The 115,343-nt window shown below is 58.5% G+C and carries 99 protein-coding genes and 3 riboswitches (1 of these 102 cut by a window edge); of the genes, 52 read left to right on the forward strand and 47 right to left on the reverse strand.

Annotated elements, in window-relative coordinates; all coding sequences use genetic code 11:
* Positions 1-171 precede the first annotated feature (171 nt).
* On the forward strand, positions 172-1,356 hold the full coding sequence (locus tag CLOEV_RS12255) for an ATP-binding protein (RefSeq protein WP_245591131.1): 1,185 nt from the start codon (positions 172-174) through the stop codon (positions 1,354-1,356).
* A gap of 406 nt (positions 1,357-1,762) precedes the next feature.
* Here CLOEV_RS12255 and dnaJ read toward each other — a convergent pair whose 3' ends face one another.
* From dnaJ to hrcA, 4 genes are all read right to left on the reverse strand, one after another.
* Positions 1,763-2,896 carry a molecular chaperone DnaJ gene (gene dnaJ, locus CLOEV_RS12260; RefSeq protein ID WP_008713336.1) on the reverse strand — a complete coding sequence of 378 codons (1,134 nt, stop codon included), beginning with the start codon at positions 2,894-2,896 and terminating at the stop codon, positions 1,763-1,765.
* Positions 2,897-3,130: 234 nt separating this feature from the next.
* Positions 3,131-4,954 (reverse strand): molecular chaperone DnaK, encoded by a 1,824-nt coding sequence (dnaK, locus tag CLOEV_RS12265; RefSeq protein ID WP_034444045.1) that lies wholly within the window; start codon positions 4,952-4,954, stop codon positions 3,131-3,133.
* A gap of 119 nt (positions 4,955-5,073) precedes the next feature.
* Positions 5,074-5,628, reverse strand: coding sequence for a nucleotide exchange factor GrpE (locus CLOEV_RS12270; protein ID WP_008713339.1), 555 nt, complete (start codon positions 5,626-5,628; stop codon positions 5,074-5,076).
* A 4-nt stretch (positions 5,629-5,632) separates the two neighbouring features.
* A complete protein-coding gene (gene hrcA, locus CLOEV_RS12275) occupies positions 5,633-6,649 on the reverse strand; it encodes a heat-inducible transcriptional repressor HrcA (RefSeq protein WP_008713341.1) in 1,017 nt (338 codons plus the stop codon).
* Between the two features lie 308 nt (positions 6,650-6,957).
* On the opposite strand from hrcA, the gene CLOEV_RS12280 reads away from it, so the two are divergent.
* From CLOEV_RS12280 to CLOEV_RS12295, 4 genes are read left to right on the forward strand one after another with little or no spacing between them, the layout of a single operon-like run.
* Positions 6,958-7,614, forward strand: a complete 657-nt coding sequence (locus CLOEV_RS12280; protein ID WP_372493919.1) for a histidine phosphatase family protein — start codon at positions 6,958-6,960, stop codon at positions 7,612-7,614.
* Positions 7,615-7,616: 2 nt separating this feature from the next.
* Positions 7,617-8,831: a dihydropteroate synthase gene (folP, locus tag CLOEV_RS12285; protein WP_034444047.1), complete on the forward strand. Its 1,215-nt coding sequence runs from the start codon at positions 7,617-7,619 to the stop codon at positions 8,829-8,831.
* Positions 8,824-9,324, forward strand: a complete 501-nt coding sequence (folK, locus tag CLOEV_RS12290) for a 2-amino-4-hydroxy-6-hydroxymethyldihydropteridine diphosphokinase (RefSeq protein ID WP_008713347.1) — start codon at positions 8,824-8,826, stop codon at positions 9,322-9,324. Before folP ends, folK begins: the two co-directional genes overlap by 8 nt.
* A complete protein-coding gene (locus CLOEV_RS12295; protein ID WP_034444049.1) occupies positions 9,306-10,133 on the forward strand; it encodes a hypothetical protein in 828 nt (275 codons plus the stop codon). Before folK ends, CLOEV_RS12295 begins: the two co-directional genes overlap by 19 nt.
* An 89-nt stretch (positions 10,134-10,222) precedes the next feature.
* Here CLOEV_RS12295 and CLOEV_RS12300 read toward each other — a convergent pair whose 3' ends face one another.
* From CLOEV_RS12300 to CLOEV_RS12325, 6 genes are all read right to left on the reverse strand, one after another.
* Positions 10,223-11,089 carry a MurR/RpiR family transcriptional regulator gene (locus CLOEV_RS12300; protein WP_008713351.1) on the reverse strand — a complete coding sequence of 289 codons (867 nt, stop codon included), beginning with the start codon at positions 11,087-11,089 and terminating at the stop codon, positions 10,223-10,225.
* A gap of 232 nt (positions 11,090-11,321) precedes the next feature.
* Positions 11,322-12,485 carry an oxidoreductase gene (locus tag CLOEV_RS12305; protein WP_051485067.1) on the reverse strand — a complete coding sequence of 388 codons (1,164 nt, stop codon included), beginning with the start codon at positions 12,483-12,485 and terminating at the stop codon, positions 11,322-11,324.
* Complete coding sequence (locus CLOEV_RS12310) at positions 12,482-13,486, reverse strand: radical SAM protein (RefSeq protein WP_034444051.1); 1,005 nt, start codon at positions 13,484-13,486, stop codon at positions 12,482-12,484. Before CLOEV_RS12310 ends, CLOEV_RS12305 begins: the two co-directional genes overlap by 4 nt.
* Before the next feature lie 12 nt (positions 13,487-13,498).
* Positions 13,499-13,942 carry an ImmA/IrrE family metallo-endopeptidase gene (locus tag CLOEV_RS12315; protein WP_034444053.1) on the reverse strand — a complete coding sequence of 148 codons (444 nt, stop codon included), beginning with the start codon at positions 13,940-13,942 and terminating at the stop codon, positions 13,499-13,501.
* Complete coding sequence (locus tag CLOEV_RS12320; protein WP_008713358.1) at positions 13,926-14,291, reverse strand: helix-turn-helix transcriptional regulator; 366 nt, start codon at positions 14,289-14,291, stop codon at positions 13,926-13,928. The genes CLOEV_RS12315 and CLOEV_RS12320 overlap by 17 nt, the downstream gene beginning before the upstream one ends.
* A gap of 96 nt (positions 14,292-14,387) precedes the next feature.
* Entirely contained in the window at positions 14,388-15,248 is an 861-nt protein-coding gene (locus CLOEV_RS12325; RefSeq protein ID WP_034444055.1) for a triphosphoribosyl-dephospho-CoA synthase, read from the reverse strand.
* Between the two features lie 53 nt (positions 15,249-15,301).
* Between CLOEV_RS12325 and CLOEV_RS16140 the strand changes: the two genes are divergently transcribed.
* Complete coding sequence (locus CLOEV_RS16140) at positions 15,302-16,297, forward strand: lytic transglycosylase domain-containing protein (RefSeq protein ID WP_051485068.1); 996 nt, start codon at positions 15,302-15,304, stop codon at positions 16,295-16,297.
* 23 nt (positions 16,298-16,320) lie between these two features.
* Entirely contained in the window at positions 16,321-16,809 is a 489-nt protein-coding gene (locus CLOEV_RS12335) for an aminoacyl-tRNA deacylase (RefSeq protein ID WP_008713366.1), read from the forward strand.
* A gap of 78 nt (positions 16,810-16,887) precedes the next feature.
* Here the strand turns inward: CLOEV_RS12335 and CLOEV_RS12340 are convergent, their stop codons facing one another.
* The 4 genes from CLOEV_RS12340 to CLOEV_RS12355 are packed head-to-tail and all read right to left on the reverse strand — an operon-like array spanning position 16,888 to position 20,345.
* The gene (locus tag CLOEV_RS12340) at positions 16,888-18,261 is read right to left on the reverse strand and encodes a YjiH family protein (RefSeq protein ID WP_156938421.1); all 1,374 of its coding nucleotides are present in this window, start codon (positions 18,259-18,261) and stop codon (positions 16,888-16,890) included.
* Positions 18,262-18,280: 19 nt separating this feature from the next.
* Positions 18,281-18,544 carry a type II toxin-antitoxin system HicB family antitoxin gene (locus tag CLOEV_RS12345; RefSeq protein ID WP_034444060.1) on the reverse strand — a complete coding sequence of 88 codons (264 nt, stop codon included), beginning with the start codon at positions 18,542-18,544 and terminating at the stop codon, positions 18,281-18,283.
* Positions 18,544-19,545: a dipeptidase gene (locus CLOEV_RS12350; protein ID WP_034444063.1), complete on the reverse strand. Its 1,002-nt coding sequence runs from the start codon at positions 19,543-19,545 to the stop codon at positions 18,544-18,546. Before CLOEV_RS12350 ends, CLOEV_RS12345 begins: the two co-directional genes overlap by 1 nt.
* The gene (locus tag CLOEV_RS12355; protein WP_147564267.1) at positions 19,542-20,345 is read right to left on the reverse strand and encodes a HesA/MoeB/ThiF family protein; all 804 of its coding nucleotides are present in this window, start codon (positions 20,343-20,345) and stop codon (positions 19,542-19,544) included. Before CLOEV_RS12355 ends, CLOEV_RS12350 begins: the two co-directional genes overlap by 4 nt.
* A 244-nt stretch (positions 20,346-20,589) precedes the next feature.
* Between CLOEV_RS12355 and CLOEV_RS16145 the strand changes: the two genes are divergently transcribed.
* From CLOEV_RS16145 to CLOEV_RS12370, 3 genes are all read left to right on the forward strand, one after another.
* On the forward strand, positions 20,590-22,236 hold the full coding sequence (locus CLOEV_RS16145) for an HD domain-containing phosphohydrolase (protein WP_008713375.1): 1,647 nt from the start codon (positions 20,590-20,592) through the stop codon (positions 22,234-22,236).
* A 146-nt stretch (positions 22,237-22,382) separates the two neighbouring features.
* Positions 22,383-22,958 carry a sulfurtransferase-like selenium metabolism protein YedF gene (gene yedF, locus CLOEV_RS12365; protein ID WP_034444066.1) on the forward strand — a complete coding sequence of 192 codons (576 nt, stop codon included), beginning with the start codon at positions 22,383-22,385 and terminating at the stop codon, positions 22,956-22,958.
* Between the two features lies 1 nt (position 22,959).
* On the forward strand, positions 22,960-24,147 hold the full coding sequence (locus CLOEV_RS12370; protein WP_034444069.1) for an aminotransferase class V-fold PLP-dependent enzyme: 1,188 nt from the start codon (positions 22,960-22,962) through the stop codon (positions 24,145-24,147).
* A gap of 594 nt (positions 24,148-24,741) precedes the next feature.
* On the opposite strand, the gene CLOEV_RS12375 is transcribed toward CLOEV_RS12370, so the two are convergent.
* On the reverse strand, positions 24,742-25,026 hold the full coding sequence (locus CLOEV_RS12375) for a hypothetical protein (protein WP_008713383.1): 285 nt from the start codon (positions 25,024-25,026) through the stop codon (positions 24,742-24,744).
* Between the two features lie 153 nt (positions 25,027-25,179).
* On the opposite strand from CLOEV_RS12375, the gene CLOEV_RS12380 reads away from it, so the two are divergent.
* Both CLOEV_RS12380 and CLOEV_RS12385 read left to right on the forward strand, forming a co-directional pair.
* Positions 25,180-25,731, forward strand: coding sequence for a LemA family protein (locus tag CLOEV_RS12380; protein WP_008713385.1), 552 nt, complete (start codon positions 25,180-25,182; stop codon positions 25,729-25,731).
* Between the two features lie 45 nt (positions 25,732-25,776).
* The gene (locus CLOEV_RS12385; RefSeq protein WP_034444071.1) at positions 25,777-27,669 is read left to right on the forward strand and encodes a DUF2207 domain-containing protein; all 1,893 of its coding nucleotides are present in this window, start codon (positions 25,777-25,779) and stop codon (positions 27,667-27,669) included.
* 628 nt (positions 27,670-28,297) lie between these two features.
* Here CLOEV_RS12385 and CLOEV_RS12390 read toward each other — a convergent pair.
* Positions 28,298-29,743, reverse strand: a complete 1,446-nt coding sequence (locus CLOEV_RS12390) for a glycosyl hydrolase family 18 protein (RefSeq protein ID WP_051485069.1) — start codon at positions 29,741-29,743, stop codon at positions 28,298-28,300.
* Positions 29,744-29,856: 113 nt separating this feature from the next.
* Here CLOEV_RS12390 and CLOEV_RS12395 point away from each other — a divergent pair, with 113 nt between their 5' ends.
* Together CLOEV_RS12395 and CLOEV_RS12400 are read left to right on the forward strand one after the other, a co-directional pair.
* Positions 29,857-30,426, forward strand: coding sequence for a hypothetical protein (locus tag CLOEV_RS12395; protein WP_008713393.1), 570 nt, complete (start codon positions 29,857-29,859; stop codon positions 30,424-30,426).
* A gap of 72 nt (positions 30,427-30,498) precedes the next feature.
* On the forward strand, positions 30,499-31,416 hold the full coding sequence (locus CLOEV_RS12400) for a hypothetical protein (protein ID WP_008713395.1): 918 nt from the start codon (positions 30,499-30,501) through the stop codon (positions 31,414-31,416).
* 187 nt (positions 31,417-31,603) lie between these two features.
* On the opposite strand, the gene CLOEV_RS12405 is transcribed toward CLOEV_RS12400, so the two are convergent.
* The 4 genes from CLOEV_RS12405 to CLOEV_RS12420 all read right to left on the reverse strand — a co-directional run bounded on the left by CLOEV_RS12405 (position 31,604) and on the right by CLOEV_RS12420 (position 36,581).
* Entirely contained in the window at positions 31,604-32,344 is a 741-nt protein-coding gene (locus tag CLOEV_RS12405) for a hypothetical protein (RefSeq protein ID WP_034444075.1), read from the reverse strand.
* A gap of 92 nt (positions 32,345-32,436) precedes the next feature.
* Positions 32,437-33,216, reverse strand: coding sequence for a hypothetical protein (locus CLOEV_RS12410; protein WP_008713399.1), 780 nt, complete (start codon positions 33,214-33,216; stop codon positions 32,437-32,439).
* A gap of 87 nt (positions 33,217-33,303) precedes the next feature.
* Positions 33,304-33,741: a hypothetical protein gene (locus CLOEV_RS12415; RefSeq protein WP_034444079.1), complete on the reverse strand. Its 438-nt coding sequence runs from the start codon at positions 33,739-33,741 to the stop codon at positions 33,304-33,306.
* A complete protein-coding gene (locus CLOEV_RS12420; protein ID WP_034444081.1) occupies positions 33,741-36,581 on the reverse strand; it encodes a UPF0182 family membrane protein in 2,841 nt (946 codons plus the stop codon). The genes CLOEV_RS12415 and CLOEV_RS12420 overlap by 1 nt, the downstream gene beginning before the upstream one ends.
* Positions 36,582-36,712: 131 nt before the next feature.
* Between CLOEV_RS12420 and CLOEV_RS12425 the strand changes: the two genes are divergently transcribed.
* Entirely contained in the window at positions 36,713-37,204 is a 492-nt protein-coding gene (locus CLOEV_RS12425; protein ID WP_008713405.1) for a prolyl-tRNA synthetase associated domain-containing protein, read from the forward strand.
* 178 nt (positions 37,205-37,382) lie between these two features.
* The gene (locus tag CLOEV_RS12430; protein WP_034444083.1) at positions 37,383-37,808 is read left to right on the forward strand and encodes an RrF2 family transcriptional regulator; all 426 of its coding nucleotides are present in this window, start codon (positions 37,383-37,385) and stop codon (positions 37,806-37,808) included.
* 85 nt (positions 37,809-37,893) lie between these two features.
* Here CLOEV_RS12430 and CLOEV_RS12435 read toward each other — a convergent pair whose 3' ends face one another.
* Complete coding sequence (locus CLOEV_RS12435; RefSeq protein ID WP_008713408.1) at positions 37,894-38,286, reverse strand: ribonuclease HI family protein; 393 nt, start codon at positions 38,284-38,286, stop codon at positions 37,894-37,896.
* 78 nt (positions 38,287-38,364) lie between these two features.
* Between CLOEV_RS12435 and ybaK the strand changes: the two genes are divergently transcribed.
* A complete protein-coding gene (gene ybaK / locus CLOEV_RS12440; RefSeq protein WP_008713410.1) occupies positions 38,365-38,844 on the forward strand; it encodes a Cys-tRNA(Pro) deacylase in 480 nt (159 codons plus the stop codon).
* Positions 38,844-39,785 (forward strand): EamA family transporter, encoded by a 942-nt coding sequence (locus CLOEV_RS12445; RefSeq protein WP_051485070.1) that lies wholly within the window; start codon positions 38,844-38,846, stop codon positions 39,783-39,785. Before ybaK ends, CLOEV_RS12445 begins: the two co-directional genes overlap by 1 nt.
* 71 nt (positions 39,786-39,856) lie before the next feature.
* Here the strand turns inward: CLOEV_RS12445 and aspT are convergent, their stop codons facing one another.
* Positions 39,857-41,554, reverse strand: coding sequence for an aspartate-alanine antiporter (gene aspT, locus CLOEV_RS12450; RefSeq protein WP_034445898.1), 1,698 nt, complete (start codon positions 41,552-41,554; stop codon positions 39,857-39,859).
* A gap of 402 nt (positions 41,555-41,956) precedes the next feature.
* On the opposite strand from aspT, the gene CLOEV_RS12455 reads away from it, so the two are divergent.
* The gene (locus CLOEV_RS12455) at positions 41,957-44,989 is read left to right on the forward strand and encodes a diguanylate cyclase domain-containing protein (protein WP_034444085.1); all 3,033 of its coding nucleotides are present in this window, start codon (positions 41,957-41,959) and stop codon (positions 44,987-44,989) included.
* Here the strand turns inward: CLOEV_RS12455 and CLOEV_RS12460 are convergent.
* Both CLOEV_RS12460 and CLOEV_RS12465 read right to left on the reverse strand, forming a co-directional pair.
* A complete protein-coding gene (locus CLOEV_RS12460; protein WP_034444087.1) occupies positions 44,986-46,416 on the reverse strand; it encodes an FAD binding domain-containing protein in 1,431 nt (476 codons plus the stop codon). The two genes, CLOEV_RS12455 and CLOEV_RS12460, sit on opposite strands and share 4 nt — an antisense overlap.
* A 3-nt stretch (positions 46,417-46,419) precedes the next feature.
* Positions 46,420-48,648: a xanthine dehydrogenase family protein molybdopterin-binding subunit gene (locus CLOEV_RS12465; protein ID WP_034444089.1), complete on the reverse strand. Its 2,229-nt coding sequence runs from the start codon at positions 48,646-48,648 to the stop codon at positions 46,420-46,422.
* A 247-nt stretch (positions 48,649-48,895) separates the two neighbouring features.
* On the opposite strand from CLOEV_RS12465, the gene CLOEV_RS12470 reads away from it, so the two are divergent.
* The gene (locus CLOEV_RS12470; protein WP_008713422.1) at positions 48,896-49,279 is read left to right on the forward strand and encodes a RidA family protein; all 384 of its coding nucleotides are present in this window, start codon (positions 48,896-48,898) and stop codon (positions 49,277-49,279) included.
* A 193-nt stretch (positions 49,280-49,472) separates the two neighbouring features.
* Positions 49,473-50,801 carry a putative aminohydrolase SsnA gene (gene ssnA / locus CLOEV_RS12475; RefSeq protein WP_034444092.1) on the forward strand — a complete coding sequence of 443 codons (1,329 nt, stop codon included), beginning with the start codon at positions 49,473-49,475 and terminating at the stop codon, positions 50,799-50,801.
* A gap of 77 nt (positions 50,802-50,878) precedes the next feature.
* On the opposite strand, the gene hydA is transcribed toward ssnA, so the two are convergent.
* Genes hydA through sdaAB form a run of 3 tightly spaced genes read right to left on the reverse strand, consistent with a single transcriptional unit; the run spans position 50,879 to position 53,792 of the window.
* Positions 50,879-52,246, reverse strand: coding sequence for a dihydropyrimidinase (hydA, locus tag CLOEV_RS12480; protein ID WP_034444094.1), 1,368 nt, complete (start codon positions 52,244-52,246; stop codon positions 50,879-50,881).
* 4 nt (positions 52,247-52,250) lie between these two features.
* Positions 52,251-53,126 carry an L-serine ammonia-lyase, iron-sulfur-dependent, subunit alpha gene (gene sdaAA, locus CLOEV_RS12485; RefSeq protein ID WP_008713425.1) on the reverse strand — a complete coding sequence of 292 codons (876 nt, stop codon included), beginning with the start codon at positions 53,124-53,126 and terminating at the stop codon, positions 52,251-52,253.
* The gene (sdaAB, locus tag CLOEV_RS12490) at positions 53,127-53,792 is read right to left on the reverse strand and encodes an L-serine ammonia-lyase, iron-sulfur-dependent subunit beta (protein ID WP_008713426.1); all 666 of its coding nucleotides are present in this window, start codon (positions 53,790-53,792) and stop codon (positions 53,127-53,129) included.
* A 223-nt stretch (positions 53,793-54,015) separates the two neighbouring features.
* Here sdaAB and CLOEV_RS12495 point away from each other — a divergent pair, with 223 nt between their 5' ends.
* The 8 genes from CLOEV_RS12495 to CLOEV_RS12530 all read left to right on the forward strand — a co-directional run bounded on the left by CLOEV_RS12495 (position 54,016) and on the right by CLOEV_RS12530 (position 61,739).
* The gene (locus CLOEV_RS12495) at positions 54,016-55,512 is read left to right on the forward strand and encodes a monomeric [FeFe] hydrogenase (RefSeq protein WP_034444097.1); all 1,497 of its coding nucleotides are present in this window, start codon (positions 54,016-54,018) and stop codon (positions 55,510-55,512) included.
* A gap of 483 nt (positions 55,513-55,995) precedes the next feature.
* Positions 55,996-56,163, forward strand: a complete 168-nt coding sequence (gene lysW, locus CLOEV_RS12500) for a lysine biosynthesis protein LysW (RefSeq protein WP_008713429.1) — start codon at positions 55,996-55,998, stop codon at positions 56,161-56,163.
* Positions 56,164-56,166: 3 nt separating this feature from the next.
* Complete coding sequence (locus CLOEV_RS12505) at positions 56,167-57,006, forward strand: RimK family alpha-L-glutamate ligase (protein WP_034444099.1); 840 nt, start codon at positions 56,167-56,169, stop codon at positions 57,004-57,006.
* Between the two features lie 208 nt (positions 57,007-57,214).
* Entirely contained in the window at positions 57,215-58,264 is a 1,050-nt protein-coding gene (gene argC / locus CLOEV_RS12510; protein ID WP_034444102.1) for an N-acetyl-gamma-glutamyl-phosphate reductase, read from the forward strand.
* Between the two features lie 18 nt (positions 58,265-58,282).
* Positions 58,283-59,092 carry an amino acid kinase family protein gene (locus CLOEV_RS12515; RefSeq protein WP_034444105.1) on the forward strand — a complete coding sequence of 270 codons (810 nt, stop codon included), beginning with the start codon at positions 58,283-58,285 and terminating at the stop codon, positions 59,090-59,092.
* A complete protein-coding gene (locus tag CLOEV_RS12520) occupies positions 59,077-60,234 on the forward strand; it encodes an aspartate aminotransferase family protein (protein WP_034444108.1) in 1,158 nt (385 codons plus the stop codon). Before CLOEV_RS12515 ends, CLOEV_RS12520 begins: the two co-directional genes overlap by 16 nt.
* On the forward strand, positions 60,234-61,271 hold the full coding sequence (locus tag CLOEV_RS12525; RefSeq protein WP_034444111.1) for a M20/M25/M40 family metallo-hydrolase: 1,038 nt from the start codon (positions 60,234-60,236) through the stop codon (positions 61,269-61,271). The genes CLOEV_RS12520 and CLOEV_RS12525 overlap by 1 nt, the downstream gene beginning before the upstream one ends.
* A 114-nt stretch (positions 61,272-61,385) precedes the next feature.
* Entirely contained in the window at positions 61,386-61,739 is a 354-nt protein-coding gene (locus CLOEV_RS12530) for a hypothetical protein (protein ID WP_008713455.1), read from the forward strand.
* 87 nt (positions 61,740-61,826) lie between these two features.
* Here CLOEV_RS12530 and CLOEV_RS12535 read toward each other — a convergent pair whose 3' ends face one another.
* From CLOEV_RS12535 to CLOEV_RS12565, 7 genes are all read right to left on the reverse strand, one after another.
* A complete protein-coding gene (locus CLOEV_RS12535) occupies positions 61,827-62,789 on the reverse strand; it encodes a helix-turn-helix domain-containing protein (RefSeq protein ID WP_034444113.1) in 963 nt (320 codons plus the stop codon).
* Positions 62,790-62,794: 5 nt separating this feature from the next.
* The gene (gene rpe, locus CLOEV_RS12540; protein WP_051485072.1) at positions 62,795-63,496 is read right to left on the reverse strand and encodes a ribulose-phosphate 3-epimerase; all 702 of its coding nucleotides are present in this window, start codon (positions 63,494-63,496) and stop codon (positions 62,795-62,797) included.
* The gene (locus tag CLOEV_RS12545; RefSeq protein WP_034444115.1) at positions 63,475-64,671 is read right to left on the reverse strand and encodes a PASTA domain-containing protein; all 1,197 of its coding nucleotides are present in this window, start codon (positions 64,669-64,671) and stop codon (positions 63,475-63,477) included. Before CLOEV_RS12545 ends, rpe begins: the two co-directional genes overlap by 22 nt.
* Positions 64,672-64,686: 15 nt before the next feature.
* Positions 64,687-66,006 carry an RsmB/NOP family class I SAM-dependent RNA methyltransferase gene (locus tag CLOEV_RS12550; RefSeq protein ID WP_008713468.1) on the reverse strand — a complete coding sequence of 440 codons (1,320 nt, stop codon included), beginning with the start codon at positions 66,004-66,006 and terminating at the stop codon, positions 64,687-64,689.
* A 297-nt stretch (positions 66,007-66,303) separates the two neighbouring features.
* Complete coding sequence (locus CLOEV_RS12555) at positions 66,304-66,993, reverse strand: zinc metallopeptidase (RefSeq protein WP_008713469.1); 690 nt, start codon at positions 66,991-66,993, stop codon at positions 66,304-66,306.
* Positions 66,994-67,047: 54 nt separating this feature from the next.
* Positions 67,048-68,196 (reverse strand): DegT/DnrJ/EryC1/StrS family aminotransferase, encoded by a 1,149-nt coding sequence (locus tag CLOEV_RS12560; protein ID WP_008713470.1) that lies wholly within the window; start codon positions 68,194-68,196, stop codon positions 67,048-67,050.
* Positions 68,197-68,210: 14 nt separating this feature from the next.
* On the reverse strand, positions 68,211-68,879 hold the full coding sequence (locus tag CLOEV_RS12565; RefSeq protein WP_008713471.1) for a GntR family transcriptional regulator: 669 nt from the start codon (positions 68,877-68,879) through the stop codon (positions 68,211-68,213).
* Between the two features lie 288 nt (positions 68,880-69,167).
* Here CLOEV_RS12565 and CLOEV_RS12570 point away from each other — a divergent pair, with 288 nt between their 5' ends.
* Together CLOEV_RS12570 and CLOEV_RS12575 are read left to right on the forward strand one after the other, a co-directional pair.
* The gene (locus CLOEV_RS12570; RefSeq protein ID WP_245591161.1) at positions 69,168-69,386 is read left to right on the forward strand and encodes a hypothetical protein; all 219 of its coding nucleotides are present in this window, start codon (positions 69,168-69,170) and stop codon (positions 69,384-69,386) included.
* Between the two features lie 114 nt (positions 69,387-69,500).
* Entirely contained in the window at positions 69,501-70,421 is a 921-nt protein-coding gene (locus CLOEV_RS12575; RefSeq protein WP_034444119.1) for a bifunctional helix-turn-helix transcriptional regulator/GNAT family N-acetyltransferase, read from the forward strand.
* Between the two features lie 60 nt (positions 70,422-70,481).
* Here CLOEV_RS12575 and thiC read toward each other — a convergent pair whose 3' ends face one another.
* From thiC to CLOEV_RS12600, 5 genes are all read right to left on the reverse strand, one after another.
* Positions 70,482-71,789 (reverse strand): phosphomethylpyrimidine synthase ThiC, encoded by a 1,308-nt coding sequence (gene thiC, locus CLOEV_RS12580; protein ID WP_034444121.1) that lies wholly within the window; start codon positions 71,787-71,789, stop codon positions 70,482-70,484.
* A gap of 63 nt (positions 71,790-71,852) precedes the next feature.
* Positions 71,853-71,959, reverse strand: a riboswitch (TPP riboswitch).
* Positions 71,960-72,127: 168 nt separating this feature from the next.
* Positions 72,128-73,321, reverse strand: coding sequence for a sodium/glutamate symporter (locus CLOEV_RS12585; RefSeq protein ID WP_051485074.1), 1,194 nt, complete (start codon positions 73,319-73,321; stop codon positions 72,128-72,130).
* Between the two features lie 65 nt (positions 73,322-73,386).
* Positions 73,387-74,745: an aminotransferase family protein gene (locus tag CLOEV_RS12590; protein WP_034444123.1), complete on the reverse strand. Its 1,359-nt coding sequence runs from the start codon at positions 74,743-74,745 to the stop codon at positions 73,387-73,389.
* A gap of 25 nt (positions 74,746-74,770) precedes the next feature.
* On the reverse strand, positions 74,771-76,453 hold the full coding sequence (gene ilvD / locus CLOEV_RS12595) for a dihydroxy-acid dehydratase (RefSeq protein ID WP_051485075.1): 1,683 nt from the start codon (positions 76,451-76,453) through the stop codon (positions 74,771-74,773).
* Entirely contained in the window at positions 76,453-77,349 is an 897-nt protein-coding gene (locus tag CLOEV_RS12600; RefSeq protein ID WP_034445918.1) for an NAD(P)-dependent oxidoreductase, read from the reverse strand. Before CLOEV_RS12600 ends, ilvD begins: the two co-directional genes overlap by 1 nt.
* Positions 77,350-77,572: 223 nt before the next feature.
* On the opposite strand from CLOEV_RS12600, the gene CLOEV_RS12605 reads away from it, so the two are divergent.
* Positions 77,573-78,445 (forward strand): MurR/RpiR family transcriptional regulator, encoded by an 873-nt coding sequence (locus tag CLOEV_RS12605; protein WP_034444125.1) that lies wholly within the window; start codon positions 77,573-77,575, stop codon positions 78,443-78,445.
* 79 nt (positions 78,446-78,524) lie between these two features.
* On the opposite strand, the gene CLOEV_RS12610 is transcribed toward CLOEV_RS12605, so the two are convergent.
* The 3 genes from CLOEV_RS12610 to CLOEV_RS12620 all read right to left on the reverse strand — a co-directional run bounded on the left by CLOEV_RS12610 (position 78,525) and on the right by CLOEV_RS12620 (position 82,187).
* On the reverse strand, positions 78,525-79,700 hold the full coding sequence (locus tag CLOEV_RS12610) for an amidohydrolase (protein WP_008713475.1): 1,176 nt from the start codon (positions 79,698-79,700) through the stop codon (positions 78,525-78,527).
* Positions 79,700-80,881 carry an amidohydrolase gene (locus tag CLOEV_RS12615; RefSeq protein WP_008713477.1) on the reverse strand — a complete coding sequence of 394 codons (1,182 nt, stop codon included), beginning with the start codon at positions 80,879-80,881 and terminating at the stop codon, positions 79,700-79,702. Before CLOEV_RS12615 ends, CLOEV_RS12610 begins: the two co-directional genes overlap by 1 nt.
* A gap of 109 nt (positions 80,882-80,990) precedes the next feature.
* Positions 80,991-82,187, reverse strand: a complete 1,197-nt coding sequence (locus CLOEV_RS12620) for a hypothetical protein (protein ID WP_156938422.1) — start codon at positions 82,185-82,187, stop codon at positions 80,991-80,993.
* 240 nt (positions 82,188-82,427) lie between these two features.
* On the opposite strand from CLOEV_RS12620, the gene CLOEV_RS12625 reads away from it, so the two are divergent.
* The 6 genes from CLOEV_RS12625 (at position 82,428) to rd (ending at position 88,266) form a co-directional block, all read left to right on the forward strand.
* Entirely contained in the window at positions 82,428-84,362 is a 1,935-nt protein-coding gene (locus tag CLOEV_RS12625) for a transketolase (protein ID WP_034444128.1), read from the forward strand.
* Positions 84,359-85,267 (forward strand): tRNA (adenine-N1)-methyltransferase, encoded by a 909-nt coding sequence (locus CLOEV_RS12630; protein WP_034444130.1) that lies wholly within the window; start codon positions 84,359-84,361, stop codon positions 85,265-85,267. The genes CLOEV_RS12625 and CLOEV_RS12630 overlap by 4 nt, the downstream gene beginning before the upstream one ends.
* Before the next feature lie 10 nt (positions 85,268-85,277).
* A complete protein-coding gene (locus tag CLOEV_RS12635) occupies positions 85,278-85,826 on the forward strand; it encodes an epoxyqueuosine reductase QueH (RefSeq protein ID WP_034444133.1) in 549 nt (182 codons plus the stop codon).
* A 131-nt stretch (positions 85,827-85,957) separates the two neighbouring features.
* Complete coding sequence (locus tag CLOEV_RS12640) at positions 85,958-86,956, forward strand: AIR synthase related protein (protein ID WP_008713489.1); 999 nt, start codon at positions 85,958-85,960, stop codon at positions 86,954-86,956.
* Entirely contained in the window at positions 86,946-88,034 is a 1,089-nt protein-coding gene (locus CLOEV_RS12645) for a M24 family metallopeptidase (RefSeq protein ID WP_034444136.1), read from the forward strand. The genes CLOEV_RS12640 and CLOEV_RS12645 overlap by 11 nt, the downstream gene beginning before the upstream one ends.
* Before the next feature lie 79 nt (positions 88,035-88,113).
* Positions 88,114-88,266 (forward strand): rubredoxin, encoded by a 153-nt coding sequence (rd, locus tag CLOEV_RS12650; RefSeq protein ID WP_008713493.1) that lies wholly within the window; start codon positions 88,114-88,116, stop codon positions 88,264-88,266.
* A gap of 129 nt (positions 88,267-88,395) precedes the next feature.
* Here rd and CLOEV_RS12655 read toward each other — a convergent pair whose 3' ends face one another.
* Complete coding sequence (locus CLOEV_RS12655) at positions 88,396-89,157, reverse strand: HD domain-containing protein (RefSeq protein ID WP_084482389.1); 762 nt, start codon at positions 89,155-89,157, stop codon at positions 88,396-88,398.
* 289 nt (positions 89,158-89,446) lie between these two features.
* Here CLOEV_RS12655 and CLOEV_RS12660 point away from each other — a divergent pair, with 289 nt between their 5' ends.
* Positions 89,447-89,710 (forward strand): hypothetical protein, encoded by a 264-nt coding sequence (locus tag CLOEV_RS12660; protein WP_034444138.1) that lies wholly within the window; start codon positions 89,447-89,449, stop codon positions 89,708-89,710.
* Positions 89,711-89,830: 120 nt separating this feature from the next.
* On the opposite strand, the gene CLOEV_RS12665 is transcribed toward CLOEV_RS12660, so the two are convergent.
* Positions 89,831-90,496, reverse strand: a complete 666-nt coding sequence (locus CLOEV_RS12665) for a Crp/Fnr family transcriptional regulator (RefSeq protein WP_008713498.1) — start codon at positions 90,494-90,496, stop codon at positions 89,831-89,833.
* 131 nt (positions 90,497-90,627) lie between these two features.
* On the opposite strand from CLOEV_RS12665, the gene CLOEV_RS12670 reads away from it, so the two are divergent.
* Positions 90,628-91,338: a 4Fe-4S binding protein gene (locus CLOEV_RS12670; RefSeq protein WP_034444141.1), complete on the forward strand. Its 711-nt coding sequence runs from the start codon at positions 90,628-90,630 to the stop codon at positions 91,336-91,338.
* A 59-nt stretch (positions 91,339-91,397) separates the two neighbouring features.
* Positions 91,398-92,975 (forward strand): hydroxylamine reductase, encoded by a 1,578-nt coding sequence (hcp, locus tag CLOEV_RS12675; protein ID WP_174401624.1) that lies wholly within the window; start codon positions 91,398-91,400, stop codon positions 92,973-92,975.
* A gap of 439 nt (positions 92,976-93,414) precedes the next feature.
* Here hcp and CLOEV_RS12680 read toward each other — a convergent pair whose 3' ends face one another.
* A complete protein-coding gene (locus CLOEV_RS12680) occupies positions 93,415-93,843 on the reverse strand; it encodes a hypothetical protein (protein ID WP_034444144.1) in 429 nt (142 codons plus the stop codon).
* A gap of 158 nt (positions 93,844-94,001) precedes the next feature.
* On the opposite strand from CLOEV_RS12680, the gene rhuM reads away from it, so the two are divergent.
* Positions 94,002-94,343, forward strand: a complete 342-nt coding sequence (gene rhuM / locus CLOEV_RS12685; protein WP_218915524.1) for a RhuM family protein — start codon at positions 94,002-94,004, stop codon at positions 94,341-94,343.
* 237 nt (positions 94,344-94,580) lie between these two features.
* Here rhuM and pdxT read toward each other — a convergent pair whose 3' ends face one another.
* Together pdxT and pdxS are read right to left on the reverse strand one after the other, a co-directional pair.
* Complete coding sequence (gene pdxT, locus CLOEV_RS12690) at positions 94,581-95,141, reverse strand: pyridoxal 5'-phosphate synthase glutaminase subunit PdxT (protein WP_034444147.1); 561 nt, start codon at positions 95,139-95,141, stop codon at positions 94,581-94,583.
* Positions 95,141-96,019 (reverse strand): pyridoxal 5'-phosphate synthase lyase subunit PdxS, encoded by an 879-nt coding sequence (gene pdxS, locus CLOEV_RS12695; RefSeq protein WP_008713506.1) that lies wholly within the window; start codon positions 96,017-96,019, stop codon positions 95,141-95,143. Before pdxS ends, pdxT begins: the two co-directional genes overlap by 1 nt.
* 124 nt (positions 96,020-96,143) lie before the next feature.
* Between pdxS and CLOEV_RS12700 the strand changes: the two genes are divergently transcribed.
* The 10 genes from CLOEV_RS12700 to CLOEV_RS12745 all read left to right on the forward strand — a co-directional run.
* On the forward strand, positions 96,144-97,493 hold the full coding sequence (locus tag CLOEV_RS12700; protein WP_051485077.1) for an aminotransferase-like domain-containing protein: 1,350 nt from the start codon (positions 96,144-96,146) through the stop codon (positions 97,491-97,493).
* A gap of 219 nt (positions 97,494-97,712) precedes the next feature.
* The gene (locus CLOEV_RS12705) at positions 97,713-98,519 is read left to right on the forward strand and encodes a ZIP family metal transporter (RefSeq protein ID WP_034444151.1); all 807 of its coding nucleotides are present in this window, start codon (positions 97,713-97,715) and stop codon (positions 98,517-98,519) included.
* A 278-nt stretch (positions 98,520-98,797) separates the two neighbouring features.
* Positions 98,798-98,882, forward strand: a riboswitch (cyclic di-GMP riboswitch).
* Positions 98,883-99,288: 406 nt separating this feature from the next.
* Entirely contained in the window at positions 99,289-103,110 is a 3,822-nt protein-coding gene (locus tag CLOEV_RS16150; protein ID WP_051485078.1) for an Ig-like domain-containing protein, read from the forward strand.
* Between the two features lie 263 nt (positions 103,111-103,373).
* Positions 103,374-103,458, forward strand: a riboswitch (cyclic di-GMP riboswitch).
* 1,225 nt (positions 103,459-104,683) lie between these two features.
* Positions 104,684-107,203: an Ig-like domain-containing protein gene (locus CLOEV_RS12715; RefSeq protein ID WP_034444155.1), complete on the forward strand. Its 2,520-nt coding sequence runs from the start codon at positions 104,684-104,686 to the stop codon at positions 107,201-107,203.
* 428 nt (positions 107,204-107,631) lie between these two features.
* A complete protein-coding gene (locus tag CLOEV_RS12720; protein ID WP_008710254.1) occupies positions 107,632-108,447 on the forward strand; it encodes an LpxI family protein in 816 nt (271 codons plus the stop codon).
* Positions 108,432-109,565 carry a lipid-A-disaccharide synthase gene (locus CLOEV_RS12725; protein WP_034444159.1) on the forward strand — a complete coding sequence of 378 codons (1,134 nt, stop codon included), beginning with the start codon at positions 108,432-108,434 and terminating at the stop codon, positions 109,563-109,565. Before CLOEV_RS12720 ends, CLOEV_RS12725 begins: the two co-directional genes overlap by 16 nt.
* Positions 109,559-111,316, forward strand: a complete 1,758-nt coding sequence (locus CLOEV_RS12730) for an ABC transporter ATP-binding protein (protein ID WP_034444162.1) — start codon at positions 109,559-109,561, stop codon at positions 111,314-111,316. The genes CLOEV_RS12725 and CLOEV_RS12730 overlap by 7 nt, the downstream gene beginning before the upstream one ends.
* Positions 111,317-113,575 carry a tetraacyldisaccharide 4'-kinase gene (lpxK, locus tag CLOEV_RS12735; protein ID WP_034444165.1) on the forward strand — a complete coding sequence of 753 codons (2,259 nt, stop codon included), beginning with the start codon at positions 111,317-111,319 and terminating at the stop codon, positions 113,573-113,575. It begins immediately after the preceding gene.
* 18 nt (positions 113,576-113,593) lie between these two features.
* Positions 113,594-114,454: a 3-deoxy-8-phosphooctulonate synthase gene (kdsA, locus tag CLOEV_RS12740; RefSeq protein WP_034444166.1), complete on the forward strand. Its 861-nt coding sequence runs from the start codon at positions 113,594-113,596 to the stop codon at positions 114,452-114,454.
* Between the two features lie 3 nt (positions 114,455-114,457).
* Positions 114,458-115,343, forward strand: partial view of a KpsF/GutQ family sugar-phosphate isomerase gene (locus CLOEV_RS12745; RefSeq protein WP_008710242.1) — the 5' portion only. 119 nt of this gene lie beyond the right edge of the window; only the first 886 of its 1,005 coding nucleotides appear in the window; its start codon is at positions 114,458-114,460; its stop codon lies beyond the right edge, outside the window.

Consider the following 115,343-nt stretch of genomic DNA (forward strand, 5'->3'; position numbering starts at 1 on the left):
GCTAACTATGTAAAAAGTAAATGCTGTTGCCCTGTATGTAAAGCGCTCCTCATTGACGCAGACAATAATTTAAGATAAGATAAAATAAAGTATATCTTATATTTTCTTAAATTAGGAGGTGCTAATTGCTTGAAATATATACGCCGTGCATTAGAGAGAAAATTTCTGCATATGAGTACTTTCTTTAAGGCTGTTCTGGTCACGGGAGCGCGGCAGGTTGGTAAGACTACTATGCTGAAGCATCTGTCCGAAGGGCAGGGCCGGACTTATGTGAGCCTTGACGACTCGATGGTAAGGTCGCTCGCACAGAGCGATCCCGTTCTTTTCTTTCAGACGTACAGGCCGCCTGTCATTATCGACGAAATACAGAAGGCCCCGCAGCTTTTTGAACAGATTAAGATCATGTGCGACGCTGGGGAAGAACTGGGAAATTTTTGGCTGACAGGTTCCCAGCAATACAATATGATGTGTAATGTACGAGAGACGCTGGCGGGAAGGATCGGCATAATGGAGCTGTACAGCCTTTCCCAGGCCGAGATCGCTGGGCGCACTTTCCAGGGAGAGCTTGACTTTTCTTTGCCGTGCCTTTTGGAACGGCGGAAAAATGTAAATAAAAACAATATTATTGACGTCTTTGAGCATATATGGAGAGGCGGAATGCCGCAGGTACTCACCGCGGACGCGGAACAGCGGCAGGAATACTATAGTTCTTACGTGGATACCTACCTGATGCGCGACGTATCCGATGCTGGGAGGATCACTGACGCCGTGCGTTTTCGAAAATTTTTAAACGCCTGCGCCGCGCTGACGGCGGAACAGGTCAATTACAAGACATTGGCCGAGAGCGCTGATATTTCACAGCCCACGGCAAAGGAATGGCTGCGGATCCTGCAAGGGTTGGGAATTATTTATCTTCTTCAGCCTTTTTCAAATAACGAATTGAAACGTCTCACAAAAACGCCTAAGCTTTATTTTTGCGACACAGGGCTCTGTGCGCACCTTTCAAGGTGGCTGACGCATGAAACTTTAATGAACGGAGCCGCCAGCGGCCATTATTTTGAAAACTATGTCGTCATCGAACTCCTTAAAAATTACGCATACGCCAGGTCAAGAGCAAATCTCACTTATTACAGGGATGCCAACGCTAAGGAGATCGATATCATTGTTGAAGAGAATAACCGCATACATCCGCTGGAGGTCAAGAAATCTGCCAATCCTGACAGGCGCGAGGTTAAAAAATATGCGTTCCTTGATAAAATTTCCATTGAAAGAGGCGGCGGCGGTATCATCTGTATGTGTGAAGAGGTCGTACCCATCGACGCCCAAGATTGTTTCATCCCGTGTAATTTGATTTAGCATGAGGCTGGATTTGCCGGCTTCCCGGAGCAAACGGGCTGATTTGCGCGAGAGAGTTCCGTCCGGCATGGAGCCGGCCAGGGCGGGAATATCCGCGATTGTGAGGAAATGGCAGACCGCGATCCAGCGTTCCGCTCTTCCGTCGCTCCGGCCTCCGAGCCGGAGCCAATGATCGTTGGCATTACAGGCGACGGCGGAGCAAAAACATAAAGTCACTCGATTCCGGCGCGGCGGACGGAATGACAAAACAGCGAACCTGAAGCCGCCCCGGAGCAAGTCCGGGGCGACGAAGTACTTGGGCATGACAGGATGAATCGATACTTACCTTTCCCCAACAGAAGGAAGTCATGGACATTGTCTATGCGTCCGCCATGGGCAGTCTGGCACAGATCTGTCAGTTTCAGCTTTAGCCGTTTACCTGCTGGCCACCCTCTTTTGCGAGTTCTTTGAGCAGTTCGCGCTCTTTCGCGGTGAGGTTTTTGGGTACTTTGACCTTCACGAGGATGTTCATGTCGCCGTTGCCTTTGCCCTTGAGCCGCGGCATGCCGCGGCCTCGTATGCGCAATTTTGAGCCGGCCTGCGTCCCGGCCGGGATGTCGAGCTTTTCCGTGCCGTCGAAGGTGTCGACTTTGATCTCACTGCCGAGGGCCGCCTGGGGGAAAGATATTTCCACCGTGGTGTTGAGGTCGTCGCCCTTTCGCGTGAAGCGGCTGTCGGGCATCACTTCGGTGAGGATGAAGAGGTCTCCCGCCGGGCCGCCGTTGATCCCGGCCTCGCCTTTGCTCGAGACGCGAAGCCTCGTGCCGGTGTCCACGCCCGCGGGGATCTTGACTTCGACGTTCTGGATACGTTTGACGCGTCCCTTCCCGCGGCATTCCGTACAGACCTTGTCGACGATCTTGCCCTTGCCGTGGCAGGCGGTGCAGGTCACGGTCTGCTGCATCTGTCCGAAGGGGGTGTTCACCACCTCGTGCATCTGTCCAGTGCCGCGGCAGGTCGGACACGTCTCGACCTTGCTGCCCGGTTCCGCGCCGCTGCCGCCGCAGTGTTTGCATGTGTCGAGGCGCGGTATCTCGAGTTTTCTCTTAACTCCTCTATAGGCCTCTTCAAGGGTGATCTTGACGGTCGCCTCAAGGTCGGCGCCGCGGCGCGGCGCGTTCGGGTTTGAGGCGCGCCGGCGTCCGCCGCCGAAGCCTCCCGCTCCGAAGAGGTCGCCGAAGATGTCTCCGAGGTCTTCCTGCGTAAAGGTCTGTCCCTGTCCGCCAAAGCCCCCGAAACCGCCCGCCCCTCCGAAACCGTCGGGGGGGACGTCGCCGACGTAGCCGAACTGGTCGTACTGCGCCCGCTTTTTGGGGTCGCTGAGGACTTCGTTCGCCTCGTTGATCTCTTTATATTTAGCCTCCGCCTCAGCGTTGCCGGGGTTCGCATCAGGATGGTATTTCCGCGTAAGGGTACGGTAGGCCTTCTTTATTTCGTCAGCCGATGCTCCCCGGCTAACACCCAATATTTCATAATAGTCTTTTTTACCGGGAGCAGCCATCAGCGCTTCACCTCGCTATAAATTTTAAAGTCTGTGCCTCGCCTTTAAAACAGATTAACGGCGATCCTCCAAAAACGAGGCTTTATTATTTGCCGCACAGGATTATACACCTGTGCGGCTATTTGTCAAGATTAGTTAAAAATTTTTGAACCACTGTCGGACCGGCCGTTTTATCTTGGGCGCATATGCCGCGGGCATCATCCCGCGGCATATGCTTAATGATTTTTTATTAAATTAATTGTCTTCCTCGTGGAACTCGGCCTCTACGGTCTCCCCGTCGGGGTTTTCTTCCGGATGCGCCTGCTGCTGCGCGCCGGCTCCGGCGGAGGCTCCCGCGCTCTGGGCCGCCTGGGCGAGAACGTTCATCTCGTCCATAAGCTGCTTTGATTCGGCCTTTATCGCCTCGGCGTCCTCTCCGCTCATTTTCTCGCGTACTTTGGCGATCCTGTCGTTGACTTTCGCCTGAGCGGCCGCGTCCGCGGAGCCGGATTCTTTTACGAGTTTTTCCGCCTGATAGACTACTGACTCCGCCTCGTTGCGAGCCTCGATGAGCTCTTTGCGCTTCTTGTCGGCGCTTTCGTTGATCTCGGCGTCGCGGCGCATTTTTTCGATCTCCTCGTCGCTGAGGCGCGATGACTGGATCGTGATGTTCTGGGCCTTGCCGGTCGCCTTGTCCTTCGCGGTGACGTTGACGATGCCGTTGGCGTCGATGTCGAAGGTTACTTCTATCTGCGGGATGCCGCGCGGCGCCGGCTTGATGCCGTCAAGGAAGAAGCGTCCCAGCGAGACGTTGTCGCCCGCCATCGCACGCTCGCCCTGCAGAACGTGGATCTCGACCTGCGGCTGGTTGTCCGCCGCCGTCGTGAATACCTGGCTCTTGGATACCGGTATCGCGGTGTTCTTTTCAATTATTTTCGTGAAGACGCCGCCGAGCGTCTCAAGGCCGAGCGAGAGCGGCGTGACGTCGACGAGGACGATGCCCTGCTGTTCGCCCGCGAGGATCGCGCCCTGGATCGCCGCGCCCATCGCGACGCATTCGTCGGGGTTGATGCCTTTGCTCGGCTCTTTGCCCATGAGCTCTGTGACAAGCTTCTGCACCATCGGCATACGGGTGGAACCGCCGACGAGAAGGATCTTGTTGATCTGAGAGGCCTCAAGTCCGGCGTCTTTCATCGCCGTCTTGACGGGGGTGATCGTCTTGTCGAGCAGGCTGCGCGTGAGGTCTTCAAATTTGGCGCGCGTGAGCTTGAGTTCGAGGTGCTTCGGTCCGTTGGCGTCAGCGGTGATGAAGGGAAGCGAGATGGTCGTCTCCTGCATCGAGGAGAGTTCTACCTTCGCCTTTTCCGCCGCTTCGCGGAGGCGCTGCGCGGCCATCTTGTCCTTCAGAAGGTCGATGCCGTCGCTCTTTTTGAATTCCGCCGCGAGCCACTCGACCACCGCGTTGTCCCAGTCGTCGCCGCCGAGGAGGTTGTCGCCCGCCGTGGAGAGGACTTCAAACACTCCGTCGCCGACGTCGAGGATCGAGACGTCGAACGTGCCGCCGCCGAGGTCGTAGACCATTATCTTGTGGTCGCCCTTTTCGAGGTTCACGCCATAGGCGAGGCAGGCCGCCGTCGGTTCGTTGATGATACGGAGGACGTTGAGTCCGGCGATGGTCCCCGCGTCCTTCGTCGCCTGGCGCTGAGCGTCGGTGAAGTAGGCTGGGCAGGTGATGACGGCGTCGGTAACCGCGGTGCCGAGGTATTCTTCCGCGTCCTTTTTGAGTTTTTGCAGGATCATCGCCGATATCTGCTGCGGCGTGTAGGCTTTGCCGTCGACGGTCACTGTCTTATCGGTGCCCATCGAACGCTTTATCGACATTATCGTACGGTCGGGGTTTACGATCGCCTGACGCTTCGCAAGCTGCCCGACAAGTATTTCACCGTCTTTCGTAAAGGCCACGACCGAGGGGGTGGTACGCTGTCCTTCGGGATTCGGTATTACCGTTACGTTGTCTCCCTCTTTAACGGCTACGCAGCTGTTAGTTGTTCCAAGGTCTATTCCAATAACTTTTCCCATAATCAATTCCACCTTTTATGTTAATGATTTATCTGATTCGTCCGGCATCTATTTTTCTATAGCTGTCCGTCTGTTGCTTCCGTTTTATTGCCTAATCGGCATTAAGCCCCGTTTACAAATCAGCCGTTATACTTGCCGACCCGCACCTGCGGGGCCTTGAGCACACGTCCCGCAAGTTTGTAGCCGCGGCAGAGGGCTCCGATGATGTGTCCGTCCCTCTCGGCATCGTCAACAGGCTCCATGCTTACCGCCTCATGAAGGGCAGGATCAAACTCGCCCTCAGTCGGGATGAATTCCAGCCCCAGTTTACAGAGGCCGTCAGCGAACTGCTTGGTGACCATCGCCATGCCCTTCGCGAGGCTGCTATCTTTATCATCGACCGCCGCCACGATCCTTTCAAGGTTCTCAAATACCGGCAGCATCTCGTTTATCGCCTGTTCGGCGGCAAGTTTCGCGTTGTTCTCGCGATCCCGCTCAATACGGGTGCGCAGGTTGAAATAATCGGCCCGGCCCCTCGCCACCTCTTCTTTGAGCTTGCGTATCTCCTCTTTCAGTGTTTCGGACTCAACCGCCTCAGGCTGAGCCGCACTCTCTTCGGCGGCGGGAACGCCCTCGAACTCAGCCTCCGCGTCCGTCTGAGGATCGCCGCAATTCGGTTTTTTCTGTTCGTCCATCTCTTCAGTCTCCTCTTTCGCCTGATTCGGAATCCAGCTTGCGCAGCACTCCGTCTATCGCGGTTATTACTTTCTCGTAGTCCATCCTTTCGGGACCGATCACGCCGACCACGGCCTTCTGGCCTCCGGCCTCTCCCGTCGCGGCGACGAGAGCCGAGCTTTTCATGCCCGGCAGGCCGTTTTCATCGCCGATCATGATGTTCATTTCATTCATCGAACAGCGGTTGACCAGCGCCGTCATGCTGCTCTCCTCCTCAATGAAGGAGCAGAGCGCCTGAATGCGTCCCAGATCCTGAAAATCCTGAAGTTTCATGATCTGGCTGACCGACCCCGTGAAGATCCTCGTTTTAGGAGCGCCGAGCAGCACGTCTATCTCAAACAGAGCCTGGGCGCAGACATCGCGGTAACTGCTTATTTCTTCCATCAGCCTAGTTTTCAGTGAGTATTTTATCTCGCTCCAGGCACATCCGGAAAAATGGTTCAGCTTGGATGCCAGCTCGTCAAGCTCCTCCTGCGGCACGTCCACAGGCATATCGATAAATTTTTGGTGCACAAGCCCGCCCTGAAGAACCACCAGCAGCAAGACGCGGCACTCGCTCATGCGCACAAAGCTCACATGATGGAACCGCACAGTGTCAAGCGGCGTAATGGCGGCTATCCCGACGTAGTCGGAGACGCGGCTCAGCATTTCGGAGGCCGATTCAAGCACTTTGCCCAGCCCCTGCCGGTGCTCCATCATCTTTTTTAGTAATTTTACAGACGGCCCGGCGCTATTTACACGTTGAAGTACCGAATCGACATATAGTCTATATCCCTGAGTCGTGGGAATCCGTCCGGACGACGCGTGGGTCTGCTTAAGGAAACCCATATCCTCCAGATCGGACATTTCGTTTCTTATCGTCGCGGAGCTGCGTCCGGTAAGGTAGCGTCGTGAGACTGTGCGGGAGCCTACAGTCTCTCCGCTCTTTATATATTCGTATACCACGGAGAGTACGACTTCCAGTTGTCTTTCTGTGACCATCACATCTCACCTGCCATAAAAGTTATTCGTTTCTTGTTAGCACTCGATACCTATGAGTGCCAACACCCCAACGACAGCTAAATAATAATCGTCGCAGAGGCTTTTGTCAATACAGGTCAAAAAAATTATTTTAAAAAGCGTGGATAAAATATTTTAAATCGCAGAGTCAACGAAAGGCGTATCACCGCGCTATTGTTGTATAATGAGCGAATGTTTGAGCTATCGGGCAGGCGGACCCGTTTCCCGCGGCATAAAAAGGAAACGTGCCGGTTTCCGGTATTTCTATATGATCTGCAATCGCAACAGGAGTGAAGAAATTGAAGAAAGACAAGACCTCTATCTACCTCATCCGCCACGGCGAATGCGCCGGCAATAAAGAAAACCGCATACGCGGCTGTATGGATTTCCCTCTGAATGAAAACGGCGTGCTTCAGGCCCACGCGCTCGCGAAGGCAATGAAGGATAAAAACATAGAGTATATTTACTCAAGCCCGCTGTCACGCGCAATGACGACGGCGGGGATACTTGGCGACGCGCTGGGGCTCCCCTACGAGGGGCGCGAGGGCTTCTGCAACATCCACCTCGGACCGTGGGAGAACAGAAAGAAGGCCGAGCTCGCCGTCGAGGAGCCTGAGAAATGGCAGACCTGGCTGGATCAGCCGGAGGAGCTCAAGATAGAGGGCGGGGAGACCCTTGACGAGGTGCGCGACCGCGCGCTCGCCGAGCTCGACCGCGTCATCGAGGAGCACCGCGGCTGCAACATCGCGCTCGTGGCCCACCGCGGAGTGCTGAAACCGCTCATGGCCGGAGCGCTCGGCGTAAGCCGCCCCTGCTACTGGCGGCTCCACGTCGACACCGCCTCCTACAGCCTCCTCACATTCGACAGCCTGCACGGTTATTGCCTCATGGGGCTCAATTACACCGAACACCTCGCGGGCCTGCCGATCATCCAGGAGTTCGACTAAATATGCCGGTCCATCTCATACGCTTTGGGGATAAGATCGAACTTTCCGAGGCCGTGGCGAAGGCAGGCTGCGATATGAAATCACTGCCCTACTTTGAGAACCGCCGCGAAATGCTCCAGCTCTGCGTCACGGACGTCCCCGCGCCGGCGGCAAGCATCATCAAGCAGGAGATGCTTGCGCGCGGCGGCGACGCCGCCGTGCACGCGCAGGTCATCACCTGCGGCGTGAGCAAGAGCGACGTTATAATCTTCGGCACCGCCAAACAGCTCGGCCATCTCGCGGAAAAACTGGCGCGGATGCCGTGGTGGGGGCTCGAACGCCTGGCGGACGATATACGCGCCCTGATCGCCCCCAAGGGACCCTGTCCGATGAAACTGCCCTGCGGCGCGGAGCTGGCCTTCGGGGAAGGGATGCTGCTGATGGGGATAATAAACCTCACGGACGATTCCTTTTTTGCCGGCAGCAGAAGCGGCGCGGAGACGGAAGAAACCGTTAAGAGGGCGCTGCGCATGGCTTCGGAAGGGGCCGACATCCTCGATCTGGGCGCGGAGTCGACGCGTCCGGGAGCCGGCAGGGTACCCGAAGAACAGGAGATATCCCGTATGGAATCGGCGGTGAGGGCCATACGCCGCGAACTTCCGCAGATGCCGCTTTCGATAGACACGACACGCTCTTCCGTCGCGCGCGCCGCGCTAGACGCGGGCGCCGACATCATCAACGACGTCTCGGGGCTTCAGTTCGACGAGAAGATCGCACAGGCCGCCGCGGAATATGGGGCCGCGCTCGTAGTGATGCACATGCGCGGCACGCCGGGAGATATGCAGACGAAGTGCGAATACGGGGATCTCATATCCGAGGTATGCTCTTTCCTGCGGGAGGCGGCGGAAAAGGCCGAGAGGCTTGGCGCCCCGCGAAAAAACATCATCATTGACCCGGGGGTGGGTTTTGCGAAGGACTACAACCAGAACCTGCTGCTGATGCGCCACTGCGAAAGCTTTAAAGCCCTCGGATACCCTCTGCTGGTCGGTGCCTCGCGCAAGGGCGTCGTCGGGACCGCCACGCGGACAAAGAGGGCGGAGGATAGGCTCTGCGGCACGCTCGCCCTGACCTCCGTATGCTGCTGGCAGGGAGCCGACATCATACGCGTCCACGATGTGAGAGAGAATAAAGAGGTCATTATGATGACGGAAGCGGTACGGAGGGCAAAATATGTCTGACCATAAGGTGATGCTCGCCCTCGGATCGAACCTCGGCAACCGCCTCGACATACTCAAAAGGGCGGTAGCTAGGTTGGCCGGCGCGGGCATACATATAGAGGCTAAGAGCCGCGTTTGGGAGACAAAGCCATGGGGCGTGACGGACCAGCCGCTCTTTCTCAATATGTGCGCGGCCGTCCGCACCGAGCTGGAGCCGCTTGAACTGCTCTGCCTGCTGAAAAAGACGGAGGCGGAGCTCGGACGTTCCGCGGGTATGCGCTGGGGACCGCGTGAGATAGATATAGACATCATCTTCTTCGATTCCCTCTCCTTAAAAGACCCGAAGCTGACCGTCCCCCACCCGCGCATGCACGAGCGCGGATTTGTGCTGAAGCCGCTCATGGAGATAGCTCCCGAGATGATACATCCCCTCTTTGAAAAGAGCGTCGCGGAGCTGTACGATGAACTGCCCTCTTCCGAGAGGGACGGCATGGTGTGGATATCGGAAATATGACGCCTTTCAAACGGGACTTCGGAGATCGCCGCGAGGCAGCGAATAAAAAAAAGAGCCGCGCGATGTGGTTCCTGCCGTTCCTTTTCCTGTCGGCGGCCCTCGTTCTCTACCTGCTGCCGGCCGCTGAGATGAGCGACAAAAATATCAGCATCAGGACCCTTGAGGTGCCGGAATTTCCGGTGATCGTCGTCCTCGAACAGGACAAGGGGACGATAACCTCCGCCTGGCTGAGGACGCCGGCGGGAGCGAGGAAACTTGACCAGCTTGACGGCCTGTCTTTCATATCGAGCGACCCGGTCATCTCCAAGGTAGATCAGGATTCCAAGAACGACCTGCTCTGGCGGCTCTCCTTCACAAATCTCGAAGGTGACGGCGTACACCTCTGGATCGGCATGACGACATGGGCGCCCCGCGTATTCATCGCCTCGACGCCCTTCCAGTACACAAGATGGCACGCGCTGCCGGCCAAGATAGAGGTCCCCAAGGGCACGAGCATCTATATAGCCCCGGCGGCTCCCTTCTATCAAATGCTCGACAAACAATACAGCGGCAAGGACAGTTATTCTTTCATCTATACGATAATGCTGACACCGGAGGGGCCGGCCTTCGTTCCCGTACCCTCTGTCTATAAGCAGCTCGCCGTCCTGCTCAAAGCCGGGATGCACGGCGAAAGCTCTCCGAAAAAGAGGCTTGCCTACGTGCGAATGCTGACGGAGTTCAACCGTCTCGCCGAGGGCAAGGCCCCGCAGGCCGACACGCTTCTCAATTTCCCGATGGAAAAGCTCGACACCCTCACTTGGAAGCGCTGACGATCGGAGTTTTGTCAAAGACTGAAACGGGGAGGGCTCTCAGCGAGCCTCCCCGTTTTTCGATTCCTCTTCTCTCAAATTGGCGGATGTCAGTATTTGAGGCCGAATATCGGGTGGAATATCCTCTCGTCATGCAGGAAATTCGCCTGCTCGTCAAAGGACTTTTTCGCCTCGGCGCCAAGCGAGACCGCGAGCGACGAGGTGAGTACATGGGTGAGGAAGATCGGGCCGATTATGCTGCTGCCGAAGGTGGGGCTGTTGGCCGAAACGTTGAGCTGGAGTTCGGCGAAGCGGCAGACGGGAGCGGCGGCGCTGTCCGTCATCGTGATGACCTTCGCGCCGTTGCGGTGAGCGATCTCCACGGACTCCGTGACCTCGACCGCGTAGCTCGGGAGCTCACAGACGATGACGACGTCTCCCTCGCGGACCCCGCGGACCTGCTCCCAGAGGGAGAGGCCGCCGCGGCGGCAGAGGAAAGCGCGGCATCCCATGATCGTGAGGCGTATCTGCATAAGCTCCATGACGAGCGACGAGATCCCCCAGCCGACGCAGTAGATGTTGTTGGCTCCCTTGACTATCTCATTGAAGCGGTCGGTCTCTTCCGGCGAAAGCTGCGCCATCGTATCGTCGAGGTTCGCGTGCTCCGCCTTGGATACGCTGTCCGGGAAAGAGTCGCTTGAATTTACCGCCCTTGCGAGCAGCGCCGCCGGGTTGATCTGTTCGAGGATCGTCTTCTGGAGGCAGGCCTTCAGCTCGGCGTACCCTGAGAACCCCAGCATCTGGGCCACGCGTACAAGCTGCGCCTTCGACACCTTCAGTTCGTCCGCTATATCGCCTATTGAGCGAAAGGAGGCCTCCCGCATATTCGCAAGCAGGTACTCCGCCACACGGCGCGCCTTGTTCGGCATCGTATGCGCTTTTTCCATTAAAAGGTTCTGTAATTGCGTACTATCCATCTAAATACACTCCTTAGAAAACATACTTTTCTGATATATTTGTTTTATGAAACGCTTCTTATGAATTTTAGTTTGATTTTATGCGATTGTCAACCTCAGTCTACTTTGTTTTATGCAGGTTCATAAAAAAGCGGTAAAAAAAGGTACTATTGCCGATTTTGCCGAAACAAAAAACGGGCGGCAAAAGCCGTCCGTCCTGTCAGCCATATATACGGAGGCGGGACCGTCGCCGTCAAAGGGGGTCCCAGTCGCCCTCCTGCCTGTCCCTCATGATCGGGCAATCCACCACGCCGTAGGCGGCGGTCTTGAAGCAGGCGTTGCAGGAGATGCAGGCAGACGGCCTCGCGTCGTCTTCGGCCCAGCGATTTACAAGGTCGGGCTCCGCGTTGAAGGGGCGGCTAAGCCCAAAGAGGTCGGCTGCGCCGTTGTCAAGCAGGGCCGCCATCACGGGCAGCGAACGCAGGCCGCCGGTCAGCGTCACCAGGGAATCCTGCGGCGCGCGCGCCTTTATCTTCGCCGCGTAGGCGGCGAAAGGCGCCTCCGACTCGCCGGCGGATATCCCGACGACGCTCGGTATATGCTCCGGCGCCGCGTACCCGGTGCCGGATGAGACCTCGATGACGTTCACCCCGTCGCGCAGCAGCGTAAGGGCCGCCTCTATCCCCTCGTCGACGCCGTAGCCGCCCTCGGCCCCCTCCGTGACGCTCATCTTAAGCCATACGGAAAAATCCCTCCCTACGGCCTCGCGCACGGAGGCGTAGACCTCGCGCGTCAGCCGCAGACGATTTTCAAAGCACCCGCCGTAACGGTCGCTGCGGCGGTTGATGAGCGGTGAGAGAAATTGCGTCAGCAGATAGCCGTGAGCGCCGTGTATCTCCACTCCGTCAGCGCCCCCCTCCCGCGCGCGCAGCGCCGCCGCCGCGAAGTCACGGCGGACTTTTTGGATATCTTCCTCTGTCATCATGATACTCCGCATGTCGCTTCCGGGGTATTCCCCGCCGCTCGGGGAGTAGGCCGGCATACCATTGGAGAAGTCCGCCCTGCGCGCGCCGCCGGCGTGGCATATCTGCACCACGAGTTTGGAGCCGCTGCCGTGGATGACGCCGGCGAGCCTCCTCACATCATCGACGGCCTCGCCGCGGTCGAGCCCCCACTGCCGCGGCACGGCCTTGCCCTCGGGACTTATATAGGAAAACTCAGATATCACCGTCCCCGCGCCGCCGGACGCCGTTTCCGCCTGCCGCGATATCGCCGCGGGCGTCGCGCGGCCCGTGGCGTCTTCGCAGGCGCCCAGCCACGTCGCCGCCCTGACAAAGCGGTTTTTCACGGGAAATATTTTATTATCGAAGGGTTCGAATAACCTGATTATCTTCTCCCTGTCGCTGGTCTCTTTCATTCGTTCGGCTCCCTCTTGATCTCTGATGTCGTTCCCGCGGGAGGTCTGTCTTCGTATACGACGCGTCCCGCAGCCTCATTTTCCGATATTCCGGCGTGTATTGCAAGGCGTTTTATACCGAAGCCGCCATGTCCGCGGAATTTTGAGATGTCGCGCCGCGGGACCGGCCACGGGCCGCCGGGAGCCAGTTTCACGAGCCGCCTGGCCTCCGCCTCCGCGAGGATCAGCTCGCCGAGCGCCGGATGATGCGGTCCGGCCTTCACCCCGGCTGCGAGAGAGACCGTCTCCTGCAGGCCGATCCTGATCGGGATGAACCCAAGCTCGAGGGCTAGTTCGATAAACTCTCCGCCCCACGACACGGCCTCTTCTACGGACAGAGGATGATATCTCCCCTCTTCGCAGAGCCTTTCAAGCTCCGTACCTCCGATCACAAGGCACGGATAGAGGCGCAGCTCCCAACGTTCATCCCCTTTAAGGGCCGCGAGCTTCGTAAGGTCGCGCAGGCTGCTCTCCCTCCGCTGTCCGGGCAGGCCGATCATCATCTGGACGCCGATCGGCAGCGAATCCTCCATAAGGACGGCGATATCCTCGAATATTTTTTCCGGATCGGCCTCGCGGCGGCAGGCGGCGAGAACGGCGGGATCAAGCGTCGGTATGCCTAATTCTATGCGCGATACCGGATATTGTTTTATCAGCGAACGCAGCGCGTCGCAGCGAAGGTCTCCCGGGTATGTCGAAAAACGCACGGAGCTGCCCGCGGGAGCGCACTCCGTGACACAGTCCAGGTATTCTTTTATTTTGTCTTCCGGGAAACGGCAGAAGGAGCCTCCGAAATAGCAGATCTCCCGCGGCTCTGTGATATCTTTCAAGACGGAACGGACATCTTCCGGAGTCGGGACCTCCGCCACTCCGGTTATCGCCCGCTGGTCACAGTACACGCATTGGCCGCGGCACCCCGCGAAGGGCAGGAAGAAGGCGAGTTTCTTCAATTTATCCGACATGCGGGCATACCCTCATTTCCAGTCGCAATACTGGTTTTCCTCCCATTCCGGCCACACCGAGGCCCACGCGAAGCTGTCGGCTCGGTTCTCGAAGCTCTCCATCGAAACGAAGGTGTGCTGCCAGAAGCGCGCCCCTTTTGTGTGATTCAGCAGGTGGTAAAGCTCATGAAATATCGCGAAGCGCCGCCAAAAAAGAGGCAGCCGCGAGTTGACGAAAACGCGGCCCCGTTCGCCGCGCACAAGGTGTATCCCCCATACCCCCACGGGGAGCGGCTCATATTTTATATCAAGCGAGAGTCCCGTGAGTTCCTCGGCCTTCGCCAGAATGTCGAACTCGTCAAGCCGCTGCCATTGGCTCCCCTCCAACCGCGCCCATTCCGGGATCACCGGCGGAGGGGAGGGAAAATCCTCAAAACTATCTTCCTCTAATTCTTCGGCGTTATTCTCCGGAAGCATCCTTTTCATCCCAGTCGTCAAGAGCGGCTTCGATGACGCGGTATACCCGGCGAAGTTCCTTCTCCGAGAGTTTTTTGCTGCGGTACCATATCTCAAGCTCGCCGTTGTCGAGCATCGATTCGAGCTGCACGCGTCCCGGTTTGTCGGGAGAGGAAAAGTCCATCAGAAGGTCGGTGACCTCTACATTGAGCGCCGGCGCAAGTTTCTGAAGAAGTTTCATTGAAGGAAGACGGCGGTTGCTTTCAAGCGCCTGAACATAGATCCGGCTCACTTCAACTTTATCCGCAAGTTTTTGCTGAGTGAGGTGCTGCGCCTTACGAAGTGATTTGATCCTATTACCTAGACTCATTTTTCACAGGCTCCCTTTCCTTATGAAATTTTGGATTGAATATAAGGCTTGTTCCTATTATATTACAACAATATCGATAGTATGACAACTAATAGATTATATTTTTCGTAAAGAATTTAAAAAATATGTACAACTTAAGAGATCGGCCGCGCCCCCCGGGCTTACCCGCAGCGGCAGAAAGGCGGCCTCAAGTTCGCGCAGCAGGCGATAATCGGGGCGGCACGGGTCAAAGGCCGCCAACGCCGCTCCGACAAGCGGCGGGTAAACATTCTTCCAATAATCGTACCCGGCCCTGTGTATCACGTTGCTGTCCTCGCAGACCGTCATGATCGTCAAAAGTGCGGCAAGCCCCGCGTCGTTTTCCGACGCTCCGGCCTCGGCCGCTCTCTGCATCGCCGGCAGCCCCCCGCCGATGACGGAGGGAAAGGCCGCCGCGGCCTCGCCCCGGATGCCTGTTATACCGTACTCGACAAAGAGCCGTTCCCCGTTCGACAACTCCCGTGCCGGTCTTTTTTCCGCCAACGGCAGCAGTTCCTTCTCCACCACGCCGCGGACGGCGAGCGACGCGGCCTTCGCGGCGTCAGCCGCCGAAACCCGATCTCTCGACGAGAGCGCGTACCCGGCGCCGTAGAGCAGCAGCGACATCAGGTATATCAGCCCCTTATGGGTGTTTATCCCATCAGTGGCGGCGAACATCGCCCTCTCCATGGCCGCCCCCGCGGCCCGCAGCTCCCGCATCGCCGCGGACGGAGGCGTTCCTTCAAGGCCGGTCCGGGCCTGCGCCTCCCAAAAGGGAGCGATCGCCCGCGCGCTCTTTAAAAAAAGCGCGCAGTCCATGTCGTTGTGGCAGCCGCTGCCCTCCGCGTCCACAAGCCCCGGCTTCGGCGTGGTAAGCGCCTCGCTGACCGCGGCTTCGTGCGCCGCCTCGGCCAGCAGTTTTGCCTCTCTTGACTTCATGGGCGTTCTGCCGCATACTTTTTTATATTTACGTAATAAGGAGCCGCAGTTATATGCATGTAATTTCCTCCGGGGCAAAAGTCATCCTCATTAAAATAGCGCAAAGGTTCCCCGACCGCAAGCGGAAAAATGGATCGGCGGTAAAAACCGCGTTCCGCGCCGCGCTCCTCTGCGTCATTCTCGCGTGCTTCCTGCCCGTTTCCAACGCCATCCACCGCGAAGCCGCGAATGACTGGCGCAACGGCTGGGAGGAATGGAAATGCGGAAATGCCGCGGCGGCGCTGGGACACTGGTCGAAAAACCCGCTCACGGCCCCCTTTGAAATGCGCCCCTCGCGCGTCGCCTACTGGAAGATACGCGCTTTTGAAAAGCTGGGGAGAACCGAAGAGGCGGCGCTCACGGCCTCGATGCTGGCGCTGCGCTGCCCCCGCGATTTTTACAGCCTTGTGCTCGCCTACGAGGGGCGCTATCCAACGCTCACGCGAGCCGCGCGCAAAGCCTGCGCGCGCGCGGCCTATATGCGGCGCTGGAACGGCGAGGTCGCCAGGGCCTCGGCGGAGACGGGCGTCTCAAAAAACATTTTGCTGGGACTGATAAGGCAGGAGAGCAAATTCAACGAGCGGGCGGTAAGCCGTTCCGGGGCCGTCGGGCTTATGCAGCTGATGCCATTCACCGCGCGCGAGGCGGCGGGCCGCCTGAAAAAAGACGAATTATCGCCATACGAGCCGACGCATAATATAATGCTGGGAGCGGCCTATTTCGCCCACCTGAAGGCAAAATTCTCCGACAAGCTCCCGCCGGCCCTCGCGGCCTACAACGCGGGCGCGGCCTCCGTATCGCGGTGGGAGACGGACGCGAGAGACTGGGTGGAATGGATAGAGGAGATCCCCTACCCGCAGACGCGCGAATATGTGCGCTCGGTGCTGGAAAATATAGAGGTCTACAACGCAACGGACAGGGAGGAGCGCCGCGGCGAGCCGTCTTTCTTTTCGGAGGCGCTGGAGCGCCCCCGGCTGACGAAGAAGCTTGTCTCCGGCCAAAAACCATGATCAATAATAAGGAGGGGTCGCAAATGCCCGACGAGGTATTTAATCCGATAGATACTGTACGGAGATTTCTTGAGAAAAACGATTGCGCGTCGCAGATAATGGAGACCGAGGCCACCATATTCACCGTGACCGACGCCTCTCTCGCCGTCGGCGCGCCGGAAGAGGAGATATTAAAAAGCATACTCCTGCGCGTGAACCACGGAAAGAGCTTCGCGCTGGCGCTGATGTCCGGCGTCAACCGCGTCGATACGAAGAAGATCAGGAAACTGCTCGGAGCTTCGCATGTCTCTTTCGCCGACGGCGAGGCCTGCGCGGAATGGTCGGGATTCCGCCCCGGCGGCGTGCCCCCCGTGGGCTACCCAGAACAGCCCCCGACGCTGCTGGACGAAGACCTTTTCCGACATCGGACGGTGTGGGCCGCGGCCGGCACCGATCATGCCTTTTTTCCCATCTCGCCTGACGAGCTGCTCAGGATCACCGGCGGCGCGAAAGGCGATATAAAAAAGGACTGAAACGAAAGAACTCCTTTAAAACATTGTCGAAGATGCCGCCTCGGGCAACCTGCAGGGCGGCATATTTTTATCCGGCGACTACGGAAAAAGTATTCCCGCGGCTGGGATCACGATGATCATCGACAGGATTATCCTCGTTACATAGACCGCCGTCATCTGCCAAAAGCGCAGAGGGATATTTGAATGCCACACGTGCAGGCCGACCTCCGTGAGGTTTATCAGCCCCGTCATCGAGAGGCAGATACAGATGAAACGGGACTGCTCTGTGAGCAAAAGACGCCCGTAAGTGACGGCGAGGAACTGGTCGACAAAAGAAAACACCGTCGCGGAGGCGATTATCTTCGACTCCATCGCTCCCATCGCGTCAAGCGCCGTTTCCGCGGGCACGGCCAGGAGCTCCACGACGCTGGTCGTTTCGGCGACGATGACCAGCAGCGTGCCGAAGGTTATCATCAGCGGCACGGTGCTCAGAAGCAGCGCGTAGATTATCGAAAGGCTCTCGCGCAGATACCTCTTCGCGCTCATGCGGCGCGCGCGCGCCGTTCCGCGCAGCAGCGCCCAGCCAAACATCGAATGCCCGTGGCGCTCGCCGGCGAGAGACGCGTGATAATTGTCGCGCCCCATATAATAGTTGTCGGGTATGGACGACAGCGGCCATATCCGCGGCATGACCACGGCCAGCAGGATCATCGTAAAGTAGATGACGAACAATATCTGAGGCATCGCGTATTCCATGTAGAAAAGTTCGGCGATCGCATAGATGTTATAGATGCCGGCCAGGGAGAAGCCGCAGACGATCGCCGCCGCCTCGCGGTCCGTATAGAATCCGGCGTCATACATCTTCGCCGTGAAGACGACCGCCATAGAACTGCTCCCGAGCCACGACGCGACGCAGTCGACCGCCGCGCGGCCCGGCACGCGGAAGAGCGGGCGCATGACGGGGCTCGCGTAGACGGCGATAAACTGCACCAGGCCGAAGTCCATGATCAGCGGCGCCCAGAAGCCGAGAACGATGGCAAGCATGATGAGGCGCGGAGCCAGATTGTTGACGATGAACGAGGCCTTGGACACAAAGACGCTGAGCGGCCCGCCGATTCCAAGATAATGCTGCGAACCCAGAAGCACGAACAGCGAGATCGGCAGGGCGCAGATACGCGCGGCAAACCACAGGGGGCCGCCGGTGAGGTTTTCGTGGAGAAGATGATCTTCCATTATCCAGCGGGGCTTAAAAATTTTCGCGGCCACGGTCAGAAACGCGACGATAAACGACAGCAGGGAAACGATAAGCGGCTGCCATCCCACGATCGACATCATCAAAAACTCTTTGACATGGCCTATCAAAGTATTCATCTCGCTGTGCAGCGGGAAGGGAACGAGAAATACCCATATCCCCAGCAGCGAGGGGATCACAAACTTCAGCAGGTCTCTTTTATTAAGCGAAGCAGACTCCAAATTGCCTATCACCACGTTCCTATAAAGATTCTTCTATGAAATGGACCTCTCCCGCGCCAGTCTCTTCGAGTTCGTCAACGGAGGGCGGCTCCGGGAGCCGCCATTCCAGCTCGCGCGAGGCGGCGGCGAATTCGCGGAGGACCAAAGGGGCCCTCGCGAGCACCTCTTCCTTTGATGAGCCTTCGACCCAGCAGCCGTTGAGCCCGGGAAAATTTCCGATCCATACCGTCCCTTCGGAGCCGCGCTCCTCGTAGACGACGACGGGGTAACCGTATCTTTCCATCAACAGCCCATCACCCTTTCAAAGACGCGCATAAAATTCTCGCCGAGAATGCCGTCGGCCTCACCCTCGCCGTACCTTCTGCGCACGGCCTTGATGAACCTCTCTCCGGCGTCGGCATGATCTTTGAAAAGATCCGTGTCGCCCTCATCTATGTAACCGGCGTTGACGGACAGGAGGCAGGCGCAAAGATCCAGTCCCATCCCCGCGTGCCCGGCTCCGCAGTGGCTGACGATATAGTCAAGATGCGCAAGCAGAGCTTCAGGGGTCCTGGCGGAGGGTTCGTCGGCCGCGAACGGGCCGTAGGCGTTCATCCCGGCGACGCCGCCAGCCGCGGCCAGAGAGGCCAGCTGCCAGTCGGCGAGATTCCTCGGCGACGAGGCCAGAGAGCGGCAGTTTGAATGAGAGGCGATAAACGGCACCTTCATGACGTCGGCGATCTCACGAAAGCCGGCGTCGTTCAGATGGCTCACGTCTATCACCATCCCGAGGCGGCAGGCCTCGGCCGCCAGCTCGCGGCCAAAGTCCGTCAGCGAGCCCTGCGACGATACGGGGGGCGCTGCCGCAAAGGAAACGCCGTCGCAGGCGTAGTTCCGCCGCGACCACGCAAGCCCCAGCAGCCTCACCCCAAGCTCGTAAAATACGCGCAGCAGCAGGATGTCCCTCCCGATCGGCTCCGCCCCCTCGAGGGAGAGAAAGAGCGCTACCTTGCCGTCCGCAGCGGCGGCGCGGCACTCTCCGGCGCTGCGGCAAAGCGCGAACGAGGGCGACTCCTCAAGATCGGCCCGCAGCGCCGATATCTGGTCGAGCGCGTTTCTCAGCGCCCCCTCGGGGACCAGTTCGTCGAGAATGAACACCGAACAGACCACGGCGTTCACCCCCGCGGCGCGAAGCCCCGGCAGAAAACGCTCCTCCATGACGGCATGCCCGCCGCGCCGGCGCAGCGTCAGCACATCGAGCAGCATGTCAAAGTGCGCGTCAAGTACTATTTTTGTCTTCATCATCTTAATTTCAGCCTCTGCATATCGCAGCGCATGAGGTCGAACCAGAGCAGCGTGTGTTCCAGCCCGCCCTCAAGCCCCGCAAGGATTTTCAGTGCCTCCGCCGCCTGCACCGAGGCGATGAACGGAGGTATAAAGGGGGGATTGCCCGTCGTCAGCTCTATTCCTTTATCGGGAGTATCTGTGTTCTCCCACAGCGCCCTGTCTTGAGGGCGCATGACCGCCGCCTGCCCGAAAAAACCGGCCACCGCCCCGTGAATGAACGGAATGCCGAGTCGCCGGCAAAGGCTGAACACGTCCCGGCGTCCGCTGTTGTTATCCAGCGCGTCCAGCACGACATTTGCGGGGGCGATCATATTCACGCCGTTTGTCTCATTTATAAAGATCTCATAATGTTTGACCGAGACGCTCGAATTGACGCGCCGCACGCGCTCCGCGGCGGCGGCGGCTTTCGGCTCGCCGAGGTTTTCTTCCGTGGCGTAAAGCTGGCGGTTGAGGTTGTTTTCGTCAAAGGCGTCGCCGTCGATAAGAATGAGCCTGCCTACGCCGGCGCGGGCGAGAATTTCTGTTATCCAGCCTCCGAGGCCGCCGCAGCCGGCGACCGCCGCGCAGGATTCAAGCAGCTTAGCCTGCCCCTCAAGCCCAAAGGTACCGATCGTGCGCTCATAACGCGAGGGACACATCCCGCCGCGCAGCGCGGATATCTCCGTTTCGCGCATGGAAAGGCCGCTCAACGCGGCCGCTTCGCGGCAGACTTGCAGAGAGACGACGGCGCCTCCGCGGCCGGCTGACCGCTTCCTCATATATTCAACCGCACCGTCACAAGTCAAAAGAATCACTCCCATACATAAGTACGCTGTATCTCAAACCCATTCCGCGCCTGTTTTCACAACTCCATGCCGTCTTAATTATTTTACCCTATAATTGTGGGATTTCACAATTTATCAGCCTCCCGTTTAAGCGTTTTTTTGTCTTATTTCCAAGAAATTCTGTTACAATATATGTTGATATAAATTAGAGAATCCATATTCAGCCGGAGGGGTGCAGATGACGCTCAGGTGTAAAACGCAACTATTTCTCGGAATGATACTGCTGTCCGTATTACTCATACTCGACGTGATGTTCACAAACTTTTTGATCACATCGGCCGAGCAGACAGACAGAGAGCGTATGACCAGGGACCTTTCCAGGACGGTGGTGACCTTGAACGGAGAGGCGCGCACCCTCTCGGCGATAGCCGGCAACTGGGCCTACTCGGACAAGGCGTGGGACTATATGACAGGGCTCAACCCTGACTATCCCAATATATATCTCAACCGCACCGTGCTGACGGAGATCGGCGTCTCCTCGCTGATATTCATCGACAACGACTTCAACGTCAAATTCTCCCGCGACTACAGCGCCCCCGACGACAGCTCCACGCCTGAGAGCGAGATCGGCGCGATCTTCAGCAACCAGGGAGAGGAAATGCTTAAAAATCTTCCGGATGACGGCACCAGCGGTATCGTGATGAAGGGCGACGAACCGATCTTTTTCGCGGTCAAGCACATCCGCCGCTCCGATAAGGGCGGCAGCCAGGCCGGATACCTTATCGCAACGATGGCTCTCTCGCCGAAAATGATCCACAAGGTAGCCAGCGGCCTCCATTTCACCTTTGCCGTGGAACCCGTCTCCAAGAAAGACCTGGGGCGGGAGCTGCCGAACATGATACTCAACAATGACCCGCGAAATTCGTTCATCACAGGGCGCATACTCGTGCGGGATCACGCCGGAGTGCCCGCCTTCTGGATTTCCGGCATCGCCCCCAACGTGGATATCAAAAGCGCCGAGCGTGAACTGCAGATACTGTTCTTCATCCTCGCCGTCGCCGCGCTCTTCGTCGTATTCCTCTTCGGATTTTTCATGAAATTCCAGATAACGAACCGCATGAAGCGGCTGCAGCGTGAGATCGAGGCCATCCGCGACGAATCAGGAGACGCGCGCAGCATCACGATCGACCGCAGGCGTGACGAGATCACGAGCATCCAGCGCACGATGAACGACTTCATGGCCTTCTTCGACTTCAAACAGGGAGAGAAAAACAAGGCGGACGATATAACGATCTCCGTTTACAGACGCTTCGCGGAAGCAGGCCGGCGCCTCTGTATGAAGGCGCTTGAGGACATCGCGACCGCTTTTTCTCCGGGAGACGAAAAATTCCGCGCCGGGCTCATCAGATGCGCCGCGAAAACACGCGATTTCGCCAAAGAAAACGGCATGGAAGAGGAAGAACTGATCTATATCTACCTGGGAGCGCTCTTCAGCCGCATGGGCATGCTCTCGCTGCCATTCTCCATACGCACGAAAACCTCCCCGCTCACGCCGGCGGAGCTTCGTGAATACCGCAAATACCCGATAAAATCAAGAGACTTCATGAACGAGATAGAGCTCCTGCGCCCCGCCTCCGCGCTGCCGTACGCGTGGAATGAGAACTGGGACGGCACCGGCTTCCCGCAGGGGCTCTCCGGCAGCGCGATACCGCTGTCGGCAAGGATATTCGCCGTCGTGGACGCCTGGAACGAGATGACGCGCCCCTGGCCTGGACGCCGCCTCCCCACCGACGAAGAAGTGATAGAACGGCTGCGCGCCCAGGCAGGAACACGCCTCGATCCGCAGCTCGTGGATAAATTCATCGCTTTTTTAAGGAAACGCTGATCAAATAAAATTTGCAGAAGAAAACGCGATCTTATTTACGCCGTTTCGACGCGTCTGCCGCCAAAGCCATATCTGCCGCTGATTATCCGGCCGCCGCGCGGTTCGTATAGTCAGCGATTTTTTCAGAAATGTAAGGAGAGAAAAACATGATCGAGATCGACGCAAGAAAACTGGAATGCCCCAAACCCGTCCTGCTTGTAAAGGAAGAGGCGGACAAAGGGACCGAGGCTATCCGCGCATGTGTGGACAACGAAGTCGCGGCGGGAAACGTTACCCGTTTCTTTGAAAGCCGCGGATACGAGGCCTCACGCGAGGACAGGGCCGAAGGGATATATATAACGGGCAAAAAGAGCGGCGGACCGGCGACGGCTCTCAAAAGCGAGCCGCGCACCGCGATACTCTTCACCTCCGACAAGATAGGCGCCCCCTCCGACGGCCTCGGAGAGGTGCTCATGAAGGCATACCTCGGGACGCTGTCGAAGAGCGCCACGCCCCCGTCGGTGATCGCCCTGATGAACGAAGGCGTCAAGATGGGACTGCCCGAGGCGTCGACATTCGACACACTCAGGGAGCTGGAGACGATGGGGACGAAGATACTGATCTGCGGCACCTGCACGAAGCATTTCGGCATCACCGAAGCGATCACGATCGGGACCATCTCCAACATGTTTGAGATCTCCGAGGCTGTATTCGGGACGGATAAGCCGATCGTCCTCGGCTGATATGAGACATATCTATCTCAACAACGCGGCCACCACCTGGCCCAAGCCGCAGGAGGTCCCGCAGTCGGTCTTTGATTTCATGACGCGCTCCGGGGCAAACGCCGCGCGCGGCTCAGCCTCGGAACGCGACATAAAAAGCCTGGACATCATATTTACGGCCCGCGCGCGCGCCGCCAAGCTATTTGGAGGCTACGCCAAGGCCAATCCCAAATATGTGACCCTGACCGCCAACGTCACGCACTCGCTGAACATCGTCATAAAGGGGTTCCTCAAGCCCGAGATGCGCGTTGTCACCACCTCGATGGAACACAATTCGGTGGTGCGCCCGCTACGGGAATTGCAGAAACAGGGAGTTCTCGTCGACGTTCTGCAGTGCAGCCTGCGCGGATACCTGCCGCCCAAGGCCCTCTCCGAGGCGCTGCTTGAAAAAACAGATCTCGTAGTCATGACCCATTGCAGCAACGTCTGCGGCTCCGTTCAGCCGCTCGAAGAGGCCGCCGAGATCTGCGCCAGACGCGGCGTGCCGCTCGTTGCGGACTGCGCTCAAACCGGGGGGCTCCTGCCTGTCGACGCGCGGGAACTCGGCCTTGCCGCCCTCTGCTTCACCGGGCACAAGGGACTTTTCGGCCCGCAAGGCACCGGCGGGATCGTCTGGAATCCCGAGTTTGCCGAAAGATGCGCGCCGCTTTCCGTGGGCGGCACCGGCAGCCTATCCCACGAAGAGACACAGCCGGCCCTTATGCCGGATAAATTCGAGGCGGGCACGCCAAACCTTCCGGGAATGGCGGGACTGGACGCCGCGCTCGAATGGCTCGAAAAGACCGGCGTCGCGGAGATAGCCGCCAAAGAGGAGAAACTTGGAAGACGCCTCGAAGAGGGGCTGCTTTCAATAGACGGTATCCGACTGCTCGGCGCCGCCGGCGGCAGCGGTCCGCGGCTTCCCGTATACGCCTTCAACATCGACGGTATGGACAACGGGACCCTGGCGCGCGCCCTCAGCGACCAATACGGCATCGAAAGCCGCCCCGGCCTGCACTGTTCGCCGCTGGCCCACCGTACGCTCGGAACCTTCCCCGAGGGCGCGCTACGCCTCTCCCCAGGCTATTTCAACACGGAGGAAGAGATCGATTATACTGTCGCCGCCATCAACGAACTGGTAAATCGGCGTTTATACGCACCGCTGACTTAGCTCAACAAGGCCGGAAAATCCTCGACGCACCAAAGTGCGCCTGCGGTTTTCCGGCCTTATTTCGCGTCGTCATCGGCACGTCTAAACGCCGATTTACGCGATTGCGGGGAAAGATAAACAGCGATTTAGCGCCCTTCCGTCGCTCCGGCCTCCGAGCCGGAGCCTAGAGTCGTCGGGTTTGGCTTTGCCCTTTAAAAGGCTCCCTCTCCGAGGGGGCTCCCGCCGCAGGCGGGTGGAGGAGATTTGACCTTGGTTTTGTCTTTGGCCTTCCGCGGCTTCCGCCGCGGGCACTGCGTAGCGCTGAAAACATGCGCCACACAGTGCAACACTCCTTCCGACCCGGCGCAAAATCGCGCGCCGGCCCACCTCCCTCGGCGAGGGAGGCTTTAAAATATAAATCGCAGTTTATCGTTCCCTCCCAATCGCGTAAATCGCAGTTTATCTTTCCCCGCAATCGCGTAAATCGGCGTTTAGACGTGCCGGATGCTAAATAACTTTGGGGTCTGCGCCCGGAGCCGTATATCAATACGGCGAGGACCGCAGACCCCGAAGTTATGACGCAGACGGCGCGTATAAACGCCGATTTACGCCGATTTACGCGGCTATGTAGCCCTTGGCTACCAAAACCGCTTTTGAGTATTCGTCTTCCGGGCGGTATCCTTTGCTCAGCAGCTCGCGTATGTACGTGCCGTTATAGGTAAAACTGAAAACTATCTGCGCGAGGCAGAGCGTCAGCACGCTGGCCGCGAACATTATCACGGCCCACTTAGCGTCTCCGCGGCATATCGGGACCAGAAAACCGAAAAAGAACACCGTCCAGCTGAACCCGACTTTTGCCGAGCGCATCTGGCCGTCATCGGCTATAAGTCTTATTATCATATTTCCATTCCCCCATATCTGTTCCATTTTTATCATACCAGGCATTGTTATTTACCGTTTATTTGCCTATTCACACCGTAAATATTAACACGTATCGCCATAACAGAGGTATAATTAATTAATAAATTGACGATTTGGAAGGAGAAATTTCACATGGCGTTATGGATAGCACTGGGAATAGCCGCGCTCGTAGTGATATGGGTCATCGCGACATATAACGGGCTCGTCAAACTGAGAAATATGGCCCGGGAGGCATGGAGCGGCATCGATGTGCAGCTCAAGCGCCGCAGCGACCTTATTCCGAATCTCGTGGAGACGGTCAAAGGCTACGCCGGACATGAGAAAAGCACGCTGGACGACGTGACCCGCGCGCGGACCGCGGTAGTAAACGCGGGCGAAGGCACGGCGGAACGGATAAAGGCGGAAAACATGCTGACATCCACGCTGCGCTCGCTATTCGCCGTCGCCGAGGCATACCCTGACCTTAAGGCCAATACAAACTTCCTCCAGCTTCAGGGGGAACTCAGTAAGATAGAGGATGAGATCCAGATGTCGCGCCGTTATTACAACGGTTCCGCCCGCAACCTCAACAACGCTGTGCAGCAGTTCCCGGGAATGCTGATCGCGGGTCCGCTGGGGTTTTCCGTGCTGCCCTATTACGAGGCTGACGAATCAGAGAGGACCGTTCCCAAGGTCGCTTTTTAACGATCAGAGGGTAACCGCATAGCATATATTTTAAGGAGGCGGCAAATGAAAAAGACAAAGATCTGCCTGTTGTTCGTGCTTTGTGCCTTTATCTTCTCCGCTCTTCCTGCTCTGGCTGCCGAGACCATTGAAAATTTCAGGAGCACGATAGCCATTCGTGAGGACAGCTCTCTTGAGGTCAAGGAAAAGCTGCTGGTAAACGTGGAAAATAAGAGCATAAAACGCGGCATTATCAGGAACTTCCCCGTCTGGTACAAGGACAGAGACGGCCGTTCATTCGAGGTCGGTTTTGACATAGATTCCGTAAAGCTGGACGGCGAGGATATTCCCTATGACGTTTCTTATGAGGGTGATTTTGCCTATGTGAAGATAGGCGACCCCAATTCGCTGATCCCCCCGGGGCTCCATATCTTTACGATAAAATATACGACGACGCGCCAGGTGGGCTTCTTTGAGGATTATGACGAGCTTTACTGGAATGTAACCGGCAACGGCTGGTCATGGCCGATAATGGAGGCGTCATGCAGCGTTTCGCTGCCGCAAAGGTATGCCAAAGAACCATTTCGCTCGATAGAGTGGTATGTTGGCGCCTATGGAGAGCGCGGACGTAAGGAAGACGCTAAGCTCGTCGATAAAAATATGGTGATCACGACACACCCGTTGGCCGCGGGAGAGGGGCTCACCGTAGTTTACACTTGGAAGAAAGGCCTCGTCCTGCCGCCGCCGTCGCCCTTTGGCGACGAGCGCACGCAAAGCTGGGTAGCGTTCGCGACACTTATACTCTCCTGCGCCTGGTTTGTTTTCGTCTTTGTGAGGCGAACCGGAGGCGGAGAGCCGCCGGCTGTGATCCCGCGCTTCTATCCGCCCAAGAATTCGTCTCCCGCGTTCGTTCGCTACATAAAGGAGATGAAGGTCGACCGCGTTTCGATGACGGCAAATATCATCGGGCTGGCGGTAAAGGGCGCGCTTAAAATAGAGGAAAGCGACGAGCCGCCCTCGTTCTTCGGCCGTAAAAAGAGCGTATTCACGCTCGTGAAGGTGAATGACGATATAAAGATGACGCGGGATGAAGAGGCGATGATGATGCGGCTTTTCCCCGGAAACCGTGAGAGCATCACTCTCGAACAGAGGTACGCCAAAGAGCTATCGGCTGCCAACGGCGGGCTCAGACGCAGTATCTCGGCCCTCAGCCAAAAACTGGTTTCCAACAAGCTCGGGCTCTGCCTTACCGGAGCGCTGATCTTTATCGCGGGGCTTGCGTCGACGCTGCCCTTTACGGGCGACAGCACCGAGACGACGATGGCGTCCGGCATTTTAGGCGGCGCTGTGATAGTCATTTCTTTCGTAAGAAAGGTCTCTCCCGGTAGCTCCCTCTTTACCAGAGCAAAGGAGATATCGCTTTCCGTTTTTCCCGCCGTTCTCGCGGCATTTGCCGCCTATCTGATATTTGAGGGAGAATACGCCGTCCTTTTGATAATCCTGCCCTTTATCGCCGCCGCGACGGTCACCGCGATCATGCGCCCGTTCGTCACCAGGCGCACGGCGGAGGGAGAGGCGCTCAACAGCGAAGTGGAGGGACTAAACCTTTATATCACTGTCGCGGAAAAGGACCGTATGGAGATGCTGGACGCGCCCGAAGACACCCCCGAACTTTTTGAACGGCTCCTGCCCTACGCGATGGCGCTCGGAGCGGCAAAGACCTGGGGCGACCGTTTCGCCAGGGTTCTTGAGCAGGCACAGTACACGCCGCGGTGGTACGCGGGACCAACTCCCTACATCTTCATGAACACGGGCGGCTTCGGCTCCTTCTCGGACGCGCTCGGCTCAAGCATGGCTTCCGGCATGAAGCCGGAACAGGCTCCGAGCTCTTTCTCCGGCGCCGACGGCGGAGGATTCTCCGGCGGCGGAGGGGGCGGAGGCGGAGGCTCCGGCTGGTAAATCGGCGTTTATAAAAATCGGCGCGAATAAGCACCGTATGCGTCATAAGCCGGCCCCTGAGTGTCCTGCGGCAAACGCACCCGCATGCCGCGGCAATGTGGATAATTTGAAAAGAGTTCCCCGCCAATGGCGGGGAACATTGCCTTGCAATCGCCGTATGGAGAATACGGCTCCGGTACTCAGAGACCGGCTTATTTAGCCTACGGCACTTCTTCGCGCCGATTTTTTGTTATTATGCAAAACTGCTATCGTTGATTTCCTTTTGGAGAGGGGAAAGATAAACTACGGTTTATGCCTTTAAAACCTCCCTCGGCGAGGGGGGCAAGGTCAAAATCTAAATCAAAATCGCTGAATATCGACATATTGTTTTTTGTGGGTGCCCGCTAAATCGCAGTTTATCTTTCCCCGCAATCGCGTAAATCGGCGTTTAGAAGTGCGAGTTGCTAAATAACTTTGGGCTCTGGAACCGGAGCCGTATATTAATACGGCGATTGCAAGGCAACGTTCCCCGCCAATGGCGGGGAACTCTTTCAAATTATCCAAATTGCCGCAGCATGCGGATGCGTTTACCGCAGGACGCCAGACCCCAAAGTTATGACGCAGACGGCGCGTATAAACGCCGATTTACCTACTTGCCCATTATAGAGGAGATAGTACGCCACACTTCCGGTTTTTCGTGCCCCTTTCTCCAGCCGGCCATTCCCGCGAGGCCGTACTTCCCGACCAGCGACAGCTTCCTCTCTATCGAAGCGGCGTTTTCGACCCAGACCTTCTGCACTTTACCGTTCGCGACGTAGGTGAAATAGTGCTGCCCCTGCGTTTCCAGCCACTGCATCGGCGCTACGCGCTTTGCGGAGAGCTCCTCCGCCTCGGCCATCGTCAGGGTGTAGCCCTTCACCTTCACGCCTTCGCCGGACTTCGTCTCTTCCCAGCGGCGCATATAGAAGGGAACGCCAAGCACAAGTTTCGAGGCCGGCACCCCTTCCGCGAGCGTGCCCTCCACCGCCTTCGTCACCCAGGGCATCGAAGCGACCGAACCGGCGCGCGGACTTGTGCGCCAGTGTTCGTCATAGGCCATCAGCATGATATAGTCGGCGTATTTCGCAAGCTCGCCGCGATCATGGCTTCTCGAGGATTTGGTGTTCGCCGGGATGAATACGTCGACAGAAAGGGTGAGTCCCTCGGGGCGCAGCAGCTCGGAGATCCGCGCGACGAAACGCACGAACTGCGCGCGGTCTGTTTCGTTCATCCCCTCAAAGTCGATGTTGACGCCGTCAAGTCCGTAAAGTTTAGCATAGATTATAAGGCGCGCCATGAACAGGTTCATCGCGCGCGCGTTCTTGAACAGGGCGCTCGTCATTGAGGCGTTGAAGCTGTTGGAGACAAGCCCCCATACCCGGTATCCCTTGCGGTGGGCTGATTCCACATAAGCAGCCGAGGCGCGGTTCGCCATGCCGCCATTAGCGTCCATGAGGTTGAACCAGGTCGGCGAGATCACTTCGAGGCCGGGGATCGCGTTCTGCGCGCCGATATTGGGATTATCGAGCGTCACGTGTTCCCAGACCATCGTCAGCTTGCCGGATATCGGGGCTGGTTTCGCGACGCCGCTCTGAACATAGCCTTTGGCGCTGTTGTTCGGGGTAAAGACGACGATCCCCCCTTCTCTCCTGAAGTCCAGCTTGACGAGGTTCTGCATCCCGCTCATATTGAAATATGAGATGCCCTCAACCGAGAGCGAGGGAAAATAGAGCGCGATCTGAGGCCCCGCAAGCTGCGCGAGCGCGGGGCTGTCGAATGCCTGCGCGGGGGCAAGCGCGGCAAGGTAGAAACCCTTGTTGTTCGGCCCGTCCTCAAGGGGCACCCCCATCACGCGGAGCGCCTCCGCTGGGACCCAGAGGGCTCCCGCCCTGAAAAAGGCGGTGCCGAGCAAGTCGGGCTGCGAACCGCTCTGACTTTCAAAATATATCTCCACCGGCTCGTCGCCGTCCGCCGCAAAGGCGGCGGCGCCAAACAGGGCGCTGGCAAGGGCCGCGATCAGGAACACCTTCAAAAACTTTCCAAGAAAATCTTTCATTGCAAAACTCCTCTCGTAATTCAGGAGATATTTTACTCTAAAAAGGTACTTGCAGCTTATGCAAATTTGCTATAATGGCCTATAATGTTTGCGATATAAGCGAGGAAAAAACTTTGATAAAAAAAATTATCCTACTTTGCGCGGCTTTTATGATGATAACGGTAAATTCCGCCGCGGCCGCCGACGACGGCGAGGACAGCGGGAATATGGGGCTCGGCATCTCCGTGCCGGTATTCATCATGCACATGAAGATCGCCGCGCGCAAGGTCAAGTGGGGCTTCTCCTCCTCACGCATTGAGAACGAAATGATCCGCACGGAGGACGGCAACTATGTCGCCGAATACAACGACGCGATCCTGCTCTACCTCAACACGATGCCGGGGACGAAGATGCTCAGGAACATCGCCCTTTCCTTTACCATCGCCGAAGGAGATACACCGATGGGATTCAGCCGCGGCGGCCTGCCCAACGGAGAGGACCAGTACGAAAGCATCTGCCAGCAGGTCATCATGGCCTTTGACCCGCATATCAGCCAGAAAGAGACGCGGCGCATGCTGGGCAGGCTCGGACTGTACGGCCCCGTGCTGGACGGCAGACAGAGGTACGACCGGCGCGGAGGGCTCGCATATATCATGAAGCTGCAGAATAACGGCACAATAGTGTTGGTAGTCTCCGGCATTTAAACGTATAATAAGGATATGTTCCGGCAGAATAAGGACAAGAACACATTACAAATAAAGAGAGGACAAGACGTCATGACAAAGGACGAACTTCTGGATAAGCTTGACGAGGCGCAGACAAACGAAGAGATAAGGGAGATCGGCGAGGAACTCCTCACACAGGACCCCGGCAGCCCCTATGGGAAACTGGCCGTATGGGAGACGATGGAGTACGAAGACGCCGTGGAGAGCCTCGACATGCTCCGTGAGGCGCTGGACGGGATCCGCGCCGTCGTCGACGCGAAAGATGCGCCCTCCATCATTGACGAAGACAGAGACGCGCTCGTCTACTGCACGGTGATGATGAACCTCGGCTATTCCCTGCTCGCGGACGGCAACGCCGAAGAGGCTTACGAAGTGGCCAAAGAGTTCGCCAATTTCGACGACGAGGGAGCTTTCCCCAGCCGCACGCTGCTCTACCGCTGCATGCTGGACCTTGAGCTATACGGAGATATCCTCGACAGCCTTGAGGCCGACCCGCTTGAATCGGTCGTCGGGGAGCACGCGCGCGCGATCGCGCTGCTGGAGACAGGCGCGGAGGCGGGAGAGGTACGCGACGCGATCAACTACGCCATATCGCTCTCTCCGGACGTTCCCTTCTTCATCATCAATATCTGGGATTTCCCGGAACCCGACGAAGAAATAGAGGACGAGCTCGAGGACGTGGTTAACGACGCCACCTATCTCGCGGAGCCCTGGTGCAAATCAGACAAGCGCCTCGCAGCCATCAGCGCGCCGACATTCCTCTTTGGCTACCTCACAAACAGGCTGTCCGACGAAAAAGAGATGAAGGTGCTCCGGGAGGGCTACGAAGATGCCGGCGTTTCGGAGCGCGTAGAGGCATTCAAGAAACACATTGAAGATCTTGAGAAGGAAAACAAAGATCCTGATGAAATCGACGCCGAAGCGCTGGGCGAGACGGCCGACATCCTTGAGGAGCTCCTTGGGGAATAAAAATCGATCATCGAAAACTTCCCGCGCCGCCGCTGACAACGGCGGCGTTTTTATATTCACGCCTGTTTTTTAGCGTCCAACGCCTAATATGGAGGCGCTCAACGGCATTTAAAAGCGGCGCCCCGCAATAGGACGCCGCCGATACAAACCGCTTAGCCAAGATGCCGTTTCAGCGTATTCCGAACGGTCAGTCTTTTTCCCATATAGTATTGGCGCTGGGGTCCACAATGCGGTAGACGGTCCCCCGCGCGCGGTCCCAGGCGTACGGGCCGGAGGCCGCGATGCCGCCAAAACCGTCGAGGAACTGCAGGCCGCGGCTCACCGCATAATCATATGTCCTCACGCCGTTATAGACCGGCACGAATGGGTACGGCCCCTCGATCTTATCGCTGGTCCAGTCGCCTCCCATGTTGGTCTCCGCGATGAGGCTGTCAAGCGTTTTCCTGAACTGGGCCGGCATATTGCCGATGAAGACCAGCTTGCCCATTGACGACTGAGCAAACTGCCTCATCAGATAGGCGGCGGCATATTTGCCGTCAGGCATCTGCGAAAGCGCGGTAACGGCGTTGAAGAGCGCGTTGACCGCCGCTATCTGCTTCGGGACATAGGAGGAGGGCGGAAAAAATCCCGTCACCCGCTGCCAGTTCGCGGGATCTCCCTCCGGGAACCATTTCTTCACGAGAGCCGTAGAGGCCGCGGCCCGCGTCTGTAAAGAGGGCGCTGAGCAGGAGAGCTCCCAGAGTTCGCGCTCGCTTCCCTCCGGCGCGAGCAGCGCGATCCGTTCAAGGAAAGCCGGTCCCTCGCTCTTTATCTTCTCCCTGCTTTCCATCTGCGCGACAAAGGCATCCCAGTCGGCGGCCAGGGCCGCTCCGCAGAATACCGCCGCAAACGCCGCCGTAAGCGTCATCAGCGCAATTATTTTTTTCATAAGAGTGCACGCTCCTTTCAAATCATTCCATCTCTTTGCGCGGCCCCGTTCCCGCGGAGCCGCGCTGGCGGCGCGCCCGATAAGGCGGCCGGCTAATATTTGACGTCGCCGCGGACGGTGACCTCCCTCTCCCATTTGCCTCCCGGCCAGCTCTTCACGTTCACGCCGTCGGGCAATATTTTCCACATCCTGACATCAGGGCCGTTTCCGGCCGTGATATCGAGCTTGAATTTCGAGCCGTAGGCAAAGGGGATGAAGACCACTCCACTGCCTACGTAGATACGCTCGTCCGGCGCGGCCGACGCCGCTCCCGCGGGGACGGCGCGCCACGGAGCGCCGCGCTTTATTGGATAGGCCAGGAATGTCTTGACCGAGGCGGTGGTGAACATCAGGACCCCGGTCTTTGAATAACCGCGCATAAAACCGGTGAGAAATTCCGCCTGGGCCTCGGCCGCGCCGGCCGCCGGCAGCGTCTTAAGGCAGAAACTGCCGAGGAAAAAGAGCGAGAAACCATTCTCCGAGCCCAGCGCGCGCGCAATCACCGAGGCCGCCTTGTCGCGGCGTCCCGAAGCGAAGTACTGCTCCGACTCGGCGCGCGCCTCCGCCCGTTTTTCCGGCGAAGAGATCAGCGCCAGCGAGGCTCCGTATATGGCGGGCATCGCCGCCGGCGTTTCGGCGATTTTTTTCTCCCCCGCCGCCGCGTCGCGCGACAGAACCGCCGCGTCCCCGGAGAGCGCGCCCCCTCCGTTCTCGAGAGCCGCCTGCTTCCGTACCAGAGAATCAAGGTCCGCGGCGCTCTGCGCCGCAAATGCCGCCCCTTGAGACACGGCAGCGAGCGCGATGACAAAGACAAAAACTTTACACAATCTCACAAAGAAACACCTCTAAGATCTGAATTACCCGACTTATATACATTTTATGTATTCTCCCGTCCAAGTCAACGGCGGGAGAAAAGAAACTCAGCGCCTGCGGGGCAGCGAACCGTCAAAGGCCAGGATCAACAGCGGCAGTCCCCCGAAGAAAAAGCTCAGCACGCCCCACAGCCAGAAATTTTTTCCCAGCCGCTGCGCGATGCTGCCCCAGAGGTAGATCCAGCAGAAGAAGAATACCGCCGAGACAAGATACCCCATATTGCCGCCGAAAAATCCGAAGCTGAAAAAATTCAGCAGCGCGGCGACGACGGCCGGGGCTCCGATCCCCGCCGTCACCCACCGCGTGATCCCGGCGCAGTCGCAGAGCAGCATCACGTTATAGACGGGGATCAGGAATTCCAGATATGAACCGATACGGAACTTATCCCCGATCCTGTACATGACATAGGCCGTGAAGAGGTAAAACCCCAGCAGCATCGCCAGCGCGGCAAGCGCCGCGAAGGCCCCGAACAACATCGTGAACATCAGTCGCCCATCTCCTTCATGCGCCCCAGCACGTCGCCGAGCCGCTTTATCTTTTCTCCGTAGCCAGCCCAGTCGCCGTTCCGCTGGGCGCTCTGCGCGGCATCATAAAGCTGCTGCGCCTCTTCCGCGAGGGCCTTGATACTCAAGCCTCCGGCGGGAGCGGGCGATTCCGGCGCGGAAGATGCCGGCTCCGTTTTAGTTCCGGTCGAGGTCGTCACCTTCTGCCCCATCAGCTTCTCCAGCGCCGCGCCGAAGCTGTCGGACCAGGCGACGCGCCCGCCCGTCGAGACGATGACGCGCTTGAGCTCCGGCAGTTCGCCCTTCTCCGCCTTGAGGTAGAGCGGCTGCACATAGAGCAGCGACTTCCCGATCGGCACGACGAGCAGGTCGCCGCGTATAACGTCCGAACCGCGCTGGCTCCAGAGAGACAACTGCGCCGATATTTCAGGATTCTGATCGATGAGCGCCTCCACCTGCCCGGGGCCGTAGATCAGCTTCTGCTTCGGGAACTGATAGACGAGCAGTTCACCGTACTTCTGGGGATCGCAGCGTCCGGCCATCCAGCCGATGAGGTTGTCGCGCCCCAGCGGCATGTAGGGGACGATGATCGCGAACTCCGGAGACTCCTCGCCCCAAAGCTTCATCGTCACATAATTGGGCTGTATGCGCCGCTCACGCCCTACGGGAGTGACCTCCCATACATCCTCACGGTTATAATAGGTATTCGTGTCGGTCATATGGTATGTGGTATAGACCTCCGTCTGCACCTCGAAGAAGTCCTCCGGATAACGCATGTGTCGCCAAAGTTCTTCGGAAATGCCGCTCTTATCCTTGAAAAGTCCGGGGAATATCTTCATCCAGGTGCGAATGATCGGGTCTTTATCGTCGACGACGTAGAACGCCATCTTTCCCGTATAGGCGTCGGCGACGCCCTTGACGCTGTTGCGCACATAGTTCACGCCGCGGAAGAGGGCGAGCGAATTATCTCCCGTCTCAAAGGGCTTCGAATAGGGATAACGCTCGGACCAGGTGAAGGCGTCCTGCAGCCACTTGATGCGTCCGTCGATGAGAACCGGATAGGTCTCCGCGTCATAGATCAGGAAAGGCGCGACCTGCGCGAAGGCTCCGCGCACGTTGCGGTTATACAGCACGCGGCTCTCCGCCGAGAGGGCGCCCGTAAACAGTATCTCCGAATCGCGGAAGCGCAGCGAGAAGAGCAGCCGCCGCCACAGCGAACCGATGGCGACCCCGCCGTCCTCTTTGTAAACGGAGCGAACGTTAGAGTCTCCCATCGGATAGTCGAACTCCTTCACGTCGGTCTTGACGAGGACATAAGAATAGGGCACCGTGCCGAAATATATCTCCGGGCGGGAGACCGGTATGTCGACCGCCGAACGGACCGGGATATCCTTCATGAAGAAATAGGGGAGCCCTCCGGAGGATATCTCGTTGACGGGGTTCATCACCACGCCGTAGCCATGCGTGAACTCCAGATGAGTGTTGACCCACGTCGGGTTCTGAAGCTTGGAGAGATCCAGCTCGCGGACCCCGAGCATCACCTGGCGGCTGCGTCCGTCCATCATGTAGCGGTCGATATAGACGTCGTTGAAATTATAGTAGGTGCGTATCGCCTGCAGCTGGCGGTAGGTGCGCAGCAGCGGCGAGTAATCCCAAAGGCGGATGTTCTGCACCGTCTCGTTGTCCGCGGCAAGCTCGGCGGCGGTCACCTCGGCCTCCGGCGTGAAGGCCACGGATGTGACGCGGTCCAGCCCAAAGGCGCGGCGCGTGTAATCAAGATGATAGCCGAGATACCCCTTTTCCATCTCGTATTCGTTCGGCTTTACGCGGTATTGCTGGACAAGCCCGGGAACGACGCCGCGCGCCGCCCAGCCGACGACTATGAGCAGTCCGATGACGATCGCGGAGAACTTCCACATCGGCTTGAAAAAATTCACGAAGAGCAGCGCCGCGGCGGCGAACATCGCGAAGGCGAGGATGGAGAGGGCCGGCAGCACCACATGCGCGTCGGTATATCCCGCGCCGAAGACGACGCCGGTCGGCGAGAAGAGCAGCTCGTAACGGGCGATCCAGTAGCCGATCCCCCAGAGAATGAGGATCAGCGCGCCAAGCAGCGTAAGGTGCAGCCGGGCCTGGGGCGCGACATAGAGCCGGCCGGGGGTGAAGCTGACGGAGCGCGTCATGAAATAGAGCGCGGCGGAGCCGATAAGCGCAAGCATCAGCACCCCCTGCATCCAGAGCTGCAAAAATTTGAGGAAGGGCAGGCTGAAGATATAAAATCCAATATCGATGCCGAAGAGCGGGTCCGTCGTGCCGAACGGCGTGGGGTTCATGAATTTGAGGAATTCATGCCACATGCCCATCGCGTTCAGCGCATTGACGGCGGCGACCAGCAGCGCCGCGCCGAGGATGAACAGCCGGACGCGGCGCCCGGCAAGCGCGTCAGCCCCGGCCTCTTCCATCAGGCGCACTCCCCTTTTCCAGGCAAGCTGCCAGTTGAGCGCGTAAATGACGAAGCCTGGCGCCAGCGCCGCGGCAAAGAGCTCCCAGCGGGCCCAGAAACGCCGCCAGAAGACGGACTCAAAGCCCTGCGCCTCGAACCAGTAGAGGTCGGTCATAAATGTCGCGAACCACGGCAGTACGACCGCGAAGAGGATGAAGAGGCCTCCGAGGACGAACCAGAATTTTTTCACCTTCGGCAGCTCGATGCGCGGCATACGCTCACGCTCGTCGTCCCACCCCTCGCCGTTGTCGCCGCTTCCCTGCGTCCACTGACGCTGCGAATGATTCTTCATCGATCGGAAAAGGTCGTTTATATCCACAAAGAGCACCCCTCATATGCAAAATGATCTATTATTATATTCTTGACCAAATATCGCTCTATGTCCAGTGAAAAATGGGAAAAACCCTTATAATGATATGATAAAGCGTGAAAAAAGAGGAGGAAGAAAATATGCCGCTTACAAAAGAAGAGGTGCGCGCGAAGCTTACGGAAATGGGCATCGAATATGAGGCCATGGAACACGGCCCCGTCTACACCATAGACGAGATGAAAGAGGTCGAGGGAATGAAGATCGAGGACGTCTGCAAAAACCTTTTCCTGCGCGATGAAAAGGGCAAGCGACACTTTCTCGTCGTGCTCGACGAAGCCAAGAGCGCCGACCTCAAGGCGATACGCGCGCAGATCGGCAGCACCCGTCTCAGCTTCGGCTCCGAAGAGCGGCTGATGGCCAACCTGGGGCTGACAAAGGGCGCCGTCACCCCGCTCGGCGTGCTCAACGACTGCGCGAAAAACGTGGAGGTGCTTATCGACGAGGACCTGCGCGGCCGCCCGCGACTCGGCGTCCATCCCTGCGACAACACGGAGACGCTCTGGCTGTCGTTTGACAGCATCAAAAAAATCATCGAGAAGCAGGGCAACAGCCTCAGCTTCATCAGGATATAGGATCGCCCGGCAGCGGCGCGCACAGGCTGATGAGAGAGGCAGGCAGAGGTTCCGCCGCCTCTTTTTTCCCGTAAGCACGGCGGCGGCGCAGCCATTTTCCCTCTTGACGCCACATATGTAATATTTATAATTACAATGTGAGCTGATTTTGCATCTTCCAATGATCGAGGCGGTTTTGATGACCGGAGAGTTCGCGATAGCGGTACACGCCATCGTTTATTTGAATCACAAGCGCTCCTACCTTTCAAGCGAGGAGCTCGCGAAGAATATCTGCACCAACCCCGCGCGCGTCCGCATGGTGATGAGCAAGCTGAAAAGGTCGGGGATCATCCTCACCCGCGAGGGCGCGGCCGGAGGCTATGCCGTGAGGGAGAACGTCTCTGACCTTTCGCTGCGCGAAGTGGCGGAGGCCGTGGGCGCGGCCTTTGTCGGCAGCGCCTGGCGTCCCGGGGATTCCGATATGGAGTGCCTCGTCGCCTCCGGGATGGCCGACGTGATGGACGGGCTTTACGCAAAGATGGACGGGCTCTGCCGCGGCTACCTGAGCGGCGTCTATGTGCGCGACGTGGAAAATACCATCTTTAATACGGAGACGAATGTGTAATCCCGCGGTCTGCGGCGTAACGCCGCCGCGGACCGCGCGGAGGCGGGTCTCAAAAGTCCCCAAGGACCGTGGAGCTGCCCTTTCTTTATTTGGCGTTGTCGATCGCCTCGTTGGAGAGTTCGTCGGCGCGTTTGTTTTTCGCGCGCGGCACCCACTCGTAACGGACCGTCATCCCCTCCGAGATCTCCCAGGCCCTCTTGGCCAGTTCGCGCAGATGAGGCAGGTTGATCTTCCATTGTTTTGAAAGCTGGCAGACGACGAGCTTGCTGTCGCCGTAGACCTTGAGCTCTTTCACGCCGCGCTCCTTCGCCGCCGTGAGCAGAAGGATGGCGGCGTTATATTCGGCCTCGTTGTTGGTCTTTTTGCCAAGGTAGCGCGCCGTCTCCCAGATCGTGTTTTCGCCTTCGTCCAGCAGCAGCGCTCCCGCGCCCGCCTCCCCGGGGTTTCCGCGCGAGGCTCCGTCAAAGTATCCTATCATTTTGGTAACTCCCTCTATCATTGATTTTGCGTTATACTTTCCTAATTATATGCTACTGTGATACGGAGGTAAATGTAAATGGCAGCGGTAAAAAAGACAAACGCGGTTCGTTTGCTGGAAAATCTAAAGATCCCCTTTGAACTTCTGGAATATGAGATCGACGAAGAGGCGCTCTCCGCCGAGGACGCCGCCGCGAAGACCGGGATAGCCGAGGAGCGCACCTTCAAGACTCTGTGCTGCCGCGGCGACAAGAACGGCGTGATGATGGTATGCGTCCCCGCCGGACGCGAGCTGGATTTTAAAGCGCTCGCGGCGGCCTCGGGAAACAAAAGCTCCGAGCTGGTACATCTCAAAGAGGTACAGGGACTGACCGGCTACATCCGCGGGGGCTGCTCGCCGCTGGCGACGAAGAAAAAATATCAGGTGATCATCGACGAATCGGCGCTCAAGTTTGATTTCATCACCGTGAACGCGGGACACAGGGGGCTGCTCTTCAAAATGTCGCCCTTGGACCTCGTCAGGGCGACGGACGCCAAGACGGCCACGGTGGTAAGGTAGTGCGGGGGGAATCGCGGCCGCAAAGCGGAGTATACCCTAAGTGGCTCATTATCTTTGCCTATCTGATCGTCTACATCATCTGGGGATCGACATACCTCGCGATACGCTTTTCGGTCGAGACCATCCCGCCGCTGCTGTCGGGCGGCATTCGCTTTCTCGCGGCGGGGGCGATACTGCTCTGCGTGAGGCTCCTTCAGACACGCGACCTGCCGACGGCGCGCGGCTGGAAGCTCGCCTTCGGCGCCTCGCTGCTGCCATTCGCCGTGACCTACGGGCTGATCACCACCGCGGAGATCGTAGTCCCATCTTCTATAGCGGGGCTCATCGCGGCGATCGAGCCGTTGTGGTTCTGCCTCATCGGCTGGCTCTTTTTCGACGGCAGAAAGCCGCTGCTGCGCCACTATGCCGGCATCGCGCTGGGCTTTGCGGGCATTTGCCTGTTGATCGCCGGAGACCCGAACGTGGAGCTTTCATTTGAATCAAAGTACACGCTATGGGTCCTGCTGTTGCTGCTTTCGACGCTCACCTGGGTGGTGGGCGCCTTTATATCGGCCAATCCCAGGATACACAAAGACTTCCTGACGGCCTCGGGGATGCAGATGCTCTGCGGCGGCACGGTGATGATGGTCTCGCAGTACGCGCTCTCCCTCTTCACGGGGAATTATCCGCAATTCCACGCCTTTTCCATGCGTTCCGCCCTCGCCCTCGGCTATCTGGTGATCTTCGGCTCGCTCGCCGCCTATTCGGCGTTTCTTTGGCTGATGCGCGTGGAACCGGCAAACCGCGTCGCCACGCACGCTTTCGTCAATCCCATCGTCGCGGTGCTGCTCGGCTGGCTGCTCGGCGGCGAGGCGCTCCATAAAAGCACCATGCTGGCGCTGCCTCTCGTCGTCGTTTCCGTGATCCTGATGATCTGGGAAAAACCGGGGAAAAATCCCTGAGAAAACCTAAAAAGCGGCCCCTCCAAACAGAGAGGGGCGCTTTCGTATATCGTACCGTAACCGGATATCCGTCAGGCCATCAGCAGCACGATCACCACGCCCCAGACGGCGAAGATCACGTTGTTCAGCGCATACGGGATGGTATAGCCGAGCACCGGCGTCGAACTGCCGCAGGCCTCCTGCAGCGCGCCGAGCGCAGCCGTGCAGAGGCGCGCGCCGGTACAGGCCCCGAGAAGGATGACCGGATTCATCTTGAAGAACCATTTGCCGGCGAGGATGCAGGAGACTATGGGAACGACGGTGACGACGATGCCGCCCCACATTATCCCCCAGCCGTTTTGTCTGAGGCCGCTCACGAAATCCGGGCCGCAGCTCAGGCCGACGACGGCGATGAAACCGCAGAGGCCGAGGCTTTGAAATATCCAGGCCGTGGCGGCGGGCATATTCCCGAAGACCGGGCGCGCCGAGCGAAACCAGCTTATCAGCAGGCCGGCAAGCAAGGCTCCGCCGCCCGTGGTGAGGCTCAGCGGTATGCGGCCGGCCTTGAAGGTGACGACTCCGACGAGGGCGCCAGCCGCGATCCCGAGCGCGACCGTCACCATGTCCGTCGCCGTGCTCGTGCGCTCAGGATAGCCGATGGTCGGTATCGCAAGCTCTACCGCCTTCATGACGCCGCCGATCGTGATCACGTCGCCGCGGTGGATGACGGTGCTGTTGAATACGGGGATCTCCTGCACGCCGCGCGTTATCTTTCTTACGATCACGCCGTGCATCTGCGGCTCGACCGCCAGCTCTTCGATGGTCCGGCCGAACCATTCTCTTTTGGTGACGACGACGTTCACGCGCTCCATCACTATAGAGGAGAATTCGTCGTCGGCAACCTCCGGCCCGGGCATCGCCGCCGTGTCGGCGAGTATCTTGCGCAGGCTGCGCACCGCGACGATATCGTCCTTTTCAAGCACGGCGCCGCCGGTGACGGCGACCTTATCCCCCTTGCGCCGCAGCGCCGTTATCAGAAAGCTCTTATCGCCGCCCTCCGCCGCCTCGGCGTCGCCGACGCTCCTGCCGATATAGCGCGGGTTTTCCACACGATAGCTGCGCGTAAGGTAATCCGTATATTCGATAAAGGTATCCGGCGGCATCTTCGTCTCCCCAAGCTTGCTTTCAAGCGCGCGCGCCTCCGCGCGGATGTCCTTGACGCCGAGCAGTATCGGACCGAGATAGGCGGTTATCCATATCGCGCCGATGGTGCCGAAGAGATAGGAGATCGCGTATGCGATCGGGACGTCGTTGACGTACCGCGCCGTAACTTCCGCGCCGAGACCGAGCTTGGCGATCGTGTCGGCGGCGACTCCGATCATCAGCGACTCTGTCGCCGACCCCGCGAGCAGCCCCGCGCCGAAGCCCGGATTGAGCCCCATCAGCTTCGCCATCACATAGGCCGAGGCGAGGCAGAGCGCCGCCATCAGCAGCGCAAAAGCGAGAAGCGGCACAGCGCTGGAGCGGAGGCTGTGAAAAAAGGCCGGGCCGCTGCTGTAGCCGATGGTGAATATGAAGAGCAGGAAGAAAATATTTTTGACATTGGGCGATATCTCCACCCCCAGCAGCGCGCCCACTATCACCGCGACGATGAGGGTCGCCGCCACCGCGCCCAGCGCCACGCCCTTGTATTTAAAGCTCCCTAGCCAGTAACCCGCTCCGATACAGAAGAAAAACGGTATCGAAGGGTTCTCGCGGCAAACCGCGGCAAACCAGCTTATTATCTCCATCAGAAAGATTTCCCCTTTCATAATACAGTCGGTTCCGTTATTACATTATGATTATATTGGCGGGGGATTTTCTTTCACTGCCAAGATATGGAACGCCGGTTAGGCATAAATGCCAGTTCCGCGTTGCGGACCGGGAGACACGGATGTCTATGGAGGCCAAACGTCTTGTATATTTGTGATTTATATATTTTATTGTCTTTTGATATTGAATGGCGTACAATGAGCGCATAGTAACCGTACGATTTTTCACCAGTCATACATAGCATATATATTATTGCCTCGCCGGAGGAGTGAATAAATATATTTTCATTTCTGAGTATAGGCCGCAAATCGGCTCTTTATCTGATCGCCGTCTTTTTCTGCCTTACGCTTGCCGCCATTTTTTTCTGGTACCAGCACGTGATGGAAAAAGCCATCGCGAGAGCGGCGACCCTTAACCTAGTCGACTACGCGGAATACTCCTCCGCGGAAATAAACCAGCGCATCTCAAATATGTTTTCTTCCCTCAACGGCGCGGCGGACATGATCGCGCGGGAAGAGAATATCCAGAACCCGCAGATCATGATGATGCTGCGAAGAAACGCGGAACATATGCCCTATGACCGTATCGCGGTCGCCCTGCCGAGCGGCCGCTCGCTTTCAAGCGACTTTCATTATAACAATGTCAAAGACCGCGAATACTTCCGCAAAGCTCTTAGCGGCATTCCAAATATCTCCGATGTTTTGATCTCAAACCACACCGGCGGCGACGTGATAGCCTTTGCCGTGCCGGTAAAAGGCTATCACGGTGTGCGCGGCGTCCTCTACGCGAGCTTCGACCGCGAAAACTTTTCCGCGATATTCTTCTCGCCGCTCTTTGGCGGGAAGGGGTATTCATACGTCGTCGACCAAAATGGGGTCATCCTCCTGGCGCCGACGGGACGCGAAGAGGCTGTCTTCCGCGACACCTCCAGCATCTTCAAAGAGACGGACCGGATCGGCACTAAATACGAGACGCTGCGCCGTTCAATGGAAAAGGACATGGAGGCGCACAAAAGCAACGTCTCCCGCTACGACGCCGGCGGAGAGACGCTTTATATCAACTACGCCCCGCTCGGCGTGAACGGCTGGTATCTGATCTCAGTCATCCCCGGCTCCGCGCTGCTTGACCGTTTTGGAGACTTTGCAGATATAACATTTTTATTCGTGGTCGTGATCTTCACGCTCTTATCGATAGTCTGGGCCGCCACCTATTTCATTCTGCGCAGCCAGATACGAGAGACGGACGAGACGCGGGAGTCGCTGGAGGCGCTCACCGCCAACATACCGGGCGGCGTCTCCTGCTGCCTGGACGACAGTGACGTTACGATGACGGAGATAAGCGACGGTTATCTCGATCTGCTTGAATGTGCGCGCGAAGATTTTCACCGTCATTACCACGACAGCTTCCTGGAAACGGTCCACCCCGATGACCGCGAACGGGTCCGGCTCGAGATGGCCGAACAGTCGCAGTCCGCAAAAAGGCTCTCGCTTGAATACCGCGTCATCACGGCCAAGGGCGGCGTAAAATGGGTGCTGGACAGAGGCCGCAGCGTCAAAGGACGCGACGGCGGCTGCCGTTATTACTGCGTCGTCATCGACAACACGGAAGCCAAGGCGAACGCCGACGAGCTCGCGCTCTCCGAGGAGCGTTACCGCGTCGTCACGGAGAACGCCGACGAATGCCTCTTCGACTGGAATGTCGACGACGATTCCGTCTACTTCTCCCCCGCCTACAAAAAACGTTTCGGCGGGCTCCGCATACATGAGGCGATACATCGTGAGGACGCCGGCGCCTACGAGGACTTCATCGACGACGTCCTCACGGGGCAGGAGGGACTGCACGAGACAGAACTCCGCATAACCGACCGCGGCGGCGATTATATCTGGTGCCGGGTACAGGGTACGCCCATCGTCAATTCCAGCGGCTGCGTGGCGCGCGTCGTCGGGCTGATAAAGGACGTCAACGAACAGGTCCGGGAGCGCGAGGCCCTTATGATACAGGCCCAGACGGACAGCCTGACGGGGTTATACGACAAGGGGACGACCCATTCCATGATCTCCGACTTTCTCTCCGCCTCCCCGCCGGACAAGATGCACGCCGTTTTCGTCTGCGACATCGATAATTTCAAAATGATAAACGACACATTCGGCCACCTTTACGGCGATACCGTCCTCGGAGACATGGCCGACAATCTGCGCTCGATATTCCGCAGCTCGGACGTCGTGGGACGCATCGGCGGCGACGAATTTATGATACTGATGAAGAATGTCCCCTCGCTCGCGCTGATCCACAGCAAAGCGCTGGAGATACGCGCCGCCTTTACGCTGAAATATGAGAAGTTCTCATCCTCCGGCAGCATTGGGATCGCGATATTCCCGCAGGATGGCACAGACTTCGACGCGCTCTATCAGGGGGCGGACATGGCCCTCTATAACGCCAAGCAGAACGGAAAGGATTGCTACATGCTCTGCCGGGACGCCGAGAACCGCGGCGGCGCGCTCGAGAAGGCGAAGCTATGCAATGTGAGGACGCTGCCGGACCAGCCGCAGGGACAGAAATCATACAGCGAGAACATCGCTGAATATGTATTCAAGATACTTTACACGGTGAATAATTTCGACGAGGCCGTAAACCTCGCGCTCTCCGTAGCCTGCCGCTATCTCAATATGAGCCGCGGCTACATATTCGAATACGATGTGAGCCGCACGAAGCTGGGCTGTACCTTCGAATATTGCCAGAGCGGCGTCGAACCGGTGATAGGACGCTATCCGATGCGCCCGGCAGAGGATAACGCGCTATTGCTCAGCCACTTTCAGGAGTCCGACGTCTACTTCCTCAGCTCGCTCGACAATCTGGAGGACGCCGCATATCGCGAACACCTACGGGAAGAGGGCGTCATCAACATGCTGCAATGCGCCTTCAAAGAGGGCGGCGTCCTGTGCGGGGCGCTGGGGTTTGACGACTGCCGGCATGAGGGACGCAAAATGACGACGGCGGAAATAGAGACGCTGAGCCTGCTGGCCGGCATCATCGGCGGCTATATACAGAAAGAACGCTCGCGGAATACGCTTGCCGTCAATTTCAGAATACAGGAGGTCGTCCTCAACAGCCTGCGGCAATGGGTATTCGTCGTAAACCAGAGCTGGGAGCTCATCTACTTCAACGATGAATTGAAGCGCTGTTTTCCCGGCGCCGGGTTCGGCAAAAACTGCTTCGCCGCGCTGCATGGAAGAGAGATCGCCTGCGAAGACTGCCCTCTGGAAGAGATGCGGAAGACGGGCGGCAGTACCAGCACCATGAAACGCCGGTTCACGGCTGGATTTTCAGCCACCGTCAGCGCCTCGGTGATCAGGAACGGCGGCGGGGAGGATATTTACACCTTCTGCGCCTCCGACATACAAAAAACGGCTTAGCCCTTTAAACGTCTGGGGCCGCTTCTCTCCTCCCCGGGGATATCGTCCGGCAGCCGCACCCTCCGAGCCTCCGCCGCCTGGACCTCCAGCAGAAAGCTGCGCAGCAGGTTAGCGGCCATTTTTTTCCTCCAGGCCGCGCTCTTTCGCGGCGTAAGCTCCTCCGATATCGCCGCGCAGCCCTTTTCTATGAGCTCTTCGCCAAGCATTCCGCCCTCGAGGGCGGCCTCCGTCTTCGGCAGGCGTATCGGTACCGGGCTCATGCTGCCCGCGCCGGCGCGGAAGGATTTTATCAGATCCCCTTCGGCCTCCAGGCAGAAGCCGAGAGAGATGCGCGAAAGGGTCAGCGCCTTGCGCGATCCGCGCTTAAAAAACCTCTGATAGGTCCCCGGCGACGGCACGGAGACGACGACCTCCGTGATAAGTTCGTCCGGGCGGCGCTCCGTCCGGCGGTAACCGGCGATAAAGCGCGCGAGCGGCAGCTCCCGCGCTCCGCGCACGCTTTCCAAAACGACGCGCGCCTCCAGCGGCAGAAGGATCGTCGGCAGGTCCGCGGCCCCGGAGGCGGTGGCGATGTTTCCGGCGACGGTGGCGCGGTTCTGCACCGCGGGCGCCCCGCTCCTGTGCGAAGCCTCCCACAGCGCGGGGAGGTACTTTTTTATGATAGAGCTGCGGACGACATCGCCATTCGTCGCGCAGGCGCCGATATGTATATCTCCGCCCGCTTTGTATATGCCCCTTATCTCCTTGAGGCGGCTGACGTCCAACAGCCTCGGGGCGCTGAATTTGCCGTTCTTGATATCGGGAACGATGTCTGTCGTCCCCGCGAGGATCACCGCTTCGGGATTCTCCGCGAGAAGCGCGAGAGCCTCTTTCAGCGTCTCGGGAAGCAGACAGTCCTCATCCCCGCCGCGGGTCGGCTGCGGCAGCTGCCCGGAGCAGAGGTTTTCACGCTTCCGGAACGTTTCGCAGTACCCCTCGGCGACCGCGCGGCGCACCGCGTTATAGATGCGCTCGTAGCCCGTGCAGCGGCAGATGTTGCCGGAGAGGGCCTCTTTTATCTCATCCTCCGAAGGGTCGGGATTCTCTTCGAGCAGCGCCCTCGCGGCAAGGATCATCCCCGGCGTGCAGAAGCCGCACTGGACCCCGCCCTCGATAACGAAGGCCCTCTGCAGGATATCCATATCCTCCGAACCTCCGAGCCCCTCTATCGTCAATATCTCACTGCCTGAAGCCTGAACGGCGGGAACGAGGCAGGCGTTCGTGAGCCGGCCGTTCATGATGACGGAACAGGCTCCGCACTCTCCCTCGCCGCAGCCCTCCTTTGTCCCGCCAAGCCCGAGCTCCTCGCGCAGCACCGCGATCAGGAGCTTCATCGGAGGCACTTCGGCGTGGCGCAGTTTTCCGTTTACTGTGAGCTCTATCCTCATCTTCTATTCACCACCGTTATCTCTCTTTTCTATCGCCTCGAAGATCCTCTCTCCTGTCATCGGGACGCGGTGCGAGAATATCTGCGCGGCGTGGTCTATCGCGGCGGCGAAGGCTGCCGCTCCCGCGTCGCACGGCAGCTCGCCGAGCCCCTTAGCGCCGTAGCATCCGGCGGGACAGGGATCTTCAAGCAGGGCCACCTTCCACTCCGGCGTATCGAGCGTCGTAGGCACCAGATAGGCGTTCATATGCGCCGCCGTATAGCGCCCCTTCGCGTCCACGCCAAGGTCTTCGATGTGCGCCCAGCCGAAAGCCTGAAGCACGCCGCCTGTCAGCTGAGCTTTCGCCTGCATCGGATTTATCGCGCGCCCTACCTCCGCCGCGACCGCCGCGGAGAGCGGTGTCGCCTCGTAGGTATCCATGTCAAGCTCTATTTCCACGGCGTTCGCTATCCAGGCGTAGCCGTGATAGGCGTCGCCGGAGAACTTTTCCTCGTCCCAGCTCTGCCCGTCGTTAAAAATGTTATAGCCGAGCGCTTCGGCACGCCCATTTTTTGCCAGATACTCCCTGGCCGCGGCGATCAGCGCCGTGCCGGAGAGCGGCGCGCCGCCGTCCTCTATCGACATTTTAAGGTTCCCGCAGGCGTCCTGCACAGCCTTGCCCGCGTACATCGTGGTGCGGGAGGCGACGGTCGGGCCGGTATTCGGCGTGCATCGGGTATCCGGCTCCACATAGATGACGTCGTCAATCTCGACCCCCAGCGCCTCGGCGGCCACCATCGGCAGCACCGTCGAGGCCCCCTGCCCCATCTCCGTGCTGCTCGTGTATATACGGAATTTATCTCCGTCAAAAGTCATCTTCGCCGTCGTTCCCATATTCGCCTCGCCGGAGCCGGTAAAACCGCCTCCGTGGAGGCCGAGGGAGATGCCGATGCCCCGGCGGAAACGCCCCTCGCGCCGCTGCGAGAGTATCTCGCGCCGCCGCCTGTAGTCGGAAAGCTCCGCCGCCTTTAAGAGCACGGCCTCCGCGTTATTGCCCTCGCGCAGCACCTGCCCGTAGGGAAAGCGGTCGCCGGTCTTTATCGTGTTGACGAGGCGGATATCGAGCGGGTCCATCCCCAGCCGCTCGGCGGCGAGGTCCATCGTGCGTTCGATCGCGAAGATCGCCTGCGGCGCGCCGAAGCCGCGGAAAGCTCCGTTGGGCGGGGTGTTCGTCGCCCAGGCGGCGCTTCTGACGCGGACATTAGGCACATAGTAGCAGCCAGCGGCGTGCAGGTGCGTGCGCTGAAGGACGACGCGCGAGAGCGTGGTGTAGGCCCCCGCGTCAAGCTTTATCTCCGCGTCGAGCGCCGTTATCTTACCGTCCTTTGTGAACCCCATACGGTAACGGCTTTTGGAGGGATGCCGCTTCGGTGAGACGAGCAGGTCCTCCGAACGGTCGTAAACGATCTTCACCTTTTTCCCGGACTTCCAGGCGAGCAGCGCCGCGTAGACGCCGAGTATCGATGGATAATCCTCTTTGCCGCCGAAAGCGCCGCCGGTCGCGCTCTGGCGGACCGTGACCCTCTCATGCGGCAGCCCGAGAGCCGCCGCGACGGCGTTCACCACATAGAAGGGACACTGGAGCGAACCGAGAAGCTCGACGCCCTCCGCGGAACGCCAGGCCGCCATGCCCTGCGTCTCAAGATACATCTGTTCCTGCAGCCCCGTCTCCCATTCACCCTCGACCACCGCGTCGGCCTCTTCAAAGCCTTTTCGCAGGTCGCCGCGCTCGGTGTAATAACGGTCTACACAATTGTCCTCGCCCCAGATCAGCTCTTTACGGGCCTCCGACTCCTCTATCGTAAAGACCGGCGGCAGCGGATCTATCTCGACCTTGACGGCGTCCATCGCCCGTTTGAGGCTCTCGCGGTCTGGCGCGGCGACGAGCGCCACCGCCTGCGTCGCGTAATTGACCTCAGGCGCGGCAAGCGCCGGATAGTCCTTGCGCACTATCGCGACATAATTCTCGCCGGGAATATCCTCCGCCGTGACCAGCACCGCCCCCGTCCCCTCAAAGGCGGGAAGTGTTTTTATTCCCTTCAGCACACCGCGCGGCACCTCCGAGCGGATAACGCCGCCTATCCAGCAGCCGGGAATATCTATGTCCTCAAGAAACTTGACCTCTCCCGCGACCTTGACGGGACCGTCAAAGCGCGGCAGCGATTTTCCAATGATCCTGAACTCTTCGCTCACAGGCGCACCTCCCAACTGGAATTTCCCTGTTGATATTCTCCCTTAAATGTCAATATTATACTCTTTGGTAATAATTGCAAACAGGTATTGTGCCCGATTACATATCCCTTTGGCGGCGATTATCATATAATAAACGTAGGGAAAATGCCGCATAGCCAAAGGTGCAAATTCCCGCGATATGAGGTAAAATATAGCTGATCAGAAAATTTTTTAGGTAATCAAACAAAATTGAAGGGAGAAATATAAAATGTCAAAAGAAATCATCAGCACCCCCAACGCTCCAGCGGCGATCGGCCCCTATTCGCAGGCGGTAAAGGCCGGCGGGTTCCTCTACCTTTCGGGACAGATACCCCTTGACCCGCAGACGATGGCCGTCGTTCCCGGCTGCGTCGCCTGCCAGACCGAACAGGCGCTCAAGAATATGAGCGCCGTGCTCGAGAGCCAGGGACTGACGACCGACGACGTCGTCAAGACGACCGTTTTCATCAAGGACATGAACGATTTCGCGAAGGTCAACGAGGTTTACGCTAAGTACTTCGCGAAGAACGCTCCCGCGCGCTCATGCGTCGAAGTGGCGCGTCTGCCGAAAGACGTTCTGGTGGAGGTAGAGGCCGTCGCCGTCTGTAAGTAACCCCGGCATACATACGCCGTAAGCGTCATTAAGCCGCCCCGTCCAATCCCCGGCGCACGACAGACAGCGCGCCTCCGGCTGCACAGGGCGGCTTTATTCAGCCTCCGGCAATCTGTTTCAAGTTTGGTCGTATAAAAAACTTCAAAGGCAAATTCACAAAACAAAAATCTATATCACATAGGAGGACATTGCTATGCTGTTAGTCGGCAACGGAGCTTTGATAACCCGCGACCCGGAGAATCCCTTCATAAAAGACGGCTGCGTCGCGATCAACGGGACATCGATAAATTCGGTCGGCGCCACGGCAGAGATGCGCGCGAAATACCCGGCGGCAAAGTTCATAGACGCCAAGGGCGGCCTCATCATGCCGGGATTCATCAACAGCCACATGCACTTCTACAGCACCTTCTCACGCGGCATGAACGTTCCCGGAGAACCGGCGCAGGACTTCTCCGGCGTGCTGGAAAAACTCTGGTGGCGGCTCGACAAGGCGCTCACGCTGCGCGACTGCTATTACAGCGCCATAACGGCGCTCGTCGACGCGGTGAAGTGCGGCTGCACCACCGTTATCGACCATCACGCGAGCCCTCACGCGGTGAGCGGCAGCCTCTGCGAGGTGGCGAAAGCGGCGCGTGAGGCGGGCATACGCACCTCCACCTGTTACGAGGTCTCCGACCGCGACGGGCAGAAGATCGCCTATGAGGGCATCAAGGAAAACATCGCCTTCCTGGACTGGGCGGAACGCGAGAACGACCCGATGATTTCAGGCAAATTCGGCCTGCACGCCTCCTTTACTCTATCCGACCAGACACTTGAAAAGTGCCGCGAGGCGATGAACGGACGGAGGGACGGCTTCCACGTCCATGTCGCAGAGGGACCGTCGGACGAGGCCGACTGCGCCGCCAAATACGGCAAACGCATCGTGGAGAGGTTTAATGATTTCGGACTCACGGGGCCTAGTTCCATCTTCGTCCACTGCATCCATATCGACGACGGGGAGCGCGCCCTGCTCAAAGAGACCGGCACCGCCGTCGCGCATAACCCCGAATCGAACATGGGCAACGCCGTCGGCGCGGCGAAGATAACGGAGCTCATGGCCGGCGGAATAACGCTGGGGCTGGGCACCGACGGCTACGTCTGCGACATGCTGCAATCCTATAAGATGGGCAACGCCCTCTGCAAACACGCCTCCCGGCATCCCAACTCCGGCTGGGGCGAGCTGCCGGCGATGCTCTTCGGGAACAACGCGGAGATCGCGGAGCGGGCTTTCCCCGTAAAGCTCGGCAAACTCAAGGACGGCTATGCCGCCGACGTGATCGTGCTCGACTACAGCGCCCCGACGGAGCTCTCCGATAAAAACATCAACGGTCATCTGCTCTTTGGGGCCTCGGCGCGCAGCGTCGTCACCACGATCGCGAACGGCAAGATCCTCATGAAGGATCGCAAACTGACCGAGCTCGACGCCGAAGAGATATACGCCAAAGCACGCGAGCGCGCGAAAGAGGTCTGGAAGAGACTGTAAGCTCCGGGGTTACGTGATATCAAAAGAGGCGCGCCCGCGCGGGCAACGCCTCTTTTTTATATCGGTCGTATAAACTCTCATCCGCGCGCGGGAGCTCTTTTTACGAATTTTCCCCGCGGGACGCTCTCGGCCAGCGCGCCATCCCTTATCAGATGCCTCCCGCGCAGCCAGACGTCGGTCACGCAGCCGGTGACGGTGATGCCCTCGTAAGGCGTATAGTCGACCTGCTGGTGCAGCGTATCGACGGAAAGCCGCTTGCTCTTCGCGGGGTCGATAAGTATCAGGTCCGCGTCGGCCCCCTCTTCTATCCGTCCTTTGCCGTCCAGTCCGAGGATCGCGGCGGGATTCGTCGCGGTGACGGCGACGAACCGCTCCAGCGAGAGGCGGTTTTTCATCACGCCCTCGGAGAAAAGCAGCTCCATGCGCGTCTCGATCCCCGGTATCCCTCCTGGGCTCAGGAAAACATTTTCCGCGCCCAGACGCGTTTTGTCGGCGCGGCTGAAGGAACAGTGGTCGGTGCCGACCGTGTCGATGTCGCCCTGCGCGAGGGCGCGCCAGAGGCGGTTGCAGTCGCCCCGGCTGCGCAGCGGCGGGGCCATCACGTAATCAAGGCCGTTCTCTTTTTCGTAGCATTTATCGGTCAGCGTCAGGTACTGCGGACAGCTCTCAACATATACCTTCTGACCCGCGCGGCGCGCGAGGATCACCTCGTCAAGCGCGGCCTTCGTCGAAAGATGGACTATATAGGCCGGCACCTCGGCGGCCCGCGAGAGCGCGAGTACGCGCTTCACCGCCTCCGCCTCGCAATAATCGGGGCGGCTCTTTGGCCAGCAGAGACATGAGACCGGCAGCTCCCTCTGAAATCCCGCCGCGAGGCCGTTCGTTATCGCGTCGTTCTCGCAATGGTAGAAGAGCAGTCCGCCGGCCTCCTTCATCCTCAGCATCAGCGGAAATATCTCCTCGTCCGTGAGCCTCCCGGCGTAGGTGGTATAGACTTTTCCGGTCGGGAAGCCCTCGGAGACAAGCCCCGGCAGCTCCCGCGCGATATTCCCGTTATAGCGCCGGAATACGAGATGCACGCCGAAATCCGTATAGGAGCGGCCTTCGCCTTCGGCGACGGTCAGTTCGACGGCCCTGGCAAGAGGGTCTTCCTCCGCGGTAAAACCAGGGTGCTCGACAACGGAGGTCGTGCCTCCGAAAAGCGCCGCGCGCGTCGCCGCCGCGAACCCGTCGGAGACACTGTTCTCACCGGCCCGCAGCATCACATGCGTATGCGGGTCGACGCCGCCCGGCAGCAGATAACGGCCCGCGGCGTCGATCACCTCGGCGCCGCCGCAGTACAACGAGCCGCCGACGGCGGCGATCTTTTCATCCTCTATGAGCAGGTCTCCGCGAAATGAACGCTCCGCCGTTCCGATTATCCCATTTTTTATCAATACAGACATAAAATCAGCCTCCGATCCTGTCCGTTCTGTCCCTCATCAGCTCGGCGGCCGCCTGCGTCACCGCAAGCCCTCCCTGAGAGGTCTCGCGCAGAGCGGGCGCCATCATCCGGCCTATCTGTCCCATCGAGTCGATAACTTCGTCAAGCGGGATCACCGACTCGATCCCCGCGAGCGCCATATCGGCGCAGAGCGTGCCGTTAGCCACAAGAATGCCGTTGCGCTTGATGCAGGGGCATTCGACGAGGCCGCCGACGGGGTCGCAGGCCAGACCGAGCACCGATTTAAATGTCATCGCGGCGGCGTGCGCGCACATCGCGGGCGTACCGCCCTGCAAAAAGGCGAGCGCCGCCGCGCCCATCGCCGCCGCCGCGCCGCACTCGGCCTGGCAGCCGCCGTCCGCTCCCGCGAGCGTCGCGCGAAAGGCCGTCACTTCGCCGACCGCGCCCGCCGTTATCAGCGCGTCGATCAGCATCGCCTCGGTGTCCTTGCCTTCGCCGCGAAAAAATTCCCAGGCGAAAAGCATCCCCGGGATTATTCCGCAGCTGCCCGCGGTCGGGGCCGCGACGATGCGCCCCATCGTCGCGTTATAGGAGGCGACCTCCATCGCCGTCGCGGAGGCGGCGAGAATAAAATCTCCCGCCATCGGTTCCTGATAGGCGCGCAGTTTTGGCCCCATCGGCGGCTCTATGCGGCAGGGCACCGTATTGGCGCAGGCTTCGCGGACGCTGCGGCGCATGTCGGCAAGGCGCTCCGCCATCCTGCCCCTTATCTCTTCCGCGGGGACGCCGGTCTCCGCGGCGTCAAGGAGAAGGACCGCCTCCGGGAAGCTGATCTTTTTCTCGTCGGCAAGCTTTATGATCTTTTCAACGGCTTTGAGCATTTAGTCTTCCCCCTCTATCCCTATCACGCGGACTATCCCCGGATGCAGATTCTTTATCACATCGGTATCGACGTGCTCCTCTGCCGAGTCAAGCTCGATGACCATAGTCGCGAGCCCGCCGCGCGTATCGCGGTGGAGCTTCATCGTCGCGATATTCACGTTATGCGCCGACAGGTACGAGGTGACCGCGCTCACGACGCCCTGCACGTCGCGGTTCATTATTATGACGGCGGGCAAAGTGCAGGAGATGTCCACCTGAAAACCGTCGAGCTTGTGAAGGAGGACGGCGCCGCCTCCGATGGAGTAACCGACGGCCTCCATCGTGCGTCCCTCCCCGTCGCCGACGACTACGCGTACCGAGTTTGGATGCGCCCCCGCCACCTCTTCCGTGTAAAAATGGAAATCCATCCCCGCGGCGCGCGCCAGCGCAAGCGCGTTTCTGATCTCGGGATCATCCTGCGTCATTCCCATAAGGCCGGCGATCAGCGCCTTGTCCGTACCATGTCCCGCGCCTGTGCTCGCAAAGCTTCCGCGCATATATAGGTCGGCCCTCTTTACCTCGCCGCCCCAGCACATGCGGACGATACGCCCTATGTGGGCCGCGCCGGCTGTATGGCTAGAAGAGGGGCCGGTCATGACCGGGCCGATTATCTCCCAAACGGGCATCTCATCACCTCAGTTTTTTCATCTTGTTGCTCGGATTATCTTATATTATGGAGAGCCAATTGACAAACGGAATACTTGCGGCGCTTTTTTCTATGCGTCTGTTCATTATTATTTATTTTATAAATTTTCGCTATTTTATATCTTCTGAAAAAATTTACATACTGTTACTGCGGCACAAATTAGTGTATAGTCTTCCCATAATCGCAAGGGAGATGGGGAAGAGATGCTTTCAAATCATCTGATAGAGGTAAAACGCTGGGTAATAAGGAGCATCGCCGGGGCGTATATACACAGCAGGGAGATACCCGGCGGCAGTTACGCACAGGACAGCGACTTCCGCCAGAGCGTGAAGAAGCTGCCCTTCGTGCATATTCCTCCGGGTTCCGCCGCAAGATACCGCTGCTGCGTCTATAAAGAGCGCGCGATCGTCCGCCTGCGCGTCCTCGCCGGACTCGGCTTCAGCGTGGAGGCTGACGACGAAATGACCTCGCTGCTCGAATATGCCGACCGCGCGCTTAAGAGACACCAGATAGAGGGGCCGGCGCTGACGATCATCGACATCGCCTGCAAGGGCTGCGTCAACGCCCGCTATTATGTCACCGAGCTCTGCCAGGGCTGCCTCGCGCGCCCCTGCGAGAGCGTCTGCCCCTTTGGAGCCATCCACGTCGAGGACGGTCATTCAAGAATAGAAAAAACAAAATGCAAAAACTGCGGCCGCTGCAAAGAGGTCTGCCCCTATCACGCCATCGCCAAGATCGCCGTCCCCTGCGAAGAGAGCTGCCCGACAAACGCGATACAAAAGGATGAAAACGGCGTCGCCTCCGTCGACCACGCGAAATGCATCAGCTGCGGCTGCTGCGTCGCCGCCTGCCCCTTCGGCGCCGTCCTTGAGCGCAGCCAGATCGTGGACGTCGTGCGCGCGCTCGACAGCCGCAAACAGATATACGCGCTCGTCGCCCCAGCCATCGCCGGACAATTTGAAGCGAGCTTCGCCCAGCTCGTCACCGCGATAAGGGAGCTCGGCTTCTCCGACGTGGTGGAAGTGGCGCTCGGAGCGGATAAGACAGCCGTGGACGAGGCGGAAGAGCTGCGCGAGCGCATGGCGAACAAGCGCCCCTTTATGACCACCTCCTGCTGTCCGGCTTACATCCAGGCGGCGCGCCGCCATATGCCGGAGCTTACGCCGCACATTTCGGACACCCCGACACCCATGCACTTCACCGCCGAAATGATGAAGACGAAGAACCCCCGCAACATAAACGTATTCATCGGCCCCTGCGTCGCGAAGCGCAAGGAGGCGATGGAGGACTCCTGCGTCGACTACGTCATGACCTTTGAAGAGCTCTCGGCCCTATTCGAAGCGGCCGGGATAAACCCCTCCGCGTGCGAGGAGGCGGAGCTTAAAAAGAACGCCTCCGCCCAGGGGCGCGGCTTCGCCATAAGCGGCGGCGTCGCCGCGGCGGTCAAACGCGCGCTGGGAGAGGAGGCCGAAATCCGCACCACCTGCATAAACGGCCTCAGCAAGGCCACGATGGCGCAATTGAAGGCCTACGCGAAAAACGGCGCGCCGTTCGACCTCATAGAGGTAATGACCTGCCCCGGAGGCTGCATCAGCGGCGCCGGCGTCGCGATGCGCGACAAAAAGGCGAAGGACGGAGTGGAAAAATTCGTGCGTGAGAGCGAACCGCTGCGGGTCAATAACGACGGATGCGGCCAATAGCGACGACACACGATAAAGCCGGCGGAGGGAGCGTGTTTTCTGGACTCCCTCCGCTGGCACGGATACGGACAGGCTCTGCCGGATAAATATTTATCCGGCCTCCGAATTTCCGCGCGCGACAAGAAAATTGATAAAGTTATACACTAAACCCCCGTCTGCATCGGGGCAAACTCATCAAACCTTTTAACGCGCCGGGCGGCGGCATGGGAGCGGCAGGAAACCATTCCTGCGTCCCAGCCCCGCCTTGATTTTCGCATCGAATTACCCCTTGACAAATACAAAGTTAGGAGTATCATACCTCCCCAGGATAAATGAACTTTTTATTATTTTATCCATTCGAAATAGTTAAATATCGCGCTTTTTATAAACTTAAGTAATATAAAAAGAGAATTAAGAGACACCTGCGATATAATTATTAGAAAATATTATAATAAAAAGTTCATAAAGTTAATTAAATATAATTTTAATGGAGGTATTTTTATTATGACTGCTACTTGTATCGTATGTGAGGCAAACGTATCCGTTCCCCAGGATTGCTGCGAGGGAGAGCTTCTTATCTGCCCGGACTGCGGCACTGAACTTGAGGTGGTAGCGCTCGATCCGCTCACTGTGGAAGAGGCGCCGCAGGTGCAGGAAGACTGGGGCGAATAGGTAATGGCAACGCTGCGCATTCTCTTTACAAGGCTCCGTACCGAGGAGAAATTGCTGAAAGAGGCGGCGGAACGCCTCGGCATTCCCTGCGAGCTGCAGAATGTCAGCGACACCGTCTTCGGCGGCGGGCCCTTCTGCCCGGCTGACGACGTGGTGCTCGCGCGCTGCGTCTCGCACAATCAGAATGAGGGCGTCGCCCAGATGCTGGAGACGCAGGGGATCACGGTGGTAAATTCTTCGCGCGTGATGGGGATCTGCGGCAATAAGCTCACGACTTCGGCGGTTCTCGAACGCGCCGGCGTCCCGCAGCCTAAGTTCCTCGCCGCTTTCACGCCGGAGGGCGCGCTTGAGGCTGTCGAGTCCCTCGGCTATCCGGCGGTATGCAAGCCGATAAGCGGAAGCTGGGGCAGGCTGCTCGCGAAGATCAACGACCGCGAGAGTGCCGAGGCCATATTTGAGCACAAATCGATGCTCGGGGCCATCCACAATACTTTTTACATTCAGGAGTTTGTCGATAAGGGCAGCTTCGACGTCCGCGCTTTCGTCGTCGACGGAGAGCCGCTCTGCGCGATCGCCCGCACGAGCGAGCACTGGATCACGAACACCGCGCGCGGCGGCTCGGCCTCTAACCTCCCGCTTGACGATGAGACTGCCTCCATCCTCCGTTCAGTACACGCGGCGATCGGCGGCGAGTTCCTCGCGGTGGACCTTTTCAAGACGAACGGACGCTGGGTCGTCAACGAGGTCAACGACGGCGGCGAGTTCCGCAATTCGATAGCCCCTACGGGCAAAGATATCCCAGGAGCGGTAGTAGAAGCCGCCTGGAACAGAAGAAAGGGCTAGTTTATGAGCGGCTGCGTCACGGCTTACGAATCAGCCATAAAGTTTGCGGATAAATGCAAGCGCGGAATAAAGCGGTTGCCCGATGGGTCGTGGATTTTTGCAGCGCCGATTTAAGTTTGTCGGCCTCACAGGCAAAATCACGGCTCGCATCCCGAAGGACGCGGGCCTTTTTCATGCTTAAATAAAATTTTTAGGGAGTGTGCAAGAAATGACAGAGAGGATTCCAGTAACTATATGGGGCGCTACGGGCTTCGCCGGCGCGGAGCTTCTGCGGATATTCGCCCGCCATCCGCATTTTGAGGTCATAGGGGCGGTCTCACGTTCAAAGGCCGGCACGTCGGTCGGCGCGGTCCATCCGCATCTGCGCCATGTATATAACGACCTTACCTTTATTTCGCCGGAGGACGCGGCTTCGCTCTCCGCCGCCGCGGCCTTCCTCGCGCTGCCGCACCGCGCCTCGGCGCAGGAGGCGATGCGCCGCCTTGATGCCGGCGAGCGCGTCGTAGACCTTTCGGCTGATTTCCGCCTGCGCAGCGCGGAGGAATATAAAAACTGGTACGGAGTCGATCATCCGGCGCCGGAGCTTCTCTCCGAGGCGGTCTACGGGCTGCCCGAGCTGCACCGCGCCGAGATGGCCTCCGCGCGCCTCGTCTCCGGCGTCGGCTGCAACGCGACCTCGGCGATCACAGCGCTGCTGCCGCTCGCGAGGGCGGGGCTGATCGAAGAGGCGCGCATCGAGTGCCGCGTCGGCTCCTCCGAGGCGGGAGCCAACGCCGACGAGGGCTCGGCGCACGCGATGCGCAGCCGCGCGCTGCGCGTGGTCAACCCCTTCGTCCACCGCCACATGGCGGAGGTGGTGCAGGAGCTTTCTCTGGCGCAGAGCTCCTTCACGATGGGCGTCACCGCCGTCGAGCTGGTGCGCGGCATCCAGTGCCTCGCCCATGTGACGCTTAACCGCCCGGTGCGCGAGGCCGAGGTATGGAAGCTTTATCGCGCCGCATGGAACGGAGAACCATTCGTCTCCTTCACGCCCGCGAAGCCGGCGCACTTCCGCATCCCCGACCCGCGTTTCGTCGTCGGCAGCAACCGCGTGCTGACCGGCTTTATGCTCGCGGAGGACGGACGCCGGATGATCGCCGCCTCGGCGATAGACAATCTCATGAAGGGCGCGGCGGGCTCCGCGGTGCAGTGCGCCAACCTGATGTTCGGCCTGCCGGAGACGGAGGGGCTCGATATGATGCCCGTCTATCCCGCCTAAGAAAGGAAGTATGCGAAGATGATCGGAGTTGTAAAAATCGGCGGAGCCTCTGGCAACAGGCTCGAGCCGCTCATAGATGAAGTAGCGGAGAGAAACCGCGCGGGCGAACGCTGGATCGTCGTCCACGGCGCAAGCGGCGTGATGAACGACCTCTGCGCCGAACGCGGGCTGGAGGTACGTATGGTTACGAGCCCCTCGGGCTACCGCAGCCGCTTCGTCGGCGAGAGGGAGCGCGAACTCTTTCGCGAGGCGGCGCTCTCCTACGGCGCGCGTATCATTGAGATGCTCGCGGAACGCGGCGTGAAGGCCGTCCAGGCCGATCCGGAACAGGCGCCGTACGCGGCGGCGAAGCGCAAGGATTTTCTGCGGGAGAGCGTGAACGGCCGCATGCGGATACTGCGCGGCAATTACAGCGGCACCGTGACGAAGGTCGAACCGTCGTCGCTTCTCGCGGCTCTCGACGGCGGGCTCGTGCCGGTCGTTCCGCCGCTCGCGCTCGACTCGGAGCTCGGCATTTCGCTGAACATCGACGGCGACCGCCTCGCGGCGCAGATCGCCGGAGCGGTGAGGGCCGACCTCCTGATTATTCTTTCAAACGTCCCCGGCCTTATGAAGGATATCGAAGACCCACGGTCGCTCATCACCAGGGGCAGCCTCGCGGGCTGGGACGTCATCGAGCACTACGCGCAGGGCAACATGAAACGCAAGGTCGTCGCCTGCAAAGAGGCGCTGGAGCTCTCTATCCCCAGCGTCTATCTTGCCGACGGCCGGGTGGAAAATCCGCTCGCAAACGCGATGGAGGGACATTCGACATGGCTGGTTCGTTAAGCGGGCTCTACGGCGGACGCGGCATCGCGCTCACGCACGGCGAGGGCGCCTGGGTCTGGGGCAGCGACGGACGCCGCTATATCGACTTTTTCAACGGACACGGGGCGGCGCTGTTCGGCCACGCAAACCCGGTGCTGACGGAGGCGCTGGCCGAGGCGGCGCGCGGCGTATGGAGCTGCGGCGCGGGCTACGAATCCCCCGCGCGCGAAGAACTCGGAGCCATCCTCGGCGGTGAGCTCGGCGACGGCAGGGTATTTCTCTGCAACAGCGGCACCGAGGCGATCGAAGGGGCGCTCAAGCTCGCGGCGGTGCTCGGCGGCAAACGCCGCGAGATCGCCGCCTCCCGCCGCGCCTTTCACGGCAGGAGCTGCGGCGCGCTCGGCCTCACCTTCAACCCAAAATACCGCGCGCCCTTCACCTCGCTGATCCCCGCGGCGAAGCATTACGCGCCCGAGGATATCCCCGCGAAGATCAGCAACGAGACTCTCGCCGTCTTCATCGAGCCGGTACAGGGAGAGGGCGGCGTCTATCCCATTCCAGAAGAGGTGGGACGGGCCATCACCGAAAGCTGCCACGCGCACGGCGTGCTGCTGATCGCAGACGAGGTGCAGAGCGGCCTCGGCCGCTGCGGCTCCTTTTTCGCTTCGGCGGAAAGAGGGCTTGCGCCGGATATCATTTGCCTCGCGAAAGGGCTCGCTGGCGGCATGCCGGCGGGAGCCGTCGTCTGGCGCGGAGAACTCGGCGACTTCCCGCCGCACTCTCACGGTTCGACCTACGGCGGCAACGAACTTACAGCGCGCGTCTCGCTCGCGGCGCTCAAATACATAAAAGAAAACGGCCTCTGCGCCCACGCGGCGAAGACAGGCGCGTTTATAAGGGAAGAAATTTCACGGAGGTCCATTCCCCTCGTCGGCGACGTCCGCGGCGCTGGGCTGCTGATCGGCGTCGAGACGGAGATACCCTCGCAGGATATCGTCAAGGCGCTGCAGGAAAACGGCCTGCTCTCTCTCGCGGCCGGGCCGCGCGTCGTTCGTTTCCTGCCCTCCTTCGCCGTCACTGAAGAGATCGCGCGCGAGGCCGCGGACATATTTGAAAGAACGATGAACGATCTCGACGCACGGCGTAACGAGGGGGTGGCGTAGTGCGTCTGCCTGAATCAGTCGGGCTTCTCGTCGACATCGTCGCCGTGCCCAGCCCCACCGGACACGAGGAGGACGCGGCGCGGATGCTCGCGGACCGCTTGCCCCGCTTCGGCTGGGAGACCTCCCATTTGGACGGCGCGGGTTCGGTGATCGCGACGCGCGGCAACGGCGACAAAGAGCTGGTGCTGCTCAGCCATATCGATACCGTCCCCGGCGGCCCCAAACTCTTCGTCAACGAGGAGCGGATAGAGGGGCGCGGCTCGGTCGACGCCAAAAGCCCCTGCTGCGCCCTAGCTGTGGGCGGCGGAGCCGTCGAAGTTCCCCGCGACTGGCGGATAACCTTCGTCGCCGCCGTCGGCGAGGAGATAGATTCGCGCGGCGCGCGCTTCCGTATGCCGCTTCACGAGCCGGCGGCCCTCGTCGTCGGAGAGCCGCCCGGCAGCAACGGCGTCGCCCTCTCATATCGAGGGCGCATCCTCTTCTCATTCGTCGCGGAGGACAGCGGCGCGCACCGCTCCGGCAGCCCGGGCCCGATGTCAGACACCGTGCTAGCCGCCGCCTCGATGATGCAGATAACGGAAAATATGGGCAAGGGTTATTCGATCGCGATCATGGAGATGGAGGGACACGAGGCGGGAAGACGCTCCGCCTCCATCACGATGGACCTGCGGACCCCCATCGGCGCGCAGCAGGAGGAGCTGGAACTGATGCTCAACGAGACCGCCGCCGCCTTCGGCGTCGGGTTGAATGTGATCGAGTACGTTCCTCCTCATGAGGTGCATAAATCGGACCCCGTGATACGCGCCTTCCGCACGGCGATACGCGACGTCACCGGCGAGCCGCCGCGCGTGCTCGCGAAACAGGGCACCTGCGATTTCAACGTCCTCTCCACCTGGGGCTGCCCCATGGGCGCCTTCGGCCCCGGAGACTCCAAATACGACCACAGCTCAAACGAGCAGATCGAGATAAAGGAGTTCCTGCGCGGCATCGAGGTGGTAAAGGGCGCGCTGCCGAAGGTGATGGAGGCGATACGGTAACGGGCGGCCCGGCCCTCCTTGGCGGGAAACTTGATACGGTATTTCCACCGTCACAGTTTCCCCACAATTATGCTGTATAATATATGCTACATAAAGAGAAGGAGGGCGTTTCAAATGATACTGAAAAGAGGCTTGACCGCACTGTTCGCCGTGCTGACGGTGATGGCTGCCGGCGCCGCTTTCGCCCATCCGCCCACAGATGTCAATGCGAGCTGGAACAAGGGCGGCGGCACCCTGACCGTTACGGCGTCACATCAGGTGAACGACAGGACGAAGCATTATGTCATGACGCTTATCGTAAAAGAGGGCGGCAATCAATTACTGATGAAAAAATACACTGAACAGCAGTCCAACGACGGTTTCTCCGACACGGTGCCGCTCAGCGGAATAAAACCGGGGACAAAGCTCACTATAGAGCTCATCTGCAATATCATGGGAACGACTGAAAAGACGATAACGATTCAATAAACGGCCCCACCGGGCCGGCCTAAAAATCGGGAGGAGGCTTTCAAGCCCCCTCCCTGTTTTTATCTTTGCCGTTAACGGCGCGGTTTTCTAGTTTTTATCGGTAATTCTGCCGTCGTACCAGTAGTACCTTGTGATCGGGTTGGCGGCGGGACCTACCGGAGCTTCGGCCGCTCCGAACCATGAGACGCCGGTCTTTGCCGGATTCCCATACCGTACACGCAGCGGAACGTCGGCGCGCGGACTGTATTCGCGCGTCTCGCCAGGCTTCAGCAGACCCTCAAAGAGCACCTCTTTCCCGACACTCAGCTTTATCCAGACGACGCCTTGAGGATTTATCCTTATCACCGGGACCGCCGCTGCCGGGGGCGTCTGTTGTTCGGGCGCCGCCGTAGCGGGAGCCGTCTGCGCGGGCGCCGGCGAAGCGGCAGGAGCAGGGGCCGCAGGCGGCTTGCCGTCCATCCAGCCAAGATCCACAGATGCAGGGGCCGGTGCCGGTTGGCTCTGTACCGGCGCGTCGGCGCTTGCAGCCGGAGGCGCCTCCTTCTGCTCGGCCACCATAGAGGCGGTGCCGCCTTCGAGCGGCGTCGTGCCCTCGCTGGTTATCTCGCCGCGGTACTGCCAGGTTATCCAGGCCGCCGCGCCGAGCGAGAGTATCACGATCAGATAGACCCACAGGTATGATTTGTGCCGGAATATCTTCGGGCTGCTGGTATAGCTTGCCTCTGTCTCTTCCTGCCGGTAGGCCTTAAGCGCTTCGTTTTCCTTCTTTGTCAGACGGTCGTAGCGGTCCCAAAGGTCTTCCGCGTTGAGATATCCGCAATACTGCCTCAGAAAACTGCGGCAGAAGGGACCTTTGGGAAGCCGGTCAAGCTGCCCCTCCTCTATCACCGCCAGATGCTTTTTTTGTATCTTCGTCGCGGTCCAGGCATCGTCAAGCGTGAGCCCCTGCGCCTCGCGCAGCTCACGGAGCTTTCGCCCCAGCTCCGCCGTCACTTCCGCCGTTTTTTTGTTTTCGTCTTCTTTTTGCGAGGAATTTGCCCCTGTTGCCATGCAGATTACCCCCTTTGTACCGATCTGCGCATCTCCTTTATTACCTCCGACGGTTCTGGCTGCCCGAAGACCGCGCTGCCCGCGACCACGACGTCGCATCCCGCCTCCGCGATCCGCGCGACGTTTTTCGGCCCGACCCCGCCGTCCATCTCGATCAGATATCCCCACCCATGTTCGCCGCGAACGCGGAAAAGCCAACGGACCTTGTCAAGCGTTTCCTCAATAAAGGACTGCCCTCCATAGCCGGGGTTCACGGACATCACAAGGACGAGATCCGCCATGTGGAGCACCGGCATCAGCGGCTCCGCGGCGGTGCCGGGATTTACCGAAACCCCGGCAAGCACGCCGGCGTCCTTTATCCTCTGCAGCGCGCGGTGTATGTGTTTCGCGGCCTCAAGATGGACCGTCAGCAATGACGGCCCCGCCGAGAGGAACATGTCGAGAAAATCCTCCGCCGGCTCGACCATGATATGTACGTCGAGAAACGCCTGCGGGTATCTTTTGCGCAGCGCCTTGACGAGCGCCGGCCCGTAGGAGAGGTTGGGGACGAAATGCCCGTCCATTATATCCACATGAAGCCAGTCCGCCTCGCCTTTAAGCTCGCCTATATGCCGCTCCATGTTGAGGACGTCGGCCGAAAGCAGCGAGGGGGAAATCAGGATACCCCTCTCCTTTTTTAGTTCTTTTAGTTGTAGCGGTCCTGCCATACAAAATCTCCTCCAAGGAAAATCGTTATGCGAGCCTCGCCGGAATAGGGAACGTTCATCGATATATACTCGCCGCTATTTGCCATGACGTCTTTCAGCACTCGCGTACCGGACGCATCGGTCATCTCTATCTTCAATGAAAGAGGTTTTGTCAGCGGCGGCACCTGATAGCGCACCTTCGCGTGCTTGGTCGGCGCGGCCGGCTCCGCCGGCGCTGGCTTGGGTGCAGGCGTGTTGACGGCGGGCGTCTCCGCCTTCGGCGTCTCGACCTTCGGCTGTTCCGTTTTTGCCGGCTCGGGCTTCTTCTGCTCCGGCTTCTTCTGCTCGGGCTCTTCGGTGACCGGCAGCTTCGACGGTATCGTCGTCGGCGTGGTCTCCTTTATCACGACCTTACGCACCGCCTCGGCGCGCTCCTTATCCTGATCGTTGACCGGCGGAATGTCGTTCGTGGTCTCCGAGGCCAGCGGTTCCCTCGCAAAGGTGAGGTTCACCAGCGAACCGGCGGGGACCTTGGCTCCGCCCTTCGGACGCGACGACAAGACGCTTCCTATCGGCAGCGAGGTCGAAGGCGCGTCCGAGGTCTGGCCAAGCCTTAACCCCAGCTGTTCTATCATCGCCACCGCCGCCTCCTGAGTTTGACCGCGAAGGTCCGGCACCGTTACAAAGGCGCTTTCGCCGCTCGTGCCGCTGCTGACGAGCAGGCTGACCATGCAGTTGGCCGCCACCTGCTGCGGAGAGGCGGGGTTCTGCGCGATTATCGTTCCCGATGGCTTGAGTTTGTCTGTGACCCGTGTCACCTTATCCACCTTGAAGCCGGCTTCGCTGAGTTTCCTGACGCCCTCCTCGAATTTCAGTCCGCGGACGTCGGGGATCGGCTGTATCGCCCCGCCCTTGCTGACCCTCAGCAGGACGACCTTCCCCTTGGAGACCTTCTCCCCGGCGGAAAGGTTCTGTGAGACAACGGTATCCGCCGCCATCGGGGAATCGACCTTGTCCACCTTAGCCAGAAGTCCCCTCTCCTGCAGCGCGTCGACGGCGTCGACAAGCTGCATTCCCGTGACGGCCGGCACCTCGGAATCCTTATCCTCGATAAATACCATTTTTATTCCGATATATGCGCAGCCCATTATCACCAGAAAAGCGAATATCATTCCCCAGCGGTGAATTCTTCCCATTGAACAGACCTCCGTTTATTTCCTTTTAGCGAGAAGCGCCATATAGAACCCGTCCACCCACGGCAGCGCCGGCATGACCGTCGTACCGTAAGGCTTGCCCTTTACCATGAACTTAGCCGTGCGCTCCGCCGGCAGCTCGATAAGATCCGGGCGGCGGGCCATGACTTCGGCGACGACCTTTTCATTTTCATCGCGGAAGAGGCTGCATGTACTGTAAGCCACGATGCCTCCCGGCGCTACCAGGGAGGCGGCGCGTTCCAGCAGCTGCTTCTGCAGCGCGCTGTTCTGCTGTACCTGCTCGGGCGAGCAGCGCCATTTACTCTCCGGGTGACGGCCCCATGTGCCGCTGCCGGTACAGGGAGCGTCGAGCAAAACCGCAGACGGCGCTTCGTCGGGCCTCAATACAAGCGCGTCCCCGATCTTAAATTTCACTCTGCCCTCCGTGTGCATACGCATCATTTCAAATTTAGCGGATTTTATCTTACCATCGGAGAGGTCCCAGCCCTCTATACGCGCCTCTGGCAGGATATCCGCAAGCTGCCCCGTTTTAACGCCGCGGCCGCAGCACATGTCGAGTATCATGCCGCCCTTCCAGCGCCTGGCGATCAGCTCGGCGACGAGCATCGACGATTCGCTTTGCGGCATGATCTGCCCCTCCCCAAAGCCGGGAAGATCTACCGGATACGGATTGGCCGCGGTGCGGACGGAGAACTCAAGAAAGGGCGACGCCCAGCCCTTGCGTCCGGAGGCGTTATATTCCTCGATATACCGGTCACGGTCCACCCCGCGTGAGAGGCGCAGGGAGAGATAGGTCTTCATCCCGCTCGCGCGTACGAGCCGCTTCGCCTCCGGTATAGAAAGTTCTTTCGACCACTGCGCGGCGGCCCAGCCGGGGATACCCCAATAGAGGGCCTGATCCCTCAGCGCGCTGCTCTTTTTAAGCCCGTCGATGAACTTATGCGCATCGTCGGCAACCGTGTGGAGCACGGCGTTTACGAGGCCGATATCCTTTGCCTCGCCGCCGTTTTTTATCGCCTGCACCAGTCCGTTTATCAGGACCGGCAGCGCGAAATACTTAAGCTCCACGATCCCGGCGATGCCGATCATCAGCGCGTTCGTCGCGAGCGGTGACAGGTCGCGAGGATTTCGCTTGCAGTATTTGAGCAGCACCGTCTTCCAAAGACTCTGCCGTCTCAGCGTGCAGTAAACAAGCGTTGCGGCGAGCTTGCGGTCGCCGGGCGCGATATTGTTATAAACCTTCCTCAGCGCCTCGGAGGCGAACGCCCCGTTTTGCACCTCTCCATATATCGTAAGAGCGGCCTCTAATCCCCTCATAAGATCAACCCCTTATTGCGTGGGAAAGGATGTCTCGCAGCATCCCCTCTCAACGGTTTCTATTATACTATACGAAAAAGATAAAAACTCCGGCCGCGCACCCCTGCGGCAACAAGGCAACTGCTCCCCTCGCGGGGAGCAGTTTAAAATTTTATCGCCCTCCGGCGAATGTCGTGTTGAGCGCGAAGCAAAACGAGCCTGTCCGTGAGAAAAGACGGGCCTGATATCGGCGCGAATGATAAGCGGCGGCTTCCGTCATATATCCCGCTCTCCGGACAATGTCGCTCCGCGGCGACTTTAATCGCGGCGCATATTGCGCAGCGCAAGCAGGCGCACAAGCTGCAGCACGGTCATCACAAGCGCCGCCACATAGGTCAGGGCCGCCGCGTCGAGCACGGATTTGGCGCCGCCCAGCTCGCTCCCCGAGAGCGTGTTCGTCTCGCTGAGCAGCTTCAGCGCCCTCGCGCTCGCGTCAAACTCAAGCGGCAGGGTGACCAGGTGAAAGACGAGTACGCCGCAAAAGAGCAGTATCCCCGCGTTAAGCAGATTCAGCGATCCGAAGATGAGGCCGACGAAGAAAAGCGGCATCGAAAGCGTGGAGCAGAACTGCACCCCCGGCGCGATCGCATTGCGGAACTTCAGAAAACCGTAGCCCTCCTTATCCTGTATGGCATGGCCGACTTCGTGAGCGGCAACGCCGATGGCGGCGATGCTGCGGCTGGAATTTACACTGTCCGAAAGGCGCAGCACCTTTGAGCGCGGGTCATAGTGGTCCGTCAGCTCTCCGGGGACGCGTTCGATCTTAACTCCCGTCAGGCCGCGGCGATCCAGCAGCATGCGCGAGACCTGTTCGGCCGTGACTCCGCTTACAGCGCGGATCTCACTGTATTTCGCAAAAGCGCCCTTGACCTTGAACTGAGCCCACATTGAAAACAACAGGGCGGGTATCAGCACGATGATCGTCGGGTCGAAAAACGGATAGAACATCCGTGGCACCTCCTAATTTAAATTATCTATATTATAGTCTAATTTGGTCAATTTTTATTTGCCGACGCCGTAAAAATCAGCAATTTCATTTACCACGCGTTCCTGTTCCTCAGGCAGCAGCTCGGGGAACATCGGCAGCGCGAGCACATCCTCCGCTAACGCCTCGGAAACCGGGAAATCGCCTTTGCCATAGCCAAGATATGAGAAACAGTGCTGCAGATGGAGCGGCAGCGGATAATAGACGCGCGTCGTCACGCCGCGTTCGTCAAGAAATTTCTGAAGTTCGTCGCGCCTCTGCGCGCGGACGACATACTGGTGATAGACGTGACGCCCTCCCGCGAGCTCCGCCGGCGGCGTGATGAGCTCAAGCAGCCCCTTCTCGGCAAAGAGCGTCATATAACGTTCGGCGACGATGCGGCGCTCCTCGTTCCACCCTTCGAGGTGGCGCAGGCGCACGCGCAGGATGGCCGCCTGCAGCGCGTCGAGGCGGCTGTTGATGCCGACTTCTTCGTGGAAATATGTCTTGCCGGCGCCGTGGACCCGCAGGCTCTTCACGCGCTGCGCGAACTCAGGGTTGTCCGCGATGGAGACCATGCCGCCGTCTCCGTAGCAGCCAAGGTTTTTCGTCGGGAAGAAGGAAAAACAGCCCATGTCGCCGACGGAACCGCTGCGCGCCACGCGGCCGCCGATCATCCGGTGGGCGCCGATGGCCTGGGCGCAGTCTTCGACAAGGGCGATGCCGCGGTTTTTCAGCTCGTCCTTTATCTCCTCCAGCGGGCACATCTGCCCGAAGAGGTGGACGGGGAGGACCGCCTTGGTGCGCGGAGTGATCTTCGCGATGATGTCTTCGCTGTTTATATTGTAAGTGACGGGATCGACATCCGCAAATACCGGCGTCGCGCCGTTGCGCGTGATGCAGCTCGCCGTGGCGAAGAAGGTAAACGGCGTCGTGATGACCTCGTCTCCCGGTTTCAGATCAAGCGCCATCATCGCCAGAACGAGAGCGTCGGTGCCGGAGGCGCAGCCGACGGCGCTCTTTACCTCGAGATAGGCGGCGATCTCCTTCTCCAGCGCCTCGACCTCCGGGCCGAGGATGAAATGCTGAGTATCGAGCACTCTGAGGACGGCGACGTTTACCTCTTCCTTCACGCGCGCATAATTTCTCGTAAGGTCGAATGACGGTATCTTTGTATTTTCTGTCATGATATTACCTCCGTTTAATCTCTGTTTCTGAAATCGGGAACCTCAAGCGCCCTGTGCGAATGGTGCAGGTGCTCCCTCATAAACTCCTGCGCCCGCTCCTTGTCACGCTGGGCTATCGCGCGTAATATCGCCCGATGCTCCTGTGACGAAGAATTGTCCTTTTCGTCGAACTGGTCGTAAAAGAAAATATAGACGTTGGTGCGAAGCATGATATTGTCAATATACTCGCAGAGCACCGTATTCTTTCCTGACTCCGCGATAAGGCGGTGAAAAGTGTTATTGGCCTCAAGAAAGGCGTCGATATCCTTATTTTCAAAGGCGCCCTCTTCCGAGCGCAGCACCTCTTCGAGACGCTCGAGCACGCGGCGGTCCATACCGTTGCGGCAGGCAAGCTCGACGCTGAGATTTTCAAGATATTCGCGCACATTGTAGGCGTTCTCCATCTCATTCACGGTCGGGGCGGCCACTCGCGCGCCGCTGTTGGGAACTATCTTCACCAGCCCCTCGTTGGCGAGACGCCTCAACGCCTCCCGCACGGGAGTCCTGCTGACTCCCATCTCTGTCGCTATCTTTACCTCCAGCAGTCTCTGCGCCGGCTTCAGCTCTTTGCTGACGATCTTGCCGCGCAGATCAAGGTAGACGAAATCCGAAGATGTGTTGTATATCCTGGAACGCTGCATCATTACAAAATAATCCCCCTAGATGTTGCCTGTTGCGATAAACTCTTCCCTAGACTTATCCTGTATAAAATTTTCAACTCCCCGCGAAACGCGTGAAGAGAACGCTATGGGAGCTTTGGCCCCTCATAGTGTAGTACAAGAACAATTAATCTTAGCATAAAATCCCGTATCCGCAATATCTTTTCTTTCCTCCTGTAAATCGGCGCGAATAAGCACCGTATGCGTCATAAACGTTTGCTTGCCATAATTGGGCGGCAATACTACAATTACCCAATGAGTAAACGATTGATTGTGCTGTTCCTGTCATTTTCTACTATAATCGCCTTCGGCTACGCGCTCGGAGGGCTTGGAAGCTACGCGATGGGCGTGCCCAAGCCGCTGCCGATCGCCGCGGGGCTTATCGGCGGCACTTTCTGCGCCTGGCTCGCGCTGAAGATATGGCGGCTCTACCTGACGGAGATCGAAGAGGAGAACCGGCGGCTGGAGGAAAAACGCGAAGAGGAAGAATAATTTTTACGCTGACGCGCGCCTGCGACAGCAATTTTAAATAGTTGACTTTGTCCATCAATTTGCCTATCATAATGGACGAAGTCAACTATTATATTATAAGGGGATCGCTCAGCAATGGACAATAACATGGACACCATCACCGAGATCAGGGCCTTTAACCGCTTCTACACGGGGGTGATAGGGCTGCTCGACCGGCACATTCTTGATTCGGGCTACTCTCTCACCGAGGCGAGGGTGCTGCTCGAGATCGGCAGGACGAAGAACTGCACCGCCAACCGGCTCGCCGGAGCTCTCGGAATAGACCGCAGTTATATGAGCAGGATCGTCGTGAAATTTGAAAAAGACGGGCTCGTCACACGGGCGGCGAACAAAAATGACAGCCGCGCAAGCGACATCCGGCTGACGAACGAGGGGAGGCGCGTCCTTCGCGGCCTCGACGAACGTTCCAACCGGCAGATAGAGCGGCTCATCTCCGGACTCGGCGAGGATGAGCGCGGCAAACTCCGGCAGGCGATGAGGACGATAAAAAAATATCTCGAGGCCGCCCCCGCCGGGTTCTCCATCCGCACATTCCGCGAGACGGACGTGGACTACGTGATCGAGAGGCAGCTCTCGCTTTACGAGACGGAGCGCGGCTTTTCCTCAGAAATATGGCAGCGTTACCTGCGGGAGGGCGTGCTGGCGCTGGTGGACCGTTTCGACCCGGAGCTCGATAATATCTACATCCTCGAGAGCGCCGGCGCTCCCGCCGGCTGCGTAGCCGTAACCCACACCGACGCGAAGACGGCGCAGCTGCGCTATTTCTTCCTCGAGCCTGAACTGCGCGGCCTCGGCGCGGGGCAAAAGCTCTTTGATAAGGCGCTCGATTTCTGCCGAGAAAGGGGCTATCACCGCGCATTCCTCTGGACGGTCAGCGCCCAGGAGGCGGCGAGACGCCTTTACGCGGCGAAGGGCTTCAAAATCACTGAAACGGGCGAAAACTCGGAATGGGGCGTCCCCGTTCTCGAAGAGCGCTGGGACCTGGAGCTGCGATAAGAGCGGCGTCACAGGCATGGGCGGCGGCCGTGCCCGCGCCGCCGTCCATGCCATCAGCCTCTATTCGTCAAAAATAGAGACGATCTCCCCATCGAGTATCCGGTTCATGTTCCTCACGGCGCAGAAGTTGCCGCACATGCTGCAGGTATCCTCTTTCTCGGGCTTTGATTCGGCTCGGTATCGCCTCGCCTTTTCCGGGTCGATCGCCAGCTCGAACATCTTTTCCCAGTCAAGCTTTTTACGCGCGAAACTCATGCGGTCGTCCCATTCCCTCGCGCCGGGCACGCCCTTCGCGATGTCGGCGGCGTGCGCCGCGATGCGCGCGGCGACGATCCCCTCTTTGACGTCGTTCACATCCGGCAGACGCAGGTGCTCTGCGGGCGTCACGTAACAGAGGAAGGCCGCGCCGCTCGCCGCGGCCAGCGCGCCGCCGATCGCGGAGGTGATGTGGTCGTAGCCGGGGGCGACGTCGGTGACGATCGGTCCGAGCACGTAGAAGGGCGCGCCGTGGCAGAGCGTCTTTTCTATCTCCATGTTCGCCGCGATCTGGTTCAGCGGCATGTGCCCCGGCCCCTCTATCATCACCTGCACGTCGCGCTCCCAGGCCCGCTTCGTCAGTTCGCCGAGCGTTATCAGCTCCTCAACCTGCGAAGCGTCGGTGGCGTCCGCGAGACAGCCGGGGCGGCAGGCATCGCCGAGGCTCAGCGTCACGTCATAATCGCGGCATATTTCGAGCAGCTCGTCGAAACGTTCATAGAAGGGATTTTCTTTGCCAGTCATCTCCATCCAGGCGAAGATTATCGAGCCGCCGCGTGAGACGATGTTCGTCAGGCGCTTGTTCTTTTTGAATTTATGCGCCGTATCGCGGTTGATGCCGCAGTGTATCGTCATGAAGTCAACGCCGTCCTCGGCGTGCATCCGCGCGATATCGATCCACTCCTCCGTCGTTATCTGCGCCAGCGGCTTGTTATAGTAGACGACGGCGTCGTAGATCGGCACCGTGCCGATCATCGCCGTACAATTCCCCGTCAGATGGCGGCGGAATTTCCGCGTGTCGCCGAAGGAGCTCAGGTCCATGATCGCCTCGGCACCCATTTCGACGGCGCTTTGCACCTTTTTGAACTCCATCTCAAGATCGGTCATATCACGCGAGGTACCGAGGTTGACGTTGATCTTCGTCTTAAGCATCGAGCCCAGTCCATTGGGCGATAAGGCGGAGTGCAGCCTGTTGCATGGTATTATCGCGCGTCCCTCGGCCATCAGCCCCATAAGCTTGTCCGTTCCGATGCGCTCCTTCTCCGCGACCGCCGCCATCTCCTTTGTCAAGACGCCCCGGCGCGCCGCCTCCATCTGTGTTGAATGATCCATCGTGCCACCACTTTCTTCGCAGAAATTAAGCGGGGAACACCCGAATAGGCATTCCCCGCTTAAAAGACATTTATGCTATCTTCCTACGGCGGCATTACCCGCATCAGGTGTAAGGGTCGAAGTAAATAACTTCCTCTCAGCCTGCCGCGCAAGCTCCCCTGCTTTGTTGTTTAATTAGAACACGCCTCTTTCCTTTTTGTCAAGCGCGTGAGAAAAAAAATACGCGGGCCTTCCACGATGGCAATAAAAAAGGAAGCCGGGGAACAAACGCTCTCCGGGCTCCTTTCATAAAACTATATAGTTCTGAAGAGGGCTTTACTATTCAATAGCGTCCGCGGTCAGCGGCACCAATTCAACCACATGGTTATGATCGCGGCATTAGTAAAGTTGCAAAAGAGACCGCCTATCACAGGAACCACCAGGAACGCCAGTTTTGAATAGCGATATTTGACGCGGAGAGCGTTCATATTAGCCATCGCGACAGGTACCGCCCCTAAACCGAAGCCGACATGCCCGGCACAGATCACGGCCGCATCGTAGTTTTTTCCGGTAAGGTTGAAGGTGAGATAGCGGGCAAAAAGATACATCAGCAGCACCTGGGCCAGCAGTACAACCATAATGGGAAGCGCCATGTCGATAAGTTCCCAGAGCTTCATCGTATAAATCGCCATTGAAACGAAGACCGTCAGGAATACGTCCCCGATCGTCTCTATTTCAACCTCCGGCACATCGGCCTTCTTCGCGTCCAGCGCCACCCTCATCACAGCCCCACCGCACATCCCCATCACATGAGACGACAGTACGACGGAGGGGAAGAAATAGTTGAACACCGATTGCATGATCATACCGACGCCAAGCGCCACGAATATGAGAAAGAACGATTTGGGTATCTCGCCGACAGAAACCATCGCGGCGGATTTTTCCGGCGATTCCGTATCCATGGAGCCGTCGGCAACACTGTCCAGCAGATGTTTTTTCTGGATCAGGCTGTTGGCGAGCGGGCCTCCAAGCAATGATCCGCTGACGAGCCCAAAGGTGGCGGCGGCTATCGCGACCGAAAGCGCCCCGGGGTAATCGGGCGGAGCGAAGGAAGCCGCATAGCCGTGCCCTCCGGTCATCGGGATGGAACCGGTCATCAGCGCTATCATCGGCTCCAAGCCTAGCATCGTGCCCAGCGATACGGAAAGGACATTCTGCAGAAAAGCAAGCAGAGAGGCCAGTATCAAGAACACAATGACAACCTTGCCTCCTTTTTTAAGGACGACCATGCTGGCGCCAAATCCGCTGGCAGTAAAGAAGAGGTCCATGAAAAACCCCTGGTAGGAGTTATCAAAGGTAAATCCGACGACTCCCGTCAAGCGAAGGGCCAGCGCCAACGCCGCGAAAAGCAGCCCGCCTACGACCGCCCCAGAGATACAGTATTTTCTGAAAACAGATACCTTGGAATTTATCCATTCGCCCAGCAACGCTAATATGACCGCGAAGAAAAGGGTGTAAACGCTGCTGAATTGGATATTGTAAAGTTCATTCATCGTATATCTCTCCCGTAATCCCAGCTTATCTTATCATAAGGATATTTATTCGGAGGATAAAAGCGTCAGCGAAGTTCATCGCAAACTTGCTTTATCGCGGCGTCGAGCGCGGAGATGAGAATATCGACCTCTTCGCGGCTGATGGTGATCGGCGGGGTGATCTGGATATGATCTCCGCGCACTCCATCGGCGGAGCCGCCTCCGGGATAGGGAACGATGCCGCGCTCCAAGCAATATTCGGTGATCTTGCCCTTTATGTTCTGTTTTGTCTCGAAAGGCTCTTTGGTAGTTTTATCGCGCACGAACTCGATGCCGCACATCAAGCCTTTGCCGCGCACGTCGCCGACGATAGGATATTTGTACAGTTCTTCGAGTTTGGCAAGGAGGTATTCGCCCTGCACGGCGGCATTGTCGATATAATGCTCGCGTTCGATAATTTCCATCACCTTGCAGGCGATCCCTGTCGAAAGAGGGTTGCCGGCGTAAGTATGTCCGTGATGAAAGCTTCCGGAACCGTCGATCATGATGGCGTTAAAAACCTTCTCCGACGCGACGGCCGCTCCGATTGGAGTATAGCCGCAGCTCATCCCTTTTGCAGTGCAGAGGATATCGGGGATCGCGCCGCCGAAATGTTCCACCGCCATTTTCTTTCCTGTCCTTCCGCACCCCGCCATAACCTCGTCGTCGATCCACAGAACGTCATATTTGTCGCAGATGCTCCGCACCATCTGGAAGTATACGGGCGCGGGGTGAATCCCCGGGCAGGCGGAGCCTACGACCGGCTCGCTTATAAAGGCCATGACATTCTCCGGCCCCTGGCGAAGTATCTCGGACTCAAGAGCTTCCGCAGCTTTGACGCTCGTCTCCATCAGTGTGCCGCAGCCCCATGGATTGCGGTAGTGATAGAACTGGGGTATTTTTGGGAACTGCAGCAGTATCGGATCAAAAACCTTTTTGCGGCCGCTTATGCCCGTAACGGAAAGCGCTCCCAGCGTATTTCCATGGAAACCGTTCCACTTCGATATCACTTTCCATTTGCTGCTGGAGCCGTCGCGTTCGATGAAATACTGGCGGGCCATTTTCAGGGCTGTTTCCACAGCCTCGCTTCCGCCTGAAACGAAGTATACGTGATCGAGGTCTCCAGGCGTCCATGAAGCAAGCTTTTCAGCGCACGCCTCGATAGTATCCACCGTCCACCTTGAAAGGTGGGTAAAGGCTATCCTTGCCATTTGCCCGCGGGCGTAATCGGCGATCTCGGCGTTGCCGTGGCCGATATTGGCGACAGCCGATCCCGAGCACGCGTCGAGGTACCTTTTTCCGTTCTCGCCATAGAGAAAGACGCCTTCGCCTTTCACTATCTTAGGGTAACGCCATGTCTGTGTCCTGTAGAATACGTTGTTGCGCGGTGCGTTGTTTGCTGCCATGATACATAACCTCCCGATTGATATTTTATTCTTTATGATTTGAGCCGCCGTAGAGCCAGACGGCGCCTTCGTCCGCCCCTCGCACTCCCTGGCGGTAAGCCTCAAGGATCCCGTCGGCCTTCCGTGCCGGCCTGACTACTTTTTTCCGCCGCTCTTCCAGAATTTCGTCGGAGACGAAGAGCGTCAGGGACTTTTTATTAAGGTCTATCTCAATAGCATCGCCGTTTTGCACAAGTCCGATAACACCGCCGTCCCACGCCTCCGGCGTAATGTGGCCGACGCACGGGCCCCTGGTCGCGCCTGAAAAACGGCCGTCGGTGATCATGGCCACGGACGTATGCAGCCCCATTCCGACAAGCATCGCCGCCGGTATAGACATCTCCCGCATGCCGGGGCCGCCCTTAGGCCCCTCATAGCGGATCACCAGGACCGACCCCTTGGCGACAGAGCCACCCAGCAGATAATCACGAACCTCCTCCTCCGAATCAAAAACGACGGCCGGCCCCTTATGGCAATACATGCTGGGATCGACCCCGGTCTTCTTTACCACTGCTCCTCGGGGGGCGAGGTTTCCAAAGAGAATCGAATAACATCCGTCCTGAAATTTTGAATCGGCCGGCTTAGAAATCACATCTTCGCAATCAACATGGGGAGTATTTTCTATATGATCTTTCAGCGTTCCCCCCATAGCCGTAGGAAGGCTCGTGTCGACGTAACCGGCAATTTGCCTAAGCACGGAAAGGACGCCTCCGGCGCGATGGTAGTCGCTGATGTTATATTCCGACGCGGGTTTGAATTTTGCCACTACGGGGACGGCGGCCTGTTCCCTGTCAAAATCAGAGAGGGAAATGGGGTGCCCCATAGCTTTGGAGATCGCCGGAATATGCAGGGCGGCGTTTGTCGAGCCGCCGGTGGCGGAGATATAGCGGATCCCGTTGTTGAGCGAGGCTGGATTAAATATTTTCGAAAACGACGTCTTATTTTTAACCAGTTCGACAACACGTTCTCCGACGTCTCTCGCCTGTCTGGATTTTTCCGAAGCGCAGAAAAGCATCGTCGAACTCCCAAACGGAGCGACGCCTACGGCCTCTAAAAAAGAGCCCATCGTATTCGCCGTACCGTACATGGAGCATGTTCCTTGGGAGAAGCAAATATTTTTCTTCCAGCCAGAAAAAGTCGCCGCGTCTAGCTCGCCGCTGTTGACCTTGCCGATCGCCTCTTTGAGGTCACATGTGACATAATCCTTCCCGCAGCTCTGATAGGGCAGCATCGCACCCGCCGTGATAAAGAGCGAGGGAAGGTCAAGCTTTGCGGCCGCCATAAGCATACCTGGGACAATCTTGTCGCAGGAGCAGAGAAAAACCAATCCGTCGAACCCATGCGCCCTGACCATCGCCTCAATGGAAGCCGCGATAAGGTCCCGCTGAGGAAGCACATAATGCATCCCTTTTCCCTGCGCCATCCCATCGCATGGCGCGGGAACGCAAAACTCAGCGGGTGCGCCTCCGGCCGCCCACACGCCCTCCTTTACATAAAGCGCCAATTGGGAGAGCGGCTTATGGCCGGGGTTCACGTCGTTGCAGGAATTGACGACGCCAATAATCGGCTTCGCGAGATCTTTGCCGCGATACCCGACTGACGACATCAGCCCCTCGTAATAGGCCTCGGTTATATTCCGCGGGTCTCCGCGTTTCTCCGTCTCGCCCATCACGCCCGAGCCCCTGCGCGAAAAACTACGCCGAGCAGCTCTTCATAGACCTTTATCATAGCGCCCTTGTCTTCCCCGCCAAGTCCGCGCAGCAACGCCGTCTGATAGGTCGACGTCGCCGCGCTTAACACCGGCAGAGGTATCCCGTTGTTCGCGGAGAGCTCGGCCGCGCTGACGAGATCTTTATACGCGTTTTCCATAAAATACCCCTGGGAAAATATTCCCTTGAGCACTCTGGGAATAAAAAATTCAGAGGCATAGCTTCTGCCGGTTCCGCTGTTGACGATCGCCCCTACCTTTTCCGGGTCGAGCCCCAGCTTTACAGCCATCGGCAGTATCTCGGCCAAAGCCGCGGCGTTGATATCGAACAGCAGCTGATTGATCAATTTTGCGAGCTGGCCGCACCCCGGCCCGCCCATAAAGAGAATATTGCTGCCCATCATTTCAAAATATGGCCTTACATATTCAAAGGTTTCATAGTCGCCGCCGCACATCACCGAAAGAGTGCCGTCTTTGGCGCGCGCCTCCATGCCGGAAACAGGGGCGTCGAGAAAACGCACTCCTTTCGCCATAAGGGCGTTGTGGAGTTTTATCGTCGAATCATAAGAGATGGTGCTTAGATCCGCCACAACTTGCCCGCGAGACAGCTTTTCCAAAAGGCCGTTCTCGCCGATCAATAGATTTTCAACTATCCGCGCGTTTGGCAAAGAAAGAAAGATGATACCTGCCGACGCAATTTGGTGGATATCATCCACCGGTTTTATTCCAATTTCTGAAAGTTCACGATAACAGGCGCTAGAAACATCGTAAGCCATTACCTCGTCTTTATGCTTCATAGCCAGGTTTACAGCCATATTTTTGCCCATTTTTCCCAAGCCGACAAATCCAAGCTTCACCGGAACCACCCCTTTACTCTCTTTTAGATAAAAGCGACAACATGGTTAAAATACACCATATTACGGAGCAAGTCAATCATTTTGCAAAAAATAATGGATTATTTCCATTATTTAAATATATACATAGTTTTTTGTAGTAAAATTTACTTTTTCTTGTCAAGAATCGACTACTCATGTAAAATAACGGAGAAAATTCATCAATAAAAATCGGAGATGGCACATTATGAATAAAACGGATTCCAACCCTTTAGTCCCCGCGGGGAACGCCATGGAACGCATCAGAATGATGCAGCCCTCTTTCAGCAAAAGCCACAAAAAGATCGCGGACTTCATTCTGCAAAACTATGAAAAGGCTGTTTTTTTGACATCGTTCAAGATGGGGCAGCAATGCGGCGTCAGCGAATCAAGTATCATCAGATTTGCCACGACGCTCGGTTACTCCGGATATTCCGAGTTTCAGCGCGAGATACAGGATTTGTTAAAAACTCAGATCACCATGTCGCAGCGGCTGAAAGAAACTTCGTTAAGCGGCGACGGCGGGATCATGCAGGGCATGATGCAAAAGGGGATAGACGGTATCCAGTATGCCATGATGAATCTCAATGAAAAAGATTTTGACCGGGCGGTCGCCGTGCTGTCACAAGCAAAGAGAGTATTTCTCGTCGGTTCAAGAAGCTCCTATGGGCTGGTCTATTACTTCGCGTTCGTTCTCAACTGGATCAGAGAGTCGGTATTCGCGGTCAATTGCAGCAACGAAATTATCGATTATCTGGCGACGCTGACCGAAGACGACGCCGTACTAGCCATAAGTCTGCCCAAATACCCCAAATCCACGGTCGACGCTTTGGAGGCAGCGCGCAGCAAAGGCGCCCATACGATAGCCATCACCGATACGATGACCTCTCCGCTCATACCTCACTCTGAAATATCTCTGCTCGTATATACGGAGCTGCTCTCATATTCCGACAATATCGCCCCTGTAATGTGCCTGATAACCGCCCTGCTGACCGCCATTGGCGCCGCAGACCCACAGAAGACGGCGGGGCTGCTGGAAAAGCACGAAGCTTTGTGGGAGGAATCCGGCATTTACGCGTGAGAGAGCGGTAAAAAACCGGCGCGGGCCGGAGTTATCACAATTCCTTCGCCCGCGTCGATTTTACATTTTTCCTGTACTTTTATTTTGCGAGGAAATCCGCCGCGAACTGTGCCGCGAGCGCGGCTCCCATGGGGAGTATTTTTTCGTCTATCGTGTAGCATTCGTGATGATTCGACATGCCAGACCCCGGGACATCCTTACTGCGTCCGCCGATGAAGCCGTAAACTCCCGGGGTGTCCTCCATGAGGAAGGAGAAATCTTCGGAGCCCATGAGCTTTTCAAAGGGGACGAGCACATCTTCGCCGAAGAGTTTGACCGCCGCGCCGCGCGCCGTCTCCACGACCTTTTCGTCGGAGTTTATCACCGCGGGGCAGAGGTATTTGTAATCGAGCTCCGCCGTGCAGCCGTAGCCGGCGGCCACATCCCGGGCGGTCTTTCTGATCATCTCCTCCATCTTCATGCGGAACTTCGGGTCGAAGGTGCGCACGGTGCCGTCCATGACGGCTTTGTCGGCGACGATGTTGAAGCGCTGCCCCGCGTCGAAGGTGCCGACTGTGAGAACGAGCGAGTTGAGCGGGTTGTTGACGCGGCTGACGATGGTCTGCAGCGCCATGATTACCGCCGAGGCGGCGACGACAGCGTCGCGGCCGAGATGCGGCGCGGAGCCGTGGCTCGCCTCGCCCCTGACCGTCAGCGTAAACATGTCGCAGGAGGCCATGCGCTCGCCGTGGGCGATGTTTATCTTGCCGGCGTCGACCAGCCCCCAGACATGAGCGCCGTAGACAGCGTCAACACCCTTCATCAGCCCGCGCTCGACCGCGCCTTTGGCGCCCAGCGCGAGCTCTTCGGCGGGCTGGAAGAAGAACTTGACCGTGCCGCCGAGCTCGCCGCGCATCTCCGTAAGGATCTTCGCCGCGCCGAGCTGCATCGCGATATGCGCATCGTGCCCGCAGGCGTGCATCCTGCCCTCGTTCCGCGAGGCGAAGGGAAGGCCGGTCGCCTCTTTTACGGGCAGGGCGTCGATGTCGGCGCGCAGCAGCACCGTTTTTCCGGGCGTAGCGCCTTCCAGCGTCGCGACGCAGCCGTACATTCCCTCGAAGCGTTCGACGGGAAGCCCCATCGCCTCGAGGTCCTTAACGACGGCCTCCGTCGTCTCCGCCTCGTGCTCCGTCAGTTCGGGACGGGCGTGGTAGTATCTGCGCCTCTCCACGATATAGTCGTTGTATTTCGCGGCCAGCGCTTTGATGTCAGCCATTACTTCGCCGCCCTTTCGTCTGTAAAGTCTTTCGCGAACTGCGCGTAGAGCGCCGCGCCGCGGTGCAGCGCATCCTCGTCGACGGTGAATTTGTCGCTGTGGTTCGAGTACGTGATGCCGCAGGCGGGGTTGAGCGCGCCGATGAAGCCGTAAAAGCCGGGGACCTTCTCCATGAAGTAGGCGAAGTCTTCCGAGCCGGTGAGGCGCGGCATCGTCGTGAGGATATCCTCGCCGTAAAGCTTGACGGCGGCCTCTCTCGCGATCCGGTTGAGGTCGTCGTGGTCGTTGATGATCGGTCCGGGGAAGCGGTCGTATTGCAGCTCCGCCTCGCAGCCGAGAGCTTCGGCGGTGTTCTTTATTATCTTTTCGAGCTGTTTGTCGATCGTCTTGCGCAGCTCGCGCGAATAGGTGCGCACGGTGCCCTCCATCACCGCTTCGTTGGCGATGATGTTGAAGCGCTGCCCTCCGTGTACGGTGCCGACGGAGACGACGAGAGTGTTGAGCGGGTCGTTGACGCGGCTGACGAAGGTCTGGAGGTTCATGACGATAGAGGCAGCCGCGACCACCGCGTCGCGGCCGAGGTGCGGCGCCGAGCCGTGGGCGGTGAGGCCGCGGACGGTGATCTTGAAGTTGTCGCAGGAGGCCATGCGGCCGCCGGGCTCGAGGCTCATGAGCGGCGCGTCGAGCGTGCCCCAGATGTGCATGCCGAAGATCGCGCCGACGCCGTCGAGGCAGCCCCTTTCGACGTAATACTCCGCGCCGTGGCAGGATTCCTCCGCCGCTTGAAACAGCAGCTTCACCGTTCCGCTGAGCTCGTCCCTCATCTCCGAAAGTATCTTAGCCGCGCCGAGCAGCATCGAGATGTGCGCGTCGTGTCCGCAGGCGTGCATTTTGCCCTCGTTTTCCGAGGCGAAGGGCAGCCCCGTCTTTTCGACCGAGGGCAGCGCGTCGATGTCGGCGCGCAGCATCACCGTGGCCCCGGGCTTTCCGCCTTCGATAGTGCCGATGAGGCCGTAATAATCGGGGAAGGTCTCGACGGCGATCCCCATCGCCTCGAGTTCGCCCCTGATCGCCGCCGTCGTCTCCCTCTCCTCAAACGAAAGTTCGGGATGGGCGTGGAAGCGGCGCCTTTGGGCGACGATGTAGCCGTTGTGCCTCTCGGCAGCTTCTTTTATATTCATTTCAAGCCTCCTAATTTATTTTACAAACGTTCGCAAGCAAAAACGTCTGTTCCGCCGGCGGTACCAGCCGCCTGTGACACGGGCGGCTGGTACCGCCGGCAGCTCTTTATTAAAGCAGTCCGATAAAAATACCGGCAATGATGACGGAGGTGATCGTTACCGTCACAAAGCCGCCGACGATCATCTGCGGCAGCATCGCGTCCAGCAGATATTGGTGCTCCTCGGGCGTCTCGGCGAGAGCCTTGACCGACTCCTCGGTGAGGATGTAGTTCGGCGGGAAGCCGTAGAGCGCCGTCAGCGAAGTCGCGAAGGCCATCTCCCAGCTCACCTTGAGTATCCTGCCGGCTATTATCGAAAGCACCGCCATGCCAGCGACGCCGACGACGATGATCGTCAGCATCGGCCCGATGCACTCGCCGAGCATCTGCGGCGTCGCGTCCTTGAGCCCCGCGAAGACGAAGATCATCAGCACATACATGAGGAAGCCGTAGGAGCCGGCCTTATGCAGCGCGTCCTTCTCCAGGAACCCGAGCTCGGTGAATACGATGCCGAAGAGCAGCGCCAGGACCGCCATGTTGATGCCCGTGAGCTTGGCCGCGAGACTGGCCAGATACGCGGAGAACATCAGCTTCGCGAGGATGAGCGCCGTCGACGAATATTTCGCGGGGATCTCGGGGAAGATGCGGTATTTAAGGACGTCACCCGTAGCCATGTTGCCGACGACGGTGTCGACTTTTTCATTTTTGTTGACATGGACTTCGCCGCTGCGGTATTTTTTAAGCAGCCGGCGTCCCTCAAGTTTGAGGCAGACGGCGGTCAGCGGGTAGCCGAAGAACCCCTGCACGGCGTACATCGCGATCGCGAGTACGGCGGCGGTCGTCAGCCCCTTCTCCGCGGCGGCGGTGTTCATCATCGTCGCCGCGACGATGCCGCCCGTGAGCGGCGGCAGTCCCGCGATGACGTAGGCGCGTCCGACGAGCGGGATGCAGACGAACCAGCAGAGGGCGACCATGCCGGCGAGTCCCGCGAGCGTGATGCAGATTATCTTCCACTGGTCAAGCAGCTGCCTGATGGAGATGATCGTTCCCATGTGGGTGATGCAGAGCATGATGACGAGCGTGCCTCCGAGCGGCGCGCCCATTCCCGCCAGAGCCACGATGTCCTTGGGGAAAAATGTCCAGTAACCGAAAAGAAAGAGCGACGCGATGACGAAGACAGACGGAATCCACGCCTTTGTCTTGGTGCCGACAAATTCGCCTATGTAATAGACGACGGCAAGAACTAAAAATGCCACGATACTGCTCATAAAAATTCCTCCTATGCAGATATTGTTGATGTAATCATTTTACAGTATTTAGCATCCGGTGTGTATCAGCCGCGTTAAAAATCCTTTAAAGTCACGCCTTTTGCCTGTTTTGCCGCCCCTTTACGTTAAATTCATATTTCCTCGGGAAAAATTCCCCAAATTGAGCGCTTTAGCTGTACAATTAGAAAAGTTATGTGTTTACATAATTCCCTTTGCATAATGAGAGGAGTTTTTTGTTAAATGAAGGTCACAGAGGAAATACGGGGTTTTAAGTCTGAGGGGATTAGCGCGGAGGGCGTCGCCGAACTGCGCGGGGCGGCGCGCGAGGCGCGCGTGTGGGCCGTCGTCGCGACGGCGGCGGCAAAGAGCGGGCATCCCGCGGGAGCGCTCTCGTCGATGGATATTTACATGACGCTGCTCGGCGCGGCGAACGTCACGCCGGAACTCGCGGACTCGCCGGAGCGGGACCGCATAGTCGTCAGCCACGGGCACACTTCGGCTGGCTTCTACGCGGCGCTCGCCGAATACGGCTTCTTCCCCGCGCATGAGATGGCGGCGAACTTCCGCCGCGCCGGCAGCCCCTATCAGGGACATGTCGAGCGCGACGTTCCCGGCGTCGATTGGGGCACCGGCAACCTCGGACAGGGACTCGCGGCGGGCGTCGGCTTCGCTCTCGCGGCCCGCGCACGCGGCTCGCGGGCGCACACCTGGGTCGTCATGGGAGACGGCGAACAGGTCAAGGGACAGGTCGCCGAGGCGCGCAGGATCGCGGCAAAAGAGAAACTCACCAATATCACCGCGTTAGTGGACTGGAACGACATCCAGATAAGCGGCCGCCTCGAAGAGGTGATGCCGGTAAACATCCCCGCGCTCTGGGCCGCCGACGGCTGGCTGGTGACGGAGTGCGACGGACACGACTACGAGGCGCTCTACAGGGCGATGAAGGCGGCGAAGGGTTCGCCCGTGCCGACGGTCATCCTCTGCCGGACGACGATGGGCAAGGGGGTCTCTTTTATGGAGAACATCCCCGACTACCACGGCAAACCGGCCGCTGGAGAAAAGCTCGAGCTGGCGCTTAAGGAGCTTGGCAGCGACATCTCCGTGTTCAACGCGGCGCTCGCGGAGCGCAAGGGCCCCCTGCCCAAAGGCCGCCGCATCACGCCGGAAAAACCGGTGCTTGAGCTCGGCGTTCCGCACACCTATACAAGGGAAGATAAGAAGGACAACCGCGGCGCCTTCGGCAAGGCCCTCGCGGAGGTCGGCGAACTCAACTATAAAAAAGAGGGCGCGACGCCGATGCTCGTATTCGACTGCGACCTCGCCGGTTCGGTAAAGGTCGACGGCTTCGCGAAGGTCTGCCCCGACAATTACGTGGAGGCCGGCATCCAGGAGCATACGACGGCGACCGCCGCCGGCGCGGCGTCGGCCGCGGGAGTCGTCTCCGTGTGGGCCGACTTCGGCGTCTTCGCGAGCGACGAAGTATATAACCAGCAGCGGCTCAACGACATCAACCGCGCCGGCGCGAAGACGGTGCTCACCCACACGGGGCTTGACGTCGGAGAGGACGGCATGACGCACCAGTGCATCGACTACGTCGGCCTCTTCCGCAACACCTTCGGCTGGAACGTAGTCGTTCCCGCCGACCCGAACCAGACCGACCGCGCGACGCGCTGGATGCTCGCGGAACCCGGCAACGTCTGCCTCGCGATGGGGCGCAGCGTGCTGCCAGTGATCCTGAAAGAGGACGGCACGCCATTCTACGGCGAAGGCTACGAGTTCCGTAACGGCGCGATAGACCTGCTGCGCGACGGGACTGACGTCGCCATCCTCGCGATGGGACACCTCGCGGGACGCGCCGTCGAAGCGCGCGAACTGCTCGCGAAAGAGGGGATCAGCGCCAGGGTGCTGCACTGCGCGACGCCGCTTTCGATGGACGAAAACGAGCTGTTCACGCTTGTGGGAGAGCTGCCGCTCCTCACCTGCGAGGACCATCACGCCGACACCGGGATCGGGGCGGTCGCCGCGCTGGCCTTCGCGCGCGCCGGCAAGGCGGTCAGGATAAAGAACCTCGGCGTGACGCGCTACGGCCTTTCGGGCTCAAACGGCGACGTCCTCGCCGACATGGGGCTCGACGCCGACGGGATCGCCGGCGGAGCGAAGGAACTGCTTAAATGATCCAGGCGGGAGACCTCGTATTTATCTGGAACCCCAAAAAAGGAGACAGTTTTCTCGTCAAAGTGCAGCCGGGGCAGAGCCAGGGCACGCACTTCGGGCAGATAAAGCATGCCGACCTCATGGAACACGACTACGGCGAAGGCCTCCGCACCCCCAAGGGCGAGGTCTACTTCCTGCTCAGACCGACGCTCGGCGAGTACACGCGCCGCCTCAAAAGGCAGACGCAGATCGTCTTCCCCAAAGAGGCGGGCTTCATCATCGAACACCTCAACATCTTCCCTGGCTGCACCGTCGTGGAATGCGGCACCGGTTCCGGCAGCCTCTGCTGCACCTTCGCCCACTTCGTCGGCGATACGGGAAAGGTCTGCACATACGACCGCCGCGAGGAATTCTCCGCGCTCGCGCGCAAGAACGCCGAAAAATGGGGCGTGGCGCACCGCATAGAGTTCAACGTCCGTTCGCTCGACGAGGGCTTTAAGGAACGCGGCGCAGACGCCGTATTCCTCGACGTCCCGACACCGTGGGACTATATCGACAAGGCCTACGAGGCGCTCGCGCCGGGCAACCATCTCGGCATCCTCGTGCCGACGACGAACCAGATCTCCGAGACGCTGCGCGCGCTTCAGGAATTCGGCTTCGCCGACGTGCAGGTGGTCGAGATAATGCTGCGCTACTTCAAGACCGAACCGAACAGGATACGCCCCGAGGATATGATGATCGGTCATACCGGCTACCTTATCTTCGCCGTTAAAACCCTGCCGCTGCCGGAGATAAAGGCGGAGGAAAGTCCAGAATCCTCCCGCGCGGAGGCGGAGACAGAACCTTCGGCGCTTCCAAAATGCGAAGCGCCGGCCGGGGACGCCGCCGCGGACGCCCCCTCCGCCGTTAAGGGACCCTGCATATAGAGGCGGCGGATTGAACGAGAAAAGGCTCCTGCTGCACATATGCTGCGCGCCTGACGCCACAGTCCCGTGGCCCTCGCTGATCGGCGAGGGCTGCGAGACCGCCGGCTATTTTTACGGCGGCAACATCCACCCTCGCGAGGAATATGACCGGAGGGCGGCGGCGGTCTCCGCGCTGGCCGGGCACACAGGCGCGGAGGTATTCCTGGCGGACTATGCGCCGGGACCGTGGTTTGAAGCGGTGCGCGGCCTCGAACAAGAACCTGAGCGCGGCGCGCGCTGCCGAAGATGCTTCGAGACGCAGCTCGCCTCCGCCGCCGAATGGGGGGCGCGGGGCGGATTCACTCATCTCTGCACGACGCTCACCATCAGCCCGCACAAGGACGTGAACCTGATCAACGAGATCGGCGCCCGCGCCGCCGCCGCCCGAGGCCTCGTATGGGTGGAAAGGGTCTGGCGCAAGGCGGATGGCTTCAAGCGATCCGTTGAGATAAGCAAAGAGCTCGGCCTCTACCGGCAGAACTACTGCGGCTGTATTTTTTCAAAGAACATAGAGTTATAATCATAGGACAAACTGATTCGGAGAGACCTCTCCCGGGCCTCGCGCGCGGGGGTTGGCTTTTGCTATCAGGGACTATTCCTCCGGAAACCTGAACGGACATATAAAAAGACCACTGACCAGAGGTGAGCGAAATGACAGACAAACCGAAAACAAAACTCCCTTCGGGAAAACTCTCGCCCGAGGCGCTCAAGCGCAACGTCCTTTCTTACGTCGGCGCGCCGCGCCCCGAGGTGCTGATCGGCCCCGGAGTCGGCGAGGACGCCGCCGTCATCAAATGGCCGGAAGGGAAATATATGGTCTTCGCCTCCGACCCGATCGTCGGCGCCGAAAGCGGCGCGGGGCGGCTGCTCGTGAGAATAAACTCCAACGACATCGCCTCCAAGGGCGGCGACCCCGCCTACCTTACGGTGACGCTGATCCTGCCGCCCTCCCTCGGCGAAGAGGGCGCGGCGCGCATCATGAGCGAGATCGACGAGGAATGCCGGGCGCAGGGCATCGCCGTCGCCGGCGGACATACGGAGTTCAACGACCGCTACGACCGCCCCGTGATCATGGGCGCGCTCGTCGGCACCGCCGACAGGGTGATGCGCGCGACCGACATCTCGGAGGGCGATCTGCTGATCGTGACGAAACATCTCGGCATCGAGGGCATGTCGATATTGGCACTCGACCGCCCTGACCTGCTCGCGCCCTTCATGAGCGAGGATGAGATCGCCGAGATACTCTCATGGTCGGAGATGACCTCGGTGCTCGCGGAGTCCCGCCTGCTGCGCCCCTATGCGAAATTCATGCACGACCCTACCGAGGGCGGCTTCATGGGCGGCCTCGATGAAATATGTTCGCTCTGCGGCCTCAAAGCCGAGCTGGACCGCGAAGCGCTGGCGATACATCCGCTGACGCGCCGCGCCGCTAAAGAGCTGGACTTCGATCCCCTGCACCTGATCGCCTCCGGCAGCATGCTCGCGGCAGTGCCGGAACGCTATGCGAAGGCCGCGCGCTCCGCTCTTGAGGCGGCGGGGATCGAATCGGCGGTCGCGGGGCGCATGGGCGGCAGGCTCGAAACGCCCCTTCCCGAACCGAAGGAAGAACTCTGGCGCCTGCTCAAAATGGAGAAAAAAGATGCGCGCTGACATCCTGCGCCGCACCGAGCGGCTCGCGAAAGAGCTCAGAGCGCGGGGAGCGGATGCCTTCGTCATCGTCAACGACGAAGATACGAACTGGGAGAGCCTGTTCTACATGAGCGGCTTCCGCGGAACGGCCGGCTCGCTGGCGGTCTACGCGGACGGCGAGGCAGAACTGACGCTCGACGGGCGTTACGCCGCGCAGGGACGGGAACAATCGCCGCATAGAGTCCTTGAGCAGAAGACGAGCCTCGAGGACGACCTGACGGAAAACCTCAAAAGGCATGGCTCGCGGGAGATACTCTGCGAGGCCGGCAAGACTTTCCACGGCACCTGGGAAAAATTATCCTCGGCAGGCGGACGCTGGCGCGACGGCGGCGCCGTCATGAGAGAACTCCGCCGCGAAAAGGACGCGGGAGAGGTGGAAGAGATAAAGAGGGCCGCCGCGATCGGCGCCGAAGCCTTCCTGGAGACGCTCGACTGCGCGAAGCCCGGAATGACGGAAAAGGCCTTTGAAGCGCTGCTCAACTACAAGATAAGCCTCCTCGGAGGCGGTCCCGGCTTCGACATGATCGTCGCCTCCGGCCTTCGCAGCGTCATGCCGCACGGGCGCGCGAGCGAAAAGACGATGGAGGCGGGAGAGTGGGTCACCGTAGACTACGGCGCGCGCTGGAACGGCTATTTTTGCGACATTACGAGAAATTTTTCCATCGGGAAACCAAGCGGAGAGGCCGCGGAGATGCACGAGCTGCTGCGCAGGGCGCATAACGAGACGGCGGCGATGCTGCGCGCCGGCGTCTCCGGCGCCGGCGTTCACAAAAGAGCCGTGGAAATATTCGCCGCCGAGGGCAAAGACGGCTGCTTTACCCACAGCCTCGGCCACGGGTTCGGCCTTGAGATACACGAGGCCCCGCTGCTATCGCCGAGGCGCGACGACATCCTGCGGGCCGGGGACGTCGTGACCATCGAACCGGGACTCTATATACCGGGCTTCGGAGGCATGAGGCTGGAGGACGACTACCTCGTCACGGAAGACGGAGCCGAAAGATTAACGAAAAAACTAAATCAGTGTTTTTACAGTATTTAAAATTAAATTAAAACTGTTATAATCATTCTTAGTTTTTTAAGGTTAAAAATCTTAAATAAACCAAAGGAGAGAGAAATTTATGAAAAAGTACGTCTGCACCGTATGCGGTTATGTATATGATCCCGAAGCCGGCGATCCCGATTCCGGGATAGCCCCCGGCACAGCCTTTGAGGACATCCCAGACGATTGGGTCTGCCCCGTCTGCGGCGTCGGCAAAGATATGTTCGAATAGAAAACGGCGCGCATAAGCGCCGTTTTCTTTATGCCGCCATATTTACCCTCGCCCTCGGCCCTCCCGCAATATTTCGCTTCGCCGCGGGCCCTCCCGCGCTGCGATTTTTCAGATGTTGAGATCTGTTCCCTAAAACTCGTCGATCTTTTTCATCAAGCCGCCGACCACGTCGGCGACCGGGTATTCTTTGAGATCGTCGGCTATCCGCCGGAATATCCCCTCTTCTTTCAGCGTAACGACCGAGACCGGATAATTCAGGTCAAGCGCCCAGGTAAGCTGTATCAGCCGGTAGTCCTGCAGCGAACGCGCGTTGGCGTAAGAACCGCGTCCCGTGGCGCGGACCTCTTCCACGAGCGCGGGCGAAAGCCCGCTGACCTTTTTATGGCGCGGCAGCATCTCATATACGGTGCCGTTGTCAATGCGGCTCTGCACCATGCGGAAGACGTCTATCTTGTCCGCGTCGCGTATGAGGGCGCACCAGCGGTAGATCGAGAGCGGCACGTCGGCCGGTATTTCGATCTTGTTATGGTGGCGCACCGCCGCCAGCACTTTCTCTTTATCGCCCCTATCGATGCCCTCCCAGTCAAAGAGTCCGGCCAGTATCTCCGCTCCGCGATCGCCGTGGTCGAAACTCGCGCTGTCCTGAAAGGTCTGATAATCACGGTATTGGGAAAACCTCGCCGTGTCGTGCAGCAGCCCCACGGCGTGGGCAAGCCAGGCGTCATTCTCCTCGCGCCATTCAAGCGACTCGGCGATCGCCGAGGCCAGCCGCTGCACGCGGAAGCTGTGCCTTCTCTTGAGCTCCTGCATCCGGGCGAGCTCTCCCTCTATCCTGAATGAATCAACGTAATCGTTGAACCATCTTTCCGTCTTTTCGCTGGAATACATCATTAAAAGCCCCCAATCTCACGAAATTATACAACAGTAAGCGGATAACTGCTCCGCAATCGCGCCGGCCGCCCCGCTTAAACTAAAAAAACGGCCCTTAAAACCTTTCATCGCCGCTCTTTTCACTAAATCGTGCCGTCATAAAGCGATTTAAGCCATTCACGCCGCCCTTCCTAGGTATATTGGCCTTGTTGGCGGCTCCCTCATTTGAGAAGATGCTGCATGTGATATACGCCGGAAACAGGTATCTGACGACAGCAATCTAAAAATACCATTCAAGGGGGAAATAAAGATGGCAGTAAAGAACGACGAAGAGATCAAGAAAAGCCTGGATATGCTCGAGGCTCACACCGGCCCGTATGACGAAAAGTTCGCGAAGTCGCACGCGGAAGACATCCACGCGATGGCAGACCGCCTTTCCGGAAAGAAGGACGACCTCTGGCAGCGTACGAAGAAATGGTTCGACGATCACTACGATCATCTGAAAGACCATTTGCACGACGACAAGGAGAAGATCGAGACACACATCCACCGCCATAAAGAGGAAAAGAAATAGCGTTAAAGCCGGCAAAAGCCCCGCCAGCGAGCGCCTCCAGCTTCGCGGACGGGGCTTTTGTCATAAATGACGGGGCTTAAAGCGCCGCCGTATACGGACAAAAGGAATGCCTCCCGCGGCTCAGCCTTGTCTGAGGCGAAAATGGCTCTTATAAAAATCGAGCAGCCCCTCGTCTCGCATTTTGGAAAGCTCGCCCGACATCGCGCTGCGGTCTACGGAGAGATAGTCGGCGAGCTGCTGGCGGTTGAAGGTTATATCGAACTCAGGGCTTCCGAGGCGCATAGACTCGGCGGAGAGATAGGAGAGCAGCTTCTGGCGGGTGGTGCGCTGCGCCATGTGCGTGAGTTTGTCGTTGAAGCGCAGATTCTTTTCGGCGAGGACGGAGAGCAGGTTTCTAAGCAGCCGCGAGTGGAATTCACAGGCGGAACTGCAAGTCGTGAGGACGCGGCGCACGTTCATAAACATAACCGCGGCGGCCTCGGCGGCCACGACGCTGACGCCGAGCGCGGCGCCGGGCGTACAGGCGTAGCTTTCGGCGAATATCTGTCCGGGCCCGATCTCCGTCACGATGTTCCTGTTGCCCCAGAAGTCTTCCTTGACAATGTGGACGGAGCCGCTCAGCACCATTCCGATAGCCTCGGTGCTGTCGCCGAAACGCATCACGAACTCGTGCCGCGCATATTTTCTCGCCTTCACCGAAAGGCAGCCGAGCATCGCCTCGATCTCACTCTCCTCTATACCTTTGAAGAGCGGTGATTTTTTTATCGTCTCAAGATATTTTTTCATATTTCTCCTTTTTGTTGTTTATACAACCGATTCATTATATTTATTGTAGTATCCTCTAAACGTAAAAGCAAGAGAGCCAGAAAATCAATAAAAATAAATATTGAAGATAAACAGGTTTGGGAGGAAAAGCGATGTTAAGGAGAATAATCGAGATAGACGAAACAAAATGCAACGGCTGCGGCGCCTGCGCCGACGCCTGCCACGAGGGCGCGATCGCGATGGTAGGCGGCAAGGCGAAGCTGATGCGCGACGATTACTGCGACGGTCTCGGGGACTGCCTGCCCGCCTGCCCCGCCGGAGCGATCACCTTCGTGGAGCGTGAGGCGGCGGCCTATGACAAAGAGGCGGCGTCGGCAAATATAGCCGCGAAGAGGACGGCAGGCGGCAGCCTGCCCTGCGGCTGCCCGGGGACTCACTCGCGCGGGATCACACGCATGGAGCGGGAGACAGAGGCGGAAGCCTGCCGTCCCCAGGCCGCTTCACGGCTCTCGCAGTGGCCGGTCCAGATAAAATTGGTCCCCGTAAACGCGCCCTATTTCGACGGGGCAAAGCTGCTCGTCGCCGCCGACTGCACGGCCTTCGCGCGCGCCGATTTCCACGAGCGGTTCATCAAGAACCACGTGACGCTGGTCGGCTGCCCGAAGCTCGACGCCGGCGACTATTCGGAAAAGCTTACTGAAATACTGAAGAACAACGATATCAAAAGCGTTACCGTCGTGCGTATGGAGGTGCCGTGCTGCGGCGGCATCGAGGCGGCGGTGAAGAAGGCGCTGCAGGCCAGCGGGAAATTCATTCCCTGGCAGGTCGCAACCATCTCCGTAGAGGGAGAGATCATCGATTAGGACCGGCGCGGACGGCACTATGACCGGTGGCTCCGCAAATCATGAAGGGAGAGATAATCATGGAAGAGAAGATGTTTTGTTTTCAATGCGAACAGACGGCCGGCGGCAAAGGCTGCATGGGAAGGGCGGGCGTCTGCGGCAAACCGGCGGATACGGCGCTGCTGCAGGATGAGCTGACAGGGGCCCTGATCGGCCTTGCGCGCGCCGCGAACGGGAAAAGCCCGTCGGAGAGCGCGGACAGGGCGATGCTCGCGGGGCTCTTCACCACGGTGACTAACGTAAACTTCGACAGCGGCACCGTAAAAGAAATGACCGGCAAGGTGCGGGCCGAGGAACAGAAGCTCGCGGGATGTTCGTGCGGCTGCGGATGCGGCGAGTATGACGTGAGGGGGCTGTGGGATGCGGACGAGGACGTCCGCTCGCTAAAATCACTGATCCTCTTCGGGCTGCGCGGCATGGCGGCCTACGCCTACCACGCGATGGTCCTCGGCTATAGCGACAGGGAGGTCAACGACTTCTTTTACGAGGCGCTCGCCGCGATAGGACGCGAAAATACGATGGATGCGCTGCTGCCGCTCGTCCTTAAAACGGGGGAGGTCAACCTCCGCTGCATGGAGCTGCTAGACAGGGCGAACACCGGCACCTTTGGGACGCCGGAACCGACCACCGTATCTTTTAAGGTCGAAAAGGGCCCCTTCATCGTCATCAGCGGCCACGACCTGCGCGACCTGAAACTGCTGCTTGACCAGAGCGCGGGCAAGGGCGTCAATATCTACACGCACGGTGAAATGCTGCCGGCGCACGCCTACCCGGAACTGAAAAAGTACCCGCACCTCAAAGGCAATTTCGGCACCGCCTGGCAGAACCAGCAGCGGGAGTTCGACGGCGTACCCGCGCCGATACTCTTCACCACGAACTGCCTGATGCCGGTCAAGCCCTCGTACGCGGACCGCGTCTTCACCACCGAAGTGGTCTCCTATCCCGGTCTGGTCCACATCGGCGAGGACAAAGATTTCGCCCCCGTCATCGCCAAAGCCATTGAGCTCGGCGGCTGGAGCGGGGATAAGAGCTTTACGGGCATCAACGGCGGCGGCCATACCGTGACCGGCTTCGGCCACGGCGCGGTGCTCGCCGCCGCGGATAAGGTCGTGGAGGCGGTAAAATCGGGAGCGATACGCCGCTTCTTCCTCGTCGGCGGCTGCGACGGCGCGAAACCCGGACGCAACTACTACACGGAGTTCGTTGAGAAGAGCCCCGCGGACACGATAATCCTCACGCTCGCCTGCGGCAAGTACCGCTTCAACGACCTCGACCTCGGTACGATCGGCGGCTTCCCGCGCATCATGGACATGGGACAGTGCAACGACGCTTACAGCGCGATCCGCGTCGCCGTGGCGCTCTCGGAGGCATTCAAATGCGGCGTCAACGACCTGCCGCTCACGCTCGTACTCTCATGGTATGAACAAAAGGCCGTCTGCATCCTGCTGACGCTGCTCCACCTCGGGATAAGGAACATCCTGCTCGGCCCGACGCTCCCGGCCTTCGTCTCGCCGAACGTGCTCAACTTCCTTGTCGAACACTACAACATCGCCCCCATCGGCACGCCGGAGGCGGATCTGAAAAAAATCCTCGGATAACATTACTGTAATAGAACGAACGGGAGGCCGGAGGCGCGTCATAACGACAGCCTCCGGCCTTTCTTCATATAGGGAGGGACAACGACTGCCGTAATTGATCTACCTTTGCCCACATAATATCTTATTTACTATTAAAGAATAAATACTGTCGCCCCAATTATAAGTGACCGTATTATATTTTGTCCGCCATACAAATAGAGGCAAGAAAAGAGAGACAAGAGATAAAAACTCTTGTCTCTCTTTTCTTCTATTAGGTATTTTTATTTTATCGACTTTATCAAGCGAGATTCTTAACGAATTAAGATTTTTAGGTAGTGCCAAGAGGGACGTTTTTCCCTTAATCTCCAAGTTCTCCAAACCACAAAAATCCAGGTGTGCGTCGAAACTTCTCAAAGCAGATTTTCTCCGTTCGGCGGGATGGCGCTCTTTAGGGAAACAATCAATGTATTACGCCTGGATTCACATTTGGATAAGGCCCCGCCTTGCGGCAGTGCTGCTTTTCGTAAGTCGTATCGTCGATGATGAAGACGTTCACACGTTCTTTCGAGGTAAGTCTTTCAAGAAAGCATGTTACGATCTTTGCCGCCAGCACCGTCGTAAAATTGAGCCAGTTGATGCTCGTAGAATTGAGAAATCTGTAAAACGTATCTTTGGCGCATAGATCAGACCTTTTAAGTTCCTCAAACAGGCCTCGGTGTAAAAACAAAAGCTCGAAAAGTTTATGGAACAGTAAGACAGACTGTATCCCCTTTTCCTTGTAAACGTTGGAACGCCTCAGAAGTTTTGAAAGCTCACAATTCCTGAAGAAAGCGTCGATGGTTGTTATAAGTTCATTTTCTTTTGTGTCTTCATATGCTATTCTATTCATGGCATGAGGCCCTCCTGCGGTTTTGTTTTCGACGATAAAATCATGGCAGAAAAGGACTCATGCCGCTTCTTTTTGGCCTGAAAATATTGAGTTTTCAAGGTGCGTGCGATGTTTTGCTAGTGCGAAGTTTCAGAATAAAAACATAAGGATGGTATTTCTTGAACAACAAACCTAATACAGATATCGTCATGTACACCACTGATGATGGTACGACAAAAATAGAAGCAACCTTTGATAAGGATACCGTATGGCTGTCCATTGACCAGATGGCAGAATTATTTCAGCGTGACCGCAGTGTTATCGGAAAACATGTGCGTAATGCGTTTAAAGAAGGAGAACTGGTTAAAGATTCAGTGTGGGCAAAATTTGCCTACACTGCTGCTGATGGAAAAGATTATAATGTCGATTATTATAATCTTGATGTCATTATTTCCGTGGGTTACCGTGTAAAGTCTGTTTTAGACGCACAACTGTCCCACCCCCATCCGGAATCATGTTAGTGAGAGTCCAATAAAAACACGATATTTCGGACAGATTTGATCATGATACGACAATGAAATACACAGTATAAAAAATGACCATGCTTGAACATTTCTACTCTTGCATGGCCATTTTCTGTTGCACCCGCTTGAAGGTGTCACTCAAAATTTACCTGCTATTGTAAATCCCTAAGTGAATGCTCCCTAACGGAGGCCTCGTCCCGCTTAAATTATTTTAAAAAAAATACATCCCGCCGGCTAAATCATCGCGAGAAAATACCTGTGCACTCGCTCGTCTCCGGTGACCTCGGGATGAAAGGCGGTGACTAGCATGTTTTTCTCACGCGCCGCCGTGATCAGCCCTTCGTGCTCGGAGAGGACCTCAACGCCCTCCCCCGCTGCCGAGATATAGGGCGCGCGGATGAAGGGCATTTCGACCCCCTTCATGCCCGCGAACTCCCCGCGCGCGATGAAACTGCCAAGCTGACGGCCGTAGCCGTTGCGGCGCACGGTGATGTCCATCGCCGCGAAGTGGCGGCGTCCGTCGTTTTCGATATTTTTCGCGAGCAGGATCATCCCCGCGCAGGTGCCGTAGACGGGGAGGCCGTCCGCGATCATCCTTTCCATCGGCTCGAAGAGCCCCAGTTCGCGCAGCAGCTTTCCCTGCGCCGTGCTCTCTCCGCCGGGCAGGATCAGCGCGTCGAGCCCCTTGAGATCGGCGCGCCCGCGTATCCCGGCGGCCTCCGCGCCGATGCGTTCAAGCATCGCGCGGTGCTCCGCGAAGGCTCCCTGCACAGCGCAGACTCCGACGCGCTTCATTATTTTCCGCGCTCCGCCATCAGCACGGCAATCTCGCTCTCGTTGATGCCGACCATCGCGCCGCCGAGATCCTCCGATATTGCCGCCAATATTCCCGGATCATCATAATTCGTGACGGCCTTGACGATTGCCGCCGCCCGCTTTTCCGGATCGCCGGACTTGAAGATGCCGCTGCCGACAAAGACACCCTCCGCGCCAAGCAGCATCATCAGCGCCGCGTCGGCGGGAGTCGCCACGCCGCCCGCCGCGAAGTTGACGACCGGCAGCCTGCCCGTGTCGTGGACCTCGCGCAGCAGCGCGCAGGGGACCTGCAATTCCTTCGCCGCCTCAAAGAGCTCGTCGGCGCGCATCGATACCACGCGCGCGATCTCCGCCTGCATCGCGCGCATGTGGCGCACGGCCTGCACGACGTCGCCGGTCCCCGGTTCGCCCTTCGTGCGGATCATCGTCGCCCCCTCCTCTATGCGGCGCAGCGCCTCCGAAAGGTTACGCGCGCCGCAGACGAAGGGCACGCGGAACTGCGTCTTGTCGATGTGATAGGTATCGTCGGCTGGGCTCAGGACTTCGCTCTCGTCGATGTAATCTATCTCGATCGCCTCGAGGATGCGCGCCTCCGCGATGTGGCCGATACGGCACTTCGCCATCACGGGAATGCTGACGGCCTGCTGGATGCCCTTGATCATCTTCGGATCGCTCATGCGCGAAACGCCGCCCGCCGCGCGGATATCCGCCGGAATGCGCTCCAGCGCCATCACCGCGCAGGCCCCCGCCGCCTCGGCGACCTTCGCCTGTTCCGGCGTGGTGACGTCCATAATGACGCCGCCCTTGAGCATCTTCGCCAGGTCGCGGTTCAATTTTATCTGTTCCATGTTGTCCATCTTTTTTCTTCCTCCAACTCATCCTAAAAAACTTCACAGCTGTGTGATGTTGTTATATGATATATTTGTCATTGCTTCAATGGACAAATATTATTTATTTTAAGATGACAGATGAGGAGAACAAATGATCTTCGACTTCATACGCATAGAAAACGGCAGCGATACGGCGCTCTGGCGGCAGATATACGAACAGTTCGCCGCCGCGGTGGACGGCGGGAGGATCGCGCCGCTTACGAGGCTCCCTTCCATACGCGAACTCGCGGCGGGACTCTCCGTCAGCCGGTCGCCGGTCGAAAACGCATACGAGCGGCTCCACCTCGACGGATACATCGTAAGCCGCCCGAAGAGCGGCTGCTTCACCGCGCCGCGCAGGAGCGGAGGCGGCGCGCGGCGCGGCGTCAAGGCCGCAAGCATCACTGAAGCGCGGTATGACCTCAGCTCCGGCAGGATAGACGCAAAAAACACGGACATCTCCGCGTGGCGGCGCTGCCTGCGCTCCGCGCTCAAACGCGAGGATGAGATCACCTCGCGCGGCGATCCCTGCGGCGAACCGGAGCTGCGCCGCCAGCTCGCCGCCTACGCCTACCGCGCTCGCGGCGTGAAATGCGGCGCCGGTGAAATCATCACCGCCTCCGGCACCCAGCAGTTACTCTCGCTGCTCTGCCGCGCGCTTGGCGGCGGAGGGCGCGCGGTGCTTGAGAGCCCCGGCTTTGAACAGGGAGAACGGGTGCTGCGCGATTACGGCTGGGAGGTCTCCGTCGTTCCGGAATCGCCTGAGACAGTCTCGCGGCTCTACGATGCCGACATCTTCGTGGAAATAGCTTCAAAGCGCCCGCTGCGCACTCTCGCGCAGAGGACCCGGCGCAGAGGCGCGCTCGCGGAATGGGCGCGCGAGAACGGCCGCCTTATCGTCGAAGACGACTATAACGGCGAGCTGCGCTACCTTGCGCGCCCGATCCCGGCGATGCAGCCGCTCGCGCCGGAAAACGTCGTCTACATCGGCAGCTTCTCGCAGCTGCTGCTGCCCTCGGTGCGCGTCGCCTACATGGCGCTTCCGGCGCGGCTCGCGGAGAGCTGCGCGGCGGCGGCCGGCTTCTACGATCCGACATCTAGTAAAATCGAGCAGCTCGCGCTGGCCGAATACATCCGCGAGGGACATCTCGAACGCCACCTGCGGCGCTGCCGAAAGACATACCTGCGCAAAAGCCGCCTGCTCTCCGAGGCGCTGGGCTCCGCTTTCGGCGCCGCGTTTGAATGGCGGCTGCTCGAAACATCGACGTCATTCACGCTTCCCCTCTGCGGCAAGGCGGAAAAAATGCGGCAGGCGGCGCTCATGGAGGGAGTAAAAGTCGACGCCGGGAGAGACAATATCCTGCTCTCCTTCGCCGGCATCCCCGAGGAAGACATCAACGGCGCGGCGGCGGCCCTAAAACGCGCGTGGGAGCGCGTCATCAGGGGGGACGATAAAATGTAAATCGGCGTAAATCGGCGTTTAGAAGTGCGAGTTGCTAAATAAAATGGGGGCTCCGATACCGGAGCCGTATTTGTATACGGCGAGGATTCGGAGCCCCCGTTTTATGACGCAAATCGCGCTTATAAACGCCGATTTACCGATTTACCGATTTGCCTCGCCTTACAGGGTGATGTATAATCTTGATGCAAAGTAGAATAATTTTATTTTGGAGGCAGATAAATGGATTGGTTCGTTTCACAGCCGGCGCCGCTACAGGCTTTAATGGCGGGGATTTTCACCTGGGGCGTGACGGCGCTTGGGGCGGCGGGCGTATTCTTCGCCAAACGCCCGAGTCAAAAACTGCTCGACGTCATGCTTGGTTTTGCCGGCGGCGTGATGATCGCGGCGAGCTACTGGTCGCTGCTCGCACCAGCGATAGAAATATCGGAAGAGCTCGGCTACCCCGGATGGCTGCCGCCGGTGATCGGATTCCTCGCGGGCGGCGGAGCGCTGCGCCTGCTCGACATGGTCATGCCGCACCTCCACCCCGCGATGGCGGAGACGCATCCGGACGGGCCGCCCTCCACTCTGCGCCGCACGACGCTGCTCGTACTGGCGATAACGCTGCACAACATTCCCGAGGGGCTCGCCGTCGGCGTCGCCTTCGGAGCGATAGGGATGCTGCCCCAGGCGACGGTCGCCGGGGCGATCGCGCTCGCGCTCGGCATGGGACTGCAAAACTTCCCCGAGGGGCTGGCCGTCTCGATGCCGCTGCGCCGCGAGGGACTTACCCGCTCCAAAGCCTTCTTCTACGGCCAGCTCTCGGCGATCGTCGAACCGATATTCGCCTTCATCGGCGCGCTGCTCGTCTATATAGCGCGCCCGCTGCTGCCCTACGCGCTCGCCTTCGCCGCCGGCGCGATGATCTTCGTAGTCGTCGAAGAGACGGTCCCCGAGTCCCAGGCATCCGGCAACGGCGACATCGCGACGACGGGATTCCTCATCGGCTTCGCGGTGATGATGGTGCTCGACGTAGCGCTGGGTTAAATCCAAACAGTGATATCGACAGATACTCCGAGTATGCTAAAAAAAATCATACATAAGTGAAAGAAACGATACCCTGAATAACTCATCGATGGTAAATTTAGCCGTAAATACAGTGTTTTTAGCTTAAAACCAGATTTTAAGCAAAAATGGGACAAATAACATTAAAACGAGATAAATAACGCAAATTCCTTCATTTATCGTTTAATTGACCATATATTAAAACCATGCTAGAATGAACGAAAGATTTAAGCTAATAATGTTTGATTATGAACACACAAAAAAGTAAAAGGCAAGCCCGTTGAAAAACGGAGCACGCAAAACTATAGGGTCTTACCCCGTCAGGGATGACAGCCAGTTACCTTCAAAGGTCCCATCAGGACGTCGCCGGCTGTATATACCGGCGGCGTTTTCTTTATCAAAAAGAGGGGGGCGAAGTGATGCGAACAGGTTTTGCGGTAAATATTACAAATAACATTACCCCCCCCATGTTGTCTGTATGTATCTGCACATCTAAACACATCCGTTAGTCATTTCATCAAACAGCGGCACGCCAGCCGTCTATATATACCGTCATGCAGCCCAAAAACCTGGGACGGCTGCGACGTGGCCTTCAATCTGCGATGTTGAAAAAACGACGGCATCCTAGCGGCCACGGCGCACCGTCCGTCATGCGGACAGATACTACACGGACGCCGGCCGACAAGATTTGCGTGGTTTCTGCGTAATGTTATTTTGGATATGATTGAAGGAGAAAGGTGTGGTTAAATTGTTGAAATTATACAAAAAAAGGACTCTTGCGTCGTTTCTTATCACAATCTTTATAATGGTCGGCACGGCGTGGGCGGGCGGCATCGCTTACAATTCGGGCGACAGTAAGGCATTAAAGGAAGATGTCGCAACCAACGACATACTCTCGCCGTACGCTAACGGGAGCAATAAACTTACCCTTACAGGGAAAGAGGGAACATCCGAGAGCGATCGTTCAGACAAAAACTTTGTCATATACGGGGCGAGCGGCGACGTCGCCGGAGACTCCTCGCTTGTCCTGGACTGGCAGGCGGAGCTGTATACCCAGGGCAAGGTGCAGTTTTTCGCCGGAGGCGACGGCTCGAATGTGACGGGCAACTCCAGCCTCACGGTCAACGCGGCGGACGATTCGATCATGTATGCGTATGGAGGCGCTCCAGGCGCCCAGCAATCAATAATCCTGGCAGGAAGCCCGAACGGCGGCACCGTCACGGGGAATACGAAACTGACGATCAACGGAGCCCTCGGAAATGCTTGTTATTTGAAGGCGAGCGGAGCGGCGATGATAGATAAAGCCGGCGCCCTTACCGTCAACGGCGACAGCACTGTGGAGATCAGCGCCTCCTGTGAGGTTGGAGACGGGATCGGCGCGAACGGCGGCCTGCATATCGTCGCCAACGGATTAAAAGCCGATGAAACGGCACGCGGCATCTTAAAGGGCAAGGCGACACTGATAATAGACAACCCGAACGCGAGAGTCGAGCAGATATGGGGCGGCAATAATTCCGTGGCAAACAGCGGCCACACGTATGCGGCGACGGAAAGCGTTGCGGTCTATCTGAGGCAGGGCAAAGTCGGCGCCGTAACGGCCGGCCCGTCAAGTTGGGGGAAAACCGCCGAGGCCGTTGTCTCAAAAGACGTCTATGTAGAGGTGACGAGCGCGGATTTCAGCTCCTTCAGCCACTATCTTGGCGGCGGCGGAGTCAGTTGGGGTGAAGGCAGCCGCGCCATCGTCAAGGGGAACACGTCGGTCGCGGTAAAGGGCGGCGGCGGCATCGACTTACTGGTCGGCGGCGGCCTGGGCCGCGCCGGCGGCAACGCCGACGTCGAGGGCAATACGAACATCGCGATCATCGGAGACGCCGGGCTCAAGGCTCTGACAAAAGACGCCTGGATAATCGCCGGCGGAAAGCGGACCGGCTCTGGCAGCGCCGCGGTCGGTGGGAATGCCACGATAACTTTCGCGGATATTGAGAAGGGCGTGTTTGCCGGGAACATAACGGGTCAGGGAATTCTGCGCGATGATAACGATAAGCCCTATGACAAGAACGACAATGACGCCTTTTACACCACCTCCGTCCTCGGCGATTCCGTCCTTGTCTTCGACAACGTGAAAGCCGACTTCTCCGACGCTAAAATAAAGGAGATGGACAGAGTCGAGATCGCCAACGGCACGGAGCTGACGCTTTCGAGCCTCGGCGGGGCGAAGGAACTTAAACTCACAGGCGCATGGTCAAGCACGGGCAAGCTCACGCCCATGAAGTTCAGCAACGCCGCGCCTTCCGATGTGACAATTGATACCTCCGAAGCGACGGGCATCCTCTACGCTGCATTCAACGCAGAGAGAACCGAGCTTTGCGTTGTAACAAGACCCGTCACAGCCTCCCCTGACAACCTGACGCTCACGTATAAGCTCGACACTTCGGCGAAACTCACCGCGCAGAGCGACATCGATGAAGAATTCACATGGAAGTCGAGCAATTTGGGCTATGTTTCAGTGGACCAGGACGGAAAGGTCACCCCAATTAACGTCGGGCGCGCAACGATCACAGCAACAGGCAAAACAAGCAACCTCGTCGGTTCCTGTTACGTCACCGTAAGGGACGCCGACGACGTTACTGTATCCCCTTCTTCCGCGGCGATAAAAGTAGGCGAAACAAAACAACTGGAAGCGGCCCATGACGGCAAAGACAAGATAACCGGCTGGACCTCTGGCAATACTGCTGTCGCTACGGTCAGCGGCAGCGGCGACAGCGCCACAGTAACGGCGCTCAAGCCCGGCGACGCAGTCATCACTGCGACAGGGGCAAGCGGCAAAACGGGGACCAGCACAATAACCGTCAATAAGTCTAATGTCACGATAAACGGCGACCTGCGCGACGGCAACCTCGTCCTCACGCTCAGGACAGACTCTGAGTCCAAGCCCATCACCGCCTCCAGCGACATCACCGAGACCTTTACATGGACGACAAGCGACGCATCCATCGCTAAGGTCGGCGAAACCTCCGGCATAGTCACCGGCGTCAGCGCGGGCAGCGCCGACGTCACGGCCACGGGCGTGAAGGGCGAAGGCGTAAAGACGATAAAAGTGATCGTCGCCGAGCCCGGCGATGTGGTGGTTACACCCGCCAGCTTCGACGTCAAAGTGGATGAAGAAAAGAGCCTCACCGTTACCTGCGACCCAGAAGACAAGATAACGAAATGGGCCTCTGACAAACCGGAGATTGCCACGGTAACAACAAACGGCAAAGTCAGAGGGGTCAAGCCCGGGACAGCCACGATCACCGCAACGGCGCAGAGCGGCAAATCCACCGCCAGCAGCGTGACGGTGAACAAATCCGTCGTCACGCTCGACAAGACGGAAATAACCCTCAAACCGGCAGCAACGGCGACCGTCAAAGCGGCGAGCGACATCAGCGAAAGCGTCAGCTTCGTCTCCGACAATGAAAAGGTGGCTAAGGTGAATGCGGCCACCGGTGAAATCACGGCGCTGGCGGCCGGCAAGACCAACATCACTGCCACGGGCGCGCGCGGAGAGGGAACCGCCTCCTGCACCGTCACGGTGGAGACACCGAAGGCCGTAACGGTCCTCCCGCCCACACTCAGCATCGAAATCGGCAAGACCGGCACTGTAATCACCAGCTATGACACGTATGAAACTGTAACGTGGAGCACAAGCGACGGGACGGTAGCCACGGTCAAAGACGGGACGGTAACGGCGGTCAAAGCCGGCATAGCTGTGATCACGGCGACTGGCAAATTGAGCGGCAACAACGCGGGCTGCACCGTCACGGTAACCGACCCGGAGACCCCTGCCCCCACGCCCACACCGACGCCGGTGACCCCAAGCACAATTGACGAAAAGAACAACCCGATAAACGACGACGAAGGCGTTCCCAATGAAGTGAAGCCCGCCACCCCTGCCGCGACCGAAGCCACGACGGAGAACAAGGCCAACCTGGCAGAGAAGTCAGGCATCGCGTCCACTAACCTTGTGTCCACCTCCGACGGTCTTATCGCCATCAGCCCCGTCCTGGCGAAGCAGGCAGTAGAAGAAGTGAAGTCCAACGATAATACAGTACAGCCGCAAACCATAGCCGCACTTCCGATAGTAACGGCTGCGGTTGAGAAAGAAAAGACGGCGGCGCTCGCCTTCAAGATGACAGGCAAAGAGCTCGGCGCGCAGGAAAACAGCGTCGTCAGTGACATAACTCTCGTCAAGGTATTCGCAAATGGAACGGGCGGCGTGTTCCAATACGCCGCGACGCCCGACGCCTACGCTGACGAACACTTCACGCTCAAAGACGCGGACGGCAACAACCTGGTCCTGACGGACAACGTCATACCGGCCAACGAATACACTCTGATAGTGTTCATCAAAGACGGCGGAAAATTCGACCTCGACAAGGCGGAGGGCTCCGTCATAGACCCGATAGCGATAGCCACGAACGCGGCGACAGAGCCGAAATCCGGCAGTTCAAGCAGCGGATGCAACGGCGGCTTCGGCGCGCTGGCGCTCCTCGGGCTCGCGCTTGTGCCGATGTTTTACGGGAAAAAGAGGTAGTCCTGTAAGCGAAGATACTACGATAAGTAAAAATTAATTATCCGACGATCCGGGCCGCTGTTTTTCAACGGCCCGGATCGTTTGCTTTACCTCTGCCGGAGAGGCGCCGCTCTCCTCATTTTTTTGTTAAAATTTTATACTTTTTAACAAGGCGAGATAAATAACGCTAACTTTTTCATTTACTAGTTAATTGACCATAAATTAAAATGATACTAGTATGTATAAAAGATTTTAACAGGCAGTATTTGATTATGAACACACAAAAAAGTAAAAGGCAAGCCCGTTGAAAGACGGAGCACGCAAAACTATAGGGTCTTACCCCGTCAGGGATGACAGCCAGTTACCTTCAAAGGTCCCATCAGGACGTCGCCGGCTGTATATGTCGGCGGCGTTTTCTTTATCAAAAAGAGGGGGGCGGAGTGATGCGAACAGGTTTTGCGGTAAATATTACAAATAACATTACCCCCCCCCCGCGTGTTCTCTACTTGTATTCATTCATCAAACACATCCGCTAGTCGTTCTTTCAGACAAAGGCGCGCCAGCCGCGCCACGCCGCCATGCGGCCCGGAAAAATTTCAGCCCCGTCTCCAAATTGGACGCGCCGCAGACAGGCGTGTGCCGTTTTATCTTTGCGCACCTCCCAAGATACACAAAGAGGAGGTGCGTCGATAAATACATCCCTCAAAGCGGCTGTTTCTTCGTGAACGGGTAGAAAAATTTAGTATTTTGAAAGAAAGGTGTGGTGAAATTGTTGAAATTTGGGAAAAAGGGAATCATCACGTTTTTAGTAGCGGCGCTGGTAATGGTATTCGCGTCGGGAGCATGGGCGGCAACATCAATCTCGGATGTAGAAGGCCTAAAGGAAGCGTTCGCAAAGGGTGGCGAGTATCAGTTAACGGAAGACTTGACACTCACAGGCGCACTTAGCACAGACCAAAAGGTCACCTTGGACGTGGCCGGTCATACAATATTTACATCTTATGATATAAGCGTTGGGGACGAGACCACTATGAAAGGCGGCAATTTGACACTTAATAATACCGCCGCTATTACCGGAGGAATTACTCTCACGGTTGTCCAAGACTACGGGGCAAAAATATACGGCAATAAGCTGCTTGTATACGGCAATACAGGACCAGAACCTACGGCTGAAAAATCATCCGTGGATTCAGTATTAACAATCAATACAGGAGTAAAAATCCATTCTGAGAGTGGCTATTATACCGTGTACGTCTGCGGTAAAGGAGCTACGCTCAACCTAAATGGAGGCGAAATCATAGCCTCGCAAAAAATAGGAGCCGCGGCAATCCAAGGTAACGGAAGGCCGGAAAATGGTGGCACAACCATCAATATCAACAGTGGAAAGGTTGAGGGAGGCCCAATTTTAGATAGCAACAAAGAAAGCGGATGCGCGATATATCATCCGCAGGATGGCGTCTTAAAAATCAGCGGCGGAACCATCACTGGGTACGACGGCGTACAGCTTAAAGCCGGCAAACTAGTTATGACTGGCGGCGTTATTAAAGCAACAGGAGCAAAACCAGAAAAATATCCGGACAGCAGTAATGGTTCCGTGGTTACTGCATGCGCAATATCGCTAATATCAAATGAAAGCTATACGGGAGATATAAACGTAGATATTTCCGGAAAGGCAGAACTGGAAAGTACCAAAGCATGCGCTGTATTTTCTAAGATAACAGTCGGCGATAACAAGGTCAATAAAATTGAGATTAGCGGCGGTTCCTTCCGCGGCGGAGATCAGGCTCTGTTACTTGAAGATGCCGAAAACATCGATATTTCCCTCACCGGCGGCAGCTACAGCAGCAATCCGAGCGCTTATGTCGCGGACAGGGAGAAGTACGTCATCGTTGAAAAAGACGGTAAATATGTCGTAGAGCAAGTATACGTTAATGTGGCACCGGAAAGCATTGAGCTTTGGCTCAACACCCAGTTAAAGAAAACGGCAAAACTGGAGCCAACCAGCAATAAAACTGGAGCAACTTTCAAATGGGAATCCTCTACGCCCACCATCGTGAGCGTTGACCAGACGGGCAACATCACCGCGCTGGCAGTGGGTTCGGCCGATGTGACCGCGAGAGAAACCGTAAGCGGCGCTTCTGGAACCTGCCAAGTTACCGTGCGTAAAGCCGGCCCAGTCACCGTGTCACCCGCCTCAGTAAACCTCGTTCTCAATGCCTCGCCGACAGCGCAGCTTACGGCATCGTGCGATAAAGCCGAGAGCGTCACGTGGCAGTCCAGCGATGGTAGCATTGTGACCGTAGACAATTCCGGCACAGTCACTGCCGTAAAAGAGGGTAAAGCTAACGTCACGGCCACCGGCAAAACAAGCGGTTTCTCTGATACCTGTGCAGTCACCGTGAGTCGGGCAAAGATCACCATGACGCCAAACACTAAAGAACTCGTCCTTAACATTTCACAGACAGCCGCACTGGCGGCTTCCAGCGATTTTGAAGAGGAGCTCGAATGGAGTTCCAACAATACCGAAGTCGTGAGCGTCGACCAGAAGGGCAATATCACAGCTCTGGCAGTGGGTTCGGCCGATGTCACCGCAAAGGGCAAAAAGAGCCTCTCCGTCGGAACCTGCGCGGTTAATGTACGCGCGGCGAACCCCGTCGAAGTAACGCCGCTCACCGAGGAATTTATTCTCAACATCTCGCCCGCGAAACAGCTTACGGCAACGTGCGATGCCGCCGAGAGCGTCACATGGAATTCAGACAAGACTGACATTGTAACAGTAGACGATTCCGGCAAGATCACCGCCATCGGCTTAGGCACGGCCAACGTCACCGCTACGGGCAGCGTGAGCGGCTTTAAGTCCGCCCCCTGCGTCGTTACCGTGCGCCGGGCAAATATCTCCGTGACGCCGACAGAGGTGGAACTCATCCTCGGTATAGCGCCGACTTACCAATTGGAGGCCGACAGTGAGGTTACCGATACTTACACCTGGACTTCAGCCAACAAGGACATCGTGACCGTCGACGATTCCGGCAAAATCACCGCCAAAAAAGATGGCACAGCTAACGTCACCGCCACAGGAATCAAAAGCGGCTCAGTCGCAAGCTGTACAGTCACAGTACGCACCGCTGAATACGTCGTCGTAACGCCTTCCAAGATGGAACTCGCCATCGGCGCGACAGGCAAGCTCTCGGTCAGAAATGATAAAAAAGACAGCATAACCTGGGAGAGCAGCGACACAGCCGTCGCCACCGTCAAGGACGGCACGGTAACGGCCGTTAAAGCCGGCATCACCGTCATCACCGCGAATGGGCTCCATACCTCGGCCGCCTGCACGGTGACCGTCACCGACCCTGCGTCGCCCGATCCCGTCACGCCGACGCCTGCCCCCGTCGCCCCGGGGACGGTAAATAAAGAAAACAACCCCGTCAATAAAGAAGAAGGCAAACCGGAGAACGTAGAGGCGGCGACGCCGGCCATTACGGAAGCTACCGAGGAAGGTAAAGCCGCCGTAGTTAGCGCGACAAAGATCGAGGAAAAGAACCTCGTCGCCACCGCCGACGGCAAACTCACGATCAGCCCCGTGCTTGCCAAGAGCGCGCTTGAAGAAGTGATATCCGCCGACGCGACAGTCGCGCCGCAGAGCGTGGCCCTGCTTCCGATCGTAAAGGCTGCGGTAACGGCAAATAACGTGGCCGCCCTCGCCTTCACGATGACCGGCGAACAGTTGGGCGCTGAGGAAAACACAATCGCGGGAGACGTCAAGGTGATCAAGGTCCTGGCAGACGGCAAGGGCGGACAGTTCAGCTATGCCTCCGCGGCGGCAGGCTACGCGGACAAGACCTTCACGCTCAAAGACGCTGACGGCAAGAGCCTCGCCCTGACGGATAAGGTCGCGAAGGCTTCGACCTATACGCTGGTAATATTCGTAGCCGACAACGGCGACTTCGACCTCGACGCGACGGCCGGCAGCGTGATCGACCCCGTGGCGGTAGCCACCAACGCGGCGACAGAGCCGAAATCCGGCAGTTCAAGCAGCGGATGCAACGGCGGCTTCGGCGCGCTGGCGCTCCTCGGGCTCGCGCTCGTGCCGATGTTTTACGGGAAAAAGAGGTAGTCCTGCAAACGAAGATACTACGATAAGTAAAAATTAATTATCCGACGATCCGGGCCAATGTTTTTCAACGGTCCGGATCGTTTGCTTTACCTCCGCCGCATTTCTGGTGAACAAATTAAATGTGAAACCGGCGGTTTTATGCCGCGCCCTTCCGCCGCTTTGGCCTGCAAGCCGGAGCGGCGTTTGGTTTGATTTATAAACGGCGGCGGAGCAAACCTGAAGGCGCCGGAAGTGAATGGCAAACGCCGATTTACAGCCATGTTTCATGTGACAGCCGCCCCGCAAAAAAGCCCGCGCTTTATGCTATACTTACATAATGTCCTGCGGCATTTTTTATTTTAATGCCTCTAATGGTGGTTTTATGTGAAAATTATTTATAGAGGCAGTTTTCACCGGCATCTGCGCCGGAATTTTTAGGAGGAATAGTTTTGGATAACCAGATAGCTCTCATCGCCGGCGAGGGATCGCTTCCCGTTGTGATAGCAAGCAGGCTGACGGATAACGGCAATCCGCCCGTCGTCTATTCTATCAGGGAGAGTATCGGCGAGCTGTCTAAGTACGCGCTTGACGTTATAAATATTACTAAGCCCGATTTCGGCTTTACGATAAAGGACATGAAGAAACGCGGCGTAAGGAGCATCATCATGGCGGGGACGGTCTCGAAGACGCTCGTCTTCAAGCCGTCGCTCTTCGACCTCACCACGCAGCGCTTTCTCGCCGGGCTGCTTTTCCGCGACGATCATTCGATCCTCGGGGCGATCGTCGATTTTCTCGAAAAAGAGGGCTTCAAGGTGCTTAGTTACCGCGACATCGTTCCCGATCTGCTCGCGAAGAGCGGACATATCGCGGGGCGCGCGCCTACCAGGGACGAGCTTGACGATTCGGAGTACGGTTTTTCGATATGCAAGGCTGTGGTGCCGCTTTCCTTCGGGCAGACGGTGATCGTCAATAAACGCTCGGTCGTCGCCGTGGAGGCGATGGAGGGCACGGACGCTACGCTGCTGCGCGCGGGCTCTCTCTGCAAAGGCGGCACGGTCGCGAAGATGATGCGCCTCGACCAGGACGAACGTTACGACATTCCCACCGTCGGCCCCGACACGCTGCGCCATATGGCGCAGGCCAAGCTCAGTTGTCTCGCGCTGCACGCCGGCTGGACGCTGATCCTTGAACCGGAGGAGTTCCGCTCCGTCGCCCTGAAGGAAGATATCTCCGTGATAGGTGTCGAAGTTTGTCGATCTTTATAAGCTCCGGCGAAGCCTCGGGCGATCATTACACCGCGAATCTCGCAAAGAGGCTGCGCGCCGGCGGTTATTCCGGCGATATATGGGGGATGGGCGGCATAGAGTCGCGCGAGGCGGGGATACGCGTCGAATGGCACGGAGAGCGCCTGCAGCTTTTGGGGCTCACGGAGGTCATTTCGGCGATCCCCTCGATTTTCGCGCTGCGCAATGAGATGGTGGAGCGCATCCTCACGGAATCGCCGGAGGCCGTCATCGTCTGCGACAGTCCTGATTATCACATGCGCCTGATATCGAAGCTGCGTTCGCGCGGCTACAGAGGGCGCATATTTTACATTTCGCCGCCTTCGGTATGGGCATGGCGGAGCGGCCGCGCAAACGACCTGCGCCGTAATGTCGACGAGTGTCTTCCCCTTTTTAAGTTTGAACATGAATATCTGCTGTCGCGGGGCTGCGTCAGCCATTGGCGCGGTTATCCGCTTGCCGAAGAGTTCCGGAAACTCGCGGCGGAGCCCTCGCCGCTTGACGGGAGTTTCGACCGTGAACGTCTCGTCGCCTTCCTTCCCGGGAGCCGGCGGAGCGAGGTGACGGCGCTGCTCCCGATGATGCGCGAGGCGGCGGCGGTTCTCGCGGAAAGAGGCTGGCAGCCGGTGTTTTCGGTCGCGCCGGGGTTGAATCCCGCCGTGCGCGACGGCATGATCGAAAAGTTTACGAAAGACGGAGTCTTATTCTACGACGGTCCGGGCCACGACCTGATGGCCGCCGCGCGCTGCGCCGTCGGCGCGAGCGGCACGATCACGGTCGAATCGCTGCTCCTTGGCTGTTATATGGTCGTCACCTATAAGCTGAACCCGATATCGGCGTTCGTCGCCCGCTGCGTCATCAAGACGCCCTATTACGCGATGGCCAACATCCTCGCGGGAGAGGAGATGTTCCCGGAGCTCCTGCAGGAAAAGGCCACCGTGGACAACATTCTCGGACACACTCTCGAATGGCTTGAGGGAGAGGGCGATTTTCGCGCGGAGACCGAAAAAACGATGCGGCGCGCGCGGCTCACGCTCGGCGAAGAGGGAGTATATGACTTCTGGAGCAAACGAATAATGGAGGCCTCCGCCCGATGCTGAAACTTACCAATAGAGATGAATGGTCATCTTATCTCAGAGTCCTGAGATACTGCACGCCCTATAAGAAACGGCTCATTTACGCCATCGTCTGCATGGTGCTCTCCGCGCTCGCCGCGATCACGCCGCCGTGGCTCATAAAGAATGTCGTCGACGACGTCCTCATCCGCAAGGAGACCTATATGCTGAACCTTCTCTGTTTCAGCGTTATTTTCCTATATATCCTGAAGGCGGTCTTCACCTACGCCAACCTCTATCTTATGACCTGGGTGGGACAGAAGGTGGTCATCGACATCCGCCTCGAACTCTACGACCACACGCAGAGGCTCTCGCTGCTGACGCTATACAGCAAGCGTTCCGGCGAGTTTCTTTCGCGCATCACGAACGACGTGGCGACGCTGCAGAATATCCTCGCCTCGGTGGTCGTGGACTTCGTCGTGCAGGGCGTCACCTTTGTCGGCATTATCGGGCTGCTGCTTTTCCTCAACTGGCGGCTGACCCTTATCACCTTTCTGGTCATCCCGGTCGCGGTCTTCGCCATCGACCAGGCTTCTTCAAAGCTGCGCAAAGTCGGCACGGTGATCCAGGAGCGCCTCGCGATGGTGGCCGCCATCGCCCAGGAGGCGGTATCGTCGATAAAGATCGTTCGCTCGTTCGCCACGGAGGAGGAGGAGTATGAGCGTTTCCGGGAGGAGAGCAACCTCCACTTCAAGGCGCTGATGAAGGGCACGCAGGTGCGCGGCGCGTTGGAGGGCATCGTCGAGGTCATCCTCATCATGGCGCTCGCCGTCATCCTCTGGATCGGCGGTCGCGACGTGATCGGCGGCAAGCTCACCGCGGGCGGGCTAATCGCCTTCCTGACTTACATCGGCCTGCTGGTGCAGCCGGTGCGCGTGCTGAGCCGCGTCGTCAGCACGATACAGCAGGGAGCCGCCTCGGCGGACCGTGTCTTTGAGATACTCGACGAAGCCAACGAGGTGCCGCTCGCCGAGCATCCCGTCGTCCATTCGCCGATGGATGGGCATGTAAGTTTTGAGGATGTGGATTTTCGTTATAATGATTCAAAGCATGTCCTCAACGGCATTTCTTTTGAGATAAAACCGGGAGAGAAGGTCGCGATCGTCGGCCCCACCGGCGCGGGCAAATCTACGATCGCCGACCTGGTGATGCGCTTCTACGACCCGCAGGGCGGCGCGGTCAAGGTCGACGGGATCGACATCCGCCGCCTTGAATTGAAGTCATACCGCCGCCAGATCGGCGTCGTCCCGCAGGACCCGGTCCTTATGAAGGGGACGCTCGCCTATAATATCGGCTACGGCTGCAAGAACATGACGAAAAGGGATCTGGAGCGGGCCGCGAAGATGGCCGGCATCTATGATTTCATTATGACGCTGCCGCGCGGTTTCGACACGGAGGTCGGCGAGCGCGGCGTGACGCTGTCTGGCGGGCAGCGCCAGCGCGTGGCGATCGCGCGCGCCGTGGTGCGCGACCCGCGGATACTGATAATGGACGAAGCTACCTCCTCGCTGGACGCGCTCGTGGAACAGCAGGTGCAGGAGGCGATGCACAACGCGATGGAGGGGCGCACCGCCATCGTGATCGCGCACCGCCTTTCGACGATACGCGACGCCGACCGGATATTGGTACTGCGGGACGGCCGGATCGTAGAGGCGGGCACGCACGACGAACTCGTGGCGGCCGGCGGACATTATTACAGGTTGTTCGCGGCCAGCAACGGAGAGCATACAGGTTAAATGTCAAGGCTCCTGCGCAGTTACTTAAAATACGCGCGCGGCGAGAGCGGACCTTCGGTGTGGAGCCTCTTATATCCATGCCAGTTTGTCACGCGCGCCTGGATGAAGCTGCGCATCGGCCTCTTCAACCGCGGAGTTTTCGCCGTCACGGACCCGATGCTGCCGACTATCAGCATCGGCAACAACAGTTTCGGCGGCACGAATAAGACCCCGATGGCCGAATATATCGTGCGCCAGTTCGCCGAGGCGGGGATCAAGGCGGGGCTCGTGAGCAGGGGATATCGCGCTAAGGAACACCCGCCGCTCTGGATCGGGCAGGACGCCAAGAGCACTCGCCGCGATTTCGCCGGCGACGAGCCGCTGATGCTCGCGAAACGGCTGCCGGATACCAAGGTGGTCGTATCCCGCAACCGCATAGAGGGAGTGAAGCTGCTCGCCGCGCTGGGAGCGGAGGTCGCCGTCACGGACGACACTTTCCAGCACCGGAAGATGGCGCGGGACGTAGATATCGTCCTTGTGGACTCGACCTGCCCCTTCGGCAACGGCCAGGTGATACCCGCCGGCTCGATGCGCGAGCCGATGTCGGCCTTCGGCCGCGCGGATATCGTTGTCCTCACCAAGGCGAATCAGGCCTCACCCGGGGATATAGCGTCAATAAAGGAAAAGCTCGCCCCCTATGTGGCGTCGGACAAGATATTCACCGCCGACATCAAGCTTGAAAGGTGGATGAAGATCACACCGGAGGGGGAGAAAAAACTCCCCGACGGCTTTCTGCCGCGCGGCCGTTATATCGCGATCTCCGCGATCGGAAACCCCGGCGGCTTTTATAATTTTCTTGACGAAATGGGCGTCGGCGTCGCGCTGCGCCGCACCTACAGGGACCACCATATATTGACGGGCGAGGATCTCTCGCGGCTGGAAGCGCTCGCGGAGGAGAGCGGCGCGGACGGCTTTATCTGTACGGAAAAGGATCTTATGAACATGCCGGGCGAGCTTTTCCTCAACCGTCCTCTGTACGTGCCGTCGATCGCGGTCTCGCTCCGCGATCCGCTTGCTTTCCGAAAAAAAATCATGGAACGGCTGCGCCCCGCCTTCCTCGTCACCTCAAACGGACACGGCGAGGACGCCATCGGCCTCGTGCTGGCAAAAAAGCTGATCGAACGTTTCAAATGCGCGCAGGTAGACGCCTTCGCCTTTGTGGGCTCCGGCAAGCCATACGCGATGAACGGCATCCGCGTCGTCTCGCCATCGTCGGAGATGCCGAGCGGCGGCGTCGTCAAATACCATCTCACGGATCTCCTGCGGGATATGCGCCACGGCCTCGGCCGTTCTATCAGAAAACAGAGGGACAAAATGCGTTCACTGCTTGGAAGATACCGCACGCCGCTCTGCGTCGGCGACGTCTACCTGTTGTCGAGCGTCCTGTGGGGACAGGGGATGAAGCCGATCCTGGTCGCCACCGCGAAGACGGTACATCTGAGCGGGCACCTGTGGATAGAGAAATGGCTGCTCCGCAAGCGCTGCATCCTCGTCTGGACGCGCGACGAGGAGACGGCCCACGAGCTTGTGGAGGACGGGGTGCCGGCGGTCTTTTACGGCAACCCGGTCATGGACCTGCTCGACGAGGTGAAGAGCCCGGCCTTCGCCTGGAGCGAACGCGGCGCGAAGATACTGCTGCTGCCGGGAAGCCGGCCGCGCGCCTATGAGGATATCAAACTGATCCTCGATACAATATCGCTGCTCGCCGCGAGGATGGAGTGCAACTTCGTAATGGTCCCGGCGCCGACGATAGAGATAAAAAAGCTGACGGAGAACCTCGACGGCTGGGAACTTTCGGAGGACGGCGGCAAACTCTTCTCAGACAGGGTCGGCGTAACGATCTGCCGCGAGCCCGTCGCCGCCGCCGCCTACGGGGCGGAGCTGCTGATCGGGCTGGGAGGGACGGCGAACCAGCTCTGCGCCGGCCTCGGGATACCGGTCGTCTCCATAATAGAACGCGGCAAACTGCGTCAGAAAAAGCTGCTGCGCGAGGCGGAGATATTGGTCCCGCCCGAGCCCGGGGCGCTCGCGGAGGCCGCCGAACGGGTCCTCTCCGACAACAGGCTGCGGCGTTCGATGCAGGAGGCGGGAATGAAAAACCTCGGACGTACCGGAGCGCTGGAAAAGGTAGTAGAATACTGCGCGGAAGAGCTTGGCTGGGATACGCGCTGCCGCGTATATGAAAAATACAGGGATCATCTTGAATCACTGGAGAAATAGAAAAAGGAGCTGAAACGGATGAAGATCGTAAAAGAGGTCAGGGTGAGGGACATTACGGTCGGCGGCACACGGCTGACGGTCGCCGCCGGCCCCTGCGTGCTCGATACGTTTGACGAGGCGCTGATGACCGCCCGCGTGATGAAAGAATACTGCGCGGAGTTTGGTTTCAATTATATCTTCAAGGCCTCCTTCGATAAGGCCAACAGGACCTCGATCGCGAGCTTTCGCGGCCCGGGTATCGAGAAGGGGCTGGATTGGCTCTCCGAGATCGGCCGGACCGCGGACGTGCCTGTGGTCACCGACATACACGAGCCGCAGCAGGCGGAGGCCGCCGCGCGGCATGTAGACCTGCTGCAGATACCGGCCTTTCTCTGCCGCCAGACCGATCTGCTCGCGGCGGCCAGCGGAACAGGCAAACCGCTCAACGTCAAAAAGGCGCAGTTTATGGCCCCAGAGGATATGGCCTCCGTCGTCGGCAAGTGCCGCGAAAGCGGCTGTGAGGACGTCATACTCTGCGAACGCGGAACGGCCTTCGGCTACCACGAGCTCTCGGTGGACTTCCGTTCGCTGCCCGTCATGCGCGCGCTCGGCTGCCCGGTGATGTTCGACGCGACGCACAGCGTCCAGAAGCCGGGGGGCAAAGGCACCTGCAGCGGCGGAGACCGTTCTTTCGTGCTGCCGCTGATACGCGCCGCCGCCGCGCTCGGCATCGACGCCCTTTTCATGGAGGTGCATCCGCGCCCCGACGCGGCCAAATGCGACGGCCCCAACTCAATCCCGCTCTCAAAGGTACACGAGGTGCTGCGTCAGACATACGAGATAGATAAGATCGTCCGCGAAAAGATCGATTTCGCGGCGCTTGACTGGTCGGAGGAATAAAAGATGAATCTGCCGTACGAACGCGAAGAAAAGCAGCTCTCCGCCGGGGAGCTGCTTGCCACGGGAAAAGAGATCCTGCTTAAAGAGGCAGGCGCGCTGCGCGCCGCCACGGAGAGAATGGGGGAGGAAATGGCGGCGGCCGCGCACCTCGTGAGCCGCTGCCGCGGCCGCATCGTCGTGACCGGGCTCGGCAAATCGGGCCATGTGGGACGCAAGACGGCGGCGACCTTCGCCTCGCTCGGCGTGCCGGCCTTTTTCCTGCACGCCACGGAGGGCGCTCACGGCGACCTCGGCATGGTCTGCCGCGAGGATGTGGGTTATTTTATCAGCAACAGCGGCGAGACGCAGGAGCTGATCGCGCTCATCCCCTATTTCAAGAGGCTCGGCGCGCCGATAATCGCCGTCACCGGCAATCATGAATCGACTCTCGCGCGCGAGGCGGACATCGTACTCAACTGCCACGTCGATTCCGAGGCCGATCCGCTGAAGCTCGCGCCGACAAGTAGCACGACGCTCCAAATGGCGCTCGGCGACGCCGTCGCCGGAATGTCGACGCTGCTGCTCGGCCTCCAGAAGGAGGATTTCGCGCTCTTCCACCCGGGCGGCTCGCTGGGCAAGCGGCTATTGCTCCGCGTCAGCGACCTTATGGGCAGCGGCGACAAGATGCCGGTCACGAATGAAGACGCGCGCGTGCGCGACGCGCTCTTCGACATCACCAGCAAGGGCTACGGCGCGACGGCGGTCGTCGACGGCGATGGAAAGCTCGTCGGCGTATTCACCGACGGCGATCTGCGCCGCTTCATCGAAAAAGAGGGACTTGAGGGGCTCGAACTCCCCGTCTCCCGCGCGATGACGAAGAACCCGCGCGTCATCGGACCGGAACGGCTCG

This window comes from Cloacibacillus evryensis DSM 19522 (genome assembly GCF_000585335.1).
Taxonomy (GTDB): Bacteria; Synergistota; Synergistia; order Synergistales; family Synergistaceae; genus Cloacibacillus; species Cloacibacillus evryensis.

Excerpts from the sequence above, each read along its gene's own strand:
- CLOEV_RS12255 (WP_245591131.1), top strand. The coding sequence starts at position 172 with ATGAGTACTTTCTTTAAGGCTGTTCTGGTCACGGGAGCGCGGCAGGTT.
- dnaJ (WP_008713336.1), bottom strand. The coding sequence starts at position 2,896 with ATGGCTGCTCCCGGTAAAAAAGACTATTATGAAATATTGGGTGTTAGC.
- dnaK (WP_034444045.1), bottom strand. The coding sequence starts at position 4,954 with ATGGGAAAAGTTATTGGAATAGACCTTGGAACAACTAACAGCTGCGTA.
- CLOEV_RS12270 (WP_008713339.1), bottom strand. The coding sequence starts at position 5,628 with ATGGACGAACAGAAAAAACCGAATTGCGGCGATCCTCAGACGGACGCG.
- hrcA (WP_008713341.1), bottom strand. The coding sequence starts at position 6,649 with ATGGTCACAGAAAGACAACTGGAAGTCGTACTCTCCGTGGTATACGAA.
- folP (WP_034444047.1), top strand. The coding sequence starts at position 7,617 with ATGCCGGTCCATCTCATACGCTTTGGGGATAAGATCGAACTTTCCGAG.
- folK (WP_008713347.1), top strand. The coding sequence starts at position 8,824 with ATGTCTGACCATAAGGTGATGCTCGCCCTCGGATCGAACCTCGGCAAC.
- CLOEV_RS12300 (WP_008713351.1), bottom strand. The coding sequence starts at position 11,089 with ATGGATAGTACGCAATTACAGAACCTTTTAATGGAAAAAGCGCATACG.
- CLOEV_RS12305 (WP_051485067.1), bottom strand. The coding sequence starts at position 12,485 with ATGAAAGAGACCAGCGACAGGGAGAAGATAATCAGGTTATTCGAACCC.
- CLOEV_RS12310 (WP_034444051.1), bottom strand. The coding sequence starts at position 13,486 with ATGTCGGATAAATTGAAGAAACTCGCCTTCTTCCTGCCCTTCGCGGGG.
- CLOEV_RS12315 (WP_034444053.1), bottom strand. The coding sequence starts at position 13,942 with ATGCTTCCGGAGAATAACGCCGAAGAATTAGAGGAAGATAGTTTTGAG.
- CLOEV_RS12320 (WP_008713358.1), bottom strand. The coding sequence starts at position 14,291 with ATGAGTCTAGGTAATAGGATCAAATCACTTCGTAAGGCGCAGCACCTC.
- CLOEV_RS12325 (WP_034444055.1), bottom strand. The coding sequence starts at position 15,248 with ATGAAGTCAAGAGAGGCAAAACTGCTGGCCGAGGCGGCGCACGAAGCC.
- CLOEV_RS16140 (WP_051485068.1), top strand. The coding sequence starts at position 15,302 with ATGCATGTAATTTCCTCCGGGGCAAAAGTCATCCTCATTAAAATAGCG.
- CLOEV_RS12335 (WP_008713366.1), top strand. The coding sequence starts at position 16,321 with ATGCCCGACGAGGTATTTAATCCGATAGATACTGTACGGAGATTTCTT.
- CLOEV_RS12345 (WP_034444060.1), bottom strand. The coding sequence starts at position 18,544 with ATGGAAAGATACGGTTACCCCGTCGTCGTCTACGAGGAGCGCGGCTCC.
- CLOEV_RS12350 (WP_034444063.1), bottom strand. The coding sequence starts at position 19,545 with ATGATGAAGACAAAAATAGTACTTGACGCGCACTTTGACATGCTGCTC.
- CLOEV_RS12355 (WP_147564267.1), bottom strand. The coding sequence starts at position 20,345 with ATGAGGAAGCGGTCAGCCGGCCGCGGAGGCGCCGTCGTCTCTCTGCAA.
- CLOEV_RS16145 (WP_008713375.1), top strand. The coding sequence starts at position 20,590 with ATGACGCTCAGGTGTAAAACGCAACTATTTCTCGGAATGATACTGCTG.
- yedF (WP_034444066.1), top strand. The coding sequence starts at position 22,383 with ATGATCGAGATCGACGCAAGAAAACTGGAATGCCCCAAACCCGTCCTG.
- CLOEV_RS12370 (WP_034444069.1), top strand. The coding sequence starts at position 22,960 with ATGAGACATATCTATCTCAACAACGCGGCCACCACCTGGCCCAAGCCG.
- CLOEV_RS12375 (WP_008713383.1), bottom strand. The coding sequence starts at position 25,026 with ATGATAATAAGACTTATAGCCGATGACGGCCAGATGCGCTCGGCAAAA.
- CLOEV_RS12380 (WP_008713385.1), top strand. The coding sequence starts at position 25,180 with ATGGCGTTATGGATAGCACTGGGAATAGCCGCGCTCGTAGTGATATGG.
- CLOEV_RS12385 (WP_034444071.1), top strand. The coding sequence starts at position 25,777 with ATGAAAAAGACAAAGATCTGCCTGTTGTTCGTGCTTTGTGCCTTTATC.
- CLOEV_RS12390 (WP_051485069.1), bottom strand. The coding sequence starts at position 29,743 with ATGAAAGATTTTCTTGGAAAGTTTTTGAAGGTGTTCCTGATCGCGGCC.
- CLOEV_RS12400 (WP_008713395.1), top strand. The coding sequence starts at position 30,499 with ATGACAAAGGACGAACTTCTGGATAAGCTTGACGAGGCGCAGACAAAC.
- CLOEV_RS12405 (WP_034444075.1), bottom strand. The coding sequence starts at position 32,344 with ATGAAAAAAATAATTGCGCTGATGACGCTTACGGCGGCGTTTGCGGCG.
- CLOEV_RS12415 (WP_034444079.1), bottom strand. The coding sequence starts at position 33,741 with ATGTTCACGATGTTGTTCGGGGCCTTCGCGGCGCTTGCCGCGCTGGCG.
- CLOEV_RS12425 (WP_008713405.1), top strand. The coding sequence starts at position 36,713 with ATGCCGCTTACAAAAGAAGAGGTGCGCGCGAAGCTTACGGAAATGGGC.
- CLOEV_RS12430 (WP_034444083.1), top strand. The coding sequence starts at position 37,383 with ATGACCGGAGAGTTCGCGATAGCGGTACACGCCATCGTTTATTTGAAT.
- CLOEV_RS12435 (WP_008713408.1), bottom strand. The coding sequence starts at position 38,286 with ATGATAGGATACTTTGACGGAGCCTCGCGCGGAAACCCCGGGGAGGCG.
- ybaK (WP_008713410.1), top strand. The coding sequence starts at position 38,365 with ATGGCAGCGGTAAAAAAGACAAACGCGGTTCGTTTGCTGGAAAATCTA.
- aspT (WP_034445898.1), bottom strand. The coding sequence starts at position 41,554 with ATGGAGATAATAAGCTGGTTTGCCGCGGTTTGCCGCGAGAACCCTTCG.
- CLOEV_RS12455 (WP_034444085.1), top strand. The coding sequence starts at position 41,957 with ATGGAAAAAGCCATCGCGAGAGCGGCGACCCTTAACCTAGTCGACTAC.
- CLOEV_RS12460 (WP_034444087.1), bottom strand. The coding sequence starts at position 46,416 with ATGAGGATAGAGCTCACAGTAAACGGAAAACTGCGCCACGCCGAAGTG.
- CLOEV_RS12470 (WP_008713422.1), top strand. The coding sequence starts at position 48,896 with ATGTCAAAAGAAATCATCAGCACCCCCAACGCTCCAGCGGCGATCGGC.
- ssnA (WP_034444092.1), top strand. The coding sequence starts at position 49,473 with ATGCTGTTAGTCGGCAACGGAGCTTTGATAACCCGCGACCCGGAGAAT.
- hydA (WP_034444094.1), bottom strand. The coding sequence starts at position 52,246 with ATGTCTGTATTGATAAAAAATGGGATAATCGGAACGGCGGAGCGTTCA.
- sdaAA (WP_008713425.1), bottom strand. The coding sequence starts at position 53,126 with ATGCTCAAAGCCGTTGAAAAGATCATAAAGCTTGCCGACGAGAAAAAG.
- sdaAB (WP_008713426.1), bottom strand. The coding sequence starts at position 53,792 with ATGCCCGTTTGGGAGATAATCGGCCCGGTCATGACCGGCCCCTCTTCT.
- CLOEV_RS12495 (WP_034444097.1), top strand. The coding sequence starts at position 54,016 with ATGCTTTCAAATCATCTGATAGAGGTAAAACGCTGGGTAATAAGGAGC.
- lysW (WP_008713429.1), top strand. The coding sequence starts at position 55,996 with ATGACTGCTACTTGTATCGTATGTGAGGCAAACGTATCCGTTCCCCAG.
- CLOEV_RS12505 (WP_034444099.1), top strand. The coding sequence starts at position 56,167 with ATGGCAACGCTGCGCATTCTCTTTACAAGGCTCCGTACCGAGGAGAAA.
- argC (WP_034444102.1), top strand. The coding sequence starts at position 57,215 with ATGACAGAGAGGATTCCAGTAACTATATGGGGCGCTACGGGCTTCGCC.
- CLOEV_RS12515 (WP_034444105.1), top strand. The coding sequence starts at position 58,283 with ATGATCGGAGTTGTAAAAATCGGCGGAGCCTCTGGCAACAGGCTCGAG.
- CLOEV_RS12520 (WP_034444108.1), top strand. The coding sequence starts at position 59,077 with ATGGCTGGTTCGTTAAGCGGGCTCTACGGCGGACGCGGCATCGCGCTC.
- CLOEV_RS12530 (WP_008713455.1), top strand. The coding sequence starts at position 61,386 with ATGATACTGAAAAGAGGCTTGACCGCACTGTTCGCCGTGCTGACGGTG.
- CLOEV_RS12535 (WP_034444113.1), bottom strand. The coding sequence starts at position 62,789 with ATGGCAACAGGGGCAAATTCCTCGCAAAAAGAAGACGAAAACAAAAAA.
- rpe (WP_051485072.1), bottom strand. The coding sequence starts at position 63,496 with ATGGCAGGACCGCTACAACTAAAAGAACTAAAAAAGGAGAGGGGTATC.
- CLOEV_RS12545 (WP_034444115.1), bottom strand. The coding sequence starts at position 64,671 with ATGGGAAGAATTCACCGCTGGGGAATGATATTCGCTTTTCTGGTGATA.
- CLOEV_RS12550 (WP_008713468.1), bottom strand. The coding sequence starts at position 66,006 with ATGAGGGGATTAGAGGCCGCTCTTACGATATATGGAGAGGTGCAAAAC.
- CLOEV_RS12555 (WP_008713469.1), bottom strand. The coding sequence starts at position 66,993 with ATGTTCTATCCGTTTTTCGACCCGACGATCATCGTGCTGATACCCGCC.
- CLOEV_RS12560 (WP_008713470.1), bottom strand. The coding sequence starts at position 68,196 with ATGACAGAAAATACAAAGATACCGTCATTCGACCTTACGAGAAATTAT.
- CLOEV_RS12565 (WP_008713471.1), bottom strand. The coding sequence starts at position 68,879 with ATGATGCAGCGTTCCAGGATATACAACACATCTTCGGATTTCGTCTAC.
- CLOEV_RS12575 (WP_034444119.1), top strand. The coding sequence starts at position 69,501 with ATGGACAATAACATGGACACCATCACCGAGATCAGGGCCTTTAACCGC.
- thiC (WP_034444121.1), bottom strand. The coding sequence starts at position 71,789 with ATGGATCATTCAACACAGATGGAGGCGGCGCGCCGGGGCGTCTTGACA.
- CLOEV_RS12585 (WP_051485074.1), bottom strand. The coding sequence starts at position 73,321 with ATGAATGAACTTTACAATATCCAATTCAGCAGCGTTTACACCCTTTTC.
- CLOEV_RS12590 (WP_034444123.1), bottom strand. The coding sequence starts at position 74,745 with ATGGCAGCAAACAACGCACCGCGCAACAACGTATTCTACAGGACACAG.
- ilvD (WP_051485075.1), bottom strand. The coding sequence starts at position 76,453 with ATGGGCGAGACGGAGAAACGCGGAGACCCGCGGAATATAACCGAGGCC.
- CLOEV_RS12605 (WP_034444125.1), top strand. The coding sequence starts at position 77,573 with ATGAATAAAACGGATTCCAACCCTTTAGTCCCCGCGGGGAACGCCATG.
- CLOEV_RS12610 (WP_008713475.1), bottom strand. The coding sequence starts at position 79,700 with ATGGCTGACATCAAAGCGCTGGCCGCGAAATACAACGACTATATCGTG.
- CLOEV_RS12615 (WP_008713477.1), bottom strand. The coding sequence starts at position 80,881 with ATGAATATAAAAGAAGCTGCCGAGAGGCACAACGGCTACATCGTCGCC.
- CLOEV_RS12620 (WP_156938422.1), bottom strand. The coding sequence starts at position 82,187 with ATGAGCAGTATCGTGGCATTTTTAGTTCTTGCCGTCGTCTATTACATA.
- CLOEV_RS12625 (WP_034444128.1), top strand. The coding sequence starts at position 82,428 with ATGAAGGTCACAGAGGAAATACGGGGTTTTAAGTCTGAGGGGATTAGC.
- CLOEV_RS12630 (WP_034444130.1), top strand. The coding sequence starts at position 84,359 with ATGATCCAGGCGGGAGACCTCGTATTTATCTGGAACCCCAAAAAAGGA.
- CLOEV_RS12640 (WP_008713489.1), top strand. The coding sequence starts at position 85,958 with ATGACAGACAAACCGAAAACAAAACTCCCTTCGGGAAAACTCTCGCCC.
- CLOEV_RS12645 (WP_034444136.1), top strand. The coding sequence starts at position 86,946 with ATGCGCGCTGACATCCTGCGCCGCACCGAGCGGCTCGCGAAAGAGCTC.
- rd (WP_008713493.1), top strand. The coding sequence starts at position 88,114 with ATGAAAAAGTACGTCTGCACCGTATGCGGTTATGTATATGATCCCGAA.
- CLOEV_RS12655 (WP_084482389.1), bottom strand. The coding sequence starts at position 89,157 with ATGATGTATTCCAGCGAAAAGACGGAAAGATGGTTCAACGATTACGTT.
- CLOEV_RS12660 (WP_034444138.1), top strand. The coding sequence starts at position 89,447 with ATGGCAGTAAAGAACGACGAAGAGATCAAGAAAAGCCTGGATATGCTC.
- CLOEV_RS12665 (WP_008713498.1), bottom strand. The coding sequence starts at position 90,496 with ATGAAAAAATATCTTGAGACGATAAAAAAATCACCGCTCTTCAAAGGT.
- CLOEV_RS12670 (WP_034444141.1), top strand. The coding sequence starts at position 90,628 with ATGTTAAGGAGAATAATCGAGATAGACGAAACAAAATGCAACGGCTGC.
- hcp (WP_174401624.1), top strand. The coding sequence starts at position 91,398 with ATGGAAGAGAAGATGTTTTGTTTTCAATGCGAACAGACGGCCGGCGGC.
- CLOEV_RS12680 (WP_034444144.1), bottom strand. The coding sequence starts at position 93,843 with ATGAATAGAATAGCATATGAAGACACAAAAGAAAATGAACTTATAACA.
- pdxT (WP_034444147.1), bottom strand. The coding sequence starts at position 95,141 with ATGAAGCGCGTCGGAGTCTGCGCTGTGCAGGGAGCCTTCGCGGAGCAC.
- pdxS (WP_008713506.1), bottom strand. The coding sequence starts at position 96,019 with ATGGACAACATGGAACAGATAAAATTGAACCGCGACCTGGCGAAGATG.
- CLOEV_RS12700 (WP_051485077.1), top strand. The coding sequence starts at position 96,144 with ATGATCTTCGACTTCATACGCATAGAAAACGGCAGCGATACGGCGCTC.
- CLOEV_RS12705 (WP_034444151.1), top strand. The coding sequence starts at position 97,713 with ATGGATTGGTTCGTTTCACAGCCGGCGCCGCTACAGGCTTTAATGGCG.
- CLOEV_RS12730 (WP_034444162.1), top strand. The coding sequence starts at position 109,559 with ATGCTGAAACTTACCAATAGAGATGAATGGTCATCTTATCTCAGAGTC.
- lpxK (WP_034444165.1), top strand. The coding sequence starts at position 111,317 with ATGTCAAGGCTCCTGCGCAGTTACTTAAAATACGCGCGCGGCGAGAGC.
- kdsA (WP_034444166.1), top strand. The coding sequence starts at position 113,594 with ATGAAGATCGTAAAAGAGGTCAGGGTGAGGGACATTACGGTCGGCGGC.